The organism is Sulfitobacter noctilucicola, assembly GCF_000622385.1.
Classification (GTDB): domain Bacteria; phylum Pseudomonadota; class Alphaproteobacteria; order Rhodobacterales; family Rhodobacteraceae; genus Sulfitobacter; species Sulfitobacter noctilucicola.
On the sequence record NZ_JASD01000008.1, the window covers coordinates 1 to 112,186 of the forward strand.

At 57.6% G+C, this 112,186-nt stretch carries 115 protein-coding genes, 1 tRNA gene, 2 pseudogenes, 1 riboswitch and 1 other annotated feature (1 of these 120 cut by a window edge); of the genes and pseudogenes, 58 read left to right on the top strand and 60 right to left on the bottom strand.

Translation table 11 applies throughout. The features are described from left to right. The 3 genes and pseudogenes from Z946_RS21325 to Z946_RS0103405 all read right to left on the bottom strand — a co-directional run. Positions 1–655: pseudogene (locus Z946_RS21325) on the bottom strand (IS3 family transposase); the annotation flags it as partial. Continuing rightward, positions 258–374 (bottom strand) — a sequence feature (AL1L pseudoknot). Its footprint overlaps the pseudogene before it by 117 nt. Further along, on the bottom strand, positions 615–986 hold the full coding sequence (locus Z946_RS0103400) for a hypothetical protein (RefSeq protein WP_025054332.1): 372 nt from the start codon (positions 984–986) through the stop codon (positions 615–617). The pseudogene Z946_RS21325 and the gene Z946_RS0103400, both read right to left, overlap by 41 nt. A 3-nt stretch (positions 987–989) precedes the next feature. After that, positions 990–1,412 (bottom strand): helix-turn-helix domain-containing protein, encoded by a 423-nt coding sequence (locus Z946_RS0103405; RefSeq protein WP_025054333.1) that lies wholly within the window; start codon positions 1,410–1,412, stop codon positions 990–992. 366 nt (positions 1,413–1,778) lie between these two features. Between Z946_RS0103405 and Z946_RS0103415 the strand changes: the two genes are divergently transcribed. Continuing rightward, on the top strand, positions 1,779–2,015 hold the full coding sequence (locus Z946_RS0103415; RefSeq protein WP_025054335.1) for a hypothetical protein: 237 nt from the start codon (positions 1,779–1,781) through the stop codon (positions 2,013–2,015). After that, complete coding sequence (locus tag Z946_RS0103420; RefSeq protein ID WP_025054336.1) at positions 2,015–3,115, top strand: tyrosine-type recombinase/integrase; 1,101 nt, start codon at positions 2,015–2,017, stop codon at positions 3,113–3,115. Before Z946_RS0103415 ends, Z946_RS0103420 begins: the two co-directional genes overlap by 1 nt. 31 nt (positions 3,116–3,146) lie before the next feature. On the opposite strand, the gene Z946_RS0103425 is transcribed toward Z946_RS0103420, so the two are convergent. From Z946_RS0103425 to infA, 5 genes are all read right to left on the bottom strand, one after another. After that, positions 3,147–3,221, bottom strand: a tRNA-Phe gene (locus Z946_RS0103425). A 104-nt stretch (positions 3,222–3,325) separates the two neighbouring features. Then, positions 3,326–3,517, bottom strand: coding sequence for a DNA gyrase inhibitor YacG (locus tag Z946_RS0103430; RefSeq protein ID WP_025054337.1), 192 nt, complete (start codon positions 3,515–3,517; stop codon positions 3,326–3,328). After that, positions 3,514–4,536, bottom strand: a complete 1,023-nt coding sequence (locus tag Z946_RS0103435) for a ribonuclease E/G (RefSeq protein WP_025054338.1) — start codon at positions 4,534–4,536, stop codon at positions 3,514–3,516. The genes Z946_RS0103430 and Z946_RS0103435 overlap by 4 nt, the downstream gene beginning before the upstream one ends. Further along, entirely contained in the window at positions 4,536–5,111 is a 576-nt protein-coding gene (locus Z946_RS0103440; RefSeq protein ID WP_025054339.1) for a Maf family protein, read from the bottom strand. The genes Z946_RS0103435 and Z946_RS0103440 overlap by 1 nt, the downstream gene beginning before the upstream one ends. Positions 5,112–5,171: 60 nt before the next feature. Then, complete coding sequence (infA, locus tag Z946_RS0103445) at positions 5,172–5,390, bottom strand: translation initiation factor IF-1 (RefSeq protein WP_005978431.1); 219 nt, start codon at positions 5,388–5,390, stop codon at positions 5,172–5,174. Positions 5,391–5,605: 215 nt separating this feature from the next. Between infA and Z946_RS0103450 the strand changes: the two genes are divergently transcribed. Continuing rightward, a complete protein-coding gene (locus Z946_RS0103450; protein ID WP_025054340.1) occupies positions 5,606–6,298 on the top strand; it encodes an NAD-dependent deacylase in 693 nt (230 codons plus the stop codon). 37 nt (positions 6,299–6,335) lie between these two features. On the opposite strand, the gene Z946_RS0103455 is transcribed toward Z946_RS0103450, so the two are convergent. The 3 genes from Z946_RS0103455 to rpmB all read right to left on the bottom strand — a co-directional run bounded on the left by Z946_RS0103455 (position 6,336) and on the right by rpmB (position 7,620). Beyond that, the gene (locus tag Z946_RS0103455; RefSeq protein ID WP_025054341.1) at positions 6,336–6,830 is read right to left on the bottom strand and encodes a copper chaperone PCu(A)C; all 495 of its coding nucleotides are present in this window, start codon (positions 6,828–6,830) and stop codon (positions 6,336–6,338) included. Positions 6,831–6,869: 39 nt separating this feature from the next. Next, positions 6,870–7,217, bottom strand: a complete 348-nt coding sequence (locus Z946_RS0103460; RefSeq protein WP_052836071.1) for a hypothetical protein — start codon at positions 7,215–7,217, stop codon at positions 6,870–6,872. 103 nt (positions 7,218–7,320) lie between these two features. Continuing rightward, positions 7,321–7,620, bottom strand: a complete 300-nt coding sequence (gene rpmB, locus Z946_RS0103465) for a 50S ribosomal protein L28 (RefSeq protein WP_025054343.1) — start codon at positions 7,618–7,620, stop codon at positions 7,321–7,323. Between the two features lie 395 nt (positions 7,621–8,015). Between rpmB and Z946_RS0103470 the strand changes: the two genes are divergently transcribed. Next, complete coding sequence (locus Z946_RS0103470) at positions 8,016–8,708, top strand: CDP-alcohol phosphatidyltransferase family protein (protein ID WP_025054344.1); 693 nt, start codon at positions 8,016–8,018, stop codon at positions 8,706–8,708. On the opposite strand, the gene Z946_RS0103475 is transcribed toward Z946_RS0103470, so the two are convergent. From Z946_RS0103475 to Z946_RS0103500, 6 genes are all read right to left on the bottom strand, one after another. After that, the gene (locus Z946_RS0103475; protein WP_025054345.1) at positions 8,705–9,160 is read right to left on the bottom strand and encodes a methylated-DNA--[protein]-cysteine S-methyltransferase; all 456 of its coding nucleotides are present in this window, start codon (positions 9,158–9,160) and stop codon (positions 8,705–8,707) included. The genes Z946_RS0103470 and Z946_RS0103475 overlap by 4 nt on opposite strands. A gap of 100 nt (positions 9,161–9,260) precedes the next feature. Beyond that, complete coding sequence (gene ileS, locus Z946_RS0103480) at positions 9,261–12,236, bottom strand: isoleucine--tRNA ligase (RefSeq protein ID WP_025054346.1); 2,976 nt, start codon at positions 12,234–12,236, stop codon at positions 9,261–9,263. Positions 12,237–12,440: 204 nt separating this feature from the next. Further along, positions 12,441–14,051 carry an FAD-dependent oxidoreductase gene (locus tag Z946_RS0103485; RefSeq protein WP_025054347.1) on the bottom strand — a complete coding sequence of 537 codons (1,611 nt, stop codon included), beginning with the start codon at positions 14,049–14,051 and terminating at the stop codon, positions 12,441–12,443. Position 14,052: 1 nt separating this feature from the next. Next, the gene (locus Z946_RS0103490) at positions 14,053–15,060 is read right to left on the bottom strand and encodes a YcjF family protein (protein WP_025054348.1); all 1,008 of its coding nucleotides are present in this window, start codon (positions 15,058–15,060) and stop codon (positions 14,053–14,055) included. Between the two features lies 1 nt (position 15,061). Next, the gene (locus Z946_RS0103495) at positions 15,062–15,505 is read right to left on the bottom strand and encodes a GNAT family N-acetyltransferase (protein ID WP_052836072.1); all 444 of its coding nucleotides are present in this window, start codon (positions 15,503–15,505) and stop codon (positions 15,062–15,064) included. Further along, a complete protein-coding gene (locus tag Z946_RS0103500; protein WP_025054350.1) occupies positions 15,502–16,917 on the bottom strand; it encodes a YcjX family GTP-binding protein in 1,416 nt (471 codons plus the stop codon). Before Z946_RS0103500 ends, Z946_RS0103495 begins: the two co-directional genes overlap by 4 nt. Positions 16,918–17,009: 92 nt before the next feature. Between Z946_RS0103500 and truA the strand changes: the two genes are divergently transcribed. Continuing rightward, positions 17,010–17,780 carry a tRNA pseudouridine(38-40) synthase TruA gene (gene truA / locus Z946_RS0103505; protein ID WP_025054351.1) on the top strand — a complete coding sequence of 257 codons (771 nt, stop codon included), beginning with the start codon at positions 17,010–17,012 and terminating at the stop codon, positions 17,778–17,780. On the opposite strand, the gene gndA is transcribed toward truA, so the two are convergent. Then, positions 17,777–19,207 (bottom strand): NADP-dependent phosphogluconate dehydrogenase, encoded by a 1,431-nt coding sequence (gene gndA, locus Z946_RS0103510; protein WP_025054352.1) that lies wholly within the window; start codon positions 19,205–19,207, stop codon positions 17,777–17,779. The two genes, truA and gndA, sit on opposite strands and share 4 nt — an antisense overlap. A gap of 196 nt (positions 19,208–19,403) precedes the next feature. On the opposite strand from gndA, the gene Z946_RS0103515 reads away from it, so the two are divergent. Further along, positions 19,404–19,862, top strand: a complete 459-nt coding sequence (locus Z946_RS0103515; RefSeq protein WP_025054353.1) for an NUDIX hydrolase — start codon at positions 19,404–19,406, stop codon at positions 19,860–19,862. An 18-nt stretch (positions 19,863–19,880) separates the two neighbouring features. On the opposite strand, the gene Z946_RS0103520 is transcribed toward Z946_RS0103515, so the two are convergent. The 3 genes from Z946_RS0103520 to Z946_RS0103530 form a co-directional block, all read right to left on the bottom strand. Then, the gene (locus Z946_RS0103520; RefSeq protein ID WP_081780771.1) at positions 19,881–20,960 is read right to left on the bottom strand and encodes a 2-dehydropantoate 2-reductase; all 1,080 of its coding nucleotides are present in this window, start codon (positions 20,958–20,960) and stop codon (positions 19,881–19,883) included. After that, positions 20,899–21,804 carry an ornithine carbamoyltransferase gene (gene argF, locus Z946_RS0103525; RefSeq protein ID WP_025054355.1) on the bottom strand — a complete coding sequence of 302 codons (906 nt, stop codon included), beginning with the start codon at positions 21,802–21,804 and terminating at the stop codon, positions 20,899–20,901. Before argF ends, Z946_RS0103520 begins: the two co-directional genes overlap by 62 nt. A gap of 73 nt (positions 21,805–21,877) precedes the next feature. Beyond that, positions 21,878–23,053 carry an aspartate aminotransferase family protein gene (locus Z946_RS0103530; protein ID WP_025054356.1) on the bottom strand — a complete coding sequence of 392 codons (1,176 nt, stop codon included), beginning with the start codon at positions 23,051–23,053 and terminating at the stop codon, positions 21,878–21,880. Between the two features lie 259 nt (positions 23,054–23,312). Between Z946_RS0103530 and Z946_RS0103535 the strand changes: the two genes are divergently transcribed. The 8 genes from Z946_RS0103535 (at position 23,313) to mdoH (ending at position 34,144) form a co-directional block, all read left to right on the top strand. Continuing rightward, a complete protein-coding gene (locus tag Z946_RS0103535; protein WP_025054357.1) occupies positions 23,313–24,221 on the top strand; it encodes a DMT family transporter in 909 nt (302 codons plus the stop codon). Positions 24,222–24,322: 101 nt separating this feature from the next. Next, positions 24,323–24,904 carry a GcrA family cell cycle regulator gene (locus tag Z946_RS0103540; RefSeq protein WP_025054358.1) on the top strand — a complete coding sequence of 194 codons (582 nt, stop codon included), beginning with the start codon at positions 24,323–24,325 and terminating at the stop codon, positions 24,902–24,904. Between the two features lie 220 nt (positions 24,905–25,124). Further along, positions 25,125–26,741, top strand: coding sequence for a thiamine pyrophosphate-binding protein (locus Z946_RS0103545; RefSeq protein WP_025054359.1), 1,617 nt, complete (start codon positions 25,125–25,127; stop codon positions 26,739–26,741). Continuing rightward, on the top strand, positions 26,728–27,933 hold the full coding sequence (locus Z946_RS0103550) for a CaiB/BaiF CoA transferase family protein (RefSeq protein ID WP_025054360.1): 1,206 nt from the start codon (positions 26,728–26,730) through the stop codon (positions 27,931–27,933). The genes Z946_RS0103545 and Z946_RS0103550 overlap by 14 nt, the downstream gene beginning before the upstream one ends. Before the next feature lie 195 nt (positions 27,934–28,128). Then, positions 28,129–29,478 carry a tetratricopeptide repeat protein gene (locus Z946_RS0103555; RefSeq protein WP_025054361.1) on the top strand — a complete coding sequence of 450 codons (1,350 nt, stop codon included), beginning with the start codon at positions 28,129–28,131 and terminating at the stop codon, positions 29,476–29,478. Between the two features lie 18 nt (positions 29,479–29,496). Next, positions 29,497–30,747, top strand: a complete 1,251-nt coding sequence (locus tag Z946_RS0103560) for an OpgC family protein (protein ID WP_025054362.1) — start codon at positions 29,497–29,499, stop codon at positions 30,745–30,747. Next, positions 30,744–32,273, top strand: a complete 1,530-nt coding sequence (locus Z946_RS0103565) for an OpgD/OpgG family glucan biosynthesis protein (RefSeq protein ID WP_025054363.1) — start codon at positions 30,744–30,746, stop codon at positions 32,271–32,273. Before Z946_RS0103560 ends, Z946_RS0103565 begins: the two co-directional genes overlap by 4 nt. Then, positions 32,270–34,144 carry a glucans biosynthesis glucosyltransferase MdoH gene (gene mdoH / locus Z946_RS0103570; protein WP_025054364.1) on the top strand — a complete coding sequence of 625 codons (1,875 nt, stop codon included), beginning with the start codon at positions 32,270–32,272 and terminating at the stop codon, positions 34,142–34,144. Before Z946_RS0103565 ends, mdoH begins: the two co-directional genes overlap by 4 nt. A gap of 11 nt (positions 34,145–34,155) precedes the next feature. Here mdoH and Z946_RS0103575 read toward each other — a convergent pair whose 3' ends face one another. From Z946_RS0103575 to Z946_RS0103590, 4 genes are all read right to left on the bottom strand, one after another. Continuing rightward, positions 34,156–34,662: a rhodanese-like domain-containing protein gene (locus tag Z946_RS0103575; RefSeq protein ID WP_025054365.1), complete on the bottom strand. Its 507-nt coding sequence runs from the start codon at positions 34,660–34,662 to the stop codon at positions 34,156–34,158. Beyond that, positions 34,659–35,183 carry a YHS domain-containing (seleno)protein gene (locus Z946_RS0103580; protein WP_025054366.1) on the bottom strand — a complete coding sequence of 175 codons (525 nt, stop codon included), beginning with the start codon at positions 35,181–35,183 and terminating at the stop codon, positions 34,659–34,661. Before Z946_RS0103580 ends, Z946_RS0103575 begins: the two co-directional genes overlap by 4 nt. 136 nt (positions 35,184–35,319) lie before the next feature. Next, positions 35,320–36,102, bottom strand: a complete 783-nt coding sequence (locus tag Z946_RS0103585) for an SseB family protein (RefSeq protein ID WP_025054367.1) — start codon at positions 36,100–36,102, stop codon at positions 35,320–35,322. Continuing rightward, positions 36,095–36,682 (bottom strand): uracil-DNA glycosylase family protein, encoded by a 588-nt coding sequence (locus tag Z946_RS0103590; RefSeq protein ID WP_025054368.1) that lies wholly within the window; start codon positions 36,680–36,682, stop codon positions 36,095–36,097. Before Z946_RS0103590 ends, Z946_RS0103585 begins: the two co-directional genes overlap by 8 nt. 139 nt (positions 36,683–36,821) lie before the next feature. On the opposite strand from Z946_RS0103590, the gene Z946_RS0103595 reads away from it, so the two are divergent. From Z946_RS0103595 to Z946_RS0103620, 6 genes are all read left to right on the top strand, one after another. Next, the gene (locus Z946_RS0103595) at positions 36,822–37,166 is read left to right on the top strand and encodes an ArsR/SmtB family transcription factor (protein ID WP_025054369.1); all 345 of its coding nucleotides are present in this window, start codon (positions 36,822–36,824) and stop codon (positions 37,164–37,166) included. Further along, on the top strand, positions 37,153–38,184 hold the full coding sequence (locus Z946_RS0103600) for a permease (RefSeq protein WP_025054370.1): 1,032 nt from the start codon (positions 37,153–37,155) through the stop codon (positions 38,182–38,184). The genes Z946_RS0103595 and Z946_RS0103600 overlap by 14 nt, the downstream gene beginning before the upstream one ends. Before the next feature lie 141 nt (positions 38,185–38,325). Next, positions 38,326–38,985 carry an ABC transporter ATP-binding protein gene (locus Z946_RS0103605; protein WP_025054371.1) on the top strand — a complete coding sequence of 220 codons (660 nt, stop codon included), beginning with the start codon at positions 38,326–38,328 and terminating at the stop codon, positions 38,983–38,985. Continuing rightward, positions 38,963–40,633 carry a KpsE/RkpR family capsule polysaccharide export protein gene (locus Z946_RS0103610; RefSeq protein ID WP_025054372.1) on the top strand — a complete coding sequence of 557 codons (1,671 nt, stop codon included), beginning with the start codon at positions 38,963–38,965 and terminating at the stop codon, positions 40,631–40,633. The genes Z946_RS0103605 and Z946_RS0103610 overlap by 23 nt, the downstream gene beginning before the upstream one ends. Continuing rightward, positions 40,630–41,463, top strand: coding sequence for a 3-deoxy-8-phosphooctulonate synthase (kdsA, locus tag Z946_RS0103615; protein ID WP_025054373.1), 834 nt, complete (start codon positions 40,630–40,632; stop codon positions 41,461–41,463). The genes Z946_RS0103610 and kdsA overlap by 4 nt, the downstream gene beginning before the upstream one ends. 83 nt (positions 41,464–41,546) lie before the next feature. Further along, positions 41,547–42,986 carry a phosphomannomutase/phosphoglucomutase gene (locus tag Z946_RS0103620; protein ID WP_221228680.1) on the top strand — a complete coding sequence of 480 codons (1,440 nt, stop codon included), beginning with the start codon at positions 41,547–41,549 and terminating at the stop codon, positions 42,984–42,986. 24 nt (positions 42,987–43,010) lie between these two features. Here Z946_RS0103620 and Z946_RS0103625 read toward each other — a convergent pair whose 3' ends face one another. From Z946_RS0103625 to Z946_RS0103650, 5 genes and pseudogenes are all read right to left on the bottom strand, one after another. Then, positions 43,011–43,658: a phosphoribosylanthranilate isomerase gene (locus Z946_RS0103625; protein ID WP_025054375.1), complete on the bottom strand. Its 648-nt coding sequence runs from the start codon at positions 43,656–43,658 to the stop codon at positions 43,011–43,013. An 8-nt stretch (positions 43,659–43,666) separates the two neighbouring features. Then, entirely contained in the window at positions 43,667–44,017 is a 351-nt protein-coding gene (locus tag Z946_RS0103630) for a lipopolysaccharide assembly protein LapA domain-containing protein (RefSeq protein ID WP_025054376.1), read from the bottom strand. Continuing rightward, on the bottom strand, positions 44,017–44,301 hold the full coding sequence (ihfB, locus tag Z946_RS0103635) for an integration host factor subunit beta (RefSeq protein ID WP_025054377.1): 285 nt from the start codon (positions 44,299–44,301) through the stop codon (positions 44,017–44,019). The genes Z946_RS0103630 and ihfB overlap by 1 nt, the downstream gene beginning before the upstream one ends. 449 nt (positions 44,302–44,750) lie before the next feature. Next, positions 44,751–46,451: pseudogene (rpsA, locus tag Z946_RS0103645) on the bottom strand (30S ribosomal protein S1); the annotation flags it as partial. 337 nt (positions 46,452–46,788) lie between these two features. After that, a complete protein-coding gene (locus Z946_RS0103650) occupies positions 46,789–47,169 on the bottom strand; it encodes a rhodanese-like domain-containing protein (protein ID WP_025054379.1) in 381 nt (126 codons plus the stop codon). A 258-nt stretch (positions 47,170–47,427) separates the two neighbouring features. Between Z946_RS0103650 and Z946_RS0103655 the strand changes: the two genes are divergently transcribed. Then, positions 47,428–48,126 carry a ZIP family metal transporter gene (locus tag Z946_RS0103655; protein WP_025054380.1) on the top strand — a complete coding sequence of 233 codons (699 nt, stop codon included), beginning with the start codon at positions 47,428–47,430 and terminating at the stop codon, positions 48,124–48,126. Here the strand turns inward: Z946_RS0103655 and Z946_RS0103660 are convergent. From Z946_RS0103660 to trmB, 5 genes are all read right to left on the bottom strand, one after another. Further along, complete coding sequence (locus Z946_RS0103660) at positions 48,123–48,692, bottom strand: polysaccharide deacetylase family protein (protein WP_025054381.1); 570 nt, start codon at positions 48,690–48,692, stop codon at positions 48,123–48,125. The genes Z946_RS0103655 and Z946_RS0103660 overlap by 4 nt on opposite strands. A gap of 75 nt (positions 48,693–48,767) precedes the next feature. Continuing rightward, positions 48,768–49,397 (bottom strand): (d)CMP kinase, encoded by a 630-nt coding sequence (locus tag Z946_RS0103665; RefSeq protein WP_025054382.1) that lies wholly within the window; start codon positions 49,395–49,397, stop codon positions 48,768–48,770. Beyond that, a complete protein-coding gene (locus tag Z946_RS0103670; RefSeq protein ID WP_025054383.1) occupies positions 49,394–49,900 on the bottom strand; it encodes a hypothetical protein in 507 nt (168 codons plus the stop codon). The genes Z946_RS0103665 and Z946_RS0103670 overlap by 4 nt, the downstream gene beginning before the upstream one ends. Then, complete coding sequence (aroA, locus tag Z946_RS0103675; RefSeq protein WP_025054384.1) at positions 49,897–51,249, bottom strand: 3-phosphoshikimate 1-carboxyvinyltransferase; 1,353 nt, start codon at positions 51,247–51,249, stop codon at positions 49,897–49,899. The genes Z946_RS0103670 and aroA overlap by 4 nt, the downstream gene beginning before the upstream one ends. Positions 51,250–51,372: 123 nt before the next feature. Further along, positions 51,373–52,074: a tRNA (guanine(46)-N(7))-methyltransferase TrmB gene (gene trmB / locus Z946_RS0103680; protein WP_025054385.1), complete on the bottom strand. Its 702-nt coding sequence runs from the start codon at positions 52,072–52,074 to the stop codon at positions 51,373–51,375. Between the two features lie 109 nt (positions 52,075–52,183). Here trmB and Z946_RS0103685 point away from each other — a divergent pair, with 109 nt between their 5' ends. Next, on the top strand, positions 52,184–52,960 hold the full coding sequence (locus tag Z946_RS0103685; RefSeq protein ID WP_025054386.1) for a response regulator: 777 nt from the start codon (positions 52,184–52,186) through the stop codon (positions 52,958–52,960). A 58-nt stretch (positions 52,961–53,018) separates the two neighbouring features. Here Z946_RS0103685 and metK read toward each other — a convergent pair whose 3' ends face one another. The 8 genes from metK to miaB form a co-directional block, all read right to left on the bottom strand. After that, entirely contained in the window at positions 53,019–54,200 is a 1,182-nt protein-coding gene (gene metK / locus Z946_RS0103690; protein ID WP_025054387.1) for a methionine adenosyltransferase, read from the bottom strand. Between the two features lie 3 nt (positions 54,201–54,203). Beyond that, a riboswitch (SAM-SAH riboswitch) is annotated at positions 54,204–54,253 on the bottom strand. 32 nt (positions 54,254–54,285) lie between these two features. Further along, the gene (gene lnt / locus Z946_RS0103695) at positions 54,286–55,800 is read right to left on the bottom strand and encodes an apolipoprotein N-acyltransferase (protein ID WP_025054388.1); all 1,515 of its coding nucleotides are present in this window, start codon (positions 55,798–55,800) and stop codon (positions 54,286–54,288) included. After that, a complete protein-coding gene (locus Z946_RS0103700; protein WP_025054389.1) occupies positions 55,797–56,696 on the bottom strand; it encodes a hemolysin family protein in 900 nt (299 codons plus the stop codon). Before Z946_RS0103700 ends, lnt begins: the two co-directional genes overlap by 4 nt. Before the next feature lie 34 nt (positions 56,697–56,730). Beyond that, positions 56,731–57,234 carry an rRNA maturation RNase YbeY gene (gene ybeY, locus Z946_RS0103705; protein WP_025054390.1) on the bottom strand — a complete coding sequence of 168 codons (504 nt, stop codon included), beginning with the start codon at positions 57,232–57,234 and terminating at the stop codon, positions 56,731–56,733. Positions 57,235–57,292: 58 nt separating this feature from the next. Further along, on the bottom strand, positions 57,293–58,300 hold the full coding sequence (locus tag Z946_RS0103710; RefSeq protein WP_025054391.1) for a PhoH family protein: 1,008 nt from the start codon (positions 58,298–58,300) through the stop codon (positions 57,293–57,295). A gap of 129 nt (positions 58,301–58,429) precedes the next feature. Then, on the bottom strand, positions 58,430–58,750 hold the full coding sequence (locus Z946_RS0103715) for a hypothetical protein (RefSeq protein ID WP_025054392.1): 321 nt from the start codon (positions 58,748–58,750) through the stop codon (positions 58,430–58,432). 11 nt (positions 58,751–58,761) lie between these two features. Beyond that, a complete protein-coding gene (locus Z946_RS0103720) occupies positions 58,762–59,364 on the bottom strand; it encodes an OmpA family protein (protein ID WP_081780861.1) in 603 nt (200 codons plus the stop codon). Between the two features lie 189 nt (positions 59,365–59,553). Beyond that, positions 59,554–60,861, bottom strand: coding sequence for a tRNA (N6-isopentenyl adenosine(37)-C2)-methylthiotransferase MiaB (miaB, locus tag Z946_RS0103725; RefSeq protein ID WP_025054394.1), 1,308 nt, complete (start codon positions 60,859–60,861; stop codon positions 59,554–59,556). Between the two features lie 113 nt (positions 60,862–60,974). Here miaB and Z946_RS0103730 point away from each other — a divergent pair, with 113 nt between their 5' ends. Further along, positions 60,975–61,844 (top strand): hypothetical protein, encoded by an 870-nt coding sequence (locus tag Z946_RS0103730; protein ID WP_025054395.1) that lies wholly within the window; start codon positions 60,975–60,977, stop codon positions 61,842–61,844. A 56-nt stretch (positions 61,845–61,900) separates the two neighbouring features. Here the strand turns inward: Z946_RS0103730 and Z946_RS0103735 are convergent, their stop codons facing one another. From Z946_RS0103735 to irrA, 3 genes are all read right to left on the bottom strand, one after another. Further along, positions 61,901–62,815, bottom strand: a complete 915-nt coding sequence (locus Z946_RS0103735; protein WP_025054396.1) for a hypothetical protein — start codon at positions 62,813–62,815, stop codon at positions 61,901–61,903. Between the two features lie 120 nt (positions 62,816–62,935). Continuing rightward, positions 62,936–63,730 (bottom strand): phytanoyl-CoA dioxygenase family protein, encoded by a 795-nt coding sequence (locus tag Z946_RS0103740; RefSeq protein ID WP_025054397.1) that lies wholly within the window; start codon positions 63,728–63,730, stop codon positions 62,936–62,938. Between the two features lie 12 nt (positions 63,731–63,742). Continuing rightward, complete coding sequence (gene irrA / locus Z946_RS0103745; protein WP_025054398.1) at positions 63,743–64,171, bottom strand: iron response transcriptional regulator IrrA; 429 nt, start codon at positions 64,169–64,171, stop codon at positions 63,743–63,745. 193 nt (positions 64,172–64,364) lie between these two features. On the opposite strand from irrA, the gene fabA reads away from it, so the two are divergent. Further along, complete coding sequence (fabA, locus tag Z946_RS0103750) at positions 64,365–64,874, top strand: bifunctional 3-hydroxydecanoyl-ACP dehydratase/trans-2-decenoyl-ACP isomerase (protein ID WP_025054399.1); 510 nt, start codon at positions 64,365–64,367, stop codon at positions 64,872–64,874. Positions 64,875–64,948: 74 nt separating this feature from the next. On the opposite strand, the gene Z946_RS0103755 is transcribed toward fabA, so the two are convergent. Together Z946_RS0103755 and Z946_RS0103760 are read right to left on the bottom strand one after the other, a co-directional pair. Further along, positions 64,949–65,551, bottom strand: a complete 603-nt coding sequence (locus Z946_RS0103755) for an SDR family oxidoreductase (protein ID WP_311733140.1) — start codon at positions 65,549–65,551, stop codon at positions 64,949–64,951. A 73-nt stretch (positions 65,552–65,624) separates the two neighbouring features. Then, positions 65,625–67,001: an NAD-dependent succinate-semialdehyde dehydrogenase gene (locus tag Z946_RS0103760; RefSeq protein ID WP_025054401.1), complete on the bottom strand. Its 1,377-nt coding sequence runs from the start codon at positions 66,999–67,001 to the stop codon at positions 65,625–65,627. Positions 67,002–67,223: 222 nt separating this feature from the next. On the opposite strand from Z946_RS0103760, the gene Z946_RS0103765 reads away from it, so the two are divergent. The 3 genes from Z946_RS0103765 to Z946_RS0103775 all read left to right on the top strand — a co-directional run bounded on the left by Z946_RS0103765 (position 67,224) and on the right by Z946_RS0103775 (position 70,236). Further along, positions 67,224–68,099 (top strand): adenylate/guanylate cyclase domain-containing protein, encoded by an 876-nt coding sequence (locus Z946_RS0103765; RefSeq protein WP_025054402.1) that lies wholly within the window; start codon positions 67,224–67,226, stop codon positions 68,097–68,099. A gap of 106 nt (positions 68,100–68,205) precedes the next feature. Beyond that, positions 68,206–69,435: a beta-ketoacyl-ACP synthase I gene (gene fabB, locus Z946_RS0103770; RefSeq protein WP_025054403.1), complete on the top strand. Its 1,230-nt coding sequence runs from the start codon at positions 68,206–68,208 to the stop codon at positions 69,433–69,435. A gap of 9 nt (positions 69,436–69,444) precedes the next feature. Beyond that, positions 69,445–70,236 carry an enoyl-ACP reductase FabI gene (locus Z946_RS0103775; RefSeq protein ID WP_025054404.1) on the top strand — a complete coding sequence of 264 codons (792 nt, stop codon included), beginning with the start codon at positions 69,445–69,447 and terminating at the stop codon, positions 70,234–70,236. A 54-nt stretch (positions 70,237–70,290) separates the two neighbouring features. Here the strand turns inward: Z946_RS0103775 and Z946_RS0103780 are convergent, their stop codons facing one another. Next, positions 70,291–71,406, bottom strand: a complete 1,116-nt coding sequence (locus tag Z946_RS0103780; RefSeq protein WP_025054405.1) for a THUMP domain-containing class I SAM-dependent RNA methyltransferase — start codon at positions 71,404–71,406, stop codon at positions 70,291–70,293. Between the two features lie 142 nt (positions 71,407–71,548). On the opposite strand from Z946_RS0103780, the gene Z946_RS0103785 reads away from it, so the two are divergent. Beyond that, positions 71,549–72,067: a hypothetical protein gene (locus Z946_RS0103785; RefSeq protein WP_025054406.1), complete on the top strand. Its 519-nt coding sequence runs from the start codon at positions 71,549–71,551 to the stop codon at positions 72,065–72,067. A gap of 45 nt (positions 72,068–72,112) precedes the next feature. Here the strand turns inward: Z946_RS0103785 and Z946_RS0103790 are convergent, their stop codons facing one another. Then, positions 72,113–72,541 (bottom strand): FKBP-type peptidyl-prolyl cis-trans isomerase, encoded by a 429-nt coding sequence (locus Z946_RS0103790; protein WP_025054407.1) that lies wholly within the window; start codon positions 72,539–72,541, stop codon positions 72,113–72,115. Between the two features lie 183 nt (positions 72,542–72,724). On the opposite strand from Z946_RS0103790, the gene Z946_RS0103795 reads away from it, so the two are divergent. The 10 genes from Z946_RS0103795 (at position 72,725) to Z946_RS0103840 (ending at position 82,684) form a co-directional block, all read left to right on the top strand. Then, entirely contained in the window at positions 72,725–73,411 is a 687-nt protein-coding gene (locus Z946_RS0103795) for a haloacid dehalogenase type II (protein WP_025054408.1), read from the top strand. Further along, entirely contained in the window at positions 73,411–74,235 is an 825-nt protein-coding gene (locus tag Z946_RS0103800; protein ID WP_025054409.1) for an alpha/beta fold hydrolase, read from the top strand. Before Z946_RS0103795 ends, Z946_RS0103800 begins: the two co-directional genes overlap by 1 nt. Further along, positions 74,232–75,203: a threonine ammonia-lyase gene (locus tag Z946_RS0103805; protein WP_025054410.1), complete on the top strand. Its 972-nt coding sequence runs from the start codon at positions 74,232–74,234 to the stop codon at positions 75,201–75,203. Before Z946_RS0103800 ends, Z946_RS0103805 begins: the two co-directional genes overlap by 4 nt. After that, positions 75,200–76,393 (top strand): endonuclease/exonuclease/phosphatase family protein, encoded by a 1,194-nt coding sequence (locus Z946_RS0103810; protein WP_025054411.1) that lies wholly within the window; start codon positions 75,200–75,202, stop codon positions 76,391–76,393. The genes Z946_RS0103805 and Z946_RS0103810 overlap by 4 nt, the downstream gene beginning before the upstream one ends. Before the next feature lie 4 nt (positions 76,394–76,397). Then, a complete protein-coding gene (gene pcaD / locus Z946_RS0103815; protein ID WP_025054412.1) occupies positions 76,398–77,186 on the top strand; it encodes a 3-oxoadipate enol-lactonase in 789 nt (262 codons plus the stop codon). Continuing rightward, complete coding sequence (gene pcaC, locus Z946_RS0103820) at positions 77,179–77,562, top strand: 4-carboxymuconolactone decarboxylase (protein WP_025054413.1); 384 nt, start codon at positions 77,179–77,181, stop codon at positions 77,560–77,562. Before pcaD ends, pcaC begins: the two co-directional genes overlap by 8 nt. A 98-nt stretch (positions 77,563–77,660) precedes the next feature. Continuing rightward, positions 77,661–78,986: a lyase family protein gene (locus Z946_RS0103825; protein WP_025054414.1), complete on the top strand. Its 1,326-nt coding sequence runs from the start codon at positions 77,661–77,663 to the stop codon at positions 78,984–78,986. Positions 78,987–78,991: 5 nt separating this feature from the next. After that, on the top strand, positions 78,992–80,203 hold the full coding sequence (locus tag Z946_RS0103830; protein WP_025054415.1) for a TCR/Tet family MFS transporter: 1,212 nt from the start codon (positions 78,992–78,994) through the stop codon (positions 80,201–80,203). An 84-nt stretch (positions 80,204–80,287) separates the two neighbouring features. Next, positions 80,288–81,376, top strand: coding sequence for a zinc-binding dehydrogenase (locus tag Z946_RS0103835; protein ID WP_025054416.1), 1,089 nt, complete (start codon positions 80,288–80,290; stop codon positions 81,374–81,376). A gap of 75 nt (positions 81,377–81,451) precedes the next feature. Next, on the top strand, positions 81,452–82,684 hold the full coding sequence (locus Z946_RS0103840; protein WP_025054417.1) for a mandelate racemase/muconate lactonizing enzyme family protein: 1,233 nt from the start codon (positions 81,452–81,454) through the stop codon (positions 82,682–82,684). Positions 82,685–82,743: 59 nt separating this feature from the next. On the opposite strand, the gene Z946_RS0103845 is transcribed toward Z946_RS0103840, so the two are convergent. The 3 genes from Z946_RS0103845 to Z946_RS0103855 all read right to left on the bottom strand — a co-directional run bounded on the left by Z946_RS0103845 (position 82,744) and on the right by Z946_RS0103855 (position 87,373). Beyond that, positions 82,744–83,775 carry a dipeptidase gene (locus Z946_RS0103845; protein ID WP_025054418.1) on the bottom strand — a complete coding sequence of 344 codons (1,032 nt, stop codon included), beginning with the start codon at positions 83,773–83,775 and terminating at the stop codon, positions 82,744–82,746. Positions 83,776–83,791: 16 nt separating this feature from the next. Then, positions 83,792–85,969, bottom strand: a complete 2,178-nt coding sequence (locus tag Z946_RS0103850) for a thiamine pyrophosphate-dependent enzyme (RefSeq protein ID WP_025054419.1) — start codon at positions 85,967–85,969, stop codon at positions 83,792–83,794. Positions 85,970–86,149: 180 nt separating this feature from the next. Next, entirely contained in the window at positions 86,150–87,373 is a 1,224-nt protein-coding gene (locus tag Z946_RS0103855) for an acyl-CoA dehydrogenase (protein WP_025054420.1), read from the bottom strand. Positions 87,374–87,471: 98 nt separating this feature from the next. Here Z946_RS0103855 and Z946_RS0103860 point away from each other — a divergent pair, with 98 nt between their 5' ends. Both Z946_RS0103860 and Z946_RS20975 read left to right on the top strand, forming a co-directional pair. Further along, entirely contained in the window at positions 87,472–88,362 is an 891-nt protein-coding gene (locus Z946_RS0103860) for a LysR substrate-binding domain-containing protein (protein WP_025054421.1), read from the top strand. Between the two features lie 98 nt (positions 88,363–88,460). Then, the gene (locus Z946_RS20975; protein ID WP_025054422.1) at positions 88,461–88,805 is read left to right on the top strand and encodes a cupredoxin domain-containing protein; all 345 of its coding nucleotides are present in this window, start codon (positions 88,461–88,463) and stop codon (positions 88,803–88,805) included. A 22-nt stretch (positions 88,806–88,827) separates the two neighbouring features. Here the strand turns inward: Z946_RS20975 and Z946_RS0103870 are convergent, their stop codons facing one another. Next, on the bottom strand, positions 88,828–89,514 hold the full coding sequence (locus tag Z946_RS0103870; protein ID WP_025054423.1) for an SOS response-associated peptidase: 687 nt from the start codon (positions 89,512–89,514) through the stop codon (positions 88,828–88,830). A gap of 136 nt (positions 89,515–89,650) precedes the next feature. On the opposite strand from Z946_RS0103870, the gene Z946_RS0103875 reads away from it, so the two are divergent. Further along, complete coding sequence (locus Z946_RS0103875) at positions 89,651–90,910, top strand: MFS transporter (RefSeq protein WP_025054424.1); 1,260 nt, start codon at positions 89,651–89,653, stop codon at positions 90,908–90,910. 25 nt (positions 90,911–90,935) lie between these two features. Here the strand turns inward: Z946_RS0103875 and Z946_RS20405 are convergent, their stop codons facing one another. Continuing rightward, positions 90,936–91,976, bottom strand: a complete 1,041-nt coding sequence (locus Z946_RS20405; protein ID WP_037969064.1) for an alpha/beta hydrolase family protein — start codon at positions 91,974–91,976, stop codon at positions 90,936–90,938. A gap of 132 nt (positions 91,977–92,108) precedes the next feature. Between Z946_RS20405 and Z946_RS20980 the strand changes: the two genes are divergently transcribed. Continuing rightward, entirely contained in the window at positions 92,109–93,167 is a 1,059-nt protein-coding gene (locus Z946_RS20980; protein ID WP_025054425.1) for a helix-turn-helix domain-containing protein, read from the top strand. Positions 93,168–93,316: 149 nt separating this feature from the next. Continuing rightward, the gene (locus Z946_RS0103890) at positions 93,317–93,943 is read left to right on the top strand and encodes a peptidoglycan-binding domain-containing protein (protein ID WP_025054426.1); all 627 of its coding nucleotides are present in this window, start codon (positions 93,317–93,319) and stop codon (positions 93,941–93,943) included. Between the two features lie 110 nt (positions 93,944–94,053). Here Z946_RS0103890 and Z946_RS0103895 read toward each other — a convergent pair whose 3' ends face one another. Then, positions 94,054–95,610, bottom strand: coding sequence for a bifunctional metallophosphatase/5'-nucleotidase (locus tag Z946_RS0103895; RefSeq protein ID WP_025054427.1), 1,557 nt, complete (start codon positions 95,608–95,610; stop codon positions 94,054–94,056). 203 nt (positions 95,611–95,813) lie between these two features. On the opposite strand from Z946_RS0103895, the gene Z946_RS0103900 reads away from it, so the two are divergent. Genes Z946_RS0103900 through Z946_RS0103920 form a run of 5 tightly spaced genes read left to right on the top strand, consistent with a single transcriptional unit; the run spans position 95,814 to position 98,773 of the window. Next, on the top strand, positions 95,814–96,164 hold the full coding sequence (locus Z946_RS0103900; protein WP_025054428.1) for a DUF952 domain-containing protein: 351 nt from the start codon (positions 95,814–95,816) through the stop codon (positions 96,162–96,164). After that, positions 96,161–96,592 carry a DUF1330 domain-containing protein gene (locus tag Z946_RS0103905; RefSeq protein WP_025054429.1) on the top strand — a complete coding sequence of 144 codons (432 nt, stop codon included), beginning with the start codon at positions 96,161–96,163 and terminating at the stop codon, positions 96,590–96,592. The genes Z946_RS0103900 and Z946_RS0103905 overlap by 4 nt, the downstream gene beginning before the upstream one ends. Positions 96,593–96,597: 5 nt before the next feature. Beyond that, the gene (locus Z946_RS0103910) at positions 96,598–97,632 is read left to right on the top strand and encodes a quinone-dependent dihydroorotate dehydrogenase (RefSeq protein ID WP_221228677.1); all 1,035 of its coding nucleotides are present in this window, start codon (positions 96,598–96,600) and stop codon (positions 97,630–97,632) included. Next, positions 97,629–97,973 carry an arsenate reductase (glutaredoxin) gene (gene arsC / locus Z946_RS0103915; protein ID WP_025054431.1) on the top strand — a complete coding sequence of 115 codons (345 nt, stop codon included), beginning with the start codon at positions 97,629–97,631 and terminating at the stop codon, positions 97,971–97,973. The genes Z946_RS0103910 and arsC overlap by 4 nt, the downstream gene beginning before the upstream one ends. Beyond that, complete coding sequence (locus Z946_RS0103920) at positions 97,970–98,773, top strand: class I SAM-dependent methyltransferase (protein WP_025054432.1); 804 nt, start codon at positions 97,970–97,972, stop codon at positions 98,771–98,773. The genes arsC and Z946_RS0103920 overlap by 4 nt, the downstream gene beginning before the upstream one ends. On the opposite strand, the gene Z946_RS0103925 is transcribed toward Z946_RS0103920, so the two are convergent. From Z946_RS0103925 to Z946_RS0103935, 3 genes are read right to left on the bottom strand one after another with little or no spacing between them, the layout of a single operon-like run. Continuing rightward, positions 98,760–100,106 carry an MATE family efflux transporter gene (locus tag Z946_RS0103925; protein WP_025054433.1) on the bottom strand — a complete coding sequence of 449 codons (1,347 nt, stop codon included), beginning with the start codon at positions 100,104–100,106 and terminating at the stop codon, positions 98,760–98,762. The genes Z946_RS0103920 and Z946_RS0103925 overlap by 14 nt on opposite strands. Next, the gene (locus Z946_RS0103930) at positions 100,096–100,599 is read right to left on the bottom strand and encodes a PaaI family thioesterase (RefSeq protein ID WP_025054434.1); all 504 of its coding nucleotides are present in this window, start codon (positions 100,597–100,599) and stop codon (positions 100,096–100,098) included. The genes Z946_RS0103925 and Z946_RS0103930 overlap by 11 nt, the downstream gene beginning before the upstream one ends. Beyond that, positions 100,599–101,021: a PaaI family thioesterase gene (locus Z946_RS0103935; RefSeq protein WP_025054435.1), complete on the bottom strand. Its 423-nt coding sequence runs from the start codon at positions 101,019–101,021 to the stop codon at positions 100,599–100,601. Before Z946_RS0103935 ends, Z946_RS0103930 begins: the two co-directional genes overlap by 1 nt. A 120-nt stretch (positions 101,022–101,141) precedes the next feature. On the opposite strand from Z946_RS0103935, the gene Z946_RS0103940 reads away from it, so the two are divergent. Beyond that, positions 101,142–101,546, top strand: coding sequence for a MerR family transcriptional regulator (locus tag Z946_RS0103940; protein WP_025054436.1), 405 nt, complete (start codon positions 101,142–101,144; stop codon positions 101,544–101,546). Between the two features lie 30 nt (positions 101,547–101,576). Here the strand turns inward: Z946_RS0103940 and Z946_RS0103945 are convergent, their stop codons facing one another. Beyond that, positions 101,577–101,798 carry a hypothetical protein gene (locus Z946_RS0103945; RefSeq protein ID WP_025054437.1) on the bottom strand — a complete coding sequence of 74 codons (222 nt, stop codon included), beginning with the start codon at positions 101,796–101,798 and terminating at the stop codon, positions 101,577–101,579. 419 nt (positions 101,799–102,217) lie between these two features. Between Z946_RS0103945 and Z946_RS0103950 the strand changes: the two genes are divergently transcribed. The 9 genes from Z946_RS0103950 to Z946_RS0103990 all read left to right on the top strand — a co-directional run. Next, entirely contained in the window at positions 102,218–102,622 is a 405-nt protein-coding gene (locus Z946_RS0103950) for a MerR family transcriptional regulator (protein WP_025054438.1), read from the top strand. A gap of 45 nt (positions 102,623–102,667) precedes the next feature. Then, positions 102,668–104,449: an acyl-CoA dehydrogenase C-terminal domain-containing protein gene (locus tag Z946_RS0103955; protein WP_025054439.1), complete on the top strand. Its 1,782-nt coding sequence runs from the start codon at positions 102,668–102,670 to the stop codon at positions 104,447–104,449. Between the two features lie 46 nt (positions 104,450–104,495). Then, positions 104,496–104,708 (top strand): hypothetical protein, encoded by a 213-nt coding sequence (locus Z946_RS0103960; protein ID WP_025054440.1) that lies wholly within the window; start codon positions 104,496–104,498, stop codon positions 104,706–104,708. A gap of 19 nt (positions 104,709–104,727) precedes the next feature. Then, positions 104,728–105,885 carry an acyl-CoA dehydrogenase family protein gene (locus Z946_RS0103965; RefSeq protein ID WP_037969065.1) on the top strand — a complete coding sequence of 386 codons (1,158 nt, stop codon included), beginning with the start codon at positions 104,728–104,730 and terminating at the stop codon, positions 105,883–105,885. Between the two features lie 117 nt (positions 105,886–106,002). Further along, entirely contained in the window at positions 106,003–106,641 is a 639-nt protein-coding gene (locus Z946_RS0103970; RefSeq protein ID WP_025054442.1) for a glutathione S-transferase family protein, read from the top strand. 51 nt (positions 106,642–106,692) lie between these two features. After that, positions 106,693–107,907 carry an acetyl-CoA C-acetyltransferase gene (locus tag Z946_RS0103975; RefSeq protein WP_025054443.1) on the top strand — a complete coding sequence of 405 codons (1,215 nt, stop codon included), beginning with the start codon at positions 106,693–106,695 and terminating at the stop codon, positions 107,905–107,907. A gap of 3 nt (positions 107,908–107,910) precedes the next feature. Beyond that, positions 107,911–108,414 (top strand): hypothetical protein, encoded by a 504-nt coding sequence (locus Z946_RS20985; RefSeq protein WP_025054444.1) that lies wholly within the window; start codon positions 107,911–107,913, stop codon positions 108,412–108,414. A gap of 2 nt (positions 108,415–108,416) precedes the next feature. Further along, positions 108,417–110,618 (top strand): 3-hydroxyacyl-CoA dehydrogenase NAD-binding domain-containing protein, encoded by a 2,202-nt coding sequence (locus Z946_RS0103985; protein WP_025054445.1) that lies wholly within the window; start codon positions 108,417–108,419, stop codon positions 110,616–110,618. 228 nt (positions 110,619–110,846) lie between these two features. Next, positions 110,847–112,186, top strand: the 5' portion of a protein-coding gene (locus tag Z946_RS0103990) for a selenium-binding protein SBP56-related protein (RefSeq protein ID WP_025054446.1). Its footprint extends 61 nt past the window's final position; only the first 1,340 of its 1,401 coding nucleotides appear in the window; the start codon lies at positions 110,847–110,849; its stop codon lies off the right edge, out of view.

A 112,186-nucleotide genomic window follows, 5' to 3' on the forward strand; every position in this document is an offset into this window, starting at 1 on the left:
TCGGGGATCGTCGTTCTGTGTGGCTTGCCTCGAATGATGCCTTGTATATCCATGTCCTTCATCAACCTCGCGACCGTGCAGCGAGCGACATCGAAGCCTTCGCGGCGCAGCTGGTGCCAGACCTTGCGCACGCCGTAGACGCTCCAGTTCTCCTCGAAGACACGCCGGATCTCTGGCCGCAGCGCATCATCCCGGCGCGCGCGATCCGACCGCCGGGTTGGATCGGCCCGCTTGGCCAGATGATCATAATAGGTGGACGGGGCGATCGGCAGCACGTTGCAGATCGGCTCGACCCCGTGCGCATCACGATGCGCGTCGATGAAACCCACCATCACTTCGACCGGCGGTCGAGCTCCGCCAGCGCAAAATAAGCTGACGCCTTGCGAAGGATCTCATTCGCCTGGCGCAGCTCACGGTTCTCGCGTTCCAACGCCTTCATGCGCTCGGCCATCTCGCTGGAGACGCCCGGGCGCTTGCCGCTATTGACCTCGGCCTTCTTGACCCAATCATTCAGGGTCTGGGGCGCACAGCCGATCTTCGCCGCGATCGACATGATCGCTTGCCAACGCGATCCATGCTGCCCCTCATTGTCGAAGACCAGTCGCACTGCGCGTTCACGCACTTCGGGGGAAAATTTGTTCGTTGTCTTGCTCATGATGCTCCATCCTACTCAGGAGTTGGAGCCTCCGGCAAACCCGGCGCGGTTCAATCCGACGGCCAAGATAGACCTCGAGCGTCGCAGCGAGCGCGAAGGCTGGCGACATCAGAACAAGCGCGATCGCAGATAGCGCGAGCAGAAAATTTAAGAGGTCCAAGCCATCTGCGTTCGAGAAGAACACCCGATTGACATAGCAGGGCAGATAGATTGCCGCCGCGATGGTGAAGCTGTGGAACACGGGATTGATGACCCGGGACATATCGTGCTGCACCCGCTCCAAGATGGCCAGTTTTTGCCGCTGCATGTGCGGAATGTCAGAAAGCAACATAGTCTACTCCTTCAGCAATTCGATCCACGTATGAACGTCTTCCATTGGGACTTCTTTTCCATCGGTTAGCGACCGATACCACCTCGCGACAATGGCCCCGCGCTTTTCGCTTTTGATCCTGATGCCTTGTTCGACAAGGAACCGATCAAGCGAGGTTTCAAATTCTTCAAGCGCCTTAATGTCGTGTTCGACACGTGCGGATTTCGTGCCGAGAAGAATCCAATTTACATCGACGCTGAATTTTTCATCGAGTAACACCAACGCCTCAATCGGGAGGCCACGTTCACCCTTTTCATAGCTGTGATAAGCCCGCAGAGAGACACCAATTTCCTTGGCCATGTCCGTCTGAGACAAGCCAGTTTCATTGCGCGTAATCGCAAGCCTGGCCCCGATACCAATGAACATATCAGACGTTTTTTGCGCCACGTGTGGTTCCCAGTTGACGAATATGCATTTTTTAGCAAATATGCAAAAAATGACAAATTAAGGTTCGTTTCGTTATCTGACCACGCAGGATGACTTAAAACAAGCGATTCCGGCCAAGCATAAGCGAAGGAGACTATTTTGGAACAAGAACGTCTGCTTTCACCGAAGCAACTAAGCGAGATCGTTGGTCTCAGCCCTGCGCAAATTCGCGCACTTATGAACGATGGCCGACTGGAGTTCATAGAAATATCCTCGAAGACCAAGCGACTGACTATGAGCGGTTGGGAACGGTTCCAGAGGAACGCGACCAAAGTCAAAAGCTGCGAAAGCGAGAGAACGGCTGCAAACTGACGGGGGACAAAAGCAATGGCTACGACCAATCTCAATATCAGCGTGATCGACAAACGCATGATGAAGCAATCCGAGGCTGCAAGCTATACTGGTTTGCCGGTGAAGCACTTCAAAGTGGCTTGCCCGGTGCGTCCGGTTGAATTGAAGGAGGGTACGCTGCTTTGGGATCGCAAAGACATTGACTTATGGATCGACGGCGTGAAATCCGGCGCAATAACTGAAACGCGGGATGACATCCTGGGCCGCCTCTGATGATCCAAGTGCGTGTAAAAGGGTTCAAGATTTTCAAGGACCGGCATGGAAAAGTGCGCTGCTACCACCGCGCCACTGGCCACAAGATCGACATTGGGAAATCCCCAATCGGTTCTGCAGAGTTCTTTGCAGAGTGCGAAACAATCCGTGCCATTGCGGAGACCCAAAAGGCGAAGGCACCTAAAGCTGGCACCCTTGGCGCACTCGTTCAGACGTATTTCGAAACCGAACACTTTCAGAACCTCGCTGAAGCCACTCGTCGCGATTACCGCAAATGCGCTGATTTCCTTGAGCCGATCAAAGGTACGCCCATCCATGTGATCGACACCCCGCTCGTTTCAGGCATCCATGACAAGGCCGCAAAGAAAATTGGCTGGCGGCGTGCAAATATGGTGCGCACGCTGTTGAGCGAAGTTTTTCGCTACAACATCCCGAAGGGCTTGATAGCCGCCAACTACGCCAAAGACGTGATACCCAAGCGCCGCCCGCGTGATCGAGCTTATGCGAACAGGCCATGGAGCATAGAAGAACGAGATATCGTTCTGCCCCGAGCAAAGCCGCATGTGCGTGTGGCCCTTGCGCTGATGATGAACACTGGCCTTGATCCAACAGACGCGCTCAAACTGCGTAAGGATCAGATTGACGAAGATACGATCTGGGGGGTGCGCGGTAAGACCGGCGAAGAGGTCGCTATCCCGATAAGCCCCACTTTGCAGGCGGCGTTGGACTTGTTTCCCGATCATGAGGCCGAAACGGTTCTTGCCAACTCACGTGGTGAAGCATGGACTTACAACGGCTTTTCAACGGTTTGGCACCGTTTCAAGATCAAGCTTGAGGAGGAAGAAGTGATCGCGCCGGGCCTGACGCTCAAAGGGCTGCGGCACACCGTAGCCACGACACTTCGTGAAGCTGGCCTTGATGAACGCCGCATCGCTGACCTTCTAGGACAGAAGACACCATCTATGGCGCGGCACTATTCCCGCTCGGCAAACCTTGCCGAAAAGAACCGAGAAACAATGGCAACACTGGAAAAAGAAAACGAAAGGCGCGCGAAGATTGTCAAACCTTCGCCGAAAAGCGTCAAACCTGACCAAAGATGAGCGGTAAACTCAATCATATCAGAGAGTTAAATGGTGCCCGGGGGCGGAATCGAACCACCGACACGAGGATTTTCAATCCACTGCTCTACCCCTGAGCTACCCGGGCACGGGATGCCAATTCAATGGCTGGGTCTGGGCGTTCTAGGGGGTTGCGCAGATGGTGTCCAGCCTCTTTTTCAGCCTGTATCGACCTCTTTGAAAACTAAATGATCAATGGGGCTTTATGGGTGCCTGATTGGCCGCTTCTGCTGCGTCAATCGCGGCCTCAATGTCTTCGGGATCGTTTGAAGGTGCGGCGTAAGTGCCGTTGAACCAACGGGCCAGATCGAGGTCTGCACAGCGCTTTGAGCAGAACGGGCGATAGTCAGCGTTTGTCTCGGCCTCGCAGATCGGGCAACTCATCCCAGAACCTCGCTGAGCGATGCCCTCACGCGCTTGCGCTGCAACTCGTAGTGCCCCAGCGGTGTCCATCCAACAAGAGCTGTTTCCACTTCATCCTGCCGAAATGCGGCACGCAGGGTTGTTTCGAACGTCCGGCGGTCCTTCTTTGGCATCGGGGCCAGATCAAGCGTGATTTGCCCGCCAAGGCCGCGCACACGCAGGGCACGGGGCAACGCTTTGGCGCAGGCCATATTGGCTTTCACACCCGCCGCGAGGGACGCGTCGTTACCTGTGTTGACGTCCACGGCAACAAGGGCTCGCGTGGGCTCTACGAACATCGAAGCACCGCCACCCAATCCGACCTTCGCGCCACGCGCTTCCTCCAGCGCATCAAGCACGCCGTGATCATCAAAGCCGCCCGCTTGCGTGACCACATCAGCAGGAGCGGTCCAGTCACGCCAGGCCAGTAAATGAGGCCCGTCACCTTCACTGAGTGTCTCCATCTCGGTTGCTGTGTCCCCCAGGACCCGATCCGCAAGCGCCACCATCGCTTCGATGTCTTCGGCGATCGCCGACCCCTCTGCAGATTGACAGCATGACCGCAGGATCAGGCCGTGCGTCACGCCGTCAGCCGCATCATGGGCAATTTCGAGCAAGCGGTCACGCTCGTCTTCGTTCTTGATGCTGCGGGAAATATTCAGCCCCGGCGCGTCCGGTGTCACGATGACATAGCGGCTTTTGAACAGCAGCTTGGCGGTCACGGGGATCGCCTTGCCCGGTTCGGCATGGCCGCTGACCTGAACGAGGATAGATTTTCCCGGTGCCAATCCTTTGATCTGCCGAAGAAATGCGGAGCCGTCAGGGGTTTTCAGGAACATCCCCCCCTGCCCTTTTACCGGACGGTCGGCGATGGCACGGTAGATGGTACCAGGGCGCGGCGCATCGCTGTCGATCAGCAGATCGTCAAGCTTACCATCAACCATCAGCGCAGCGGCTTCTACCTGCCCCAGATGATCCAAAATGATCGTTCTGCCTTTCATCAGGCACCTCCATAAAGCGGATAACCGGATGCGACCAATAAATTTGCCGTTTCGGCCAAGGGCAATCCGACAATGCCGGTAAAAGATCCGCTGATCCACGGGATTAGGGCTCCGGCTGGACCCTGAATACCGTAACCGCCTGCTTTGCCTTGCCAGTCACCTGTCGCGAGATAGGACTTGATCTCAGGCTCGGACAGAGACTTCATCTTCACAGAGCTTTGCACATCGCGCTCCAGGATACGGTCACCGGATTTCACTGCCACCGACGTAATGACCTTGTGGCGGCGGCCGGACATCAAGCGCAGGAATGCTTCGGCCTCGGCCTCGTTTTCCGGCTTGCCCAGAATGCGACGTCCCAGAGCAACTGTTGTGTCCGCACAAAGTACGATATCAGACGGCTCTGCCGGTACCGCTGCCACTTTCTCACGTGCCATACGCGCGCAATAAGGACGCGGCAATTCAGCTTTGTGAGGTGTCTCGTCAATATCGGGTGCACGCACGGCATCGGGCACAACGCCAATCTGCGCCAAAAGCTCAAGCCGGCGCGGCGAGCCTGATCCGAGAATGAATGCCATTTCAGCTCCCCGCGGCCCGTGCCTTCGCACAGGCCTCAAGCCGTTTGCACCTAAAGCGTGCTATTTGAAACGGTAGTTGATCCGACCTTTTGTCAGATCGTAAGGCGTCATTTCGACTTGTACTTTGTCGCCTGCCAGAACGCGGATGCGGTTCTTGCGCATCTTGCCTGCCGTATGCGCGATGATCTCATGGCCGTTTTCCAGCTCGACCCGAAACGTCGCGTTAGGCAGGAGTTCCTTAACGACACCGGGAAATTCGAGCGTATCTTCCTTGGCCATGGTCTCTCCTAAATAGACTCACCCCGATTTCGGGGCCTCGCGCTTAAATGAGCGCATCCGCACCTTTTTTCAAGGGCTATTCAGCGTAAAGTCACATGTGTTGCGGGGGTTTGACCCTAATCTACGTCTTGCGGTGGCACCTCGTTGCTCGACAGCCACCATTGCAAGCGCCGCCGTGTTTTGCCATCACTGGACCTCAACCAGAGGAAAACGCCATGACAAAGATTGTGATCCTTACCGGCGCGGGCATATCAGCCGAAAGCGGGATCGAAACCTTTCGCGCCGAAGACGGGCTTTGGGCGCAGCACCGCGTCGAGGACGTTGCAACGCCCGAAGGGTTCGCACGCGATCCCGAAACTGTTGTAAATTTCTATAATGACCGCCGCGCCCAAGCGGCGGGTGTTGAACCGAACGCAGCGCACCGTGCATTAGCCCAGCTTGAGGCGCAGCACGGAGGTGAAGTAGTCGTTATCACTCAAAACGTGGACGATTTGCATGAACGCGGTGGCACCCAAAAGCTCTACCATATGCATGGCTATCTGAATGGCGCGCTCTGTGCGACCTGTGACTATCGCTGGGCGGCCCCGATGAAAATGGCGGCAGGCGACGCTTGCCCCGAATGCGCTACCCCTGCAGCGCGTCCCGATATCGTCTGGTTCGGAGAGATGCCTTATGACATGGACACGCTGTTCCAACATTTGGGCGAAGCAGACATTTTCGCTGCGATTGGCACATCCGGCAACGTTTATCCCGCCGCCGGTTTTGTAGCTGAGGCCCGCCGTGGCGGCGCCCACACGATCGAGTTCAATCTGGAACCCTCTGCTGTGGGTAATCAGTTTGAAGAACACCGCACCGGCCCTGCTTCCCAAACCGTAACAGAATGGGTCGCAGAGCTTTTAAAACGGTAAGGGCCAAAGGCGCTGGTTAACGGCCTTTGGCATCTGTTTAACTGTCGTCTGACTTGTGCATGGTGGAGTGGCCCATCGCACCATGCTCAGGCTTGCGCTCGTGATCGACAGGGATGGTCACTTCCATTTCGCCAGCCTTCTCAAAGGTCAGCGTGACGGCGAGTTCTTCGCCCTGCACCAGCGGAGACGTCAGCCCCATCAGCATCACATGATCCCCGCCCCGTTCTAGAACATGCATGCCGCCGGCAGGCACAGGGATACCGCCCTCGATTTCTGTCATTTTCATGACACCGTTGGCGTCTTCGATGTGTGTGTGCAGCTCAACCCGCTTGGCCACATCCGTTGATGCCCCAATCAAACGGTCGTCCGTGTCACCATGGTTCATCAACGTCATAAAGGCGGCACCCGTGACAGATGTCGCCATAGAACTGCGTACATAGGGGTCTTTGACCATGATGTCGCCAGCAAAGAGGGAAGTGGCAGTCAGTGACAGCGCTGTGGCTGCCACGGCAAAAAGGCTTGTTCGTTTCATTTTTGGTATCCTGGTTTGAATGTTGGTCTTTTGATGTTTTCAAACCGGATACGGTGGCGCACGTGGCTCCGGAATACGACGGTGCGGTCCGAGAACCTGTAACGCGGTCAAGAGCGTTACCGCATCCAGATTAACGATGCGCGAAGGGACCAAGACACGCGGTGCCGCAACATCCGCGATCATGTGGATTACGCAATCAGGGCAGAGATGGGGGGCCTGCGTAGGCGCACCATCAGCATCCGTATAGACGGTGACGGTTTCCGCGCCGATGCATATCACCATCTGGCCCGTCGCATCCGCGGAACCGCGGGCGACAGCCATTGCCTGACTTGTCAAGGCCACCATCAGGACGAGGGCCAAAGATATGATCGAACGGATTCCCATCATCGGGTAGATAGCCCGCGCAGTACCGCATTACGAGGGGCTGAAACGCCGCAACCCCGAACATTGCTGTCCGGGGTTGCAGAAAACTAACGGTGTGACGCCGAGCTTAGGTCAGCGCGTCCGCTGTTGAAGAGGACTTTGCAATCGCCTTCTTGATCTTCAATGCATTGGCGGACAGCTCTGTGTCTTTCGCTTTTGCCAAGAACTTGTCCAGACCACCACGGTGATCAACAGAACGCAAAGCATGCGCAGAGATGCGCAGCTTGAACGAACGGCCCAGAGTTTCGGACTGAAGCGTTGTGTCGTTCAGGTTCGGCAGAAAGCGACGACGCGTCTTGTTGTTCGCGTGGCTTACATTGTTGCCCGTCATCGGGCCTTTTCCGGTCAATTCGCAGACGCGTGACATGGGTTCATCCTTTTGCTTTAGTGGTGTGGCAACGCATTCCCGCAGCGACACATAAAAGAGGCCGCGCAATGCGACCTCGAAAACTTGTTCGCTGGCTTTAGTGGGAATCGGCTAAGGGGTCAAGCGGTAGTCACCCCGAAGCGGGCGATAGATGCCTACGGTGTGGCGCGGCGCACCTTAGCAGTACCGCGCAACAGCGAATTTGCGCTTGAGGCCTATGCTCGCTGCCCTACTCCGCTATCTGCAAATTTGACTTCCGGCAATCGCCAACCCGCAACCCAGCGCACATTATTTCCGATCACGCCACTCCACGTAAAGCTCACCTAGCAGCGCCAAAATCGTCCAACACCCCATTCCCCCTTTCATCCCATCACCAGATTTGCGACACCTTTGCCATGACCATTCAAATGCGCGCCCTCTTTGTCCATCTCTTCACCGCCACAGGTGCTGTCTTTGCCATGCTGGCGATGCTTGCCGCTGTGGATGGCAAATGGGACCTGATGTTCCTCTGGCTTGTTGTTGCGTTCTTTGTCGACGGCATCGATGGCCCGCTGGCGCGCAGATATGATGTCAAAACCAATGCGCCACAGTTTGACGGCGTGCTTTTGGACCTGATCATCGACTACCTGACGTATGTCTTCATTCCCGCCTTTGCCCTGTTCAAATCGGGCCTGATGGACGGGTGGAGCGGTTGGGTGATGATCATTGTCGTTACCTTCGCCTCTGCCATGTATTTCTGCGATACACGCATGAAAACAAAAGACAATTCGTTCTGGGGATTCCCGGGATGCTTTAACATGCTGGTGCTGGTGCTTTTCGCGCTGTCGCCGGCGTGGTGGATCTGCCTGATCGTCGTGACCGTGCTGTCCATTACGATGTTCCTGCCGGTCAAGTTTGTGCATCCCGTGCGCACAGAGCGTTGGCGCGTTGTTACGCTGCCGATGGCACTGGCGTGGGTGTGCTTTGCGGGCTGGGCAGCATGGGTTGGCTTTCACCCTGAAAGCTGGGCGCACTTCGGTCTTGTATTGACTTCGATCTATCTGGTGGGGGCTGGTGCTGTGCAACAGCTGACTGAACCCAAGGACTAGATCAAGAGGCCCGCCGCGCCTTCGTGCCGCAAAAGCGCTACCTTCGTCTCTACCCCGCCGCGCCCCGAAAACCCCGTCAAACCTTTTGCGCCCATGACACGGTGGCATGGAATGATCACCGGGATCGGATTGCCGCCACAGGCCTGCCCGACCGCTTGCGCAGGCACTCCAAGCTCTTTCGCGATATCGCCGTAGGTCTTGGTGTATCCGAAGGGGATCGCTGACATAACGCGGCACACGTCGCGCTGGAAAGCAGAGCCCGCGACCTCCAGCGGCAAATCGAAGGTTTCCAATGCTCCCGAGCCATAGGCAGAAAGCTGGCGCGTTGCTTCGTCCAGCAAGGCAGAGCTGGCCTGATCCTCGGCCCAGAACCAGTCAAGCGCGACAATTGCATCATCCCGTTCTGTTACGGTGAGATCGCCAAAGGGCGTATGGACAGACTGTTGTTTCATAAAAAAAGACTGCGCGTATTTCCGCGCAGTCTCAATCCGTTTCTTGCGTCAACGACGAACCAAAGCGTCACCTTAGTTAAGGTGGACGCCCCATCCACGTTTAGCTGACTGCTGCGTCACAGCGACCACAAACGCCGGGGTGCGCGTGCGTACCCACATCCGGCAGTACTTTCCAGCAACGGGCGCATTTCTCGCCCTCGGCCAAAGCAAAGGATACGGCCACACCTTCCACTTCAGGCATGCGGAAGGCATCTGCGGGGGCCGCGTCGCCACTAACGGTGATGTCCGACGTGATGCTCACATCCTCGAACGACACCGATTCCAACGCTGCGCGCTGTTCCGCATCCTCGATATAGACCACTGGTGCGGCTTCGAGAGAGGCACCAATCACCTTCTCGACACGCTGCACTTCCAGTGCTGACGTCACAACCCGCCGTGCAGCGCGGACCTTGGCCCATTTCGCCGCCAGTTCAGGGTTTAACCACTCTGACGGTGTCTCGGGCATGTCCGTGAGGTGAACGGAGCTGTCATCACCGGGATACCGCTCCAACCAGACCTCTTCCATGGTAAAGACCAATACAGGCGCGAGCCATGTCGTCAGGCGGTGGAACAAGATGTCCAGCACTGTACGCGCAGCGCGACGACGCTCGGTGTCGCCGTCACAATACAAGGCATCCTTGCGGATATCGAAATAGAATGCGCTCAGATCAACGGTAGCAAAGGTGAACACCGCCTGAAACACACCCTGGAAATCAAACCGTGCATAACCTTCGCGCACGACCTTATCCAACTCCGCAAGACGGTGAAGAACAAGACGCTCAAGCTCCGGCATATCCGCAGGGTCGACACGGTCAGCCTCTGAAAAATCGCTGAGCGAGCCCAGCATATAGCGCATCGTGTTGCGTAAGCGGCGATAGCTGTCCGCGACCCCTTTCAGGATCTCGTCCCCGATCCGCTGGTCCTGTGTATAATCGGTCTGTGCCACCCAAAGGCGCAGGATATCCGCACCGTATTGCTGCACGATCTTTTCCGGCACAATGGTATTGCCGATGGACTTGGACATCTTCATGCCCTTCGCATCCAGCGTAAATCCATGTGTCACCACGTTGCGGTAAGGGGCATGGCCGGTGGTACCAACAGACTGCAACAGCGACGAATGGAACCAGCCGCGGTGCTGGTCAGTGCCCTCCATATAGACATCCGCAATCCCGTCTTCGGTACCATCCTCACGGTCACGCAGAGTGAACGCATGGGTCGAACCGGAATCAAACCACACATCCAGAATGTCTGTGACCTGATCATAGTCGTCAGGGTTCACGATACCGCCAAGGAATCGCTCTTTCGCGCCGTCCTCGTACCAAGCATCGGCACCTTCGACTTCAAACGCCTCAACAATGCGCGCGTTCACGTCCGGATGACGCAGCAGGAAATCCGGATCGGTCGGCAGCACGCCTTTGCGCGTGAAGCACGTCAGCGGAACACCCCATGCGCGTTGACGCGACAATACCCAGTCGGGCCGCGCTTCCATCATCGCATGCAGGCGGTTGCGCCCGGACTTTGGCGTCCAGTTCACATTGTCAATCTCGGTCAGCGCCCGCTCTCGGATCGTCTTTCCGTGTTCATCCAGCCCATCACCCACGACCTTGTCGATCGCCGCAAACCACTGCGGCGTGTTGCGATAGATCACCGGTGCCTTGGAGCGCCATGAATGCGGATAGCTGTGCTTGATCTTGCCACGTGCCAGCAGCCCGCCGACCTCGACCAGCTTCTCGATCACAGCGGCGTTTGCATTGCCTTCCTTGCCATTCGGCTTGAGGATCGCCTTACCGCCAAAGAACGGCAGATCGTCGCGGTAACGGCCATCGGGGTTCACGTTATAGGTGATCACCTGCTCCAACATGCCCAGATCACGGTAGAGGTCGTACTCCTCAAGACCGTGGGAAGGCGCGCAATGCACAAAGCCCGTCCCTTCGGTGTCAGTGACAAACTCGGCAGCGCGGAAATCGCGCAGATCGTCCCATTCGCCGTTGCCACCTTCGGCACCGGCCAGCGGGTGCTTCAGCGCCAAACCGGCCAGTTCATCCGCCGTTAAATCACGCACACGGGTCCACATATCGTCTTCCAGACGGGCACGGCCAAATACGTCAGCCGCCAGATTGTCAGCCAAGAGAAAGCGGTCACCCGCAGCGGCCCAACATTCATCCGGCGTCGATGTCACTTCATAAAGGCCATAAGAAATGCCGGCACCATAAACGACAGCTTTGTTTGACGGCATGGTCCAAGGCGTCGTCGTCCAGATCACAACAGACGCACCCTTGAGATCAGACGCAAGCACCCGCTGGTTCCCGCCATCGAAATCACCGGCTTCATCCAGGGGCATTTCTGCGGCACCGGCCTCAACAACCTCGAACTTCACCCAGATCGTAAAGCTGTCCTTGTCGTGATACTCCACCTCGGCCTCGGCCAGTGCGGTCTGCTCCACCGGCGACCACATCACAGGTTTAGAGCCCTGATATAGCGTGCCGTTCATCAGAAATTTCATGAATTCTTCTGCGATCACCCGCTCAGCGTGAAAATCCATCGTAAGGTACGGATCGGCCCAGTTGCCCTGCACTCCAAGGCGTTTAAATTCCTCGCGCTGCACATCAACCCAGCCTGCGGCAAAGTTGCGACACTCTGCGCGGAATTCGTTGATCGGCACCTCATCCTTGTCGCGGCCCTTTTTGCGGTACTGTTCTTCGATCTTCCACTCGATCGGCAGACCGTGGCAATCCCACCCCGGGATATAGCGCGCATCGCGTCCCATCATCTGGTGGCTGCGTACGATCATGTCCTTGATGGTCTTGTTCAGTGCGTGACCGATATGCAGATGCCCGTTGGCGTAGGGCGGTCCGTCATGCAGCGTAAAAGGCTCACGCCCCTCTTTCTCGCGCAGGCGATCATAAACACCGATTTTTTCCCAACGGGCGAGCCAGTCGGGTTCGCGCTTGGGCAGGCCCGCGCGCATCGGGAAATCGGTCTTGGGCAGGTTCAGCGTGGATTTATAGTCGAGTGTTTCAGGTGTATCGGCGCACATGTCAGGCGTCCTTCGAATAAAGTCTGGAATTGGGATGGTTCATATGGTGCGAATGGCTCAAACACCTCTGCCCGGCGTCTCAGTTAATCAGAGCGCCGGGGATATAATTCGAATAATGATGAAGCGAGGCTGCGTCATAGGCTGCTTATAGGCTTGGGGTCGCGGGCCGACAAGCCCCTCCTACCTGCGCAAAGCCTTGACCCGTCAGTCATGCACATGCGCCCAGACAGCAGACATCACAACCGACCCTTCTCCGACACCCGAGGCCACCCGCTTGACCGATCCGGACCTCACATCGCCTACGGCAAAGACGCCCGCGCGCGAGGTCTCGTACTGTGAGCGACCACCAACGTCCCGCCCGGTCGGGACAAACCCTTTGTCGTCCAGATCTACCAGACCGGACAACCACTGCGTATTGGGTGCTGCACCAACCATCACGAACAGTGCGGCTATCTCCAGCAGCGTCGTTCCGTCCGGCCCTGAAAGTGTCACAGCCTCAAGCGCCTGCTCTCCCTGAAGCGCGTTTACTTGCGTGCCGGTGTGGATCGTTATTTTTGGATGCGCCTCAAGCCGGCTAAGCAAATAATCGGACATGGAGGAGGCGAGCGCGTCACCGCGCACAAGAACATGCACATGGTGACAGGTCCGCGTCAGATACATCGCCGCTTGTCCGGCGGAGTTACCGCCGCCGATGATCGCCACTTCCGACCCACGGCACCAGCGCGCCTCAACCTCGGTCGCCGCATAGTAAACACCGGCACCTTCCAGTTCTTCGAGCCGGTCGAACGGCATTCTACGGTATTGGACGCCGGTCGCTACGATTAAGCTGCGCGCGGACACAGATTGTCCGTTGTCCAGCGCCACATGGAACCGTTTCTTTTCGCATTGCGTCAGACTTGCAGCGCGGCGCGGCACAGCAAAACGGGTGCCGAATTTCATCGCCTGCACTTCGCCTCTGCCAACCAGATCGCCGCCCGAGATACCCGTGGGAAACCCCATGTAATTTTCGATCCGGCTTGAAGTGCCCGCTTGCCCACCGATTGCCAGATCTTCCACGACCAATGCGCGCAGCCCTTCAGCGCCAGCATAGACCGCCGCTGCCACTCCTGCCGGTCCACCGCCTACGATCACAACATCAAAAAGCTCATTCGAGGAAACTGCAAGGTCCAGACCGATTACCGCCGCAACGGCCTCCGGTGTTGGCGGGTCTATCAGATGACCCTGTCCGAAAATCACTGCTGGTCCGGCAGTCTCCATTCCGCAACCCGCAGCGATCTCGTGGCCTTCATCCGACCCGATCTCAACCTCGCGATACGGAATGCGATTGCGGGCGGCAAAGCTGGCGACACGGCGGATATCTGTGCTGCTCTCTGCCCCTAATAGGGTAAGCGCGGAACCTGATACTTCCAACATCCGTCTGCGCCGCGCAGCCAGAACCGTAACGATGATGTCACTCATCTCGGGCATGTCCGACATCAGGCGCAGCATATCATCGCGCGGCACACAGAGAATTTCACTGTCCACCACGGCCCTCGCCCCCGCAAGCGACTTGCCGCCTGACAAAAACTGTAAATCACCGAAGAACTGGCGGGGACCTAGTGTGTCGCTCCCCATACGTTCGTTCGTGCGCGGATCTACGGGTTCAAGCTCGCCTGACAAAACGAAATGAAACTGGTCCGTTGCAGCACCGGGTTCTTGTACAATGGCACCGGCCTTTTTCAACGAGACAAGGCCAACTTTCCGCATCGCCTCAATATGCACGTCTTCTAACGGGGTCCGCACCATCGTCTTGAGGTCGGCTGCAAAGCTCTCCATCTCAGCTCTCCTTGCCGCGACTGAACAGACCGCTCAGTGCGTTTTTTATGATGCTGCGCACTTTGGGCCTCCGCTCGGGACCAAAGGGCATCGGGCGGCACACTTCCATCGCCGCCACGCCTACCCGCGCGGTCAGGGCACCGTTCACCAAACCCTCGCCGAAACGGCGGCTCAGCTTGCCAATAATCGTACCGCCCAGAACAGGCTCCAACAGATCATCCCCCACTGCGACCGCGCCTGTGGCGACCATGTGGCTCAACACTGCACGGGTCAGTCGCCACGACCCGAAAAAGCCCGAACGTCCGCCGTACACTTCGGCCACGCGGCGGATCATCCGCAAATTCGCCGTAAGTGCAGCCGCCACATCTGCCAGCGCCAATGGTACTAATGCCGTTACGGTGGCAACCTGACGCGCCGCGGCTTCGACTTCGCGACTTGCGGCTTTATCAAGCGGGCCAAGCAATTCCTTCTCGGCCAATGATAACAGGCCCACGGGATCCAACTGATCCCCGCGCAGCTCTGCCAACCTGTCGCGCCCCCAACGGGTATCTTCGCGCCCCTGATAAAGGCTGACCAGTCTGTCCGTGACGCGCCGTGCCTCGCCCAAGTCATGTGCGGCCAAGGCAGCAGTTGCCGCATGACGTAAACCGTCGAGCCGTGACAACCGTCCGAAAGCAGCCGCTTCGCGCAGGGCAAGCAAGCCCAGAACGAGCAGGAACATGGCCAGCAGGCCCGTCATCGCCCAACCCAACACCGGATAGCGCGTTATCAAGTCAGTCACAAAGCGCCACGCCGCAATGGACACCATCGCCCCGACAAGCGTTCCTGCCAAAGCCCAGAATAGCCGTACCAGTCGCGACGGCTTGCGTGCCGCAAGGGTGGCTGCAACCTGCATGGCCTGCCCCCGCGGTCCGGGAATATCAATATCCGGCACAGGGGGCGCTTCGGCCACCTGAGGCGCCGGAGCATGCTCGTTCTCAAGATCGAAAAGTACCGGTCCTTTGGACATCTCAGGTCGCCCCCCGCTGCCATTCATATCGGATATCGGGGAGCTGTTCGTCGGTTGTTGCACCGTCGGTTCGGGCAACCTCGACAAAGCCGTGACGCAAATAGAACGCATGCGCCCGAGTGTTTGCCTGAAACGTCCATAATTTCAGATTGTCATGCGCCGCCTTCAGCTTCTCCAACAACAGGCCACCCACGCCCTGCCCCCGCATCCCTGACGCGACATAGAGCGCGTCCAGATCGCCAGCGTTGCACGCGCTGAAAGCGACAACGCGATCTTCGGTCTCCGCCACCGTGACCCAGCCACGATCAATCATTGCACCCGCATGCGCCACATCTTCGGCCCCCGTGTGAAGCTTTGGCAGCCACGCCGTACCTTCTGCAAATTCGGTCAGGATCGCGCCGACCGTGCCTGCATCTGTTGAATGAGCGGGGCGCAAACGGATCACAGCCTGTCTCCGATCAGGAATTCCGCTGCACGATCCAACCTGATGTGCGGCGGTCCGTCACCCGGCCTGAGCGCCAGCGGAGCAGGCGCAAACCGCATCACCTGATAATCCTGATCCAACCACTTTTCGGCACCCGCCCGTGCAGGGCTAAGCAGATGTGCAGGATCCTCAGGCAGATCGCCGGGATAGAACGCCGCCTCTTTGCCTGTCTCCAATAAAGTGCCGCGCACGACGTCGAGCGGCGTGCCGTCGTGCTCCATCACAGCTTCGGTTGTGGCACGAAGCGACGCGATGGCCATCGCGGCTGTGCCTGCACCGGCGTATTGTGCACGATCTCGTGCCTCACGGGTCAGGGCTTCCATGATCGCGCTGAGTTTACTGTGCTGGGTGTGATGGAGATGGTCGGCTTTGGTCGCAGCGAAAAGAATTTTTTCCACACGCTTGCCGCCCAGCAGCCCCCGAAGAAAGGAATTTTTGCCCGGCCGAAACGCTTTGAGCGTTTCACCCATCGCGTGCCGCAGATCATCCACGGCCTGCGGTCCCTGATTGATGGCACCCAGCGCATCGACCAGCACCACCTGCCGGTCTATGCGGGCAAAGTGATCCCGAAAGAACGGCTGCACCACGCGGGACTTATACGCCTCAAACCGGCGGGCCATCTCGCGGTGCAAACTACCTCGTGTTGATGCCCCTTCGGTTGGCACCGGCGCAAAGGTTAGCACAGGCGATCCGGCAAGATCACCGGGCAGAAGAAAACGCCCCGGCGTGCAGTCGGAAAACCCTTCGGCACGTGCCGCACCCAAATAGGCCGCAAAGCGCGTTGCAAGCTCCTGAGCGAGGGTTTCATCATGTTTATCTTCTGCCTCAACATCACGCGCCAACTCCATGAATTTTTGAGCTGAATCGCGATTGTTAATCCTTGTTAAGGTTTCATTCGACCACTGTTCGTAGGATTGCTCCAGCAGACCCAGATCAAGCAGCCATTCGCCCGGGTAGTCGACAATATCCAGATGGATCGTGCGCGGCCCCTGCAGGCCGGATAGCAGACCATTGGGGCGCACCTTTAACGATAACCGCAGCTCCGAGATCGCACGCGTGCTGTCAGGCCAATGCGGCGTCTGACCGGTGAGAGCCGCCAGATGTTTCTCATACTCGAACCGCGGCAACGTATCATTGGGCTGTGGCTGCAAGAACGCAGCTTCAATCCGCCCCTCGCTGGCAGCAACAAGGCCCGGCATCCGCCCCCGATCAAGCAGGTTTGCAACCAGTGACGTGATGAACACGGTCTTGCCCGATCTGGCAAGGCCGGTCACACCCAACCGGATCACCGGCTCGAACAGGGTCTCCGACACAGTATCCTGCACCGCCTCTACCTGTCGCCAGATGCCGTCCGCAATTCGTGAAATACCCAAAAACCCAAACCCGTCATTATCAAGCGTTACAGCAACATAGGGTCGCACCCATGGGATTGCCAGAAGCCATGGCGCAGGGTAGAGCGCTGGCCATGTACCGCTATGCCCTCAAAGTCGAATATCACGGTGCCCCCTTCGTGGGCTGGCAGCGTCAGGTTGATCTGCTCTCTGTCCAAGGCACGATTGAAGCTGCCCTTTCCAAGCTGGAGCGCCGCACCCACAATATTGCTGCTGCCGGTCGCACAGACGCAGGTGTGCATGCATTGGGTCAGATTGCCCATTGTGACATGGATCAGGAATGGGACGCCTTCCGCCTGTCCGAGGCGTTGAATTACCACCTGAAGCCCCATCCGATTGCGATCACCGCCTGCGCACCTGCCGTTGGTGATTTCCATGCCCGCTTTTCTGCGCATGAGCGTCGCTATCTGTTCCGCATCCTCAGCCGTCGTGCGCCCGCCACCCATCAGGACGGTCTGGTCTGGCAGGTCAAACATGCTCTGGACGTGGACGCCATGCAGCGCGGCGCAGATGTTCTGTTGGGCAAACATGACTTTACCACGTTCCGCTCGACCATCTGTCAGGCGGAAAGTCCGGTCAAAACACTGGACCACCTGCAAATCTCAGAGGTCGAGACCGCAGGGGGAACAGAGTATCATTTTGATGTGAGAGCGCGGTCTTTCCTGCATAATCAGGTCCGCAGTTTCGTCGGCACTTTGGAACGGGTCGGTGCCGGCACATGGTCGCCTGACGACGTGAAGTCTGCTCTTGAAGCACGTGACCGTGCCGCTTGCGGTCCGGTCTGTCCGCCTCAGGGCCTCTATCTTGCCGGTGTCGGCTATCCTCAGGATCCGTTTTCCGGTTAGGGCGCGGGGGCGATCATGTTCCAGTCGCCATGAAACGCACCTTCATCATCCACCCGCGCAAATCCGTGCGCGCCAAAGAAGTCCCGCTGGGCCTGAATGAGGTTCGCGGTCCCGCGTGCGCGCCGGATACTGTCATACCAGCCAAGCGATGCGGACAAGGCGGGAAGAGCCACACCAAGGGACGCACCCGCCGCCACCACTTTGCGTAAGCTCGGAATGCTGCCCTGAAGCATCTGTGTGATCTGCGGCGACAGGATAAGATGGCCGTCCGGCAGGTCGCCCCGGAATGCGGCTGCAAAGTCGTCCAACAGGACAGACCGGATGATGCACCCCGCCCGCCAGATCTCAGCGATACGCGCGAGGTCAAGGGACCAGTCAAACTCCGTTGACGCCGCCGTCAGGATACGGAAACCTTGGGCGTGGGCAAGAATACGGCCCGCAAGCAACGCATGTTTCAAAGTGTCATTACTTGGCACCGCGCCGCCAACCGCGCCAAGCGTCAGTACAGGCTCCGCCGCCACACGGAGCGATTTCTCGGACGACCACCCGCGCGCACCGACTGCCGCTTCGATCGCACTCGCGGACTGGCCCATCTTGAGCGCTTCGATCAGCGTCCAGCGGCCAGTGCCTTTCTGGCCTGCCTGATCCAGAATAATATCCACCACCGGCAAACCGGTGCGGCGATCCACAGACTGCAATGCCGCTGCGGACACCTCGATCAGGTAGGACCCCAACGGGCCGTTCTGCCATTGCGCAAAGAGTTGCCCAATGTCGTCGGCGCCTTTTCCGGCCCCGTCGCGCAGCATACCGTAGATTTCCGCGATCATCTGCATGTCGGCGTATTCGATGCCATTGTGTACCGTTTTGACGAAATGGCCCGCACCGTCCGGCCCGACGTGTGCCACGCAGGGGTCTCCCTTGTGTCGCGCGGCAATTGCTTCGACCATCGGGCGCAGATGCTGCCATGAATGGGTGCTACCGCCCACCATCATGGACGGGCCACGTCTGGCCCCCTCTTCACCCCCGGAAACCCCCATGCCGACAAAATGTATCCCCGTCCCTTCCAACGCCGCAGACCGCGCACGGGTGTCGTTGAAATCCGCATTGCCACCGTCGATCAGTGTATCTCCCTCGTCCAGCAGAGGTTTGATCGTATCGATCATCACATCCATGGGCGTACCCGAAGGGATCATAAATAGGATGTTGCGCGGACGTGAAAGCGACTGAACAAAATCCGCGAGCGCCTCATGGCCCTGCAAACGCTCGCCAAGCGGTCCGGCTTCGGTGAGGAACGGCGCGATCCAATCAGCCTCCCGATTAGCGACCGAAACCTGAAACCCGTTATCAGCAAGGTTCAACGCAAGCGCCGATCCCATCGTCCCCAATCCGTATACGCCGATATCGGCCTTGCCTGCTTCACGGTTCATGCTGCGCCTTTTTTCGAACTTGCTTTGCTTCTGACTTACACTGTGGGCAGTCCGTGCCGCCAACACAAGGACGACGCGGAAAATTGCCGGGAACACCCCTTATAGAAAACAAGATTTTCGGCCCACACTTGAAAATCGAATCACTTGGGTATATTTAAGTGATTGATAAAGATAATAAGTTGGTAAAAAACATCCAGTGATCCACACATTGAAGCGTGCCTGGGCGGACATTTTTCATCAGGCAGAGCCGGTTGAAAAGCGCGAACAGGTCGCAGCCCTTTGTTACAAGATGGTCGACGGTGCCAAGAAGGTGCTGTTGATCACGAGCCGGGACACCGGACGTTGGATCGTGCCCAAAGGTTGGCCAATCAAAGGCAAGAACGGTGCCGAAGCCGCGTTACAAGAGGCCTGGGAAGAAGCAGGCGTCAAGAAGGCAGATATCATCGAGGAGCCTATGGGGCATTTCGGGTATATCAAGGGTTTGAACAACGGCGAGGATGTACCGGTTGAGGCAGAAGTCTATCTGGTACACGTGCGCGGCCTGAAGGAAGACTATCCCGAAGTGGACCAGCGCGAGCGCGCATGGTTTTCGCCAACAGATGCGGCAAAGCTGGTACGAGAGCCGGATCTCAAAGAGATCCTGCGCTCTCTCTGATATCGTAGACGTGTCGCGTTAGCGGTTGATCTCGGCCCTCAGGGCGCGCGGGCTAAGATAGGGCAGCCCTTCCCGCGCAATTTCGGCTGTGCGGACTACATCCAGCACCATGGCATTGATGGGTGTCGGGCGGCCCAATTCTTCGCCGCGCCTTACAATCTCACCTTGCAGCGCTTCAATCTCGGTGGGGCGGTGCTCCATCAGATCATAGGACATCGACGTCCGCGCCTGTGGATCAATCCGCAGCATGGCCGCAGCCACCCGCGTGAACAACGGCGTCGGCAGGCGCAGAATCCATGGGATCACCGACACAGACACCGGCGTGGAAGAGAGCGGGCGGATGCCTTGCGATCGCAGAATGCTCAGCGCTTCAGCCCACTGATCGGCCATCAGCTTGCGCCAGCCGCGATCCTTCAGTTGTTGTTGCAGCGGCATACCGCTTAATGCGTTGAGCGCATTATTGAGGTTCAGCAAAAACTTGCCCCATTGGACGGCTTCGATATCGCGGGTCTGGCGGCATTCCAGCCCCTCTACGTTCAAAATATCTGCCAGATCGCCCTGACCCGCTTCAATTACCATGCCACCATCCACCGCGCGGTGGTAACACCCCTGCCCCATTGGCACGACGTTAAAGGGCACCATGCCGGCGCGGACGTCATGGCCCGGCAGTTCGTGGCGCAGTTCCTCTGCATTTGACACGCCGTTTTGCAAGCTGACCACCCGCGCCCGCAGCGGTGCATGCGCCTGTATGTCCTGTCCGATCTGGCTCGTATCGCGGGATTTGACCGTCACAAGCACAAGATCGGCATCGGCCAGACAGGCAGGGCTTTCGGACAAGGTTAAATCGTCTGCGGTAAGATTGACTGCCATTCCGTCTTGATCCGTCAGCGTCAACCCATGTGCACGGATTTCTGCCGCAATGCGCGGGCGCACCATCAGCGTTACGTGCGCGCCCGCATTTGCCAGCAAACCGCCGACAAAGCACCCGATGGCACCGGCCCCCGCCACCACGATACGTGGCGGAGCTGGAGCGACCTCAACGGCCAAGGCAGTGCCGCATGATGGCTTTCTGGGCGTGAAGACGGTTCTCTGCCTCATCAAAAATGACCGACCGCGGACCATCCATAACAGCGCTTGTCGCCTCATCTTCACGGTGCGCGGGCAGGCAATGCATAAACAATGCATCGTCTTTGGCCTTCGCCATCAGGGCTTCATTCACCTGATATCCGCGCAGCTGATTGTGACGCCGTTCGCGTGCCGACTGAGGATCGTGCATAGAGACCCAAGTATCGGTAACAACCAGATCCGCACCAGCGACCGCCGCATTGGGATCGCGTTCGATGGTGTAGAGCCCCTGCAAAGCAGGCTCAGGGTCTAGCGGCGGCGGCCCTGTGAACACCAACTCAAAATCAAACTGTTTGGCAGCATGGGCGAAGCTGGCAAAGACATTGTTGCCATCCCCTGACCAGACAACCTTTTTCCCTTTGATCGGGCCGTTATGTTCTTCGAACGTCATGATATCGGCCATGATCTGGCAGGGGTGGGTGCGGTTGGTCAAACCGTTGATGACCGGCACAGAGGCATATTCGGCCATATCCAGCAGGGTTTGCTCTTCGAATGTGCGGATCATGATCAGGTCCACATATCGGCTGAGCACCCGTGCGGTGTCTGCGATTGTCTCACCATGGCCAAGCTGCATGTCGGTGCCCGAAAGCACCATCGTCTGGCCGCCCATCTGTCGCACGCCAACGTCAAAGCTGATGCGCGTCCTTGTCGACGGTTTTTCAAAAATCAGGGCGACCATGTGATCCTTGAGAGGTAGATCATCATCAAGGGCACCTTTGGGGCGCCCGTTACGGGCATTCTTCATCGCAATGCCATCGTCGATGATGCCACGCAATTCGTCCTGCGGCGTTGTGTGAATATCGAGAAAATGCTTCATAAATCAGTTCTTTGCAGCAAATGGAGGAGATCGGGACAAGCCCCGATGATGGGTTTGAGGGAAACGGGCAGCCTCAGGCGGCGCTCATACTGGAAGCGGCGCGGTCAAGTCGGTCGACGGCTTCGGCGATTTCATCATCCGAGATGTTAAGAGGCGGCAATAGGCGCACAACGTTGTCGGCGGCAGGCACCACGATGACTTCCTGCGAATAACCTGCGTTCACGACCTCACCCGGGGCCACCTTGCACTTGATGCCAAGCATCAGGCCGGAGCCGCGCACGGCTTCGAACACATCAGGGTGTGCGGCGACCAGCCCTTCAAGCTTCTGCCGCATCAGACTGGATTTACGGTTCACCTCTGCCAGAAACTCGGCACCGGTAACGATGTCCATCACGGCGCATCCCACCGCACAGCCCAGCGGGTTGCCGCCATAGGTAGAGCCGTGTGTACCAGCAGTCATGCCGGAAGCGGCATCTTCTGTGGCCAGTACAGCACCCAGAGGAAAGCCGCCGCCAATGCCCTTGGCAACCATCATGATATCAGGTGCCACACCCGCCCATTCATGGGCGAAAAGCTTGCCAGTCCGGCCCACGCCGCATTGCACCTCGTCCAGTATCATCAGGATGCCGTGCTCGTCACACAGGTCACGCAGCCCTTTCAGGCAAGCATCCGGCAGTGGACGGATACCGCCCTCGCCCTGTACCGGCTCAACCATGATAGCACAGGTCTTGTCATTGATCGCGGCATTCAAAGCGTCATGATCGCCAAATCCCAGATGCACAAAGCCGGGCAACAAAGGCCCGAAGCCTTTGGTCATCTTTTCCGAACCTGCCGCCGCAATCCCCGCAGAAGAACGGCCATGGAACGACCCGTCAAAGGTGATAATCTCGACCCGCTCGGGCTGCCCTTTGTCATAGAAGTACTTGCGCGCCATTTTCACCGCCAGCTCGCATGCCTCGGTGCCGGAGTTGGTAAAGAACACGGTGTCGGCGAAAGTGTTGTCGACCAGCCGCTCCGCCAGCGCTTCCTGGTTCTTGATATGATACAGGTTGGACGTGTGCCAAAGCTTGTCCGCCTGCGCCTTCAGCGTAGACACCAAAGCCGGATGCCCATGCCCCAAAACGTTAACCGCGATACCGGCCCCCATATCCAGAAAGCGTCGTCCGTCCTCTTCAATCAACCAGGTGCCTTCGCCCGAGACGAAGCTCAGGGGCGCACGTGAATAGGTCGGCAGAATAGAAGAGATCATCTGGATCATCCTTATAGGGAACCGCAAAAAGCCAATGGGCCATGTGCATGTGGGTTGGTCAAGTGAATTAGGGGATGGTGCAGTGCACCGGGATCACACCTGCGGTCAGCAGGCCACGCTCAAAGATTTAGCTTCGGCGTCGTCGGGACAGGAATTGTGTGCGTGTGATCATGAGATTTACTTAACGGCAGGAAATCCCTTTGCATAGCCCCGTTTTTCACACCTTGCATCAGTTGCAAGGCGGGCGCATAGCGGAAACATGTATCAGGGCCAGCATCAAAACAACGCACTCGCCGCCGTGCTGATTGCATGTGCGACCGCTTTCATCGCGGCGACGACGCTGATGGCAAAGGCATTGGGCACAGATGCTTACGGCCCACCAATGCATGCGCTGCAAATCAGCCATGGCCGGTTTTTCTTCGCATTAATCGGACTGAGCACAGCCGCCTTGTTGCTGCGCCCGAAACTGGGTGCGCCGAAATGGCCGCTACATCTGGCCCGCACCTTTTGCGGTTGGGGCGGTGTGACGCTGATGTTCGCCTCTGTCGCCTATATTCCGCTGGCCGATGCAACGGCTATCTCATTTCTGAACCCCGTATTCGCGATGATGCTTGCCATTCCGCTGCTTGGTGAAAAGGTTGGGCGTATCCGCTGGTCTGCTGCCGCTATCGCGCTGGTCGGTGCGCTGATTCTTTTGCGCCCCACCCCCGAGAGCTTTCAGCCTGCCGCGCTTTTGGCCTTTGGCGCAGCCATGATCATGGGTTTGGAACTGATCTTCATCAAAAAACTGGCTGGGCGTGAACCCCCGTTCCAGATTCTGCTGGTTAACAACCTGCTCGGCCTCAGCATAGCCAGCGTCGCGGTGATTGCCGTCTGGCAACAACCCACGGCGGCGCAATGGCTTTTGCTGGCCGGGATCGGGTTATGCATGGCCGTGGCGCAGACCTTCTTTGTCAATGCGATGGCCCGCGCTGACGCCAGTTTTGTAGCGCCTTTCAGCTATGGCACACTGATATTTGCCGCCCTCTACGATGTGCTGTTTTACCGGGTTATTCCCGACTTTATCACGCTCATGGGCGCGGCAATTATCATCACCGGTGCGGTGATTCTGGCACTGCGCGAGGCACGGCTCAAACCCACGCCACCGCGCCCTCCTACGGCTCTTTGATGCTTCGTCCCTTGCACGCAGCGCCTGAAGGCTTAGTATAGAGCTTTGAATTTGCTAAAGCGGTCCAGAGGGGCCGCTTTTTGAACGAAGGAAGACCTGCGATGTCCTGGACCGATGACCGCGTTGAAACGCTCAAGAAAATGTGGGGCGAAGGCCAATCCGCAAGCCAGATCGCGAAAGAGCTGGGTGGCGTGACCCGCAATGCCGTGATCGGCAAGGTGCACCGTCTGGGTCTGTCTAACCGTGCGACCAGCGGTACCGCCGCCAAGGCGGAGGCGAAACCCAAGGCCAAAGCTGCAGCACCAAAGGCAGCCGCGAAGCCAAAGGCAGCGCCCGAGGAAAAACCAGCGGTCATCATGCAGACACAAGCGGCTGCCCCGCCAAAGTCTACACTGCCCGCGCGCAAGCAGATTATTCCTGCAGGCCAGCCGCTGCCGCCTCAACCCTCCGCGAACGAGATCAGCCCCGAAGCGCTGGCCAAGGTGAACGAGGTCGAGAAGAAGGCTAAGAAAATCGGCTTGATGGAATTGACCGAGCGGACATGCAAATGGCCCGTTGGTGACCCCGCGACAGAAGACTTTTGGTTTTGTGGCCTGCCTGTAAAGCAAGGCAAGCCTTATTGCGAAGCGCATGTGGGTGTGGCGTTCCAGCCGATGTCCTCACGCAGGGACCGCCGCCGCTAATCTGCGCCCCAGACATGTTGTTCAACGTACACGGCTCGTAATCATAGCGGGCCGTTTGCAAGTACGTCCGTCACAGAGCGGGCTCATTTAGACAGCCACAGTGAAGCTGAACCCGCAGCTTTAGCGGGACTGGTCTGCAACAATTCCGACGACACAGTGAATTGCCTATTCAGGCAGGGCGTGGTTCATCTCTGGGGTATCTTTCCGAAAGGTTCCGCCCATGCCCCAGACCATACGGGCCGCAGACGCCCTCGCCCGCCGCCTCTATGACGCCGGATGCCGTACCGCTTTCGGAATGCCCGGCGGAGAGGTTCTGACCATTATCGATGCGCTTGAGGCTGCCGGCATCCGCTTTATCCTTGCCAAACACGAGAACGCTGCTGGCTTTATCGCCGAAGGTCTGCACCACCGCGACCACGCCCCTGCCATTCTGGTCGGCACGATCGGTCCGGGTACGCTCAACGGGGTGAACACCGTCGCCAATGCCCTACAGGATCAGGTGCCCATGATCGTTCTGTCGGGCTGCATGGATGCTGACGAAGTCCAACGCTACACCCATCAGGTGGTCGACCAACAGGCGGTTTTTCGTCCCATCACCAAGGCGACTTTCTGCCTGAACGCAGGCGCAGCCCATAGCATCGCGGATAAAGCCGTGGGCATTGCGACCGAAGGGCGGATGGGTCCGGTGCATATCGATGTGCCGATTTCAGTGGCCGACACACAAGTGCCGGCAGAACCGCCCGCACCACGCCCCAAGGCCTCGTCCACAGCACCGGCCGGTCCGGATCTGGAAACCGCGCGCAACTGGCTGGAGAATGCGCAGCGGCCTGTGATGATCGTGGGCGTCGATGTGCTCAACCAACATGCGCAGAACGCTGTTGTCGAATTCGCCGAAGACCACAACATCCCTGTGATAACCAGCTACAAAGCCAAGGGCGTGCTGCCGGAAGATCATGCGCTCAGCCTTGGCGGGGCGGGACTTTCCCCGCTGGCAGACACCCATTTGCTGCCCTTTGTGAAAGCGGCTGATCTGATCCTCTGTGTGGGCTATGACCCCATTGAAATGCGGCCCGGTTGGCGCGACATCTGGGACCCGCGACAGCAGAACGTCATCGACATCGCCGCTGTGCCGAACCACCACTACATGCATCAGGCCACGCTGAACTTTGTGAGCGATTGCACCGCGACATTGCGCGCGCTTAGTGAAGGGCTTGATGTGCACGACACGTGGGAAGCTGGCGAGATCTATCAGCTCAAGCAGGCGCTCAGCACCGCGTTTCCGAAGGACGACGCATGGGGGCCTGCTGCGGTGATCGATACCTGCCGCAAGATCTTGCCAAGAGACACCATCGCCTCCGCCGACAGCGGCGCGCACCGAATTTTACTGTCACAGATGTGGGAATGTTATGCCCCCCGTGATCTGATGCAGTCCTCAGCCCTGTGCACCATGGGCTGCGCAGTGCCGATGGCTATCGGTGCCAAGCTCGGAACGCCCGACAGGCCGGTCGTTTCCTTCTCGGGGGACGCGGGCTTTCTTATGGTCGCGGGCGAGCTTGCGACAGCGGCAGAGCTGGACCTTGCTCCGATTTTTGTCGTCTTTGTTGATGCATCCCTTGCCTTAATCGAAAAAAAGCAGCGGGAGCGTCAAATGCCCAACATCGGTGTCGATTTCGCACAGCATAACTTTGCGGCTATGGGCGTCGCTTTTGGCGGAGCAGGCGTAACGGTGCGCAGCCGTGAAGCGCTGGAGACGGCATTGCAAGAAGCCCTGACCGCCGAGACCTTCACCGTCATTGCCGCCGTGATCGAACCCGGAGCCTATGATGGCCGTATCTAAAGGTGCGCTGGACGGCATTTTTGTCCTCGACATGAGCCGTATTCTGGCCGGTCCGACCTGCACACAGATGCTGGGCGACCTGGGAGCGACGGTGATCAAGGTCGAAAACCCCAAAACCAACGGCGACGATACGCGCGGATGGGGACCAAACTATGCGGCTGATGCCGAGGGAAACCCAACCGACCTGTCGGCCTATTTCATGGCCGCCAACCGTAACAAACGGTCACTTTCGGTCGATATCGCAACGGACGAAGGCCAGCGCATTCTGCGCTACCTTGCAGCGCGTGCAGATGTCATTGTTGAGAACTTCAAACCTGACGGTTTGCGCAAATACGGGCTGGATCACGAAACGCTTCTGGCGGCCCATCCTTCCCTTGTTTACTGTTCGATTTCCGGCTTTGGCCAAACGGGGCCGAACCGCAGCCAACCCGGTTACGATCTGATGGCACAGGGGTTTGGCGGGATCATGTCAATAACGGGCGCCCCTGACGGTGATCCCATGAAGGTCGGCGTCGGCATAGCGGACGTGATGTGCGGAATGTACGCCACCATCGGTATTCTGGCGGCCCTGCGCCACCGCGACCGGACAGGCGAAGGCCAGCACATCGATCTGTCTTTGGTAGATGCTTCGATGGCCTGGCTGGTCAATGAGGGTACGAATTACCTTACTTCCGGTGAACTGCCCAAGCGGCGCGGAAACGCACACCCGAATATCGTGCCCTATGACTCTTTTGAATGTGCGGACGGCTATATCCTGCTGGCTGTTGGCAATGACGCACAGTTTGCACGCTATTGCGACACGCTTGAGCTAGAGGATGTCGGTGCTGACGCGCGGTTTAAGACGAACCTCGGGCGGATCGAACACCGCGAGGCTCTCATGGCTGCAATCCGGCCGGCGATGAAGGCGAAAAGCAAGGACACGCTGTTGTCGGCCCTGCGATCGGCTGGTGTCCCTTGTGGACCTATCAATACCATTGCTGAAGCGCTAAATTCCGATCAGGCAAAGGCCAGAGGCGGCGTTGTGAATGTTGACTGCCCCGATACACCCGACGGGCATCTGCGGCTTTTAGGGAATCCGCTAAAGCTCTCAGCCACGCCGGTAAGTTATCGCCGCGCACCACCACGTTTCGGTCAGGATTCTGCAGAAGTCCTTGAAACATGGGGACCGCCTGCACCTGATCGTAAGCCGTAAACCCAACCCGAAGTCGCCGGATTGAGCCTTTAGCCAATCGTTTTCGCCTGCTTACAATCCTCTTTTGACACAAACGCTCACGAAACTGGCCCGGACCTTCACGTTGGCGTGTGGCCTGCCCTAAAGCCGTTCTTCGGACGTAGGATCCCGCGTATCCCTATGAGGACACTTCGCAATTACGAAAGGCAGGCACGCATGAATTACGATATTTGCAACGCGCCCGTTTCACTGAACAACGCCGCAACCGTCGAGCACTGGAACGCGATGATCTATGCCTTTCTGGCGCACAAACCCTCGACCCCGCAGCATCTGGGGGATGTGTTAGAGGCGGAGCCACAATTCGCGATGGGCCACGCCGCACGCGGGTTGTTCTCTTTGATGATGGGCCGCGCAGAGATGTGGCAGGTTGCCGAAGACGCCCGGACTGCGGCGCATGCCGCAAGAGGCGAGCATTCTTGTACCCCACGGGAGGAAGGCTGGATTGCCGCTCTGGACCAGTGGCTCGCCGACAGCCCCACCGGCGCGATCGCGGCACTCGAAAAGGTGCTAGACCAGCATCCGCAAGACACGCTCACCGCAAAGACCAGCCATGCGATACGGTTCATTCTGGGCGATGCGAGCGGGATGCGGACATCAATCGAGCGCGTGCTGCCGGCACATGGCCCCGATCATCCGCTACGCGGGTACGTAATGGGCTGTCATGCCTTTACCCTTGAGGAAACCGGTGCCTATGCCGCTGCTGAACTTGCAGGCCGCGCGGGCCTCACCTACGCGCCCGACGATGCATGGGGGCTGCACGCAGTGGCCCATGTCCATGACATGCGCGCCGAGCCGGATGCAGGTATCACGCTGATCGAAAACCACAAAAGCGCGTGGAACGGATCAAACAATTTCCGCTATCATGTCTGGTGGCACAAAGCGCTGCTGCATCTTGATCGCGGCGAGATGGATGTGGCGCTTTCGCTCTATGATTGCCAAATCCGTGCGGACAAAACCGATGACTATCGTGACATCGCCAACGCCACATCGCTTCTTATGCGGCTGGAGCTTGAGGGCATGAACATCGGTGATCGCTGGGACGAACTGGGAGCATTTGCGGAGACACGGATCGACGACGGTTGTGTCGTATTTGCAGACCTCCACTACCAACTGGCTCTTGCCGGTGCCGCCAAAGGTGATGCCGCCAAGGCGATGACAGCACGGTTCGCCCGCGATGCGCAATCTACAGGCGACATGGCGTCCCGCGTGGCGGATCCAGGTCTTGCTGCCCTTGCCGGTCTAAATGCCTTTTCCGAAGGCAGATACGCCGATGCATTCGCACAATTGGCGGATGCCCGCCCAAAAATGCAGACGATCGGCGGAAGTCATGCCCAGCGCGACATATTTGAACGCATGACCATTGACGCAGGCCTACGTGCGAGCCATTTCGACGCGGTAGAAGACATGCTGAACGACCGCACTGCACTGCGCGCCGGCAAGCAGGACCGATTTGCCGCAACCCGTTTTGATCAACTCGCCCATGCGCGCCGTATTCCGGCGCAGTAAAGAGAACGACCTCACCATATGAATTTCGCCGATGTATCATCTCCTCCTTCCTCAGCAGCCGCTACGGCGGTTCAGGCCACACCACGTGTGCGCGACTTGCGGCTGGACTTCTTTCGCGGCATCGCGATGTTCATCATCCTGATGGCGCATACGCCGGGCAATTTCCTGACGTTGTGGATACCGGCGCGTTGGGGATTTTCCGACGCTACCGAGATTTTCGTCTTCTGTTCGGGCATGGCCAGCGCCATCGCGTTCGGTGGCGGGTTTGACCGCGCAGGCTGGGTACTGGGCACGGCCCGCGTTCTTTTCCGCGTCTGGCAGGTCTACTGGGCTCACGTGGGACTTTTCTTTGCCACGCTCGCACTGACCGTTTACCTTACCGATCTCGATATCACCGGCCGCAATTACTGGGGACAGCTGAACCTGTGGATGATGTTCGTTGAATCGGACAAATGGGAAAACTCAAACATTCTACTGAGCTTTATGACGCTCAGCTATGTGCCGAATTATTTCGACATTCTGCCGATGTATATGATCGTTTTGCTGATGATGCCGGTCGTTATGGCCCTGTCGCGGATTGATCTGCGGTTGGTCGCAGCCTTCGTGATAGGGACCTGGATCATGGCGCAGACGGCGTTACTGGATTTCCTTGGCTTTGGAGCCTATCACCTTGAATTTCCTGCCGAACCATGGAGTGACCGCGCGTGGTTCTTCAATCCCTTCGGTTGGCAACTGATCTTTTTCACCGGCTTTGCGTTCATGCGCGGATGGCTTCCCAGACCGCCCGTCACTGCGTTCCTGTTCGGAGTGGCGGCGTTCGTCGTGATTGCTATCATCCCGCTTAGCAATATCGGCGTGCGTGAGTTCGGATTTGCATGGGCAAGCGACTGGCGCACCAATTACGCCGCGGTGATCGATAAAAGCGATTTTGGCATCCTGCGTTATGTGCACTTTCTTGGCCTTGCCTATATTTTCTGGGTGCTTGCGGGCGACAGAGGTGACAATCTGCTTGCTTCCGGCGCAGGGGTCGCGTCCCGTATTTGGGAGCAGACCCTCAAGATTATCCTGAAGGTCGGCCAGCAAAGCCTTGCCGTTTTTATTGCCAGCATGTTCACCGCGCGACTGATGGGTTTCATCATGGATGTCTTGGGCCGCAGCATTGCCATGACCTTACTGGTCAATCTCTTTGGCTTTGTCGTGCTGGTCGCTGTCGCCTATGGCGCGGGCTGGTTCAAATCCCAGCCTTGGCGCGTGAAGGTGCCCGCATGATACGCCGCGATGTTCTGAAATCCCTTGCCGCACTGGCGGTGGTGCCAGCAGCGTCTTGGGCAGATGAACCGGGCCTGCGCCTGAGCGATGAGGCAACGCCCTTTGATGCGCAAACCGTAGTGAGCCGCGCCCGTGCCTTGGCCGCTGAACCTTATGCGCCACGTCCGCAGATACCGGCAAGCTGGCGCGAGTTGAGCTATGACCAGTACCGCAAGATCTGGTTCGATGGCCGCAATGCACTTTGGGAGAACACCGATGCCCCCCAACGCGTCGATGTGTTTCCTCCGGGCCTCTATTTTCCACAGGCGGTGGCCCTTAATGTGGTTGAGAACGGAAACAGCCGCGCCGTCCGTTTTGACATGGGCGTATTTGACACCACCGACAAATTTCCGGACGTCGAGATTGACGAGACGCTGGGGTATTCTGGCTTGCGTCTGCGTGCGGAACTTGAACAGTCCGGCATTTTTCAGGAATACGCCGTCTTTCAGGGTGCCAGCTATTTCCGCGGCATCGGTACGGGCGAGATTTATGGTTTGTCTGCGCGTGGTCTGGCGCTGAAAACCGGCGATCCCATGGGTGAGGAATTTCCTGACTTCACCGCCTTCTGGATGGAACGACCTGCGCCTGACAGCGATATGATTGTCCTGCATGCGCTGCTCGACAGCCCCTCTTGTTCCGGTGCCTACCGGTTCGAGATCACGCACGGCAATGTGCTGGAGATGAAGATCAGCGCGACGCTTTTTGCCCGCGAGGACATGAACCATGTGGGCATCGCACCGCTGACTTCGATGTTTTTGTTCGATGATACGATGCGCCAGCGCTTTTCTGATTTCCGCCCTGCGGTGCATGACAGTGACGGCTTGCTGATCCACAACGGCGGTGGCGAAGTCATCTGGCGACCCCTATCCAACCCGACCACGCTACAAATCAGCGCGTTTTCCGACAATAATCCGCGCGGCTTCGGCCTCTGCCAGCGCAAGCGGCAGTTCAGCGATTTCAATGATCTGGAGGCATTGTATCATAACCGCCCCGCCGTCTGGATCACCCCCGGAGAAGACTGGGGCCAGGGCGCTATCACACTTGTCGAAATTCCAGCCGACCTTGAAATCTACGACAATATCGTAAGCTACTGGCGCCCTGCCGCGCCGATCCTTGCGGGTACCGAGCATAGCATGAGCTATACCTTGCATTGGGGTGCCGATCCGGTTGCCGCCACCGCAGACGTTCCGGTTAAAGTGATCAATACGGCCCTAGGCGGGCGGCCCGAGGGCGGCCAGATCATCGCAGTCGATTTCGCCGCATCCCCCCGCGTGCCGGACGACCTGAGCACCGTCGAAATCATCCTGCGCAGCTCAACCGGCAGCGTCACCCCGGGGATCGTGCAGCGCAACCCAGAGACCAAAGGTCCGCGCCTTGCCTTCACGTTCAACCCGGGCGATGCGTCATTGGTTGAATTTCGGGCCCAGCTGCGCGTGAACGGCGAACCATTAAGCGAAGTGTGGCTGTACCGGTGGACCAGAGCATGAGCCGCGAACGACAAATCCAGACGGCTATGCCGCCTCCGGCCCCCCTCGCAATGCAGGTACAGGACTTCGCAGCCGCACCCGCTATTCGCTGTGCCGAGAAAGCTGAACGACAGCCGACACAGTGGCGGCTTGCTGTTTTTGTCCCAGCGCTTATCGCGACCTTCTGTTTGATGTACGGCCTGTATAGCTGGCTGGCAGGTGCGGGTATGACAGGTCTGGAATGGGCGCTCTTGTTGATGATCGGGGCCACGTTTGTCTGGGTGACGCTTTCCGTAAGTACAGTGGGAATTGCCATTGCGGGTTTATTGGCGCGGGAAGAGGCCGATGCACGCCCGCTCAAGGATGTCGCACCGATTGATGTGGCGCTTCTGGTCCCTGTCTATAACGAAGTGCCGTGGGATGTTTTCGGCAATGCTGCCGCGATGCTTGCCGATCTGGCCGCCCGCAAAACACCGCACCGCTATGCGCTTTTTGTGCTGTCAGATACTTCTGATCCGCAGATCGCACTACAAGAATGGCAAGCTTATCAGGAGCTTGCCGCCACAGCGCCATTTCCGGTGCATTACCGTCGCCGTGCATCCAATACCGACAAAAAAGTCGGCAACCTTGTAGATTGGATTACTGGCTGGGGTGCCGCTTATGAAGGGATGCTGGTGCTGGATGCCGACAGCCTCATGACGGGTCGCGCAATCGACCGTCTAGCAGGAGAGTTGTCTAGCGATCCTGACGCGGGGCTGATCCAGACCTTCCCGATGTTAATCGGGGCGGAAACGGTATTCGCTCGCCTTCAGCAATTTTCCAACGTCGCCTACGGCTGGCTTCTGGCAGAAGGGTTGGCGCTTTGGGCCTCCTCAGAGGGCAACTACTGGGGCCATAACGCCATCATCCGAACCCGCGCTTTTGCCGAAAGCGCTGGTCTGCCTCATCTGACAGGCGGCGGCCGCGACGATCTGATACTAAGCCACGATTTTGTAGAGGCAGGATTGCTCCGCCGCGCCGGCTGGCGCGTGCGTTTCCTGCCCCGTGTCACCGGCAGCTTTGAGGAAACACCGGCAAGCCTGATCGACTATACGCTGCGGGACAGACGCTGGTGCCGCGGAAACTTGCAACATTTGCGCTTGCTTGGCACACGCGGCCTGCATCCCGTCTCGCGCTTCCATCTGTTTCACGGCGCGGTCAGCTATCTTTTATCCCCGGCATGGTTCGTACTTCTGGTGATCTGGGCGCTGTTGGGTAAAGACTCCGATACCAATGTGGTGCGCTACTTTAACGAAACAAACCCCCTCTTCCCTGACTGGCCCCCCGCGATGAGTCACATCGACTCAGCCGTCTTTCTGGTGATCATGTATGCCATGCTGCTGACTCCCAAAGTCGCCGCAGCGGCCATCATCGCGACCACTCCAGCAGCCAGACGCGTCTTTGGCGGGACACCGGCCTTTCTGATGGCTTTTGTGACCGAACTCGCGCTTTCTATCGCCTACGCGCCAGTGATGATGATCCAGCAGACCAAGGCCGTCTTGAGGGCGATGTTTACACGCACCGAAGGATGGGCCCCGCAGCAGCGCGGCGTACAGCATTACAGCTTGCGTGCGCTGGCCAAATATCACTGGGTCGAAACCGTCTTTGGGCTATTGCTGGTTGCAGGTCTGAGCGCCGGTCTTGTGTCGCTGTGGCTTCTGCCGATTGCGGCCAGTCTGGTGCTCGCGGTTCCGCTGTCTGCACTGTCATCGGTTAAACTGTCACTGAACGCGCCGTATGGTTTGGCACTCAACAGCCCCAATACGCTACGGCCCCCTGCGATCGTCGCCCAGGCCCAGGCTGCGCGGGCGCGGATCAAGGCACGGTTGGCAGCGGACGTACCGGCTGAATAAAGGTTCTGGTCTTAGCCTTCTGCGAACGGCACATCGCGGTTGACCGGCAAGCCACGCTTGATCCACCCTGGTCCGGCCCCTGAGCCAAGCATTCCTTCGGGTACATCGATCACTTTGCTGAACCCCGCAGCCTCCAGCTGCAAAGCAAGTTTGGCTGAGCGGACGCCGCGTGCGCAGATAAGCGCCACGGGAAAGTCGGTCCTGCCCTGCGTCACTTCCAGCAAACGGTCGGTAAAGTCGGCGACACGCATATCGATCGGTACAGCATCAATGCCAATGCCCGTTCGCGCCCATTCATCGGGCCTGCGGATATCAATTAAAATGACATCGCCGGCGGCAGCGGCCTGTGCAGCATCCGGCGCGCTCAGATCGCCTTCGGCTATTTCACCGGCGATATTGAACCACTGCGCCCCCGCCAGCAGACCTGAGGCCAACGTCGCGGCCCCGCCAACAAGGATGCCCCGCCGCATCCTATGCGACGGGGTCGTTTTCAGATCCGAATCGTTAGGTCCGGTCATTTCACAGGGGCAGCGGACGTGAACTTGGGAATGGGGCTGTCGGACGCATCCGCTGGCTCGATCGACGGCCAGTTGTTTTCAGCCAGATTAATATTGCCGGGAATGTCTTCTTCCCAGAACCCCACCACATTCTTGGTAATATTGAGATACAACTTGTCATCCACAATGCGCCACAGGTTCGGGTTGCCCGGCACCTTACCGCCCTTGGACACACCGTAAGCACAGTGACCATCATACTGCGGTGCGTACCGCGCTGGGTCCGCTTCGAACTTGGCTTTGTTCTCTTCGCTGGAGAAGGCAAACGTGGCTCCGTTATATTCAGCCGTGATCCCGGAATTGCCGGGGACCGCAGCGGCCTGTGGTGTGCCCACTGCGGTTTGCGGCAAATCGAAATATGCCACTACATCATATCCGGACGCCGCAAAGCCGGTCGCGTCCACATATTGATCACCGGCAAAGGCAGGCGTTGTCAGCATAACGGCGGCAATCGCTGCGGCCACAGAAGTCTTGAAGCGGTTCATGAGGTGCTCTCCTGAAAGGGTCATCGTTATCTTGTACAACGAGACTATGCAGGACAGATCATTGTTGCACCCCATCAAGCCAGCAACTCGCGCCTAAGTGAGAGCGCCGTGAATGAAATGGCGTTTTCAGACGATATTATTTCAGAATTGGCGGCTTTGAAGGGTCCGAACCGGGTGGCATCCGCGGCGTATGTTGCAAGCCTTCGCCCTGCGGTAGATCAAAGCGCAGCCCCACCTTTGCCAATTTCGCCACGGTCGGGTCGTTTGGCGCGAAGAACCCGACGTCCATTGCACCGGCCTCAATCCCTGAAAAGGTCAGCGCCTCTGACGCCGCACGCACCAGCGCATCCTGCGCGCGCGGGATGGCACCGACAAAGGCAAGCAGGTGACCGCGCCCACCGCCCGCATATTCGACGGCGACCAGAAACGCCCCTGCGGCCATGCCGGTTGCCGTGGCCAGTTTGGCGTCGATTGCGGTGATCAGGCTTTCGGGTAGTCCCCTGGGCGGCAAGACAACTTCAATGCGCGCGTCTACTTCGCCCGCGCCATGAGCCAACGTGTCACGCAGCCAAGCCACGGCACCCGCAGGCAAAAGGATTTCGGACGGCGCGACGCCGATGTTTACCGCCATGCCCAGATCCTGCCCTTCCAGCATACCTGCAATCGCGCGCCCTGACAGCGCCACGTAAGGTGCGGCTTCCCCGACATAGGCGGCCAGACGTTCGGCGCGGTCAAAGACAAGGACATACCCCTCATCCAGAAGCACCGGATTAATCTGGTCGCTTTCGGGCTCAGCCTCGATCAAGAGGTAAAGCTCGACATCCGCGATACGTTCATAAAACCGCAAGCGGGCCGCGTCGTCCTGCTCCGCCATTGTCATTGCGGCGTGAGCTTCATCCAGCGGGGTCAGATCAGTCATTCAATACCTCTTTCACCGATTTGCGCAGACGCGGCAGCACCTCTGCCTCGAACCACGGATTCTTCTTGAGCCATCCGGTATTGCGCCACGAAGGATGGGGCAAGGCAAAGATGCCCGGCGGGTGGTCGCGCCAGCCTGCCACGGCCTCCGTAACCTTGGTGAAGCCCGGCAGATGATACTTCATCGCATACCCCCCGATGAGCACCTTCAACCGGATGTCAGGCACCGTCTTGAGAGCGGCCTCGCGCCATGTGCGCGCACAGACCGGCGGCGGCGGCAAATCGCTGCCTTTTGCGTCATAACCGGGAAAGCAAAACCCCATTGGAATGATCGCTACTTTGTCGCGGTCATAAAATATGGCCTCATCAAGGCCGAGCCAGTCCCGCAAGCGCTTTCCCGAGTTGTCCCAGAACGGTGTATTCGCCTCGTGGACCCTGATACCGGGTGCCTGCGACGCGATCAGCAGCCGCGCTTTTGGTGCGAACCAGACCACCGGATTAGGCCTGTGCGCGGTCGCTGTCGCCGCAAAGCGTTCAGCGCAGATCGTGCACCGCCGCAAATCGTCTCGCATATCTGTCATGTTCTACCAGATACGCCGTACCAGCGCGGTGCCAACCCCTGACCTTCCCATTTCTCGTGCCTGCCTCAATCAATCCTCATTTCGACATTTATCGAAATAATAGTTGGCAAACGCCCTTCATTTCGATAATTCTAGAACTATGAAAATAGAAGCAAATGCCATCCCGCCCCTTACCCTTGCCGCTGATAGCTTTGCAGCATTGGGCTCAGAACAACGCCTTTCTGTGCTTCGCTGCCTTGTGCGCGCCGGCCCTGACGGGCTGAGCATCGGGGATCTGGGGGAGCGAACCGGCGTGACCGGCTCAACGCTTACGCACCATCTGAAGCTTCTCACGGCGACAGGTCTTGTCAAACAAGAGCGCCGCGGCCGCAGCACAATCTGTGCCGCCGTTGCCTATGCCGAAATCGAAGCTCTGGCACAGTTTCTGCTAACTGAATGCTGTGCGGACGCCTCCGCCCCCTGCAAGGATCATGACCATGACTGATATCACTCAAACCCAGTCCTCTGCGGCGCGCTGGAACCCCGGTGCATGGGGCGTGATCGCCGCTATCCTGCTGGCCATTGCACTGCTTGCCCCCGAGACCCTGCGCGAGACGATCCTCTTCACCCTCAAAGCGCTTGGAAACACGGCACCCTTTATCGCTTTTGCTGTAATTGCAGTGGCTTATCTGAAGGCATCCGGCGCAGAAAACCTGCTTGCCCGCGCCTTTGAGGGGAACCCTGCGCGGATGATCGTCATGGCTGCATTGCTCGGCGGGTTGTCTCCGTTCTGTTCATGCGAAGTCATTCCTTTCATCGCGGCCCTACTGGCTGTGGGTGCCCCGCTTGGCGCTGTGATGGCATTCTGGCTGGCCTCTCCCCTGATGGATCCGGCGATGTTCGCCATTACTTCCGGTACGCTGGGGTTTGAATTTGCATTGGCAAAAACAGTGGCCGCTGTGGGTTTGGGCATGCTTGGGGGCTTCGGTGTAATGATGGCCTCTAACACTGCGCTCTTCGCAAATCCGCTGCGTGAGAGACCGGCAGTGGGCGGGTGCTGTGGCGTCAAGCAACCTTTCTCGGCCCAACCGGTGTGGAAATTCTGGCAAGATGCCGACCGCCGCCAGACCTTTTCATCCACCGCTTGGGAAAACGCTCTGTTTCTGACCAAATGGCTGACGCTGGCCTATCTGATCGAAGCGCTGATGCTACGTTACATCCCTGCCGAAATGATTGCGGGCGTTTTGGGTGGCACCGGAGTGATGCCTGTTCTACTGGGCGCTCTGGTCGGCGCACCGGCTTATCTTAACGGTTATGCTGCCGTACCGCTCGTTGATGCCCTTTTGACCCAAGGCATGAGCCAGGGTGCGGCCATGTCCTTTGTCATCGCGGGCGGAGTAAGCTGTATCCCCGCAGCAATTGCTGTCTGGGCCTTGGTGAAACCACGTGTCTTTGCAGCCTATCTGGGGTTCGCTTTAATCGGCGCGATGATTGCCGGTCTGGTCTGGCAGGCGATTGCCTGACGTGGCACCGCTGGCCTAACGAGCGGTTCGACATTTGTTTCCGTATAGGACATAATATCGCCAAAGTCGCCTTGTAGTTCATGAATAAGCTTCTGGAAAAGGAGCACTACAGACGATCACCTGTCAGCAACCGGAGCAGGCATGCTGGAATTCGAAAATGTATCAAAGTCCTTTTGGACAGGATCACAACACAAGGTGATCCTCGACAAGGCCTCGTTCCGTGTGGAACTGGGCCGGTCTTTGGGCATTCTCGCACCGAACGGAACCGGCAAGACAACGCTTATCAATATGATGGCAGGACTGGAAAAGCCTGACGAGGGCGAGATCCGGCGCAGCTGCAACATCTCGTTTCCGCTGGGCTTTATGGGTGGCGTCGTGGCGAAAGTATCTGCCATGGAAAACGCCCGCTACATCGCGCGGCTCTATGGGCTTGACCCTGATTATGTCGAAAGCTTCTGTCGTTGGTTGTGTAACCTTGGCGAATACTTCGACCAGCCGCTTGGCACCTATTCCGCCGGCATGCGCTCGCGCTTTTCCTTTGCGTTGATGCTGGCACTCGATTTTGACATGTACCTCATTGATGAGGGCATGCCGTCGACCACAGATGTTGAATTCAACCGCAAAGCGGGCGAAATTCTGCAAGAACGCCTGCGGACGACCACAATCATCATCGTCTCGCATCAGGCCGAGACACTGGAAAAATTCGCCCGTTCTGCCGCCGTTCTCGTAGATGGTCAGTTCGTTATGTTCGATACGTTGGAAGAAGCGAAACAATTGTATGACTACCAAACCCAAGGCTAGGAAATTCCGCATCAAGCGGACCACGCCCTCGGCAACGGATGTTGCTTCGCATGCGCCTGAAACGTCGCCAGAGGTGCCCGCGCGCCCTAAACCGCAGCCGGTGAAGGCAGAACCACGTCCGGTTGCGCCAACGCCCGCGCCCGAACAGCCTGCCGCACGCGCTGGTGAGGTTTCCTCCGCCGCTGAAGTGGTGGGCGAAACCGATATGGACGCGATCCGCCGCGAAGGGCTGACAGGCCGGCAGCTTCGTATGGCGCGACGCGTCGCTCAAAAGCACAACCTTGCCCCAACATCCGATTTTGACGCCGTCCGCCTGTTGCGCAGCAAGGGCATTGATCCGTTCCAGCGTTCGAACATGCTTGAGTTGGTTGTACCCGGTGGCGAGGAAGGCACGCCCGATGGCAAGAACGCGCCAAACCATCAGCTAGGCAGAGTGCAACTGCCCCAGACAGTCCCTGCAGGCGGAATGAACCTGCCATCGACCGATACCAATCCGGCCGAACGCAGGCAGCGCGAAATATCCGAGATTCAACGCGACATCACCCGCCGCCGCCGCCGTAAACTTGGCTTGCTTATGGTGCGACTGGCGTTTTTCGTCATGTTGCCGACATTCGCCGCAGGGTATTATTTCTACAACGTGGCGACCCCGATGTACGCCACAGACAGTCAGTTTCTTATCATCCAGAACGAGGGGAGCGCCGGTGCCAGCCCCTTTGGCGGGCTACTGCCGACCCAGTTCGCGAACTCTGCTGACAGCATTGCAACACAGGCTTACCTGCAGTCCAAGGACGCCATGCTGCGCCTGAATGAAGATGAAGGTTTCATAGATCACTTTGCCACAGATGAGATTGATCCGATCCAGCGCCTTGAGGCGGATGCAACCAACGAAGAAGCGTACAAAGTCTACAAGAAAAATGTGAAAATCGGTTATGACCCGACCGAGGGTGTGATCCGCATGGAAATCATCGCAGCCGATCCGGAGATTTCTGCCTCGTTCTCGAATAGCCTGATCAAATACGCTGAAGAGCGGGTGAACAACCTGTCCAAACAAAAGCGCGAAGACGGCATGAGAGATGCGCTGGAAGGCTTTGAAATTGCGACGCAGAAACGCCGCGCCGCCCAAGAGGCGCTGATCAAAATGCAAGTCGAGAACGGCGTTGATCCCGAAGCCGAAATCGCAGCCATTCGCGGTCAGATCACCACGTATGAAGGACTGTTGATCGAGAAAGAACTCGAGTTGGCCGCTTTGCTTGACAATGCCCGCCCGAACCGCGCCAAGGTCGACGGCACGCGTGGCGATGTCCGTCGCTTGCAAGAGCAACTGGCGAAACTCAAGGACAAGATGAGCTCTGCCACGGAAGGCGATAATTCACTGGCTCAGCAGGCTGTCACCATGCAACTGGCAGCAGCCGACCTTGCCGCAGCGGATATGGTCCTGCAAGCAACCCAGACAGCGGTAGACCAAGCCCGCACCGAAGCCGGCCGTCAGGTCCGTTATCTGACAGTTGCGGTGGAACCGGTCGCCCCGCAGGAACCCACCTATCCGCGCAAGTTTGAGAACACCATCTTGGCTTTCCTGATATTTGCGGGCATTTACCTCATGTTGTCTTTGACAGCCTCGATCCTCAGAGAACAGGTAACTTCATGACCCAAGTCACAGTTGGTGACGTCATCATCGGCAACAACCGCCCCCTGACAATTATCGGCGGTCCTTGCCAGTTGGAAAGCGAAGACCACGCGCAGATGATCGCAGGCACCTTGAAAGAGGCTTGCGACGCTGCTGGTGCGCAATACGTCTTCAAGGCGAGCTACGACAAGGCGAACCGCACATCGCTATCAGGCAAGCGCGGCCTTGGCATCGACGAAGGCCTGCGTGTGCTGCAATCGGTGGCCCAGGCGAATGGCGTGCCGGTCCTCACGGATGTGCACACCGAAGCCCAATGCGCCATCGCTGCCGAAGCTGTCGATATCCTGCAAATCCCCGCCTTCCTGTGCCGACAGACAGATATGCTGCTGGCCGCAGGCAATACCGGCAAAGCCGTGAACGTCAAAAAGGGCCAATGGCTGGCACCTTGGGAAATGGGCAATATTGTCGAAAAAATCGAAAGCACCGGCAACAAGAATATCCTGCTGACCGAACGTGGCACTTCGTTCGGTTACAACACGCTCGTGGCGGACATGCGCTCCCTGCCCCAGATGGCGCAAACCGGTTATCCGGTCGTGATGGACGCGACACATTCCGTCGCGCAACCGGGCGGCCTTGGTGGCTCTTCTGGCGGGCAGCGCGAATTTGCCCCCGTGATGGCCCGCGCCGCAGCGGCAATCGGTGTCGGTGCGATCTTTCTGGAGACCCATGAGGACCCCGATAACGCACCCAGCGACGGCCCGAATTCGATCTATCTTGACCAGATGCCCAACCTTATCGCCACCTTGATGAAGTTTGACGCATTGGCCAAAAAACACCCGCTTACATTCTAAGTACTCTTTTCAGACGAGGCATATCCGTGACCAAACCCGCCCCAACCGTTTCCCAGAACACGTGGGAATTCCTGCGCGACGCAATGATCACGCCTACAGGTTTCCGTGAATATGACGCCCGCTGGAAATATCCCGATGATATCAACCTGCCCGGTATCACGGCGCTTGGCCTTGGCCTTGGAACCCAGATGCACCGCCGCGGCATCGAACCGGTTATCGCCGTCGGTAACGACTACCGCGACTATTCCCTGTCGATCAAGAACGCGCTGATGCTAGGTCTGATGCAGGCAGGCATCCACGTCAAAGACATTGGTCCCGCCCTGTCGCCCATGGCCTATTTCGCGCAGTTCCACCTTGATGCACCAGCGGTTGCCATGGTCACCGCCTCTCACAACCCCAACGGCTGGACCGGCGTCAAGATGGGCTTTGAACGCCCTCTGACACATGGTCCGGACGAGATGAACGAACTGCGTGACATCGTATTGAACGGTGAAGGCGAAGCGCGCGACGGCGGCAAATACGAGTTCATCCATGGCGTGCGTGAGGCCTACCTCGATGATCTGGTTGGTGACTTCAAGATGACCCGCAAGCTCAAGGTTGTCTGCGCCACAGGCAACGGCACGGCTTCGGCCTTCGCCCCCGAACTCTTCAAACGTCTCGGCGTCGAAGTGGTCGATAGCCACAACCAGCTTGATTACACTTTCCCTAACTACAACCCGAACCCCGAAGCTATGGAAATGCTGCACGACATGAGCGGCTCGGTCAAAGCGTCGGGCGCAGACTTCGCGCTTGGCTTTGACGGTGATGGCGACCGCTGCGGTGTGGTGGACGATGAAGGAGAGGAGATTTTTGCCGACAAGGTTGGTGTCATCATGGCTCGCGATCTGGCTAAAATCTATCCCGGCGCGACCTTTGTGGCTGATGTGAAATCAACCGGCCTGTATGCTTCTGATCCAGAATTGCAGAAGTACGACATCAAGGCAGATTACTGGAAGACCGGTCACAGCCATATGAAACGCCGCGTCAAAGAGATCGGCGCCTTGGCGGGCTTCGAAAAATCAGGCCACTACTTCCTCGCGGAACCGATTGGCCGTGGTTACGATTGCGGCATGCGCGTCGCGGTCGAGATCTGCAAGCTGATGGATCGCAACCCCGATATGTCTATGTCTGACCTGCGACGCGCCCTGCCCCGGACATGGGCAACGCCCACAATGTCACCCTATGCGGCTGATACTGAGAAATACGATATCCTTGAGCGCTTGGTGGAAAAACTTGTCGCCAAGCATGACGCTGGCGAGCAGATTGGCGGCCGTGCGATCAAAGAAGTGGTGACCGTAAACGGCGCACGCGTGATCCTAGATAACGGCGCTTGGGGCCTTGTGCGGGCATCGTCAAACACGCCTAATCTTGTGGTGGTATGCGAAAGCCCGACATCCGAAGAAGAGATGCGCGCAATCTTTAAAGATATCGACGATGTCATTCGCACAGAGCCCGGTGTCGGAGAGTACGATCAGACCATCTGATCGACGATCCGGCTCGATTGAGCCCTAGTCCGCCAAGGCGGCCTTGCAGAAAGCATGGATCAACCCTGCGTCTTTAACCCCCGGTGAGGATTCAACGGCGGAGGACAGGTCAACCTGCGTGGCACCCGTCACGCGGATCGCTTCACGCACGGTATCTGCGTTCAACCCACCGGCAAGCATCCAAGGCACCGGCCAACGACGGCCTGCGACCAATGACCAGTCAAAGGCCAGCCCGTTGCCCCCCGGGAGCACAGCATCTTTGGGCGGCTTCGTATCTACCAGCAACTGGTCCGCAACTTGTCCATAAATGTCGAGCGCGGCCAGATCATCTGCGCTTCCGACACCAATGGCTTTCATCACCGGCAATCCATAGCGCACCTTGATCTCTGACACGCGCTCCGGCGTCTCGCTGCCGTGAAGCTGTAGCATGTCCAGCGGAACGCTTTCAGTAATGGCATCCAGCTCTGCATCGGTGGGATTTACGACCAAAGCGACCTTACACAGGCCAACAGGCGCGACGGCGGAAAGCTCGGCTGCCTTTTCTAAGGTAACGAAACGCGGTGACTTGGGAAAAAACACCAGTCCCATGTACCGCGCACCGGCATCCGCAACGGCGGCCACGTCAACAGGACGCGTCACACCGCATATTTTTACATTGATGTGAGACGGCATGAGCGGCCTCAGCCTGCCTCGTCCAGCAGCGCCAGCACGTCATCTTTGCCCTGATGCTTCTCGCCCTTCAGGCGGGCGATCTCACGCTCCAGCCGGCGGGTTTCGCGCGCAAGACGCGCCTTTTCGGCACGCTCACCGTATTCGCGGATCCATTCCCAGATAAACCCGACAAGCAAACCTGCAACAATGCTGCCCAGAATGACCAGAAACAGGGGCAGCTGGATTTGTGGTGTGACGGCAAACCAGCCGGCAACCTCGCTTGGCAGAACCTGAAGGGTCACCAGACCACGGTTCGCCAGCGCGACAGAAATAAGCGCAATCGCAAAGACTGCAATACAAAGGTACCGAACATAACGCATCAGCTTTTCCCGTTCAGCCTGTCACGGAGCAATTTCCCCGTCTTGAAAAATGGTACGTGCTTTTCATCTACATGAACGGTCTCGCCCGTTCTCGGGTTACGGCCCACTCTTGCGTCACGCTTCTTGACTGAAAAAGCACCAAACCCGCGCAGCTCGACCCGGTTCCCGTCTGCCATCGCACCAGTGATCTCATCAAAAATAGTATTCACGATACGCTCAACATCCCGCTGATAGAGGTGCGGATTGTCATCTGCTATTTTCTGGATGAGTTCTGACCGGATCATTTTTGGTATCCCCCCACGAGATATTGATATTTTGGCAGCTCGTACCCGACTATAGGAAAGAAGTTACGCCCTTGGAAGACGGCTCAGACTTGATGAGCGAAGTTTTTCATAGGGAACATGCTGATTTAAGGGTGATTTCCGGTCCCGCGATGCGTTGCCGGACCGCGAAGTCGATGTATCGCGCGCTGATGGATGTACCGATTCGAAGAAAAACGCCAAGATTTCGCGCTCTGCAAATTTCTACCGAGGCACGAATATCTCCCCACCATTGCACTCCTAGAACCTTATGCAGGTCCCGATTGGTAGAGGCTTGAGATCACCACGAAAACGAAACGCTGCTTTTTGGAACGGTTCTGATGTCGATGCTCGGCAAGATCGCTGCTGCCAAAGAAAAACCCCGCGCCTCAAAGGCGCGGGGTTCACTGTCATCTTCCGGTGTGTGACCGGAATTAGTCTTCGTTCTTCAGAGCTGCACCAAGGATATCACCCAAGGATGCGCCGGAGTCAGAGGAGCCATACTGCTCAACCGCTTCCTTCTCTTCTGCGATTTCACGCGCTTTGATGGAAACACCAAGACGGTGTGCTTTTGCATCCACGTTCGTGATGCGCACGTCGACTTTGTCACCAACCGAGAAACGCTCTGGGCGCTGCTCTGCACGGTCACGGGACAGATCGGAGCGGCGGATAAAGGCTTTCATACCTTCGTATTCCACTTCGATCCCGCCATCTTCGATGGAGGTCACGTTTACAGTCACAACAGAACCGCGTTTCACGCCGCCCACTGCTTCTGCGAACTTGTCACCGCCGACACCTTTGATGGAGAGGCTGATGCGCTCTTTCTCAACGTCAACTTCGGAGACAACTGCCTGAACCGTGTCGCCCTTGCGGTAATCCTGAATGGCTTCTTCGCCACGCTGGTCCCATGACAGGTCGGACAGGTGCACCATGCCGTCGATGTCGCCGTCGAGGCCAACAAACAGACCGAATTCGGTGATGTTTTTGACTTCGCCTTCGACTTCCGTGCCCTCGGGGTGTGTTTCTGCAAACACTTCCCATGGGTTGCGCATTGTCTGCTTGAGGCCAAGGGAAACGCGGCGCTTGGCACCATCGATTTCCAGAACCATGACTTCGACTTCCTGAGAGGTAGACACGATCTTGCCGGGGTGTACGTTCTTCTTTGTCCAGGACATTTCGGAAACGTGAACCAGACCTTCGACGCCTGGCTCCAGCTCAACAAAGGCACCGTAATCGGTGATATTGGTGACGCGACCGGTGTGCGAGGATTCCAGCGGGTACTTCGCCGCAACCAGATCCCATGGATCTTCCTGCAACTGCTTCATGCCCAAGGAGATACGGTGCGTCTCTTTGTTGATCTTGATGACCTGCACCTTGATCGTCTCACCGATTGTGAGGATCTCGGATGGGTGGTTCACACGGCGCCATGCCATGTCTGTGACGTGCAACAGGCCGTCAACGCCGCCCAGATCAACAAACGCACCGTATTCGGTGATGTTCTTGACCACACCGTCGACTTCCTGACCTTCGGTCAGGTTACCGATAACTTCGGCACGCTGTTCGGCACGTGATTCTTCGAGGATCGCACGACGCGATACAACGATGTTGCCGCGGCGACGGTCCATTTTCAGAACCTGGAACGGTTGCTTGAGACCCATCAGAGGGCCCGCATCGCGCACGGGACGTACATCGACCTGAGAACCGGGAAGGAATGCAACAGCACCGCCCAGATCCACAGTGAAACCGCCTTTGACACGGCCAAAGATCGCACCTTCGACGCGCTCTTCTGCGGCGTATGCTTTTTCCAGACGATCCCATGCTTCCTCACGACGGGCCATCTCACGAGAGATAACCGCTTCACCGCGGGAGTTTTCGACCTGACGCAGGAAGACTTCTACCTCGTCGCCGACTTCTACTTTGGGGGCTTCGCCTGGCTCGGCAAATTCTTTCAGCTCAACGCGGCCTTCCATCTTGTAGCCAACGTCGATAATGGCTTGGCCCGCTTCAATTGCGATCACCTTGCCTTTGACAACAGAACCCTCTTCGGGCGTGTCCATTTCGAAGCTTTCGTTCAAGAGTGCTTCAAACTCGTCCATCATATTCGCCATGTAGCGTATCGTTTCCTTTATAGACTTGTTTTCTGGCCGTGCGGTTGTCTCCGCCGGTCTTGGGTGTGAATTGGTCTTTGAGTAGGGTCACATAACGCAAAAGAAATAGGGCCGGCATTGACCGACCCTGCTCAGATGTACGTCACGTGGCTTGTATCCGCCCCTTAGACAGGTGCGCGTATAGGACAGTCAGACCTTTCCTGCAAGGCTATAATGGCCCGAGGCCCCTCACCTGTTTGACCATTTGAGAGGAGGCTTGCATGGTCGATGGCGTCTTACGGCCCGCAAGCTGTCCTGATTGCCCTAGATGGATAGAACGCCGCGAGGTTTTAACTTCAAACACCCCGCGGCCTTCCCCTTTCACTCATCCCTCTTCTGTCGGACCGCCAGCGTCTTTCCAACCCGGAAAGCCGCCAATGTTGGTCACATTGGAATAGCCCATATCCTGCATTGTCTTGCCGGTTAGTGCGGCTTGTCCACCTGCACCGCAAATCAGATAAATTTCGCCGTCTTTCTTAAGCGCCGGATTGTAGAAATCTGTCATCGCTGGATCAGCGCGAAACTCCATCATGCCCCGCGGGATACGAAGCGCGCCTTTGATCGTGCCGCTTTTGGCGATGTCACCGCTGTCGCGTACATCGACAAACACGCCTTTGCCTTCTGCATGTTTTGAAATCGCTTCCTTGGCATCCATTGTAGGTACGGTTGCATTGGCAGCATCAAGATAGTCCTGCGCGGTTTTCATCAGATTGGTCCTTTATTCTATTGCCGGTCACAACGCCGACTGTTCCTTCAGAACTATGGCTCCCAGATAGCCTTTCAACCCACACCGGAAGAATGTCAGGACAGATCGGCGTCACTTGCCTCGGACAAGTCGGCAGCTATCCTCATGGTGGAATGCGCGACAATTGGCTGCGGTTCCGTCAACTCGCCAGCAAGTGGGATCCTATCAACGAGGCATGTCATACAAGTATCGCGACACTACGAAAGGCAGACGACCGACATGATGGTTTTCGCAATTATTCTTGTTAGCTCCTGCGCGCTGATCGCAGGCGCTCTTTGGGGAATTTACCGCCCGCCTTCGGCTCGTGTTGAGGGTTTTGTCGTGGCGATGGCCGGTGGCGCATTGATCGTATCCGCAATCGCGGAGCTTTTGGAACCAGCTGCCCAATCAACAGGGCTTTGGGGACTTCTTTTTGTGTTTGGGCTGGGCGCTACCGTGTTCACAGCTATTGATACATGGATCGAGAAAACTGTCGGGGAAGAGAGCGGCGGCGGTTTACTGGCCGCAATCGTGCTGGACGGCATTCCCGAAAATCTGGCGCTGGGTGTTGTGTTGATCACAGCCGAGCCAGCCACGGTACTGGCTCTCGCAGGCTCTATCTTTCTATCAAATCTACCGGAAGCCGCAGGCGGTGCCCGCGCAATGGCTGAAAACGGTTTCAGCAAGCTTAAAACGCTGGGGCTTTGGTCGGCAACAGCCGCTATACTCAGCCTCGCAGCGATTGCAGGAAACCTATTGCTGTCGCCCATACAGCAAAGCCCGCTGGCGCTTATTCAGTCGTTTGCAGCAGGTGCGGTTATCGCATCACTTGCCACAGAGGTGTTTCCCAAAGCCTATCGTGAGGACAACCAGCTGGCCGGTGTGGCTGTGGCCTTGGGCGTCGCAATTGCATTCACCCTTCATCAGATAGGGGGTTAAAGCGCCTCGCCCTTTTTGCGCAAATCCTGCAACAACTCGCGGTAGATGTTACCAGTATCGCCCCCACCGAAGATCGCAGCGCCGCCTGTATAGGCGTTGCCATAGGTTTTCGCGACAGTGATTGTCTGAACCAGCCCCGACAGGAACTGATCCTTCTTCAACGGCGAAAGCGGGTGGATGAACACACCCCAAAGCCTGCCATGTGCCACCGCGTAGCGGGCGTCGAGCGCGGCGTCGAAGTTGGCTTGCATCATTCTGAGCAGATCGCTTTCTGACAGCCCTTCGGTGCTCGCAATCGGCACCATGGCCCGCATCCTGTCAGCGCGGGGGTCAGCAATTACGACTATGGGAATGTCGTCCAGCGTGAATTCAAGCGCAGGTCCGCGTGCGATCACATCGGGATCCAGCGCACGCACGATTTCTGCCAGTCGCGACATCGTCATCGCAGCTTCGGGTTCTGGCGGTTGCGCGAGCGGTTGGATGTCGGTGTTCGGTTCAGGCGTTTCCTGCGCAACAGCTCCGCTCGCAAGCGCCAAAACCATCATTAACATGAGAACAATGCGCATCCCGGTCCCTCACTTATGTGTCCTACTACTGCAAGACTTGCACAAACGCCGGACCTCTGGCTACGCACAAGCGCGTTACATTGCGGCCTTGATAAGTGAAATTGCAGCGGCAACAGCGTCTTCTATCGCCATGTCAGAGGTATCCACCTCAATCGCATCATGTGCGGGTTTCAAAGGCGCATCGGCCCGCCCCATGTCGCGGGCATCTCGCGCCTGAACATCTGCAAGAACCTCTTCAAAGCTGGTCTCCAGGCCGTTGCCGGACAGCTCCTGAAACCGGCGCCTTGCACGGACATCCGCAGTTGCCGTCACAAACAGTTTCACCTGCGCAGAGGGGCAAATGACAGTTCCGATATCACGACCGTCCAGCACGGCCCCGCCTGCACGCGCGGCAAAACTGCGTTGGAAATCGACCAACGCGGCCCGCACTTCTGGTACTGCCGCCGCCATACTGGCCGCCTGTGCCACATCAGGTGTTCGCAGATCAGGGTTCGTAAGGTCTTCAGGCACCAGCGTCTTCGCTGCCGACTCCGCGTCCTGCCCCAAAATCACCTTTGCGCCGACAGCACGGTAAAGCACGCCCGTGTCCAGATGTGCAAACCCGAAATGCTCTGCCACGGCACGCGAAATTGTGCCCTTACCAGAGGCCGCAGGCCCGTCTATGGCAACCGTAAACCCTTGCGTTGTGACCGGAGCATTTGTCATGCGGCACCTCCCGAGCGGGGTGAAAGCCGCCATGCCCAAACCGCCAGCAACATCGCCAGCGCCAGTGAAATCCATTTCGCGACTGTATAGGCGCTGGCCTGCAGGATCGCGCCCGCCGACACCTGCGGACCGGTCGTCAGCATATGTGCCACTGCTGCATTTTCAGCAAGATCGAGCGCAAGATAAACACACGGCGACAAAGCGATAACGCCGCGCACGACTGCATTTACGTTTCTGGCATGCTGCCAGATCACGCCAATAAGTGTGATTGCCAACAAAATTGGGAAAACAGTATCAATCTGCCGGAAAGCGCCCTGATAAAGCGCTGTCTGGTCGTCGCTTAATGCCGCGATGTAGCTGCGGGACTCATCCACGCCATAGCCACCGAACCGCGCATCAAATACGCCCATGCCGTCAGCTTGCAGCCAAGCCAGTGACATCAAGGCCAGAACGGCGAAAAGCAATGCCGAAACGGCCCCGGTCAGCTTTAACAAGTTGTTCATGCGGTTGACCGCGTAACCTGCGCCCCCAAAGCCTGCATCAGCGGCTCAAAAATCGGGAAAGACGTGGCGATAGGACCGCCGTCATCAACGCGCACAGGGTCTTGTGATGCCATACCTAGGATGAGAAATGACATGGCAATGCGATGATCGAGATGGCTGGCACACACAGCACCGCCGGGAACATTACCGTGGCCGGCCCCCGTGACAATCCACCAGTCAGGGCCATCTTCAACGTCGATGCCGTTTGCCCGCAAACCGGTCGCCATTGCATCAATCCGGTCGCTTTCCTTAACGCGCAATTCCTTTACGCCGCGCATAACGGTCTGGCCCTTCGCATAGGATGCTACGACCGACAGAACCGGATATTCGTCTATCATTGACGCTGCCCGCTCCGGCGGGACCTCGATGCCATGCAAATCTGGCGAAAAGCGCGCGCGCAAGTCTGCAACCGGTTCCCCGCCCTCTGTGCGTTCATTCTCGTATGTCAGGTCCGCGCCCATCTCGCGCAGGGTGGTGAACAACCCGGCACGTGTGGGATTCAGACCAATCCCGGGCACTAGCACGTCCGATCCGGGCACGATCAGCGCCGCACAGACCGGAAAGGCCGCCGATGAAGGATCACGGGGCACTTCGATATGTTGGGGCTGCAATTCTGGCTGACCTTTAAGTGTGATAACGCGCCCCTCGTCGGTATCGACCACACTGATATTAGCGCCGAACCCTGCCAACATCCGCTCGGTATGATCGCGCGTCGCCTCTGCTTCAGTGACGACCGTCTCGCCCGGCGCATTCAGTCCCGCCAGCAGCACCGCAGACTTCACCTGAGCCGACGGTACAGGCACCGTGTAGCGCACAGGGACAGGCTCCTTCGCGCCGACCAACGTCATGGGAAGCCGCCCGCCTGTGCGCCCCACTGTCTGACAGCCGAACAGCGCAAGAGGGTCCGTGACACGTGCCATCGGACGGCTGTTGAGGCTCGCATCACCGGTGAATGTGGCAACAATTGGCGAAGTGGCCATCGCGCCCATGATCAGCCGCACTCCCGTGCCTGAGTTGCCGCAATCAATGACACCGTCTGGTTCTGCAAAACCGCCGACCCCGACGCCGACTACGGACCAGCGCCCGCCCCCGTGATCGGTAACGTCCGCCCCGAAAGCACGCATCGCCTTGGCCGTATCCAGAACGTCCTGCCCCTCTAGCAAACCTTCGATCGTCGTCTCACCGATACACATCGCACCAAGGATCAACGACCGGTGCGAGATCGACTTGTCCCCCGGCACCTCGGCTATGCCTGTGAGCGGCCCGCAGGCGGTGGATGTCATTGGGATCGGATCACCATGGGCTGACATAGAGAGAGGTCCTTTGTTATTCGAAACGCTTCTAGCCCAGCACCTGCACGCCGTCTATGCCAAGGCAACCACGCCCAGCAGATTCAGCCCCTGAAACGTCAGCTTATCGCGGCCGGACACAGCTCAGGTTTTGCGGAAAGTCAGATAATGCGGCACACGGCCTTCGCGCAGCGCCTTTTGCTCGTAACGGGTCGACAACCAGTCGTCCCAAGGTTTGCGCCAGTCGGTCGGTCCTTCGGCGAGCCACTCGAAGCCGAAGCGCGGCACCTCTTCCAACGTCTGGCGCACGTAGTCTTCGATATCTGTAGCCACGCGAAAGATTGATCCGGGCTTCAGCACACGTGCCAGCGGCACCAGATGCTCTTCGGTAACAAAGCGGCGGCGGTGATGACGCGACTTCGGCCACGGGTCCGGATAAAGCAGGAAGGCACGGTCAATCGACGCCTCGGGCAGCACGTCAAACATGTCACGCACATCGCCGGGATGGACCGCTACATTCTCGACGCCTGCTTTGCGGATTTTGCCCAGCAACATCGCCACGCCGTTGATGTAAGGTTCGCAACCAATGATCCCGACGTCAGGGTTGGTGGCAGCCTGATGCACCATGTGCTCTCCGCCACCAAAACCGATTTCAAGCCAGACCGGTTTGCCCCCGAAGAGCCCCTCCAGATCAAGCGGTGTTCGTTCCGGGTTCTCTTCCCAGCTGACCGCACCGGGCGACAGACCGTCAAGGTCTTCGGCGATATAGCCGCGCTGTGACTGCTTGAGGGACTTTCCCTTTAAGCGTCCATAAAAGTTTCGGCGGGGGCGATTGGATGTTTGCATGGGGCTGGCCTTTAGCGCCTGATCCTCCGTCCTGCAATGCCTGTGCGCGTTATAACCCGGTTAAGACTATGGCGCTAAGCAAGTTGCAAACCGCCGCAAAGGATCACCGATGACCGCTGCACAAAGCCAGAATTACAAAACGTTTTTGAACGCACCAATGGACAACCACCTGTCGGTTTTGATCCTGGATGATGAACGGTTTGACCGGCACCGCATTGCGCGACTGTGTTCCGGTCTAGGCTTCCCCTGCACAATAAACAATGCGCAGACCCTTGGCGAATTTTCCCGTGAACTCGAGCTGGAAAGCTATGGTCTGATCCTGCTTGATTACGCGCTTCCGGATGGCACCGGACTGGAAGCACTGCAAATGGTGCATCTCAGCCCGCGAAACCTGAACACCCCGATCCTGATGATTTCCGGTCAGGTCACGCCAGAACTAGCGGATGAGGCCCGCTCTCTTGGCTGTGTTCACTATCTCGCGAAAGACGATCTCAGCCGCGACAGCTTTGCAGATGCTGTGGCGTGCGCAATCGGTTCAGCACCAGCGACGGATGTATTCACCAAGACGCGTTTTGAAACAACGGATATGGAACAGTTGCTTGAGCTTTGTGCAGGCACTTGCGCCCGCGATATCAAACCCATGGTAAGCAGATTGATGCGACAAATGCGTGACCTGCGGGCAAAAGGTGAAGTGAATGACCTGCTGTCCGTCAGGGCGATTGAACAAAACTGTCTTAGTCTTTGGACGTTTCTGACCGAGAAAGAGCATGAAACCGGAGCGTCTTTAATGGCGTCCCTTGCAGACAGTGCGATACCAAACGTGCCTGCACCACCAAGGCAAGTACTCAGCAGACCGCCTTCAGTTTTCTCGAAAAGACCGCAGTAACGCAAACGGGCCGGACCATCCCGACAGAATGTCCCGACCCGAAATTATGAGAAAGAAGTTAAACCGCTGCCTTAAGTTTATCAGCCAAGTCTGTCTTTTCCCAAGAAAAACCACCATCACTATCTGGTGCCCGACCGAAGTGACCGTAGGCCGCAGTACGCTGGTAGATCGGCTTGTTCAGTTGCAGGTGCTCGCGAATGCCGCGCGGTGTCAGGCTCATCACCTTGCGGATTGCGCGTTCCACTTCGGCATCATCGACTTCGCCGGTCCCGAACGTATCGCAGTAGATCGACAGCGGCTCGCTTACGCCAATGGCATAGCTAAGCTGGATGGTACACTTTGTGGCCATACCGGAAGCAACCACATTCTTCGCCAGATAGCGAGCCGCGTAAGCCGCAGAGCGGTCCACTTTGGTCGGGTCCTTACCAGAGAACGCGCCGCCGCCATGCGGGGCCGCACCACCATAGGTATCCACGATGATTTTCCGACCGGTAAGGCCAGCATCTCCGTCAGGTCCGCCGATCACGAATACGCCGGTAGGGTTCACGTGCCATGTCGTGTCGCTGTCAATCCAGCCGTCTGGCAGCACTTCGCGGATATAAGGTTCGACGATATCGCGAATATCCGCGCTGGTCTGGTCATGTGATGCATGCTGTGTCGAAAGGACGATGGAGGACACGCCTACCGGCTTGCCGCCTTCGTAGCGCACGGAAAGCTGGCTTTTCGCATCCGGGCGCAGTGTCGGCTCTGTCCCGTCCTTGCGCACTTCGGCGAGGCGGCGCAGGATCGCATGGGCATAATGGATGGGTGCGGGCATCAAATGCTCTGTCTCATCCGTGGCATAACCGAACATGATGCCCTGATCGCCTGCACCTTCATCCTTGTTACCGCTTGCATCGACGCCCTGCGCAATATGCGCAGATTGCTCGTGCAAAAGGTTTGTGATTTCGCAGGTGGCGTGATGAAACTTGTCCTGCTCGTATCCGATATCCTTGATACAGGCACGCGCAATGTCTTCGATGCGGCCCATATATTCCGAAAGTTTGCTTTGGTCACTCAGCCCGACTTCGCCACCAATCACGACACGGTTGGTGGTCGCAAAGGTTTCGGCGGCAACGCGCGCTTCTGGCTCTTCGCTCAAGAAGGCATCAAGCACCGCATCCGAAATGCGATCACATACCTTGTCCGGATGTCCCTCTGAGACGGATTCGGACGTAAAAATATAGTTCTTTCGGGACATGTAAGCTCCAATACCAATTAAAATGCCACGTCAGGAAGCCGTTGTGACATCAGTTAAGGGTGCTTATCCATCGCACCTAGCGCGGTCAATGATTTAGCCGTTTGGCACGCTGCCAGCCGCCGATTGTCACGATTAAGAGTCCCCCAAGCAACACAAAGAGCGCCGGCCAGTCCTTTGTGCGACTATAAATTGTAGGGGGTAAAGGCTGTGCCAATGTGGCATCGACAAATCCTGGGGTGTTCAGCGGAATGCTCGCGGTGATACGGCCGTAGGGGTCAATCATGGCTGAAACTCCGGTATTCGCCGAACGGGCAAGCGGTAAACCCTGTTCAATCGCCCGCATTCGCGCCTGTGCCAGATGCTGACGTGGGCCAGCGGCCTTTCCGAACCATGCATCATTTGTAATTTGTATCAAAAAATCAGGCCTTTGCGGCGTGCTGTTCACGTCTTGCGCAAAGACAGCCTCGTAGCAGATTAGCGGCAGGGCACGGCCCAGCTTGCCGAAATCCAGCAAAGTCGGTCCGGGACCTGAGGCATATCCACCGCGTGCCCGCTGGGCCAAACCGAAAATCTCGAAACGAGCCATCAGACCCGCGAAAGGCATGTATTCGCCGAATGGCACCAGATGGTGCTTGTCGTAGGTCTGCGTCACCTCGCCTTGCGTCCCCAGCACGATCATCGAGTTGTAGTAGTTCACCATGTCACGGCGCTGCACTCCAAGTGCCACATTCGCAGCCCCCGCCGCATTGGCAATCTCGCTTAACGAGGATCCGGCAAGATCAAGCACCCATGGTATCGCCGTCTCCGACCACAAGACCAGATCGGGCGGTGCGTTGCCTTCGATTGGTGGCGCAGCACTTAATTGGAGCTGCCGGTCAAAAAAGACAGGAATTTTATCGGGGTCCCATTTGTCCCGTTGCGCGGCGTTAGGCTGGATCAGGCGAACGATATGGTCAGTCATTGGAGCTTCGGACCGGCTGACGGGCAGCACAGCCACGACCAGCACAATCCCGAGCATGGCATCCCGCAGATAGGTGACTTTCGTTCGCAATCGCGGGACCGCACAAGACGCAAGCGCCACTGAAGCTGCGACCAGCACCACATTCATTCCATGTGGACCGACCCACGCCAGACCCTGCCCCAGCAGACGGTCCACCAAAATTTGCGATGGCATGGCCCATGGGAAACCTGTGAAAATATACGCGCGCAGCATCTCTGCCGCCGGCCAAGTCAGGATCAGCCCCCAAAGCACCGGTTGCCTCGAAAGCCGTCTGGCCAGCCAGAATGCCCCACCCCAAAAAAAGGCCAAGCCACCGGCCAGAAAGACCAGCGCAAAAGGAGCCATCCAGCCATGGCGGGCAACATCGACCATGAAAGGCGAGACAATCCATTGCAAAGCATGCATGAAATAGCCAAGCCCGAAGGCCCAGCCGGTCAGTGCCGCCTGCCACGGCGTCAGACGCCCTGCTGTCAGCCAGACAACAACCGCCATGCCCGCCACCATGGCGAGGCTGACGTTGTAAGGCTGCTGTCCGAACGCGGCCAGCGCACCGCTGAGCGCAGCCGCACCCAGCGCAGGCCAGCCTCGTTCAAATGTCATCCATTAGATCCAGTAGTGCGAACACGCAGTCGTTTGATACGGCGCGGGTCTGCGTCGATAACCTCGAACTCCGGCCCATCGGGGTGCAAAACAACTTCCCCGCGTGTCGGCACGCGTCCCGACAGCATAAAGACAAGACCACCAAGCGTATCGATCTCTTCCTCATCCACATCATCGTGGTCAGTAAGCGAATGCCCGATCTCTGCCTCGAAATCCACCAGCGGAGTCTTGGCAAGCGCCAGATAAGTGCCCGGCTTCTCAACGCTCCAGAATGTCGTCTCGTCTACGTCATGTTCGTCTTCGATCTCGCCGATCACCTGTTCTATCAGGTCTTCAATGGTCACCAATCCGTCAACGCCACCGTATTCGTCGATAACCAGCGCCATATGACGGCGCTCCGCCTGCATCTTGGTCAACAAGACGCCGATACCCATGCTGGGCGGCACAAATAACAACGGGCGCAACATCGCCTTGAGGTCAAAATTCGCGGGCTTTCCGTTAAAGCCGTACTGCAAAGCCAGATCTTTGAGGTGCGCCAGTCCAACGGGAGTATCAAGTGTGCCCTCGAAAACAGGCAAACGTGTCAGCCCACTTTCCTTAAAAATAGCGACAAGCTCATCCATCGTGGCCGTCACCGGCACTGCGGTAATATCAGCCTTGGGGATTGCCACATCGTCGACACGCATCCGGCGCAGGTTCATCATCCCCCGCGCAGACACCCGGTCTACCGGCGGCGGCGTCATCTCTTCGCCCGCGTCTGAATCAGACGGACTGAGCGCCTCGATCACCCGAGAAAAGAATCCGCCAGACTTGGCGTTTGCATCATCTGTTGAAGTCGTATTGTCATCCGGTTGCGCGCTTTGCGCCGCGTCAGATGATCCGTCGTTGTCGCCCATTGGGTCCTGTCATTATTGCCAGCGGTCCTGCCGCCTACGATTCCCTATATGGGTTATCCAAACCCAGTTTGCCAAGTATCTCAATTTCCAGGCCTTCCATCAAGGCGGCATCCTGCGCGTTTTCGTGGTCAAAACCCAACAGATGCAGCGTTGCATGGGATATCAAGTGGGTCACATGCTCCGAAGGGGGCTTTCCTGCTGCCGCAGCTTCTGCCGCGCAAGTATCATAACTGATCGCGATGTCACCGAGTTCGATCATCCCATCGGGTCCCGGCTGAACAGGCTCCGGTCGCTCACCTGCTTGAGAGGCAGCACGCTCCTCCGCGGGCCAGCTCAAGACATTTGTGGCAGAAGGTTTGCCCCTGAAGTCGGCATTTAACACAGCAATCCGCGCATCATCACAGGCCAGAAGGGACACCTCGCACAAGGCGTGTTCCACGCTGAGGTGCGACAGCGTTTCAGTCAGGGCAACATCAGCCAACGCGGTCAGGTCCAAGTCATCCCAACGCGAATCTTCGATCACAATCTCAAGCGGCATCAGTCAGGCACGTGCGTAATCACTGGGGGAAAGGGAAGGAGCATGGATAAATGCATGCTCATGCCGCTGCTTCGTTTTCATACGCCTCGATAATTGCAGCCACCAGCGGATGACGCACCACATCTTTTGATGTGAAGTAATTGAAGCTGATCTTGGGGATCGACTTCAGCAAACGCTCTGCATCCGCAAGTCCGGACTGCGTGCCGCGCGGCAGGTCGATCTGCGTGCGGTCGCCGGTGATCACCATACGGGAATTGTTACCCAGACGGGTCAGAAACATCTTCATCTGCATTGACGTGGCGTTCTGCGCCTCGTCCAGCACCACAAACGCGTTGGACAACGTCCGGCCCCTCATAAAGGCAAGCGGCGCAATCTCGATCCGCTTTTCTTCGATCAACTTGGCCAGTTGCTTGCCGGGCAGAAAGTCATTCAGCGCATCATAAAGCGGCTGCATATAAGGATCGACCTTATCCTTCATGTCACCCGGCAAATATCCAAGCTTCTCACCTGCCTCGACAGCTGGACGGCTTAGGATGATCTTGTCCACGTGGCCCCCAATAAACATGCTGACACCGACTGCGACGGCCAGATATGTTTTACCGGTGCCCGCAGGGCCAATGCCAAAGGCCAGTTCATTATCGAACAGCGACTTCACATATGCTTTTTGTGCCTCGGTGCGCGGCTCAACGCGTTTTTTGCGGGTCTGGATTTCAATGGTCTCGCCTACCGGCATCTCAAGCTGGTCGCCTTGCCGTACGCCCGTCCCTGCGTCAGAGCCGCCCATCCGCAAAAGGCTTTCAACCTCGGCCTGCTCAACAGCGCGCCCACCCTCAAGGCGCGCATAAAGCGTATTCAAAACGCTTGCCGCCTGCGCGGTTGCGTCGCTTTCTCCGAGTACACTGAGGTGATTACCACGCCGGATGATCTGCACTTCCAGCGCCTTTTCAATGGCAGCCAGATGCGCATCATATGCGCCGCAAAGATCAATCAACAAACGGTTATCAGGGTATTCAAGCACGACCGGCTCATCGGTTGGTGTCGGTGTGATCACGTCGCTTGGTGGCAAGGCAGGCTCCTAAGGTTCGGGTCTATGCAATGCAGATAAGGCGCGTGCGCCATAAATGCACCCCGTAGACAAAAAAAGGGCCGACGTGCAAAACACGCCGGCCCTTGAATACTGTGTGCTTCGCCAAGATCAGTTCGGATCCGGGATAAATGTGCCGCCTTTGAAGTCACCCACGGTGTGGGTTGGCGGTGCCACGCCAGAACAGACCGGCTTGCCGAATTTGTCCAGACGTGCGGAAAGATACCCTTCTACACCGTCGTCGATGATCCAGTGGTCACAGCCGTTCGGGTCTACCCAGATGCCCGCCTGAAGCGTGCTCAGGTGGTGGCCGTTGATCCCGCGATCGCGGGTTTTATCGGATGAATAACCGCGCAACGCGCCTTCGTAGTCGCCACAGGCGGTCAGACCAAAGGCACAGGCCGTCACGAGAAGAATTTTGGATTTGATCACGTCACGTCCCCTTAGCGAATGCAGATGATTTCAACGCGACGGTTTTTGGCCATCCCATGCGCTGAATTGTTGGCCGCTGCCGGCATACGTTCGCCATATCCGCGAACATCCGCGATACGCGCACCGTTTGCCGCCGCAACAGCAGCGACTGCATTGGCGCGGTTAAAGCTGAGGCGCATGTTATAAGCGTCAGACGCACGGCTGTCGGTGTGGCCGGTGATGATATAGGACACAGCACCCGTTGTGCGGAAGAAATTCGCCAGACGGGCCTTGCCCGCTTTGTGGATGCGGTAGCTGTCTGTAGCAAAGAACTGGTCCGAATTCATCACACCGCAAACATTACCCCGGCGGCAGACCGGAATACCCTGACGGTTGGTGTGTGGCGTCATGTAGCCTTCGGCACCATCATCCATAACCCAGTGCTCGCACCCGTCGGGATCAACCCAGATAGTTGGCGTATAGACACCCTTGTCGCGACCGCCTTGCGACCGTGTCTGTGCATCAGCACCGGTAGCCGCAAATGTCGCTGGTAGCGCGACCGCCGCCGCGAGTGACAGGCTCACCACGGCGCGGATCGCTTTGGAGATTGTGTTCACCACAGCATTTTCCTTCATTTTTTCCCCCACGAAAGGCATGCCGACAACCAAAGGCGTAGCATCCCCGCAATAGTCATACGTTAGGTAAAAATTTGGACCGTGTGAAGCGCTGATATCTACATTTGGTGTTTAATTCTGCCGCTAACACATGGAAATACGGCGAAATTGTGGCAAACACGCACCAAATGCCCTTCGACGGCGCATGGCTTAAAGAAGTTGCGCTGTCAGCGAGTTCGTTTTTGCCTCAACGATTCTAACGCGCGCAATTTCGCCAATTGCAGCGTCACAATTTTCCACATGAACAGAATGCAAATATTCGGACTTCCCCAGCATCTGGCCCGCTTCACGACCTGCACGTTCAATCAGGACGGATACATCGCGGCCAACCATTGATCGCTGGATCTCGTGCTGGTGGTCCGTGATCAGCGCCTGCAACCGTTGCAGACGATCGTCGGCAACATCCGGATCAACCAGCGGACGCTCTGCGGCAGGGGTTCCGGGGCGCGTGGAATACTTGAAGGAATAGGCATATCCGTACTTTACCTGCCGGACCAATTCCATCGTTGCTTCAAAATCGGCGTCCGTCTCTTCCGGAAAGCCTACGATAAAATCACCTGACATGATGATGTCGGGACGTGCTTCGCGGATACGTTCGATCAGGCGCAGATAGCTCTCGGCCGTGTGGCTGCGGTTCATCCGTTTCAGAATGCGGTCCGATCCCGACTGCACCGGAAGATGCAGATAGGGCATCAGTTCCGGCACGTCTGCGTGTGCCGCAATCAGATCATCTTCCATATCGTTGGGATGGCTGGTGGTGTAGCGGATACGCTCCAGCCCATCGACCTTAGCCAATGCGCGGATCAGGCCAGACAGACCGCCTTCATGTCCGTGGTATGCATTTACGTTCTGGCCCAGCAACGTCACCTCGCGCACGCCGCGCTCCACCAGATCACGTGCTTCCTCCAGCACGCGGTCCGCCGGGCGACTGACTTCGGCACCACGGGTATAAGGCACGACACAGAACGCACAGAATTTGTCACAACCTTCCTGAACGGTCAGAAAGGCAGCAGGAGCACGTTTGGCCTTGGGGCGCGATTTGAGATGCTCGAACTTGTCCTCTTCGGGGAAATCCGTATCCAGCGCGGTTTTGCCCATGCGCAAACGTTCTTCCATCGCTGGCAACCGGTGATAGCTTTGCGGGCCGACAACAAGATCGACAGCAGGCTGGCGGCGCATGATTTCCTCGCCCTCCGCCTGTGCCACACATCCCGCAACGCCTATCTTCAGGTCAGGATTCTTTGCCTTGAGCGGCTTCAGTCGGCCCAGTTCGGAATAAACCTTCTCCGCCGCTTTTTCGCGGATGTGGCAGGTGTTGAGCAGGATCATATCAGCATCGTCCGCCGACTTCGTCTCGACATAGCCCTGCCCACCCATGGCCTCGGCCATGCGCTCACTGTCATAGACATTCATCTGACAGCCATAGGTCTTGATAAACAGCTTTTTGGGCGTAGTCATGGCAGGGTCCGGTGCTTGCAGGAATTGTGCGCGGTCTAACAGGGCAACCCTGCGCTTGCAATGCACTGCGAATTAACCGATTCTAGGTCAAAAGACATCCGATTTGGGGTCCCATGCAGTACGCCAGCCTGACTGAAATGATAACGGCCGAAACCGCAACCCTCGCGAAAGGGCCGCATGCGATTGTAATGGTCGAAGACGATGTCGAAGTGGCCACAACTTTGCGTCACCACCAGCAGATGGGTTTCAAAACCGTGATCGCGCTGATGCCGGCGGCCTTTGACCTGCCCCGCGATGTTCAGGAAACGGTTATTCGTGTGGACTATAATATGTCCGCAGAAGGCGCGATGGAAAACGCTTTGAACGCCCTGATGGACCCGATGGCGGGGCAATGGGTGTTCTTTTGTTATAACGCCGAATATTTCTTCTATCCGTTTTGCGAGACTCGTGGCGTCACCGAAATGCTGGCCTTCCATACGGAAGAACGCCGCGATGCAATGCTTACCTATGTGATCGATCTCTACGCGGAGGACCTCAACAAGTTTCCAGATGCGGTGTCATTGGACCAAGCCCATATGGACCGCTCGGGCTATTATGCATTGGCGCGGCACGATGTTGAAAACCACAACCACCCGAAAGAACGGCAGCTTGATTTCTTTGGCGGCTTGCGCTGGCGCTATGAGGAACACGTACCTGCCGTACGGCGCAAGATTGACCGGATATCCCTTTTCCGTGCCAGAAAAGACCTGCGCATCCGGTGGGACCACACGTTTTCAGATGAGGAATACAACACCTACGCCTGCCCGTGGCACCACAACATCACCGCTGCCGTCTGTTCATTTCGCACAGCGAAAGCACTGAAAAGCAATCCGGGCAGCAAATACGAGATCCAAACATTCAAGTGGCACAACTCTGCACCCTTTGAATGGCACTCTCGGCAGCTGTTGGATTTGGGCCTGATGGAACCGGGGCAGTGGTTCTAGCGTCCGTCTTCAGACGCCAGAATTCGCATACCAGTATCTGTTAGAAACGGCTGGCGTCACTCCGCTGCTTCTTCCCGCTTCGTTTCCAACTCCGCTTCAAGCTCGTCCAACTGTGCTGTGTATTTGTCAGTCGCCTTGGTGATATCTGTAATCAGCTTGGTGATGATCTTGGAATCCTGACTTTCTTTCAGTTCCTTTTTCATCTTGGTTTTGGTCGTCTTCGCATCCTTGGCCAAAGACGTCAGCGCATCCAGTTCCTTTTCCGCTTTGACCAGACTTGCCTCGGCCACGTCGAACTTGCCGTCCTCCATCGCTTTGCGCACTCCTTTGCACAATTTATCAATGGCTTTCGGCGTGCTCTTGATTGTCTTTTCAGTCTTGCGGCGTCCGTCCTCTGCCAGTGAGGCGGGAAATTCTTTCGGCGTCACCGCGGCAATCGCGTCTTTGACCACAGCATCGATCGTGCGTTGATAGTTCGTGCCATAAAGCACGACAAAGCTTTTCAGCGATCCCAACAGGTCCTGCGATTTCTTGAGGTCGGGCAAGACCTTTCCCTTGATCTCTTTGATCAGGGCCATCACCTCCATGTCGCCCATGCCACTGTTCTTCTTGAGGTCCTTTTCCACAAGGTCGGTACGCTTGATCAGCATGGTATTATAGGTTTTCACCTCATTGCTGAACTTCGTGAACGCTTCTAGGTTCTTGTGGTGATCCTTCAGCATGGCTTCCCATGCTTTCAAAGGTTTGACGACATCCGCGTGGCTTACGAAATCTTTCGATTTCTTGGATGTCACGCCAGAAGCACGGACCTTTTGGACAGCCTCCTGCAACACGTCTTCCGCGCTCCAGGTTTTTTCCAGATGTGCCAGCATTGCCTTGTGAAGTTTGTCGCCCGCCGCAAACATGAGGTCGGTTCGCTTTTTCTTGTCGGCTTTATACTCTTTAACAAATTTGTCGGATTCCTTGGACATCATAAATCTCCATAAAAAATGCATTTTGTAGGGCAGCGCCCGGAGCCGAAAATTGACTCTGGTTTGATGGTGGCTCAACGCGGCCTTCAAAGCAAGGATGAAGATGTGCCGACGTACCTGTCAGCTTGACCAGAGAACCGGGAACCAGTCTTCGCGCAGCTTTTGGCCCGGCACCATATCATGTCCGGGAAAAGGGGGTGATGTCGGCCCCGGACGCGCCACGTAACGCGCATCATCACCCACAAGTCTGAGCGAAAACGCACGCCGTCTGTCGGAGGCCGTGTTTCCACGCGCACCATGTAGAATGCCATAGTGGAACGCCACAGCATCGCCAGGCTCCATCTGCCATTCACGGATATCCATGCCCTCCGCGTCAGGGTCGGGCACGGGCTGGTACGGGGCGGGATCAAAGAATGCATCCCCTTTCGCCCAGCGCGTCGGCAGCACAGGTTTTTCCCAAAGATGGGATCCTGCGACACAGCGCAGGGTGGCGTCAGTGACGGGGTCCAAAGGCGACCAGAAGCTGACGGTCTGTCGCCCTTCAACAAAATAATAGGGCCCGTCCTGATGCCACGGCGTCGCCATCGATGTACCCGGCTCTTTCACCAGCACATGATCGTGGAATAGCTGAGCGGTCTCGCTTTGCATCAAAGCCGCCCCGACTTCTGCCGCGGCTGAATTGCGAATTGCCGTTTCAAATTCCGGTATGCGCTGCCAATTGCAATAATCGTCAAAGAACAATCCGGTCTCGCCCGGTTTGTCGTTGTTGGATGCATATGGCCCAGGTTGATCCATGTTCCGCTGGACGCCTTTGCGCAGCGCTTCAACCTGATCGGCAAACAGCCCCTTGATCAGCACCACTCCGTCGCGCTGATAGCATTCAATTTGTGAGCTGGTAACCAAAGGGTAAGCCATGGAAAGCAGGCGTTACCCTGCGCTCTCTTTGCGACGCAGACGGATTACAACATCTACACTGGCGATCTCGGCCCCTTGGGGTGCATCCGGAAGTCCGGAAATCACAAGCTGGTCTGCTGGCGCATCGGTCAGCTTTCCGTCGTCTTCCCAAAAGAAATGCGGGTGGTCGTGCGTGTTGGTATCAAAATAGCTTTTTGATCCATCAACGGTAACTTCTTGAAGAAGACCAGCCTCACAAAATGCACGCAGCGTATTGTAAACGGTGGCAAGCGATACCGCGTCCCCCTGCCCCTTGGCCGCATCAAACAGGCTTTCGGCAGTCACGTGGCGGTGCTGGCCATCGCCCACCAAAAGGCGCGCAAGTGTTACCCGTTGACGTGTAGGCCGCACGCCAGCCTGTTCCAGCCAGCGGGTACCGTTATCAATCTGGGTCTGCGTCATGGATCGCTCCGTTTCCGTATAGGTTTAATATAAGGGTCTTTGCGAACGGTTTTCAATTCTAAATCGGGAAATGCGCATTACAGTGCATCTTTGCCGCAGCAGAAGGGCTTTGAAAAAGGCTGGCGGCTTGCGATGTGAACCAGCGCAGGCTAGACCCCGTTGAATTGGAATGACCAAGCAGGAGTGCCGCATCATGGCAGATTATCCAACCAGCTTTGACAAAGAAGCACTGTTGAAATGCGCCGCCGGCGATTTGTTCGGCCCCGGTAATGCGCAGCTGCCCGCGCCACCGATGTTGATGATGGACCGGATCACGGACGTGTCCGGCGATGGCGGTGCACATGGCAAGGGTCATATCACTGCCGAATTCGATATCACGCCGGATTTGTGGTTCTTTGACTGCCATTTTCCCGGCAACCCGATCATGCCGGGCTGTCTCGGCCTTGACGGCTTGTGGCAATTGACCGGATTTAACCTTGGCTGGCGCGGCTGGCAGGGGCGCGGCTACGCGCTGGGTGTCGGCGAGGTCAAACTGACCGGCATGGTCCGCCCTGACCGCAAGATGCTGACGTACAAGATTGACTTCACCAAGGCGATCCAGACCCGCCGCCTGACCATGGGTGTGGCCGACGGCATCGTCGAAGCCGACGGCGAAGTGATTTATCAGGTCAAAGACATGAAGGTCGCTCTTTCAGAGAGCTGACATAAAGATGCCCTGCCCCGCTGCAGCGCAAAGCGCGGTCGGGACAGGGCATTAAGACTGTAATCCAAAGCGATCTAGGCCGACTGCATATCCAGCGCCTCGCCGTCATATGTGCCGTTTACGGCAGCTTCGGCCAGAACATGCGCAACATCTGCGCGGCTCGCCTCGGCGGATTTATCAACCTCTGCACCCAGCGTAATGTTGTCGCTACGCCCGTCATCGGTCAGCGCCACGGGGCGCAAGATGGAGAAGTTCAGGCTTGACGCTTTGAGGTGCTCATCTGCGGCGTGTTTCGCTTCTAGATAATGCGCCATTTCGCCCCCTTGGCTGGGGTTGTCTGCACCGATCGAGCTGAGCATCACAAAACGAGACACGCCCGACTTTTCGGCCAGATCAATCAGGTTCTTGGCACCGTCGCGATCAACCTTGTCCGTCATTTCCTGTCCGGTGCCGCTGCCCGAACCTGCCGCGAATACGACCACATCGGTATCGGCACAAACGTCATCATTCAGGTCCGTCAGATCGCCAAGGCGCTGTTCGACACCGTCGGGAAGACCACTGGTGTCAGAACTCTCGCGCACCAATGCGACAGGGTTGTGACCCATCTGTTTGATTTCTTTTACAAGCTGGGTTCCGGTTTTGCCGGTTGAACCGGCGACAAGTACGTTCATCGTCATTGTATTCTCTCCTTCTAGGATAGGGGCGGCGCAAAAGCGCTGCACCCCATGGATTTTTCAAGTAAAGGGTGGCTTAGGACGGCAGGTAGACCGCCTTGGCGTTCACGAACTCTTTCATGCCAAAGCCGCCATGTTCGCGGCCGTAACCGGAATCTTTTACGCCGCCGAAGGGCATATTGGGGTCTGCGGCACCAAACGAATTGATACGCACCATGCCGGTGTCGAAATGCTCGCGCGCCAGCTTCAACGCGTGCTCTTCATCCTTACAGAAGATGCCGCCGCCCAGGCCATATCGGCTGTCGTTCGCAATTCGCATCGCGTCTTCGTCGTCCTTTGCGCGGATCACAGAAGCGACCGGCCCGAAAATTTCATCGTCATATGCTGGCATACCGGGTTTCACGTCGCCCAGCACGGTCGCGGGGTAATAGGCACCCGTCCGGTCCGGCACTTCGCCGCCGCATAGCACCTTCGCACCGTTTGCGACACTTTCCTTGACTTGATCGCGAACAGTCTCGAACTGCTCTATGCTCGACAGTGGCCCCAACTTCGTGCCTTCCTCCATCGGATCGCCCATCTTGATTTCGCTCATCTTCGCGACGAACGCCTCTACGAAGGCATCATAGACCTTGTCAGCCACAACGAAGCGTTTTGCGGACACACAGGTTTCGCCGTTGTTATACAGCCGTCCAATGACCGAAAACTTCACAGCGGTTTCGATGTCGGCGTCTTCGAGAACAAGGTAAGCGTCGTTTGAACCCAACTCCAGCACGGTTTTCTTCAATGCCTTTGCAGCTGTCGCGCCGATGTGACGGCCAGCGCCATCACTGCCTGTCATGGTGACGCCACGCACAAGCTTGTGTTCGATCAGTTTGTCACTCACGTCGTGGCCAATCAGAACAACCCGAAACAGGTCTTCCGGCAGGCCCGCCTCAATGCACAGTTCGCGCAAACGAAGACCGGAACCGGTACAGATAGAGGCGTGTTTGAGGATACAACCGTTACCAGCGATCAGGTTTGCGGCCAGCACCCGTACCGGCTGGTACAGGGGGAAGTTCCACGGCTGAATGGAATAAATCACGCCGATGGGCTGGTATGTGACCACACCACGTTTGCCATCACCGTGCACGCGTTCTTCATCGCCCAACATATCGGCGCCGTGATCCGCGCTGTATTCGAAAATCTGGGCGCACAGCTCAACCTCGGTTTTACCGTCTTTCAGCAGCTTGCCCATCTCACGGGTCATCAGTTCGGCCAGCTCGTCCTTGTTCTCGCGCAGCTTGTCGGCAATCGCTCTGAGGTACGGCGCCCGTTCTTCGTGTGATTTCTTGCGCCATTCCAGAAACGCTGCATGGCAAGCTTCGACCGCATCAGACGCCTGTTCCTGCGACATCTTGGGGTAGCTGTTGATGGCCTCTTCTGTGGCCGGGTTCATTGTTTCGATCTTTGACATTGGATACTTCCTTTGCTCTGTTGGCGTACCAACACCCCGCATCCGCCAAAGTTCCGCCCCATGGGTAAGGTGCGGCACCCGGCCGCGCATCGGGAGGCGGGACCAGAGGCTGTATCTTCGTTTTGTTCACCCACAATTGTTGCAACAGAGCGCATGCAAAACTAAGGTCGCACCATAATTGCACGACCGCCATTTTCCTTCCTATTGCGGAGAACACATTTCATGGCCACGGCCCATGTCCTGATTGCCGACATTACCGGCAGCACCACACTTTACGATCAAATGTCCGACAGTGATGCTTTGGCTCTGATCTCTGTTGTTCTGAACGGCATGCGCACAATTATCGAAGACAACGGCGGCCACTGTGTAAAATCGCAGGGCGACGATACGCTGAGTTTTTTTGACGATGCCGATCAGGTGTTTCAAGCCGCACGGCAAATGATCGAGGCTGATTGGGGCAACGGATTGGGCGTACACGCGGGCGTCTGCCATGGCGAAGTAGTCAGCCATGACGCGGACATTTACGGCGATGCCGTGAACACTGCGGCAAGGCTATCGACCCTGTCGAAAGCAAAAGAGGTGCTTTTGAGCGATACCGTTTTCGAACGTCTGTCCGAGCGCAACAGTGCCCTTTGCGTGGCGATGGGGGGCATTACGCTGAAAGGCAAGCGCGAGGCCACGCGGGTACATTCCTTTGCGGTCAGCGATATGACCACCCAAACCGTTTTTCTGGCAGCGCAGGACAGCATTCCCGGCCCGTGCACCGAATCTGCGGCCCTCACGTACGGCGAGGCGGAATGGACGCTTTATGATGGCGAAAGCCTGATGGTGGGGCGGTCCGATGAATGCGAAGCCGTTCTTGAACTTCCTTGGGTGTCACGCAAACACGGCAGTTTCGAGCTGCGGGCCGCACAACTTGAATACACCGATCACAGCTCCTCTGGCAGCACTGTGATTACCGCCGACGGTCAGGAGTTCAAACTGCAACGCAGGTCGATGCCACTGAGCGGGAGTGGCGTAGTGCTGGTGGGAACCCGCGACCGCGCGCTCGACACTTCGTTGATCCGCTATGACACCAATGACCTGCGTCCCGACTGACCCCATCTGCCTAACCGCTTGCACCGCTGCGGCCTGCTGGCCTAGATAGGGGATCATATATCAAAGGAGTGCAGCCCATGCGCCGCGTCACATCAGAGGCCTGCAAATGAAGCGAGTAGTCGTCACGGGATTGGGCATTGTCTCATCCATCGGGAACAATGCCGAAGAAGTCACCGCATCGCTCAAGACCGGAAAATCTGGCATCGAAGCAAGCAGCGAGATGACCGAGCATGGCTTTCGGTCACAGATCGCAGGCACGCTCAAGATTGATCCGTCCGAGCATATCGACAAACGCACCCTGCGCTTTATGGGACCGGGCGCGGCCTATGCCTACATCGCCATGCAGCAGGCAATTGCCGATGCAGGTCTGGACGAGGAGACGGTCAGCAATCCGCGCACCGGCTTGATTGCAGGTTCCGGCGGGCCCTCAACTTCTGCGATGAAGACAGCGCATGATATCGTTGACAAGACCGGTGCGACCAAACGCATCGGGCCTTTTGCAGTACCGAAATGCATGTCCTCGACCATCAGCGCCAACCTTTCGACCGCGTTCAAGATCAAAGGGATCAACTACTCGATCACCTCGGCCTGCTCGACCTCGCTGCATTGCATCGGGTCCGCTGCGGAACAAATCATGCTGGGCAAACAGGATGTGATGTTTGCAGGTGGCGGTGAAGAACTGGACTGGACGCTGTCTTGTCTGTTCGACGCTATGGGCGCGATGAGCAGCAAGTATAACGATACGCCCGAGAAAGCCTCCCGCGCTTTCGACGCCAACCGCGACGGCTTTGTGATCACCGGTGGTGGCGGCATGGTTGTGCTGGAAGATCTCGATCATGCGCTGGCACGTGGTGCGACGATCTATGCCGAAGTGACCGGATTTGCGGCCACATCCGACGGGCACGACATGGTCGCGCCGTCAGGCGAAGGTGGCACACGTGCCATGCAACTGGCACTGGAAACCCTGCCCGAAGGCCGCAAGGTCAGCTATATCAACGCGCACGGCACCTCGACCCCTGTAGGTGATGTGGGCGAGATCGAAGCAGTCCGCCGTGTGTTTGGTCAAGGCAGCACACCACCTGTCAGCTCCACCAAGTCTATGACTGGCCATGGCCAAGGCGCTGCTGGTGCGATGGAAGCGATCTTCTGTTTGTTGATGCTCAAGGATGATTTCATCACACCGTCAATCAACGTCGAAACGCTCGATCCCGCGCTGGAATCCTCCGAAATCGCCACGACGCTGGTCGAGAATGCGGGCCTCGATTCCGTGATGACCAATTCATTCGGCTTTGGCGGCACCAACGGATCAATGATCCTGTCGAAATATAACGGATAGGATCACAACATGTCTGACCTGCTCAAAGGAAAACGCGGCCTGATTATGGGGGTCGCCAACGAACGCTCCATCGCTTGGGGCATCGCAAAAGCGATGGCCGAAGCCGGTGCGGAGCTTGCGTTCACCTATCAGGGCGAGGCTTTCGGCTCGCGGCTGAGACCGCTGGCTGAAAGTGTCGGGTCGGATTTCATGGTCGATGTCGACGTGACGGATGACGCGTCACTCGATGCCGCGTTCGAACAGTTAGGTGCCCGCTGGCCGACAATTGATTTTGTCGTCCACGCCATCGCGTTTTCGGACAAATCCGAGCTGACGGGGCGCTTCCTGAATACCAGCCGCGCGAACTTCAAACATTCGATGGATATCTCTGCCTACAGCTTTATCGAAGTTGCACGCCGCGCCCATCCGATGATGGTTGAAAACGGCGGCACCTTGATGACGCTGACCTATCAGGGCAGCAACCGCGTTGTACCGAACTACAATGTGATGGGTGTGGCCAAGGCAGCGCTGGAAAGTGCCACGCGCTATCTGGCAAATGATCTGGGCCCCGAAGGCATCCGCGTGAACGCCATTTCCCCTGGTCCGATGAAAACACTGGCCGGTGCGGCCATTGGTGGTGCGCGAAAAACCTACAAACACACCGACCAGAATGCACCGATGCGCAGCAATGCGACATTGGAAGCTGTGGGTGGTACGGCAGTCTATTTGGCATCAAACGCCGGTGCTTGCACCACCGGTGAGATTATTCGCGTAGATGGCGGATTTCACGTGCTCGGCATGCCGCAGCAGGAATACCTTTAAGCTTTGTAAAAGATACCTTTCCGCCCTCAGGGGTGGAACGGTACATAGTTGAATTCACCGCAGCGGCGGTGTCTGCCAAAGCCACACTTTCATCCCGCCATGGGCGATCGGTGCCCCTTGTGGCTGCCATGGCAGACCCGTTGCCTTGGCCAGCGCAGGTTCTGACGTAATCAGGCCAACGCGCCAGCCTTTGAAATGCTCCAGCATGGTTTTGCCGAAGGTGCCGTAAAGCGCATAAAGCAGCTTCTTATTGCCGATCCGCCCCCCGTAAGGCGGATTGACGATGACCAGACCTGTGGAGCCTTCAGGCGGGCGGACTTCGGCAGCGCCATGGCAGCTAAATTGGGCCCAATCCGCCACCCCTGCCCTCTGTGCATTCAACCCTGCGTTTCGCACTGCACCCGCGTCTCTATCCGACCCGAAGAACCGTACGTCTGGCGTTTGGTCCGGCGCGTCCCGTCGCAACTGTGCAAAGGCATCTTCATCAAAAGATGCGAGATCCTGAAAGGCGAACCCTCTGCTTCGTCCGGCCTGTAGACCCAGAGCAATTTCTGCGGCCTCGATCAAAAAAGTGCCCGAACCACACATCGGATCGACGACAGGTTCGTGCCCATCGTATCCGCACTGCCGCAGAAACGCCGCTGCCATGTTCTCGCGCATGGGCGCTTTGCCAACGGCTTCTTTATGACCACGTATGTGAAGTGCCTCGCCTGTCGTATCGAGACTGATCGTTACCTGATTGTCATGGATACGCACCTTCACCACCAGCGCAGCATCATCTGACAGAGTTATGCCGTGGCTCTCGGTCAACGCCTTTTCGATGCGCTGGCTCGCCGCTTTGGCGTGGTATATCTTCGACGCTTTACAGGTCACCTGAACTTTCACAGGCACATCCGCTTTCAAGATGTCGCCCCACGCAAACTTGCGTGAACGTTTATCCAGTTGCGCCAGATGGAAGGCCATAAATGACCCCACACGCGCCAGCACCCGCACCGCGCAGCGCAGCTCCAGATTGGCCCGCCAGACGTCCGGCCAGTACCCCATGACGGTCAAGCCACCGGGCACCGCCTCCGCCCCTTCGAAACCGGTCTCGACGACTTCCGCCAGCAGCGCAGGTTCAAGCCCTGGCGCACAAACGATGAATATTTCAAAGGGATCAGGATTGCTCATACGCCCTGCATAGAGCGATTGTGCGGCGGCTGCGACCATGAACACCGACTGTCATGGCATTTACCGTCTAATTTCCGCAAGCACGACATGGTTTCGCCCCAGTTCGCAACCACGATCATCTTATGACATTTAGGGTGACCCCATGACATTCTCAGATATTTATTCAGACGAAGTTTACGAAGCCCGCCGCGATCGCGCCAAGCGGGCACGCTTCTGGGCCAAGGTTGTCAGCCTCATGCTGGTTTTAACCATCGGTGCCACCCTGCGCAGCGAGCCGAACTTGCGTCTGGCACTCATGACTGCGGGCATGGACGGAGTACTGGCAGTGGCCGGTGGTGCAGCATCGGACACAGGGAGCGGCCAACCCTTTGACACGCCAGCTTTCATGGCAAAGATGATGCAACGCGCACAGGATCAGGCGCAGCGGCAGGCCCGTATTGACGAGGCACAGCCGCAAATTGCCCAGGCGACCGGATCGAAAAACAAGGTGAAGGTGAACCGCCACAGTTTCGGACAGGACAACGGGCTGGGCTTTACCAACCCGCTGGCCAATCCCGCAGGATCAGGCAGCGGCTTTTCACGTGGGGCCAAAATGGCCGATACCAAGGATCTGGCAGAGCAGCTTGGCAAGTCCATGGAAGGCATGAACGTTGGCAATTGATGCCTGCCTGCGGGGTTTATCACCCCGCAGGCAGATGGGTTTCGATCAGGCGATCTTGACCAGCTCGATATCGAACTGAAGGTCCTTGCCTGCCAACGGGTGGTTTGCATCCAGCGTTACTGTCGCGTCATCCAGCTCTACTACCATGACCGGCAGCGCCTGCCCGTCCGGTGTCTGCATCTGCAACGTCGTTCCGACTTCCAGTGGAATATCAGCGGGGATACCTTCGCGTGGCACTGCCTGACGCATCTCTGGATTCAGCGGGCCGTAAGCATCAGCACAGGCAATCTTGACCGTCTTTTTGTCACCCAGCGCCATACCGGGCAGGGCCGTATCCAGACCGGGAATGATATGACCGGACCCTACTTCGAACTCCAGCGGGTCGCGCCCTTCGGAACTGTCAAAGGTGGTGCCGTCCAGCAAAGTGCCGGTGTAGTGAATTGCAACAGTATCGCCTGACTTAACTTCAGCCATCGTCGTCTCCAGTAAAATTGGGAATTGTAAGGGGGAGGCCGCGTATCTGCGCAGGTGCTCCGGTTTGGGCGCACCTTTTCAAAGCAGCACCGCGATGTAAACCCCAAGGACCTTGGTACAATTTCAGCCCTTTTCCACTGCCCCGCCACATGACAGTCTGGGAAAAGATAACTGGAGAACGTCATGCCCATCACCACTTGCGTTTTTGACGCTTATGGCACCCTGTTCGATGTAGGATCCGCTGCCCGTCAGGCGGCATCCGAGCCGGACTTCAGCGCGATCAAAGATGACTGGACTGTGCTCGCCGAGCACTGGCGGCAAAAGCAGCTGTCCTATTCGTGGCTGCGTGCTGTCACAGGGGCGCATACCGATTTCTGGGACGTGACCCAGAACGGTCTGGATTGGGCGCTTGAGAAAACCGGCCATGATGGCGACAACGCCCTGCGCGCGCGTTTGCTTGCCTTGTACTGGGAGCTGCAAGCCTACGCCGAGGTGCCGCAAATGCTGGCGACCCTCAAAGACGCAGGGCTGGACACCGCAATCCTGTCAAACGGATCGCCCGAAATGCTGGACGGTGCGGTGAGTTCCGCAGGTATCCGCGATGTGCTCGACATCTCGCTTTCGGTTCAAAGCGTGGGGGTCTTCAAGCCGGACGCACGGGTTTACGATCTGGTCGGTGCGCACTTTGGTTGCGCCAAAGATGAAGTACTTTTTGTTTCTTCCAACGGATGGGATGTGGCCGCGGCAACCGGCTATGGTTTTACGACAGCATGGGTCAACCGCGTGGGCGAACCGATGGACCGCCTTCCCTGGACACCTCTTAATGTGCTCTCTGACCTGACGGGCATTCCGAAACTGGCGGGCATCTAATGGCGAACTTCACAACATCGGACGGGCTGAACCTTTATTACACCGACGAAGGTGACGGCCTGCCAATTCTGTGTCTTGCAGGGCTTACGCGTACCACCGCAGATTTTGATTATGTGACGCCGCACTTGGTGGGCAACCGGTTAATCAAACTCGACTATCGCGGGCGCGGGCAGTCGGATTTCGACAGCGACTGGCAAAACTACGCATTGCCGGTTGAATGTCGCGATGTGCTGGAGCTGCTCGCCCATCTGTCGCTAGACAAGGTTGCCATCCTTGGCACGTCGCGTGGCGGGCTGAATGCAATGGGATTGGCCGCCGGTGCTAAGGACCGCCTGCTGGGCATCGCGATGAATGATGTCGGACCCGTGATTGAACCCGAAGGGATCGACGCCATCCGCGTCTATATCGGGCGCAATCCGGCGGCCAAGACACATGAAGAGGCGGCCGCCGCCTTCCCGCATATATTTACCCATTTCGAAGGGGTTCCAGAAAGCCGCTGGCTGGAAGAAGCCCGCAAGCACTATGTCCAAACCGATAGCGGGCTCAAGATCACCTATGACCCGCACCTGCGCGATGCAGTGCTTGCCGCGATGGATCAACCATCACCCGACCTATGGCCATTCTTTGACGCGATGGCAGGGCTGCCGCTTGCGCTTGTCTGGGGCGCAAATTCGAACCTGTTAAGCGCACAAACCGTAGAAGAGATGCAAAAGCGGCGTCCAGATATGATCCTTGGAGAGGTTCCGGGCCGTGGGCATGTGCCGTTTCTTGATGAACCCCAAGCGGTGGATGCACTACACAAATGGATAGGACAGATGCAATGAACATCGACATGATCCGCGCCGCTGCCCGGCGTCTTGAGGGCCACGTGCTGCGTACTCCGCTGTTGAACTCTCCCTTTCTGGACGAGGTCGCGGGCCGCCGAGTCTGGGTCAAGCCGGAGTGTTTGCAGCATACCGGCAGCTTTAAGTTCCGTGGTGCCTGGTCTGCCCTTTCGGCTATGCCGGATGACATCCGCAAACGCGGTGTGATTGCGTTCTCCAGCGGGAACCATGCGCAAGGCGTGGCGTTGGCTGCCAAAATGCACGCGGTGCCCGCCATTATCGTGATGCCCTCGGACAGTCCCACGCTCAAGATCGCCAACACCCGCGCCTATGGTGCCGAGGTGGTGCTTTACGACCGCGACAGCGAAAGCCGCGAAGAGATCGGCGCGCGCCTTAGTACAGAACGCGGGCTGACGATGATCAAGCCATTCGATGAGCCTGAAGTGATCGCTGGCCAAGGCACATGCGGTCTTGAAATTGCGCAGCAGGCGGCAGAGCTGGAGATCACACAGGCCGAGGTCATCGTCTGTTGCGGCGGCGGCGGTTTGACTTCCGGCATCGCGCTGGCGCTTGAGGCGGATGCGCCGGACCTGCGCGTACGTCCGGCAGAGCCTGAGGGCTTTGATGATGTCGCGCGGTCCCTCGCCTCAGGCAAGATCGAACGGAATGTTCGTACCTCGGGCAATATCTGTGACGCCATTATCAGCCCACAACCGGGCGAGATAACTTTTCCCATCATGCACCGTCTTGTCGGTCCCGGACTTGTCATCACCGAAGATCAGGCGCTTACAGCCATGGCCCATGCATTCAACCGGCTCAAGATCGTGGCGGAACCGGGTGGGGCCGCAGCGCTGGCCGCTGCCCTTTTCTGCGGCGACCAGATTGAAGGCGATGATGTGATCGTCACGGTGTCGGGCGGCAATGTCGACGCTCCCCTCTTTTCCCGCGCTTTGGATATGCTCGCATGACCCAGTTCACTATCGCCAGTTTCAACGTCAAAAACCTGATCGGGCCGGACAAGGAATACTACAAATTCCAAAGCTACACCCCGGAGGAATATGCGTGGAAAGAAGATTGGCTGGCTGAACAGCTGGTCGCCATGAACGCCGACATCGTCGGGTTTCAGGAGATTTTTGAAGAAAGCGCGTTGCGCGACACCTTGGAGCGCGCCGATGAGTTGGGGCATGAAAACAATGAAGCCGCCCTTCCGGGTAAGAACAAGAAATACCGCAAGCGGGCGATTTTCAAACATCTCGCGTATCACGACTATTCAGATGCTGCGCTGGCCTTTGCGCCCAATGTGCATGACGGCGATCCCGGACAGCGCAGACCGGGCGTGGCCATCCTGTCGCGGCTCGGATTTGCCGAAGCGCCGCAGGTCATTCAGGTTCTAGACACGCCACTTGATATTCCCTTCGCTACTTTCGGCGGCGATGAGGGCGGTTTTTTTCGCATTCACAAGCTCAGCCGCCCGATCCTCAAGGCACGCGTGCCGGTGGGCGATCAGGTTGTGACGGTCTTTAACTGCCACCTCAAATCGAAGCTGGGCGAATACATCCGACCCGAGGGTGCAGCCTTCGCGACTGAAGCGGACCTGACGAACTATGATCCTGTCGGTCGCGCCTTGGGCGCGGCACGCGCCACCATGCGCCGCATGGCAGAGGCTTGGGTTTTGCGCGGTGCCGTGATCGCGGAATTGCGCCAAGGCCGTCCGGTCATTGTACTGGGCGATTTGAACGATCACGAAAACGCGGTCAGCTCGGAGATCATTACGGGCGAGGTGCCCTTCAAGAACTACGCTTGGATGTTGCGTCACGACGCAGAGCATCGCGGAGACAGATACTCGGACGAGGAAGCCGCCAAGATTGCGGAAGAGATCGAAGCGGTCCGTCTGCATTCCGCAGAAAAGATGTTTGTGCGCAAATCTTTGCGCGACATGGTCTATACTTCGGCGTTTGGCGGGCATTACGAGAGCATCGACCAAATCCTTATGTCCCGCCATTTCACGACAGGCTGGTCCGGTGGTATCGGTGAAATGACCTATTTCTCGGTGCTGAACGATCACCTGACCGACGGCAGCCATCCTGAGGCACCCTATAACAAGCTTGCCTCCGATCATGGTCAGATCATGGCGACCATCCAAATGCGGGAGACCTGAAAAAATGAAGATGTTGGATACCGGAGATGTGCGCCTGCACTACCGTGTGGACGGGCCTGACGATGGTCCGCCCGTTGTCTTTTCCAATTCGCTTGGGACCGACCTGCGCCTGTGGGATCCGATCCTGCCGATGCTGCCTAAAGGGCTACGGTTGATCCGCTATGACAAACGCGGTCACGGTCTGTCCTCCTGCCCGCCTGCGCCCTATAGCATGGGTGCGCTCATTACGGATGCCGAACGGCTGATGGATCACTTGGGCGTACGCGATTGCGTTTTTGTCGGGCTGTCTATCGGCGGCATGACCGCGCAGGGACTTGCTGCGAAACGGCTTGATCTGATCCGCGCGATGGTCCTGTCCAACACCGCTGCGAAAATCGGCACGCCTGCAATGTGGAACGTACGTATCGCGGCGGTGCAAGAGGGCGGCATCGAAAAACTGGCTGATGCCGTAATGGAACGCTGGTTCTCTGCCGGTTTCCGCGCCACGCCCGAGCTTGAGTTGTGGCGCAATATGCTGGTGCGGGGCGAAGATGCCGGATACGCCGGATGCTCCGCTGCGATTTCCGGCACTGATCTGATGGCACCGACCAGCGGCCTGCGCCTTCCCGTGTTAGGCATTGCAGGTGCCGAAGACGGCTCGACCCCGCCTGATATGGTGCGCGAAACCGTTGATCTGATCCCCGGTTCAAAGTTCCACCTGATCCGCAAGGCGGGGCACCTGCCCTGCGTCGAGCAGCCCGAGGAATATGCCCGCGTGTTGACAGAATTTCTGAAAGGGGTTGGCCATGTCTGAACGTTATGAACGCGGCATGCAGGTGCGCCGCGAGGTGCTTGGCAATGCCCATGTCGACCGCGCCAACCGCGCGATGGGTCACGAGGACAGGCCATTTCAGGACCTGATCACCGAAAGCGCTTGGGGAACCGTCTGGGCATCTGACGCTATCAGTCGGCGCGAACGCTCGATGTTGACGTTGGCGTTGCTGGCGGCCACCGGAAACTTTGCAGAGATTGCGATGCATGTACGTGCGGCCCAGCGCACCGGTGCCAGCAAAAGCGATATCATGGAAGCCTTTCAACACGTCGCTATTTATGCGGGCGTGCCCAAGGCGAACCATGCGATCAAGATTGCCAAAGAAGTCTGGACCGACCAAGAGACAACAGACCGCTAACCCCACGCCTTGCCTCCAACGCGCTAGAACACTGCCTATTCACGTGATCGAAGGCGTTTCGGCAACCGACATTTACCTTCAGACTGGAACAGACATTTATGGCCGCTTCTGTTTTCGACAGCCCTCTCTATGCGCAGCTTTTCCCGACAGGCGAAGCAGGGCGCCTGTTCTCCGACACCGCCGCCATCCGCGCAATGCTGTTGGTCGAAGGCGCGCTGGCGAAGGTGCAAGGCAACCTTGGGGTCATCCCCGAAGTCTCTGCTGCGGCAATCCACCGTGCAACGATGGAGATACAGGTTGACCCCGGTGCAATTGCTGCCGCGACCGGTGAAAACGGTGTCAGCGTGCCGGGGTTGGTCGCCGCTTTTCGGGACGAGATGAAAGCGCCGGAGCATGCGCAATTCGTGCATTGGGGTGCGACATCGCAGGATATCATCGACACCGGTTTGATGCTGCGTCTGCGGCAGGCGCTGTTGCTTGCAGAGAAAGACCTGCGCGACATCATCGCGGCGCTGGGCAATGAGGCACGGGCACATGCACATCTGCCGATGGTCGCGCGCACCTACGGGCAGCAGGCCACACCCACGTCTTGGGGTGCGGTTCTTGCGCAGTTCGGGATGCCACTGATCGACGCCCTTGCCGCACTTGAGCCGCTCAGAGCGTCGACACTCTGGGTATCGCTTTCGGGCGCTGCAGGCACATCTTCGGCACTGGGACCCAGTTCATCCGAAACGCGTGCTGCACTGGCCGATGCACTGGGGCTGATTGATCCCAAACGGTCATGGCATACAGATCGCACGCCCGTTCTGCGCATTGCAGATTGGCAGGGACAGGTTATGGCGGCGCTGGGCCATATGGCGCAGACCCTGATCGGTTTGACCGCCACAGAGACTGCCGAGATAACGCTTGGTGCCTCGGGCGCGTCCTCAACGATGCCGCAAAAACAAAATCCGGTGCGTCCCTCTGCGATGCTTGCGCTTGTACACCAGTTCACCGGACTGCGTAGCACGCTACAAACTGCTGCGGTGCATCAACATCAACGCGACGGTGCCGCGTGGTTTGCAGAATGGATGGCAGTGCCGCAGATGACGCTGGCGCTGGCGGCAAGTCTTCAGCATGCACGTGCACTGGCGGGCGGGATCACACCGCAACCTGTGCAGATGCATGCCGCGCTCGAAAGCAACCTTGGCTTGATCCATGCTGAACGGCTCAGCTTTGCCCTTGCTGATCTGATGCCACGGCCAGATGCGCAAGCGACGTCCAAAGCGCTATGCCTTGAGGCGCGGGCGAAGCAGACGCCGCTGAAATCCTTGGCCATGTCGGATTATCCCGCATTACCGGAAGATACCTTTGATCCCGCATCCGGTATGGGGCAGGCCCCTGCTCTTGCACTGGCCTTTGCCGATGCTGCCGAGGCGCTCTGACCACGATGCGCCCTGCCGTCTTGTTCATCATGCTGACCGTGATGATCGACGCCATGGGCATCGGTCTGATGGTCCCGGTCATGCCCGACCTTATCCGCGAAGTGAATGGCGGCGGGTTGAGCGATGCAGCACTTTGGGGCGGCGTGCTGGCCACAAGCTTTGCGGTGATGCAGTTCCTCTTCGGCCCTGTGCTGGGCGGTCTGTCGGACCGCTTTGGCCGCCGACCCGTACTGCTGACCTCACTTGTAGTGATGGGTGCCGATTACATCGTGATGGCGCTGGCTGGTAGCATCTGGTTGCTGCTCGCAGGGCGCATTGTTGGCGGCATTACGGCGGCAACGCAGGCCACAGCATCAGCCTACATGGCCGATATCTCCACCCCCGCGGAGCGGACAAAGAATTTCGGACTGGTCGGAGCCTCCTTCGGGATGGGGTTCGTATTGGGTCCCATCATGGGGGGCTTTCTTGCAGAATACGGCACCCGCGCACCTTTCTGGGCAGCTGCCTGTCTGGCGTTTGCCAATGTCGCGTTAGGATGGATGGTGTTGAAAGAAACGCTAGATCCCGCCTCTGCCCGTCCGTTCGACTGGCGGCGCGCGAACCCTTTTGGGGCGGTCAGACATCTTGGCGCATTGCCCGGAGTGCGCCGCCTCCTGACCATCTACTTCCTTTATTTTGTGGCCTTCTCCGTCTACCCATCCGTCTGGGCCTACTTCGGACAAGAACGGTTTGACTGGAGCCCGTCGGTCATTGGCATGTCGCTGGCATTGTTTGGTGCCACGATGGCGCTGGTGCAGGCGGGGATTATCCGGCTGGCGATCAACCGTTTCGGAGAACGCGGCACAGTATTTGCAGGCCTTCTCTTTGCGATCAGCACCTACGTAAGCATCGCGTTTATCACGTCCGGTACCATCACCCTGATCCTGACACCGCTTGCAGCTCTCGCAGGGGTGATACCGCCAGCCCTGCAGGGAATCATGTCGCAAAGGGTCGCCGACAATGCACAAGGAGAGCTGCAAGGTGCACTCACTTCAGCGTCGTCACTGGCGATGATCCTCTCTCCGCTAGTGATGACCGCCAGCTTTGCGCAATTCACAAGCCCTACAGCACCCGTCTATTTCCCCGGTGCACCCTTCGCGATCGCCGCTGCGCTTATGGTCGTGGCACTGGTGGTCTTTGTCAGCAAAAGACCCCTTGCCAGACGCCGCGTCACCTGACGGCGTCTATGATGCATCTTGACTTGCAAGGCAGCGTTATTGCGTCCAGCCTGCCGCAAACACGCGATTCCTGAAGGACACCACATGCAGAAGATAAAAGCCGCCGTCGCCCACGCTTTCGGAGAGCCCTTGGTCGTCGAAGACGTCCAGCTGCGCGCGCCGGAAGGCAGCGAAGTTGAAGTGACACTTGATGCTGTTGCGATCTGTCATTCCGACATTTCTTTTGCCGGTGGCGCATGGGGCGGATCGCTCCCGGCTGTGTACGGGCATGAAGCTGCAGGTCGTATCTCTGCTACCGGCGATAACGTGCGTGGCCTTGATGTCGGTGACAGCGTAGTTGTTACATTGATCCGTGCCTGTGGCACCTGCCCATCATGCGCAGGCGGCAAACCGACCGTTTGCGAAACACCTTACGATGGCGACAAGGGACCGCTGAAAACAGCCGACGGCGGCAAGCTGCATCAAGCTATGGCCTCGGGTGCGTTCGCCGAAAAGGTGGTCGTAGAGCAGGCCCAGGTGGTTAAAATCAGCGCCGATATTCCCAAGGACGCGGCCTCGCTGATCGCCTGTGGCGTCATCACCGGCGTTGGCGCAGTGGTGAATGCTGCCGGTCTGCGGGCGGGACAGGACGTGGTTGTTATTGGTGCTGGCGGTGTTGGCCTCAACGCCATTCAAGGGGCACGGATCGCCGGTGCGCGGCGAATCGTTGCCGTTGATATGAGTCCCGAAAAACTGGAAATTGCGCGCGAATTTGGCGCGACTGACGGTGTTCTGGCAACAGAAAGCAAGCCTTGGCGGGCCGCCATGAAAGCAATGGGGCGCGGCGCAGACGCTGTCATCGTCACTGTAGGTGCCATTCCGGCCTATGACGTTGCCCCGCGATACCTAGCGGCTGGCGGCAAGGTCATCATGGTAGGCATGCCTCATTCGGGCGACATGTCGAGCTATGAGCCTGTCATGCTGGCAGCCACCGGTCAGGGCATGGTCGGGTCCAAGATGGGTGACGTTGTCATCCAGCGCGACATCCCTTGGATGGTAGACCTTTACCTGCAGGGGCGCCTGAAGCTGGACGAGCTGATTTCAGGCCGATGGACTTTGGACCAGATCAACGATGCGATTGCCGACACCAAGACAGGTGCCGCGCGGCGCAACGTCATCATGTTCAACCAATAGGGCGACAGGGATGTCTTCCAGTACCACCTCACGTAAGGTGGAACGTTGTTCCATCCCCGCGCGAAAGGGCATCTTATGAAGCTGCAAGATCTCGATATTATCGTCACCGCCCCTCCCGCACCGGGCTGGGGAGGGCGATATTGGATACTGGTCAAAGTCACGACCGATACGGGCATCACCGGCTGGGGCGAATGCTATGCTGCGTCTGTCGGACCAGAAGCAATGCGCGCAGTTATAGAAGACGTATTCGCGCGTCACATGCAGGGCGAGAACCCCGAGAACATCGAAATGATGTTTCGCCGTGCCTACTCAAGCGGCTTTACCCAACGCCCAGATCTGACCACCATGGGCGCTTTTTCGGGATTAGAGATCGCCTGCTGGGACATCCTTGGAAAAGACCGCGACCGTCCGGTCTATGCCCTATTGGGTGGCGTGATGAATGAACGGGTACGTGCCTATACCTACCTGTATCCGCTCGCCCATCATGACGTGAGCGCGTTCTGGACCTCGCCTGAACTCGCCGCAGAATCCGCCGCCGATTGCGTCGCACGCGGATACACGGCCGTGAAATTCGATCCCGCCGGCCCCTATACCCTGCGCGGTGGCCACATGCCTGCAATGTCGGACATCAGCCAGTCCGTGGCATTCTGCAAAGCCATCAGAGGCGCTGTTGGTGACAAGGCGGATTTGTTGTTCGGCACACACGGGCAATTCACAACCGCCGGTGCCATCCGCCTCGGACAGGCGATTGAACCCTATAGCCCGCTGTGGTTCGAAGAGCCGATCCCGCCGGATAATCCAGCTGAAATGGCGAAAGTGGCCGGCGCCGTGCGCATTCCGGTATCAACGGGTGAGCGCCTGACAACCAAAGCAGAATTTGCACCTATTCTGCGCTCCGGCGCGGCAACAATCCTGCAACCCGCCTTGGGCCGCGCAGGCGGCATCTGGGAGATGAAGAAAGTCGCCGCGATGGCGGAAGTCTACAATGCGCAGATGGCACCACATCTGTATGCTGGTCCGGTTGAATGGGCTGCCAACATCCACCTTGGCGTGAGCATTCCCAACCTGCTGATGGCCGAGACGATCGAGACACCGTTTCACGACCAGCTGATAAAAGGCAGCATCCGCGTCGAAGATGGATTTGTGCACGCCCCGCAAGCGCCGGGTCTAGGGATCGAGGTAGACGAGACATTGGCCCGCGCACATCCCTACACAGGCAATGGCCTGCACCTTGAGATGCAGGAAGCGCCTTGCGACTACGTGAATGGCAACGCTTTCGAAGGCGGTGCACCTGCGCCCAAGGACTGAAATTCGAATTCTTGAGTGAGGGGTTTCGCAGAGCGCCGCGTGGAAACGCAGGCTGTGCTCTACCCCAACTGTCGGCTCATGAAATCCAGCCAGTTCTCGTGCGCCAGCTTGGCGATCAGGGTTTCGCCATACCCGTGACGGCGCATTGCCGCGATCAGTCGTGGAAGATCGCCTGCATGCGCGATGCCTTGCGGCAATGGTGCACCGTCGAAATCGGACCCCAAGCCCACATGATCCTCCCCGGCAACAGCGATCATATGATCGAGCTGGCGCAAGCAATCTTCAATTCCTGCCTTACCTGTCCGCCAGCCTGCATCGCTCAGAAAAACCGTGGCAAAGTTCAGCCCGACCATGCCTCCGGTTTCCTTGACCGCCTGCAATTGCCTGTCAGTCAGGTTACGTGCATTCGGGCAAACTGCGTGCGCATTCGAATGGGTGGCAACCATTGGTGCACCAGTTTCCGCGACATCCCAAAAGCCCTTCATCGTCAAATGACTGGTGTCGATGGTGATGCCCAGCGCCAGACACCGCGTCACAAGACGCTTTCCAAGATCGGTCAATCCCGCGCCGGTATCGCCGTCACTGTCGTGGCGGAATGGCACACCATGGCCAAAGATCGTAGGCCGTGACCAGACCAATCCCAATGACCGCATTCCCAAGGCATGGAGCGTCTCTAGCGCCAGCAGGTCAGGTCCGATACAGTCGGCCCCTTCCAGATGCAGCAGACACGCAATCGGTGCGTCCATAAAGCTATGGCCAAGCGTCTGCGCATCCGTGCAGATCCGCAGATGCCCTGCCTCCTGTAACGCATGTGCGATGCCCGCCTGCCCGATCACCGCTTGAAGTGCCTGTGCTTCATCAAGCATGGCCGGAAGCGGAATTTCCAGATCCGCAACACTAAAGGCGCTAAAATCGAATGGCACCCGTGACTGGGGTGCGAACATCGCAAAGAAGCCGCCAGCCAGACCACCCGCACGCGCCTGCACCGCGTTCACATGCCCGATGTCCCTGCCAAAATCGCCCACAGGATCGCGACTGCCACACCAAAGGCGACCCAGCGCATCATTATGTCCGTCAAAAACCTGTGTCATGCGTCCATTCCGTTGTTCAGCCCAGCAACCCCTCGACCGCCGCGACGATCCCCTCGCGTGATGGGAGGGTAGCACCATAAGCCGGACCGGTTGCAATAAAGCTGTCCTCTGCTGTCAGTCTGGCAAACCGGTTGATACCGCCCTCATGCATCATCGCCATCAAGGCTTCAGCCTGCCCTCCGGTATGGCGACATTCATCGACGATCAGGACAGGACGCTCCCCGATAGCCGCCAAAAGCGCCTCTTGCGGCAACGGCGCGATCCAGCGCAGATCTATCACGCGCGCCGCTGTGCCCTTCTGTGCCAGATCATGCTGTGCCTGACGGCTCAGGTAATGACCGTTGCCGTATGTGACGATAGCGACATCCTCTCCGTCACCGTGCACGCCAACCTGTCCCAGCTCCAACCGTTGATCGGGCGACGGATAGTGCCGCATCCAGCGGCCATCGCCCGGCTCGATCAGGTCGCGCATGGGATAGAGCGCAATCGGTTCGAGGAAGACAACAACCCGCTGCTCTTCCCGCGCCAACCGGTGGCATTCACGCAGCATCATCGCTGCGTCTTCTCCGCTGGAAGGACAGGCAATGACCAATCCCGGAATGTCGCGCAACACCGCGATTGAATTGTCATTGTGAAAATGACCGCCAAAGCCTTTCTGATAGCCCAGCGCAGAGATGCGCACGACCATCGGATTGGTCCATTGCCCGCGACTGAAAAACGGCAGTGTCGCCGCCTCGCCGCGCAGCTGGTCCTCGGCATTGTGCAGATAGGCTAGAAACTGGATTTCCGGCATTGGCAGGAAACCGTTATGCGCAAGCCCGATGGCCAGACCCAGAATACTTTGCTCGTCCAGCAGGGTGTCGATGACACGGGCAGGACCGAACCGTCCGTGCAGCTTTTGCGTAACGCCGTAGTTGCCGCCCTTTCGACCGACATCTTCCCCCATCAGCAACGTAGCGCGATGCCCCAGCATGATATCGTGCAGCGCCCAGTTGATCAGCCGGCTCATCGGCTGCGGCTGGTCCATCTGCGTCAGATCGCTGCCGAACACCTCGGCCCGCATTGCATCGCTTGGCCCATTGGTCGCCGTCACGTCGCGGTGCGGCGGGATCAGGCTTTCCATCACCTCACCAGCCGTTTTCAGACGCGGGGTCGCCACCATTTCTTCTGCTGCCTGCCTGACGTGTTCAAGCGTCTCGCCATAGACATCAAGCACTTGCTGACCGGTCATCGCACCGGCGGCCACCAACCCTCGCGCAGAATAGAGCAATGGATCATGCGCCTCATCCGCTTCGACTTCTGCTTTGGGCAGATAGGAGGTCACCACATCCGGACCCGCATGACCATAAAGCCGCACCGTGCGCAGGTGCAAAAAGGCCGGCTTGCGATGCTGGCGGACCCAAGCCGCCGCCTGCTCTGCTGCCGCAACAGCCGCATACATGTCCAACCCGTCCGCTTCGAAATACTTGAGACCAGGACGCATCGACATAGAAGCTTTGACCCAGCCTGTTGGCGTTTTGGTTGAAATGCCGATCCCGTTGTCTTCGCATACAAACAACAGGGGCAATGGGACGCCCTGTACGGCCGTCCAGCATGCCGCATTGATTGCGCCCTGCGCCGTTGAGTGATTGAGCGAAGCATCCCCGAACGAACACATCGCAATTCCGTCGCGTGCCAGTACCGCATGTTCAGGCCGGTTGCGCCGTGCCAGAGTGATCGAATGCGCAGCCCCCACCGCTTTAGGCAAATGGCTTGCGATGGTCGAAGTCTGCGGCGGGATCATCAGCGGCCTACTGCCCAGGACCTTGTGACGCCCGCCGCTGGTCGGGTCATCTGCGGAACAGGCAAAAGACAACAGCATATCGCGCATCATCCCTGTCTGCTGCGCCTTTTCGGCACGGGCAATCTGGAACGCCGCATCGCGGTAATGCAGAAACGCAATGTCATCGACACGCAGCACATGCCCTAAAGCCGCCATCCCCTCGTGGCCGGAAGAGCCAATGGTGTAAAACCCCTGCCCCGCCTTCTGCATCAGCCGGCTTTGCAGATCGAGTGCACGGGACAAGACCTGCGCCTCAAAAAGCGCACTTGCCTGCGCATTGTCCAATACCGACACATCTGTCTCACCATCAGGAAAATCACCCGCAGCAACGCGCCGCAGAAAATTTTCGTGTACGATCTGAACCCTATCCATGTACCGACTCCTCAAACGCGAGGGGGTCGCACTTGCGTGCAACCCCCAACTTTACTTGGCTCTTAAACTCATATCGCGCTTGCGCGACAACAACATCAAACAAATTCCGGCACGTTCCGGTCAAAGCCCATATTCGCAAATATACGCTTTGGCATGAACGGTTACGCACCTGACCCTGTCTTAGAAAAACGCCTGCAGGCCGGTTTGTGCACGCCCTAGGATCAATGCGTGCACGTCATGCGTCCCCTCGTATGTGTTCACCGTCTCAAGGTTCATCATGTGACGGATCACTTGGAATTCACCGGAAATCCCGTTGCCGCCGTGCATATCACGTGCGTTGCGGGCCACATCCAGCGCCTTACCGCAGTTGTTGCGCTTGACGATCGACACCATTTCCGGCGCGGCATTCGCCTGATCCATCAGACGCCCCACCTGCAAGGATCCTTGCAGGCCCAGCGAAATCTCGGTCATCATGTCGGCCAGCTTCTTCTGGAAAAGCTGTGTCTGCGCCAACGGCTTGCCGAATTGTTTGCGATCCAGACCGTATTGACGTGCCGCGTGCCAGCAGAACTCGGCAGCACCCATCGCACCCCAGGAAATACCATAGCGCGCGCGGTTCAGGCAGCCGAACGGACCTTTCAAACCGGACACATGCGGCAGCAAAGCTTCTTCGCTTACTTCCACACCGTCCATGACGATCTCACCGGTAATCGACGCACGCAGGGACAGCTTGTTGCCCACTTTCGGCGCGCTCAGCCCCTTCATGCCTTTTTCCAGAACGAAGCCGCGGATTTTGCCGCCATGCTCTTCGGATTTAGCCCAAACCACGAACACATCCGCAATCGGCGCGTTCGAGATCCACATTTTGGAGCCAGTCAGCTTGTAGCCGTTGGCCGTTTTCACGGCCCGCGTCTTCATGCCAGCCGGGTCAGAGCCCGCGTCGGGCTCGGTCAGGCCAAAACATCCGATCCATTCGCCAGAGCAAAGCTTGGGCAGGTATTTCTTGCGCTGCGCTTCTGATCCGTAAGCATAGATCGGATACATTACGAGGCTTGCCTGCACGGACATCATGGAGCGGTATCCGCTGTCCACACGCTCGACCTCGCGGGCGACCAGCCCGTACGAAACATAATTGCCGCCCAGCCCGCCGTATTCTTCGGGAATGGTAACCCCCAACAGGCCCATGTCGCCCATTTCCTTAAAGATGCCTTCGTCCGTGGTCTCATTGGCAAAGGCGTCGATGACGCGAGGTTGCAGCTTTTCCTGCGCATAGGCGTGTGCACTATCGCGGATCATACGCTCGTCTTCGGTCAACTGGCTGTCCAGGCGGAAGGGGTCGGACCAGTCAAAAGTACCCAGATCAGGGGCGTCCTTGGCACGCAGGATGGGGGCTTCGGCATTCATGGCAGTTCCTTTCAAAGCGTCTCGTTTTGCCATCTTATTGCAAATTCCGGCACAAAAGACTATCGCTGCTTTCTTCTGAACCTATGAGAAAAAGTCATATGATAGCCCCGCGCCGCTTTCTGCCTTCGATCTCTGCCCTGCTCGCCTTTGAAGCCGTGGCACGTCTGGGCAGCGCTACAGCAGCGGCTGCAGAGTTGTCGCTGACCCAAAGCGCGATCAGCCGCCAGCTCAAGACCCTCGAAGAACAACTGGGCGTGACGCTGATTGCCCGTCAGGGGCGGCAGTTAACATTGACCGAAGCGGGGCGTGCGTATGTGGGTAAGGTGCGCGATATCCTTAATTCCCTGGCGCAAGCCTCAGTCTCGGCCCGCACCAGCCCGTCAGTTGGCACACTCAACCTCGCCATACTACCTGCCTTCGGCATGCACTGGCTGGCCCCGCGACTTCGGGATTTTGCGCAGACCCACCCTGAAGTTACCGTAAACCTCAGCACACGGTTAAAGCCTTTCGCCATCGCGGACAGTCCTTTTGATGCGGCCATTCATTTTGGTCACGAGGACTGGCCCGGCGTGCGCTACCTGCCCCTGATGCCTGAAACGGTGGTGCCGGTATGCGCGCCCGACCTTCTGCCCCATCCGCTGAAGAACCCCGCAGGCATGCTGGACCATCCACTCTTGCATCTTGAGACACGGCCCAAAGGTTGGTCACGCTGGCTGGCCGCATTGGAGGTCGAGGCAGAGCCACCCGTTGGTATGGTTTTCGATCAGTTTTCTACGATGGCGCAGGCAGCGATCCACGGTCTGGGTGTCGCACTGCTTCCGACGTTCTTTGCCGATCCCTACCTCAAGGATCGGCAATTGGTGCTCGCCTCTGCCCAGACAACACAAAGTATAGGCAGCTATTTTCTGGTCTGGCCCGACGCCCGCGAGGAAGGCCCTGCACTGACCGCTTTCCGCACGTGGTTGGCCACACAAACAAATGACGCATAGCGGGACGCAAAAATGGCGGAGGCGCCAAATTTTCGCCTCATTTACCCTTTAGTGCAAATTGTATGTGACCGGGTGGGGCCGTTACTAGGAGCATTACTATGCTTAATTCTTATCGTTCGGGCATCTGCGCCCTCGCTGTTGCGACCTCGTTTATTGCGGGTGCTGCACAAGCGGAAAGCCACGTTGTTCTGATTATGGAAGGCGGATACTTTCCGGCTGTAACTTACGTCAGCGCAGGCGACGAAGTGATCTTTCGCAACGAATCCGGCGCAACCCATGAAATGGGTGGACCGGAAGATGTCTGGTCCTCCGGCCCAATCGGGATGGACGGAACATACCACCTCAGCCTGTCAGAAGAGACCCCGCTGGTCTTTACGGGTGTGAGCGGTGGTATCGAAATGCAAGGCGAAGTCAGCTACGATACGCCGCCACTTTCTGAGTAACACTCCCCGTTTGTAACGGCTGTCAAATCTCCTTGGCGTCCTGCGCCAGGGGGATTATAAGTTCCGGCCCGCTTGCGCGGTTGGAATTGACCGCACGCGAGACGCGGTGCCATGACAGCAGATCATCGGGTGCGGCAATCATTAACCTAGCAGCCCCCTTGTCGGCTTCGCCCAGCCAAAGCGGCCAATCCTGTTGATTCAGGATAACAGGCATCCTGTGATGGATGGCCTGCATACTCTCGTTCGCGCCCGTCGTGACAACAGCACAGGTCTGCATGCGCCCGCCCTCGGGATCGGTCCAGTCCTGCCAAACCGCAGCAAAGGCCAACGGTGCTGCATCAGAGCGGTAAATGTACCACGGATCACGCCCGCCTTCTGCGTCCTTCGTCCATTCATAAAAGCCTGTCGCGATGATGATGGCGCGGCGGGTGCGGGCCGCATCGCGGAAGGCTGGCTTTTCCGCAATCGTTTCGGCCCGCGCATTGATCAATAAGGGGCCGCCGGACGGTCTCTTGTACCATTTCGGAATGAACCCCCACCGCATCGCGGATAGCTTGCGTGTGGCAGTTGCGTCGCTTGTGACCACAGGAACTTGTGTTGTCGGACACACATTATAGTTGGGCACTGAAGGCAGATCATTCGCGGGGGCAGCCGCGAACAATTGCGCCATCGCATCCGGTGGCAAGGTCAGTGCCATGCGTCCACACATTTGCGGCGCTCCCATAGGTCAATTCTTGCCCATCAATGTAGGATGATTTCTTTGACAGCGCAAAATGAACCTTGCGGGTTTTCATGGCAAGTGTGATCTGCAAAGGTCAGTGAAACCCGCAAGCAAGGCCCGCCTCATGCGTCAATATCTCCCTATTTTCTCGCTCTTGCTTGGTTCAGCCTTTCTGCTTTTCGCCGGAGGCATCAATGGGCTTATTTTGCCAGTGCGCGGCAATGCGGAGGGGTTTTCGAGCGTTTCTTTAGGGCTCTTGGGCACAGGCTGGGCTGTGGGATACGTTGCTGGATGTATCATGGTGCCCGCACTTGTGGCGCGGGTGGGCCATATCCGTGCCTTCGGCGCATTGGCCGCAATTGCGGCAGTGTCGATGCTGGGAAGTGCTATTGCTGTCATGCCGTGGGCATGGATAGTCCTGCGCGGCGTCTGCGGCTTCTGCTTTGCCGGTGCGGCGATGATTGTGGAAAGCTGGCTGAGCGAACAGACCGACCCCGGATCACGCGGGCGGGTCTTCGGCGTTTATACGATGGTCAATCTCGGCGCAAATACAGCCGGCTACCTGATGCTGACACTCGGCGACACGTCCGGATTTTTCTTCTTCGCGCTTGCCGCGATTTTCTATTGCCTTGCCCTCGTTCCCACAGCGCTGAGCAACACATCTACCCCCGCCCCGCTGGTAAGCGTGAAGCTCAATATGAAATCACTCTGGCGCAACTCTCCCGTCGCGGTATTCGCGGTCTTTTGGGTTGGCGTTTCCAATGCGGCCTTTGGTACGCTGGCCCCTGTTTATGCTCAACAGGTGGGGCTGGTCCTGACTGCGGTCGCCGTCTTTACCGCTGTGCCGATCCTCGCAGGTGCGGTGATGCAGATGCCAATCGGCCTGATGTCAGACCGGATGGACCGTCGTAAGGTTCTGACCGGTGTTGCTGTTCTGGCGCTGGCGGCCGATTTATCCTTTATCGTGATCGCGCCCGAGGGGCGCATGCTGAACCTCGCGCTCGCCGCACTATTGGGTGGATCAATCTATGCCATGTATCCGATTATCGTGGCGCATGCGAACGACCACGCCGATCCCGGTACTGCGATCCAGATCTCAGGTGGCCTGCTATTGACCTATGGTATCGGGTCGATCGTGGGTCCGACAGTGGCAGGCTGGGCGATGACAGAAGTCGGCATACGCGCCTTGTTTCTCGTGACGGCCTGCGCACATGGCATGGTCATCCTTTACACCCTATGGCGTATGGCGAAACGCGAGGCTGTTGCAGAGGATGAAAAGTCGAACTTCCAGCCGATCAATGCGGGGCGTACATCCAACCTGCAAACAGCTGAGACATCCCAGAATGATGCCCCGTCTTTGGAAACTGATAGCAGCGGCACCTGAGATACCGCTGCTGTCTTCGGCAGTTTTACTGGAACGCGGCAACAACTGCTTTTACGATCAGCGCATGGTCCGCTTCACGCTCGGCATCGCCATTCTTGCAGATGATTTCGTCGCCCGGTTCTTCCTCTGCCAAAATCTCCATCGCAGCAGGCTTGCACACGCTCAGAAAATCGAAGTGTGACAGGGTTTCGGGCTCCAAGTACGTCACTTGGGTCTCTGGCAAGGCCGCCCGCAGAGCGCGCGATTCAATGTCCAGATCGAGACCGGCGATATCTACCGGTGCGCCGATCACCAGCAGTGGGCGCTCAATCGCGGCAAGACTTTGGGCTGAGAACGTCTGCGTCCCACCCAGATCGAAAACGCCAAAACCCTTGATCCGGCTGTCTGACAAATCCGCACTCATCGCAGCTCGATCTTCCGGTGTCTTGCCAACCTGCCAATTGGCAAAGATGCCACAAACCAGTTCATCTGGCTGATCCGCGCAAAAGGCCTCGAACCCTTCTGCATCGTACTGCGCCCCTGCCAGTGCCATCGCCGTAAAACCACCCAGCGAATGACCCGCCATATAGATACGTTCAGCATCGATGAGACCGCTTAGTGACGGATCGCTCAAAGCATGGCCGATAACCCGCGAAATATCTGCCGGCCGGTCCCACATTTGCCGCGCATGATCGGGGTCTCGCGACCAAGTCGACGTGCCGGGATGGCTGATGGCTGCAACGATATAACCTTCATCCACCAAGGCATCCGCAAGCCACGTCTGGTTCATCGCATTCCCGTACATGCCATGGGACAGGACCACGAAGGGGTGCTTGCCCTCTGCTGGTGCCGCATCTTCAATCGCTTCAATGCCCTGCCAAACCGCATTGGTGTGGTGCGTTTCGATCCGCCCGTTTTCGGTTGTGGGATACCACAGGAAGCCTTCAAGCGGGCGGTCCGTGCGACTGTCGGTTACAGTAAGTGCGGTGATGCCGGTATTCATCGTATCGGCCTGCGCCGGTTCTGCAAATGTTGCGCCAGCAGAGATTGCGAGGGTGAGTGCGGTGATGTGAAGTGTATGTCTCATGTCCCGTTTCCTTTGTGTGGGGTGTTGATGACATTGAGATTGCGGACCACGCTCAATAAAACAACGGGTTGAGCGGTCAAACCCTGTCCTCTATCACGATCAAGGACAGGTCATGCGGATAAGAGGACAGATATGGGTACGAATATGATCTCGATCCCCTTGCCCATGCTGGCATCGCTGCTTTGTGCAGTGATCGCGCCCTTGATGTTGCGTCTTGATCCGGGTCGGCGCGCGGCGTCGATTTTCTTTGCTTTGCTCTTTGCCGACTTTGCGGTTCAGTCGCTGCTGGTCGGGTTGCGGTTTGGCTACGGCGTGGAGCGTTTCATTCCACTGCAGCGGGTTCTGCCGCTTTCGGTGGGGCCAATCCTTTACCTCGGGTTTGCTGCACTTGCGCAACCGCCCAAGGAATTTCGCAAGAGCATGATTTTGCATCTGGGCATCGCTGCTGTGACGGCGCTGGTCCTGTTGGTCATGATCCGCTATTTCCGCGAAGTCGACGTGTTTATCGCGCTTAGCTACATTATCTATGCCGTGCTCCTGATCCGGCTGGCGCGGCGCGGTCCGGATCATCTGATATTTGCCCGCCTTGATATTGCGGCCAATGCTGTGCGCTGGGCATGGGGTGCCGCTGGTTTGCTGGTTGCCCTCCTGACGCTTGATACCACCATCGCGCTGAATTTTGCACTTGGCGGAGGACAGCAGGCACCGGCACTTGTAACCATGGGGTCGGCGTTGCTGATCGCGGTGTTGCTGGTGATCCTTGCCAGCGTTCCCGTCCTTGTCGCGGGCCAGAAATCAAGTGCCGGCCGCCCTGCCCCGCAGGCCGAAGATGAAGACCAAAAACTTGAAGCTTCTGCACGCGAAATGTTGAACCGCAGCCAGATCTACCTCGATCCGGACCTGACCGTGCAACGCATTGCCCGCCGGCTCAGCGTGCCGGAGAGCAATCTGTCCAGCGCAATCAATAACAGCCAAGGCATGAACGTTTCCCAATATGTGAACGGTTTCCGGCTGAACCACGCCGCACGGCTCCTGCGTGAAACGGACGCCTCGGTGTCAAAGGTGATGACACAGGCAGGGTTTCTGACCCGCTCGAACTTCTACCGCGAATTTCAGCGCGTCTACGGTCAATCCCCCGCAGGCTACAGAACGCAGAACGCCGGCCCGGATGCATTTTCCCAAAAACGTTGACGCCGCATCAGGCCGCTTGTTACCCTCCCGCCATTCATAGGAACTGCGCTATTTCGCGTACCGGCATTAATTTTGTGCCTTTTTCCAAACCATTCATCGCGGGCATTGGCCCTGTTTTGAGAAAGTGATTTGAGCAAGGAGTATTTCACTTGGGTAGTATTGTTAAACGTGGCAGCAAGGGCGGCCATATCATTCCGTTGAACGCGGCGCTCTACAACAAGGGGTTCAAAAAGGTTCCCGATCCCTCAGACCCGAACGCAGCATCGGAATTCACCGCCGAAACCGAAAAGGCGGTGAAGGCCATCCAGAAACGGTACGGCGTCCGCCCTACCGGTGTATGTGATGTAAACGGCATGCTGTTCGCGCTGGGAAAAAGCCCAAAGGATTTCCTGGCAAATCCGCATGACTTCACCTCGGTTTCCGACAAGTATTCAAAGAAACAGGATGAACACGGAAAGCGCGCGGATCGCCTTGTAAAGGACATCAGCGATGAAATGAGGGCGCTGAAAGACCGCGTATCCCGCTTCAAGGACAACTTCGGAGAGGCGATCACAAACGATTTCGTCCATGCGGTTCAGGTTCTTGAGGCCGACTGGGACATGTATCAGACAAGCAACGATCTGCTTGAGCGCTTTCGATTGGTCCAGTCGATGAAGAAATGGGAAAAAAAGGCGGCAGCGGCACAATCACGGGCCGATCAGGAAGTCGCCATCGCCGTGAAATACATCAAGTCCCTCGAAGGCGTGCTCAAGCAGCTCAAGGGCGCGGGACACTGAAGAGGCAAATGCGGCGCGCGCGCTCTTGGGCTTCTGCAGCTGCTTTGAAAAACGAAAGAAAGGCGCATTTTAGCAATGCGCCTTTCTCTTGTTGCTGAAATCGACGGTCGCTACTTTACCGTAATACGGCCATCTGTGTATGGCTTGTATGGCGCATTGGCCGCGATGAACTCAGCTGTTACATCTGCCAGATCGGGCCCGAAGTCGTAGGCGTTTTCAGCCGTCTTGAACATGGCATAGCCATCACCGCCATTGCGGACATAGTTGTTGGACACAACGCCGTATGTCTTTTCCATCTCGATGGGTGCGCCACCGACCATGACATCGCTGATGCGTGAACCTGCCTCAGCCTTGGCATCAAAGGCGTAGGACATGCCAGCAACCTGTGGGAAGCGGCCTGCGCCTTCCTCGACTTGCGACACACCGTTCTCAAGCGCTTCGACCAGAACAGCACCTGTCACCTGAAACGTGGACAGCGTGTTCTGGAACGGCAGGACCGTCAGCACTTCGCCCATAGTCACTTCGCCCGCGTCGATGGATGCACGGATACCACCGCCGTTCTGGATCGCGACCTGAATGCCTTGATCCGCTACACGCGCCAGCATCGCATCGGCAATCAGGTTGCCCATGGTGCATTCCTGCGCTCGGCAGACTTCGCGGTCACCGCCAATGGCTTCGTCCGTCTGTGCGACAACCTTGCTGCGGATTTCTTCAAGCGGGGCTGCTGCCTCGGTAATCCGTGAAACGGTGCCCTCGTCTTGCGTTACAGCAGCATCCAGAATGATCGGCTCGCCCGCGGCTTCGGTAATGTTCCCATCGTCGTCAAAGGTGACATTCAGCTCGCCCAGAAACTTGCCGTAGGCATAGGCCTGCACGATAGCAGTGTTGCCCACCATGGTCGGATAAGGACCTGCTGCGCGATCATTGGTATTGCTGAGCAATGTATTCGAGTGGCCGCCCACGATCACATCAACACCTGTGGTGCCTGCCGCAACTTCCTGATCCACCGCATAAGAAGAGTGGCTGAGTACGATGATCTTGTTCACACCATCCGCTGTCAGCTTGTCGACTTCGCCCTGCACGGCCGCAACCGGATCAGAGAAGGTAATGTTGTCACCGGGGCTTGCCAGCTCGTCAGTGTCTTGTGGTGTCAGGCCAATCAGGCCCAGTTTTTCACCGCCGCGCTCGATCACGGTGGATTTGGTCAGAGTGTCCGCCAGAAGTGGTTCTGCCGAAACATCGGCGTTCGACATCAGAACCGGAAAATCAACGGCGTCCATGAAACCCTTAAGGACCTCGGGACCATCGTCGAATTCGTGGTTGCCCACGGTCATCGCGTCATAGCCCATCTTGTTCATCATCTCGGCCGCAAGCGCGCCCTTATAATAGGTGTAGAACAATGTGCCCTGAAACTGGTCGCCACCATCCACAAGGATCGAATTGTTGGTGCGTGTGCGTGCCTCGTTGATCGCCGTGACCAGACGGGCAGAGCCGCCAAAGCATTTGCCTTCGCCATTGTCCTCGGCGGAGCAAGGACCGTCATACTTGCTGATCGGCTCGAACCGCGCGTGGAAGTCATTCGTGTGCAGGATTGTGAGTTGATAATCGGCTGCCGCAGCGCCGGCCATCAGGCCCAGTGCTGCAACGCTCGTCAGGAATCGTGTCATTGGTTTTCCCCCAAATGGAATCTGATAGCCTATCGTGACCTGCGGCCCGCAGGCTGTCAAAGATGTTGTCGGTGCCTGCCCCCACGTCCACTTCATTGCCGCTTAATACCAAGGCAGCTTCGGCGCGGAGCCGACACAGATTAGCACGACAGAGCTCGGTCTCGCGGCTTGACCCCGCACGCATGGACAGGCATCACCAATCCATGTTGATTTTCAAGATTTTCCGAACCGATGAATGGCAGACCTTGCGCCGCGATGGCGAAACTGCGGGTGCGCCGATTGATCTGGCTGACGGCTACATTCACTTCTCGACCGCCGCTCAGGCCGCAGAAACCGCTTCCAAACATTTCGCCGGTGCTGAGGATCTTTTCCTCGTGGCTGTCGATGCTGATGCCGCGGGCGAAATGTTGAAATGGGAAGTGTCGCGTGGGGATGCGCTTTTCCCGCACCTCTACCGCAAAATGCTGATGTCTGATGTCGTCTGGGCGCAGCCGCTGGAGCTGAAAGATGGTGTGCATCAATTTCCGCCCGGACTGGAGAAAGCAAGCCAATGACCGATTACGTCGACCCCGACCGCATGCAGTTCGACGCATTCAAGGCGCTCGACCGTGATGCCCCCCTGAACATGCTGAACCTCGTCCGGTTTCGCGATCTGGCGAACTATCCGGGCGATCACGAGTTGGCTCGCGATGGGCTGACGGGTGCGCAAGCCTATGCGCTCTACGGCGAGAAGACCGCCGCGATCCTTGAAAAAGTCGGTGGCAGCATAGTCTGGCGCGGGACCTTCGAGGCGACGCTGATCGGTCCATCGGATGAAGTCTGGGATGCCATGTTTATCGTGGCCTATCCAACTGCGCATGCTTTTCTTGCGATGATATCGGACCCTGACTACCAAAAGCAGGTTGTACACCGCCAGGCCGCCGTAAAAACATCGCGCCTGATCCGCACACAAGGTGCCGAAGCCAAGGATCATTTTGCGTGAATACCCTGATTGAGCGTCTGGGGCTCAGCGCCCTGCGCCGGCTGGACCCGGAGGCCGCGCACGGTATCGCACTTCGCGCCCTGCAAAGCGGACTTGCGGCCAAGTCGGGACCCGTCACAACCCCACGGCTCAAGACCACGCTCGCGGGGATTGCATTGCCCAATCCGGTGGGCCTTGCGGCGGGGTTTGACAAGAACGCAACGGCTATTGCCCCGCTATCGCGCGCAGGCTTTGGTTTTATCGAGGTCGGTGCCGCAACCCCTTTGCCGCAACCCGGCAACCCCAAGCCACGGCTCTTCCGCCTGACGCAGGACCGCGCCGCGATCAACCGGTTCGGGTTCAACAATGAAGGCGCCGAACGCATCTGCGCCAGACTTGCCCTGCGTGGAACCGGCATTCCTGTCGGCCTTAACCTAGGGGCTAACAAGACCAGCACAGACCGCGCAGCAGATTTTGCCCGCGTGATGGAAGCCGCCCGCAGCCACGTTGATTTCGCAACGGTAAATGTCTCTTCGCCCAACACCGAAAAGCTGCGCGATCTGCAAGGCAAGGCGGCCCTTGCTGGTCTGCTGGAGGGTGTCATCGAAGTGCGCGGCACCACGCCGGTTTTCCTCAAGATTGCGCCCGACCTGACGGAGCCGGAAATTGCCGATGTGGCTGAAGTTGCAGCAGACGCAGGTGTCAGCGCCATTATCGCAACAAACACCACGCTGGATCGCACCGGCCTGCACGGTCCTCATGCAAACGAAGCGGGCGGGCTTTCGGGCGCGCCGCTGTTTGAACGCTCAACGCGGGTACTGGCACGCCTTTCGACCCTTACGGATATTCCGCTAGTGGGTGTTGGCGGCATAAGCTCTGCTCAAGATGCCTATGCCAAGATTTGCGCGGGCGCGAGTGCTGTCCAACTGTATACGGCGCTGGTTTTTGGCGGTCTTTCGCTAGTGACCGAAATTGCTCAAGGCCTCGACAAACTGCTGGCGCGGGACGGGTTCGAGACTGTTGCAGACGCCGTTGGCAGCAAGCGGGAGGACTGGTTGTGATCACGCTATGGCATAATCCGCGCTGTTCCAAATCACGCGCGGCACTTGCATTGCTGAAAGACGCGGGCGCAGATGTAGTCGTAAGGCGATACCTTGAGGATGCGCCAAGTGCGGAAGAAATCTCCGAACTGCAAGAGATGCTCGGGATGCCATCCGTGCGCGCAATGATGCGCACCGGCGAGAAGGTGTTCAAGGAAATGGCGCTGGGTCCAGATACACCGGATGCGGCGTTAATCGCGGCGATGGTCGCGCATCCGATTCTGATCGAACGTCCCGTAGCCATCAAGGCGGACCGCGCCGTCATCGGCAGACCTCCCGAAACCGTATTGGACCTTGTGTGACAGATTTCTCGGAAGTCACCGCTAAAAATCGCGCGGCCTGGGACGCCTCCGCTCCGCATCATGGTCAGGGTGACTATTGGCAGGAACTGCGCGCAGGCTTTGCCGATGCCACCTATTCACGCTTTGACAGTACCCTGTCTGACGCGTTGATCGCAGCAGGCATAAAGGGGGGCCGCGCCGTGCAGATTGGCTGTAACAACGGGCGCGAAGTCCTGTCAGCCTGTGCCTTGGGTGCGAAGGAATGCTGGGGGATCGACCAGTCGGCGGCTTTTCTGGCGCAAGCGGCGATCCTGCGCGACATCTCCGGCCACCCTGCCCGTTTTCTTGAGGCGGATATCTACGATCTTCCCAAGGACTGCCCAACCGGTTTCGATGTTGCCTTTATCACTATCGGTGTTCTGAACTGGATGCCGGACCTGCCAGCATTCTTTGATGCCGTGACGCGCCTGCTGCGCGATGGCGGGCGGTTGGTAATTTACGAAACGCATCCGGTACTTGAGATGTTCGATCCCGAGGCCGCTGACCCGATGCGCCCCACCATCAGTTATTTCCGCCCCGATCCGTTCATCGAGACCGGCGCAATCACTTATGACGGCTCAACCCCTGATGATGTGTCAGAGAGCCATTGGTTCATCCATCCACTCGGCGTGATCGTGCAAAGCTGTCTTGATGCCGGATTGGCTCTGACCGGTTTGAGGGAATTCCCGCATTCTATCCGTGAAGTTGATTACGACATTTATGCAGGTCAAGATGTGCAGATCCCGATGAGCTTTATGCTGCAAGCCGTCAAGGTGCCGTGACCGCGCGTTCCAGCGCCGGATAGCGCAGACCCAGCGTGATCCCTCGGACGACAAAAGAGATCAGCATCGCCGCCCATAGACCGTGATTGCCATAAGCCGGCACAAGCAAGGCCACCGCTCCAACAAATATCAGGAACGAAATGCCCATCATATTGCGCATATCCCGCGAACGGGTTGCGCCGATGAAGATACCATCCAGCATAAAGGCACCAACGCCCGCCAGCGGGACAAGCACAACATACCCAAGATAGATCCGCGCCTCTGTCTGCACTTCTGGGGCTTTGGCCATCAGATCAATGATTTGAGGCCCCATAGTCCAGAAGCCGACGGCCATTAACAGGGAGATCAACGTCGCCCAGAATGACGCCAAGACGGCACCACGGCGCAGAGCGGTCACATGACGTGCGCCCACGGCGCGGCCCACCAATGCCTCGGCTGCAAAGGCAAAACCGTCCAGACCGTAAGCCGTAATCATCAGGAATTGCAGCAGAACCTGATTTGCCGCCAGCGTGACGTCACCCATGTCAGAACCGAGAAATACGAAGGACAGAAAGATCGCTTCGAGCAACATCGACCGGATCAGAATGTCGGTATTCAGTTTAACCATACGCACCCAGCGCAAGCGGTCAAAGACCTGCAGCCAGTTGCGCCAGTCAGGGCTACGGAATGCCGCGCGGCAGAACCATAAGCCCATTGCAGCCCCGCTCCATTCAGCCAGAAAGGTGGCCAAAGCAACACCTTGCACACCCCAATCGAGCCCAAGCACGAACCACAGATCAAGACCGATATTCAGACCGTTCATCCAGAGCTGGATCACAAGGACAGCTCGCGTGCGTTCCTGTGCGATAAGCCACCCAGTGATGGCATAAATCGCAATCGCTGCCGGGGCAGACCAGACGCGGATGCTCATGTATTGCCGCGCGAGCAATTCCACCTCGGAGGATGCTGGTGATACGCTGAACGCCGCCCAGAACAGGGGCAGCTGCAAGGCAATCACCGCCAAACCTGCGCCGAGCCCGATCAGCAATCCGCGTGTCAAAAGTGCGGCGACTTCTGCGGTGTCGTCGTCGCCTGCGGCCTGCGCGGTCAACCCCACAGTGCCCATGCGCAAAAACCCGAAGAACCAATAGAAGGCAGACAGAACGATGGCCCCCAGCCCGACGGCACCAATCGGGGCCGCAAGCCCCATCTGACCAACAACACCGGTGTCCACCGCCCCCAGGATCGGTACCGTCGCATTTGAGACCACAATCGGCAGTGCAATGTGCAGAACCCTGCGGTGCGTGATCGCGGCAGTGGCTTCTGCCGCGGTGGGTTTGGCTTTATCCTTCACGCTTTGGCATCACAAAATGCCCTGTCGCCTGAGCGTAGAGCCGCGCACGATTGTCCTGCCACCCCTCCACATGAACACTTGCATAGCGCCGCCCCGCCCGATTGATCCGCGCCCGCGCGTAAGCGTCGCGCGGCAAGCCCGAGCGCAAATAGTCCACCGTGAAATCAATAGTCTTGGGCAGACGTGGCAAGTGGTCACGGTCGAGGTTTTCGACATCCAGCCCACCGCTCTCCATTTCTTCCCAGATTGATCCCCAGCTGAGCGAAATAATCGCTGTGACTTCGAGGAAAGCAGCAGTCGCGCCGCCGTGAAGCGCGGGCAGGATCGGATTGCCGATCAACTCCTCTTTAAAGGGCATGATGGCTGTTAATTCGTCCCCGCGCCGCTCGAACTGGATACCCAAAAAGCGGATGTACGGGACGGCATCAACCAGCGTCCGCAACACACCGTCACGACGTTGTTTGACCACCTGCATCGGTTCGGGACGTTTCATTATTTGCCGCTCCCTGCCGTAAATGTTCCCGTGGCCATGGCGACGGGAACGTCGTCTTCCTCATCCATTGCGGTTGCGCGGACAAAGGCCACTGAGCGCGTAACGTGATAGCACGTCGCCTTCGCCGTTATCCGCTGACCCGGTGTGGCAGCGCGCAGGTATTCGATGCGCAAATCAATTGTTGCCGTGCCCGCTGGATTGCTGGGGTGGCTCATGACAGCGGCCCCGCAGCATGTGTCCATCAACGCAGAAACAGCTCCGCCATGCACAACGCCGGTTTTCGGATCACCGACAATCGTTTCCGAATAGGGCATGGAGATCGTCGCATCCCCTGATTCCAGCGCATCAAGGGTCATGCCCAGTGCCTGCGCATGCGGCAGTGCCTGTATGAATTGTCCTGCAAGCTTGATCATGTTCGACATTGCCGTGCGATCCTTCTAGCGAATTTCGTTCTTTATCTGTGGCAAGTTGCCAAAGGGCAAGACCACCTGTTGCGCTTGCCTGCCCATCGTCCTAGCCTATGCCTCCGGGAGCGAAGCACTATGGAAGAAGACCGTCTTAATTTTAAGGAAATGTGCGCCACATTCGATGTGACGCCACGTACGCTGCGGTATTACGAGTATATCGAACTGCTGCAGCCAGACCGTGAGGGACGTGCGCGTTTCTACGGAGCGCGCGAGCGGGCCCGCATGGCGTTGATCCTGAATGGCCGGAAATACGGCTTCCCGCTTGAGGTTATCCGGCAATGGCTGCTGATTTACGAAAAAGAAGGCACCGAAAGCCAGATGAGGGCATGGGTCAATCTTGCTGATGAGCAACTGGCCGAGCTTACAGAACAACGCGCCCAACTGGACGTGGCGATAAAAGACCTGGAGCGATCGCGCGACGAGACTGCGTCTTACCTCGCTGAACTGGATGCGCCTGAGACAGCGGAAAAAGCCAGCTGAAGGCCCAGGCATGCGGTAAAAATCGCGTGTCTATTCGTCCGTGATTTCTGCCGTTTCTTTGATAAGGTCCAAAAGCCTTTCAAGCTCAACCGTCACCGCGATCAGATCCCCGACCACAGTGCTGGGCACCTTGTCGGCAAGCTCGAATGTTCCTTCTTCGATCAGTCGGGCAGCAACCGACAATGATGATACCGTTTCGCTCAATTCATCCTGTAGCTTTGAATGCACCTGTCCTGTCGTGGCACTGGCCATGATACCCCTTTCAAAGTGTGGAAACGACGTTTAGCCGGACCTCAAACTATTATTAACTTTGGTTAATATTTGGTTAACACAGCAACGATAAGTCGGCCTTTGCGCGTTATTTGCAACGCTGTAACGCCACCATACCGCCGCGTAGCTTTGGAGGGTGTGTGCGCACACACCGTGCGTGGTTAAATGACGCTAAACCGGCTTTTCCGGCAATATATCGCTGCCACCGGTGCCAAGATCCAAAAAAGTTCGAATTTCGCGCTTCACTAAAAGCACAGCATTACCAAAGGTCTAGCTACGTCAACCTCAAAGTTGACGTAACGTCCCCCTTACGTCAATGTAAATCTCTATTGTATGCATCCCTCAAACACCACACATGCCCTAGAGTAATTCAACGACGCAGTGTGATGAGAGAAGATGAAATGACCAGTGACATGATGACAATTCGCCAGATGTGCGACGCCTTTGAGGTAACACCGCGGACCTTGCGCTTTTACGAAGCCAAGGAGTTGCTTTTCCCTGAGCGTCAGGGACAAAAACGCCTGTTTACCCGTCGCGACCGTGCGCGTCTCAAGTTGATCCTGCGCGGCAAGCGTTTCGGTTTCAGCCTCGAAGAAATCCGCCAGTTGCTCGACCTGTACCACATGGGCGACCAGCAACAGACACAGATCACCCGTGCACTCGACATTGCGCGCGATCGGTTGGCCGACATGGAAAACCAGCGCAAGGAACTTGATGCGGCGATTGATGATCTCAAAGAACAGCTCAAGTGGGGGGAAAAGATGATCACATCGATCCGGCAACCCCGCAGGACCGCTGCCGAATAGGCAGTACAAGACAAACACTCATATTCCATTCCAACGGAGAGCCACATGCCATCATACACAGCGCCCACGAAAGACATGCAGTTCGTGCTGCATGATGTTCTGAAGATCAATGAAGCCTCGATCCCCGGTTATGAGGACCTTGATCCGGATTTCACTTCTGCGATCCTTGAAGAAGCGGGCAAGCTGACGTCCGAAGTGATCGCCCCCCTGAACACAGTGGGTGATACCGAAGGCTGTCGTTTGGAAAACGGTGTCGTCTACACGCCTACCGGTTTCAAAGATGCTTTCGAGAAGGTCAAAGAAGGTGGCTGGACCGGTTTGGACATGCCAGAACAGTATGGCGGTCAAAACATGCCGCAGGTCATCGGCTCTGCCGTGGGCGAGATGTTCTCGGCAGCCAATCAGGCGTTCACCATGTATCAGGGCCTGACCCACGGTGCTGCCTCAGCGATTCTGGCGCACGGCACGGACGCGCAAAAGGACACCTTCCTGCCCAAGATGGTGTCCTGCGAATGGACCGGCACAATGAACTTGACCGAGCCGCATTGCGGCACCGATCTGGGCATGATGCGCACCAAGGCCGCCCCACAGGCGGACGGTTCATACAAGATCAGCGGCCAGAAGATCTTCATCTCTTCCGGCGAGCATGACATGGCTGGCAACATCATCCATCTGGTCCTTGCCAAAATCGAAGGCGGTCCAGAAGGCATCAAAGGGGTGTCCCTGTTCATCGTTCCCAAGTTCGTCGTGAACGAAGACGGCTCACTGGGTGAGCGCAACGGCGTATCTGTCGGTTCTATCGAAGAAAAAATGGGAATCCACGGCAACTCCACCTGCGTGATGAATTACGACGAAGCGACCGGCTATCTTTTGGGCGAAGAGCACAAGGGCATGCGCGCCATGTTCACAATGATGAACGAAGCCCGTCTGGGTGTGGGCATGCAGGGTCTGGCACAGGCCGACGTGGCATATCAGAACGCGTTGGAATATGCGAAGGACCGCTTGCAAGGCCGCGCCGTGACCGGTGCCGAAGCCCCCGACAAGGCGGCTGACCCGATCATCGTGCACCCTGATGTGCGCCGTTCGTTGATGGACCAGAAGAGCTTTGCCGAGGGCGCACGGGCGTTCATCCTCTGGGGCGCAACCATGATTGATGCCGCGCACCGCTCCGAAGATAAGGACGCGGATGGTCTGGTGTCCCTGCTGACACCAGTGATCAAGGGCTTCCTGACGGACGTCGGCTACGACATGACCGTCAAAGCCCAGCAGGTCTATGGTGGCCACGGCTACATCGAAGAGTGGGGCATGTCCCAGTTCACCCGCGACGCACGTATCGCCATGATCTACGAAGGTGCGAACGGTGTTCAGGCACTTGATCTGGTGGGTCGGAAGCTCGCTCAGGATGGCGGCAAGCACGTTATGGCCTTCTTCGATCTGGTCAAATCCTTCATTAAGGACAACGCCGGTCAGGACGCTGATTTTGACAAGGACTTCATGGAACCGCTCAAGAATGCGTCCAAGGATCTGCAAGCGGCTGGCATGTACTTTATGCAGAACGGCATGAAAAACCCCAACAACGCGTTGGCGGGGTCAAACGACTTCATGCATATGTTCGGCCATGTTTGCCTTGGTCTGATGTGGGCCAAAATGGGTCTGGCAGCGAAAAATGCGCTGGCTGGTGGTGCCTCTGACGCGGCGTTCTATGAGACAAAGCTGGCAACCGGCCGCTATTACATGGCGCGTCAGCTTCCTGCCACCGCGCTTCACCTGACCCGCATCCAGACAGGTGCGGACACGGTTATGGCGCTGGACGTGGCTAACTTCTAAGGTGGCGGCGGGGCTTGCCCCCGCCCTACCCATATCGGAGAGACCTGTGCCCAAACGCTTTCGCCTGACCCGTCGCTTTCCCGTCGCCATGACAGAGGATGGCTACCGCGCGCTGAAAAAATTTAGCGCCGAGGCGGGACTGGACGAAGGGGAGGCCCTGTCTTTTCTGTTCGAGAATTTTAGCTCGGTGATGAACGAGGAGAACCTGACCGCAAGGCTCAGGTTGTTCAACGCCGAACTTGAAGACCGAAAACGCTAAGAAACGCCGGGAGGAAACGATGAAAGATATCGCGACGCAAACATCCAGCTGGATGACTGAAGAGCATCAAATGCTTGCGGATATGACCGCGAACTTCATCAACACCGAATGGGCCCCCAAATTCGAAAAGTGGCGCAAACAGTCCGAAATGGACCGTGATACCTGGAACGAGGCTGGCGCACTTGGCCTTTTGTGCGCCTCTATTCCGGAAGAATATGGCGGAGCCGGTGGTGATTTCGGCCATGAAGCGGCAATTCTGATCGAAGCGGCCCGCGCCAATCTGGCCAGCTGGGGCAACGGCATCCATTCCGGTATCGTGGCGCACTACATCCTGTCCTACGGGACAGAAGAGCAGAAGAAACGCTGGTTGCCCAAGATGGTCTCGGGCGAGATGGTTGGTGCCTTGGCGATGACCGAACCTTCCACCGGATCAGATGTGCAAAACATCAAGACCAAAGCCATTCGCGAGGGCAACGCCTATCGCCTGTCGGGGCAAAAGACATTTATCACGAACGGCCAACACGCCGATCTGATCATCGTGGCGGCAAAAACGGACCCGACACAAGGCTCCAAAGGTGTCAGCCTTGTGGTGGTTGAGACCGACGGCGCAGAGGGTTTCCAGCGCGGTCGCAATCTTGAGAAAATCGGCAAGCACGCGTCCGACACGTCTGAGCTGTTCTTTGACAACGTCGAAATTCCGCCAGAGAACATTCTGGGACAAGAAGAAGGCAAGGGCTTCTATCAGATGATGCAGCAATTGCCGCAGGAACGCCTGATCATCGCCTGCGAAGCAGTGGGCGCAATGGAAGGTGCAGTTGAGCGCACCATCGCGTATTGTAAGGAACGCGAAGCCTTTGGCGGCAACCTGCTGCAATTCCAGAACACCCGCTTCAAACTGGCCGAGTGCAAAACAAAGACCGCAGTTGCGCGGGCTTTTCTGGACCAGTGTATGGCAGAGCACCTGCGCGGTGAATTGACCGTCGATCGCGCGGCGATGGCGAAATACTGGCTTACTGACACACAGGGCGAAGTGCTTGATGAATGCCTTCAACTGCACGGCGGCTATGGATTTATGCAGGAATACGCCATCGGCGAGATGTGGACCGATGCGCGCGTCCAGCGCATCTATGGCGGCACCAACGAGATCATGAAGGAATTGATCGCGCGCAATCTGTAATCGCGCGCCTCAGGCGACAGACGGGGTGAGATATCAGGCCAAGAGATTAAGAACGGATCCACGTTTCGTTTCATTCTTTCAAGGCCCCTCACACAACAGCAGCAAAAGGACCATCATATGACCATTAAACTGCACTGCTTCGGCGAATCCGGCCACTCCTACAAGGCGGCTCTGGCGCTTCAGCTATCGGGTCTGGACTGGGAGCCGGTCAAGATCGACTTTTTCGCCGGTCAGGGGCGCACGCCGGAGTTTCGCGGCGAGATGAATGTGATGGGCGAAGCGCCTGTGATGATAGACGGGGACATCAAACTGACACAGTCAGGCGTCATTCAGGAATACGTTTCCGAAAAATCGGGCAAGCACGGTGGCCGCAACGTTGAAGAACGCCGCGAAATTCTGCGCTGGATCCTTTGGGATAACCACAAGCTCAGTTCCATGGCCGGGGTCACGCGGTTTTTGATGAACTTCCTGCCCGAAGACAAGCAACCCAAAGAGGTGATCGGCTTTAACCTGGGCCGCCTCAAAGCTGCCTATGACGTGCTTAACAGCCATCTTGAAGGGCGCGAGTGGATTGTTGGTGACAGCATCACCAACGCCGACATGACCTGTTGCGGATACCTATTCTATCCCGAACCGTTCGGCTTTGACCGCGCCGAGTGGCCGAATATTGATGCGTGGCTTACGCGCATCTCGGACACACCGGGCTGGAAAGCCCCCTATGACCTGATGCCCGGATCTCCAGCGGACCGGGCCTGACACACCACGCGCCTTTCGCGCATGAATAATGATAAGAACCGGAGTAAACATATGACCACCGACGCCTATATCTACGACGCCCTGCGCACCCCGCGCGGCAAAGGCCGCAAAGACGGCGCACTGCACGAAGTGACTGCGCTGCGCCTGTCAGCGCAAACCATGAACGCTCTGAAAGAGCGCAACAACCTTGAGGGCCATGCCGTCGAAGACGTGATCTGGGGCAATGTAACCCAAGTCATGGAGCAAGGCGGCTGCCTTGCACGTTCTGCCGTACTCGCCTCCGATCTGGACGAGAGTATCCCCGGCCTCGCGATCAACCGCTTTTGCGCGTCCGGTATGGAAGCGGTGAACCTTGCCGCCAACCAGGTACGCGGTGGCGCAGGCCACGCTTATATCGCAGGTGGTGTCGAAATGATGGGCCGCGTTGCGATGGGTTCCGATGGTGCAGCCATTGCCGTCGATCCAAGCCTCGCGCTGGAGCAGTATTTTGTCCCGCAGGGTATCTCTGCTGACATCATCGCCACTGAATACGGCTATTCCCGCGATGACGCAGATGCGCTGGCAATGGAAAGCCAGAAGCGTGCGAAAGCTGCATGGGATGACAAGCGGTTTGCCAAATCCGTGATCGAGATCAAAGACCAGAACGGTCTGACGATCCTCGATCATGACGAATACATGCGCCCCGAAACAGACATGCAGAGCTTGGGCTCGCTCAACCCTGCGTTCCAGCAGATGGGTGAGGTCATGCCCGGCTTTGATAAAGTCGCCATGCTGAAATACCCACACCTTGAGCGGATCAACCACATTCACCACGCGGGCAACTCGTCCGGTATTGTGGATGGTGCGGCGGCAGTGCTGATCGGCAACAAGGAATTTGGTGAACAGTACGGCCTCAAGCCACGCGCGCGTATCCGCGCCACAGCCAAGATCGGGACAGACCCGACCATCATGCTGACGGGCCCCGTTCCGGTGACCGAAAAAATCCTTGCAGACAACGGCATGAACATTGGCGACATCGACCTTTTCGAGGTCAACGAAGCCTTTGCTGCTGTGGTCATGCGCTTCATGGAAGCGTTCAATGTCGAGCACGAGAAGGTCAACGTTAACGGAGGTTCCATCGCCATGGGGCACCCGCTGGGCGCGACCGGTGCGATGATCATCGGCACGTTGCTGGACGAGCTGGAGCGTCAGGACAAAGAAGTAGGTCTCGCCACGCTTTGCATTGCGTCCGGCATGGGTGCCGCCACGATCATCGAGCGGGTCTAAGACATGGTAGAAGGCGGGCAAACAGCGCTGGGCGTACAAGAGATGATCTTGGAGGAGACTGGCAAAGCCATGCTCGCCAACGACTTCGACGCTTTCGCGCATTGTTTCGCCCTGCCTCATACGATCGAGACGCCAGACAGAAAGACGGTGCTCAAGACACGTGCAGCCCTTCAAGATGTGTTCGACCTTGTGTTGGAGGATTATCGCAAAAGAGGCGTAACCAACCTGATCCGTATTTGCGAGATCGCGGAATACCGCGGTCCGCTTCGGATTGAGGCGACGTATATGACACATGTTATGTCTGGCAACCTGCGCGTTCTCGATCCCTACCCGAGCTTCTGTGTGCTCGAACTCATTGAAGACCGCTGGCAGATCAGCGCAAGCCAATATGCCTTGGACAAAGCAACAACCGTGGGCCGTGCACTGGAAACCAGAATGGGGGCTGCAAGCCCGACATCCGGCATCCGCCATACAAAAGCCGCCACGACAGACGAAAGAAAGAACTGAACATGACAGACTTTACTATGAAAACCGACGCCGACGGCGTTGCGATCATCACTTGGGACGTCGCAGACAAATCGATGAACGTGATGTCCATCGACGGGCTGAGCGAACTCGATGCCCTGATCGATCAAGCACTGGCCGACGATGCCATCAAGGGTGTTGTCATCACCTCCGGCAAAGACGGATCATTTGCAGGCGGTATGGACCTTAACCTGCTTGCCACGCTCAGAGCGGAAGCAGGCGATGATCCGGCCAAGGGCCTTTTCGAAGGTACGATGCGCATGCACCATCTGCTGCGCAAGATCGAGCGTGCGGGCATGGACCCCAAGACAAACAAAGGCGGCAAACCGATTGCTGCCGCCCTGCCCGGCACTGCCGCTGGCATCGGGCTTGAGCTGCCGCTGGCCACGCACCGCATTTTCTGTGCCGATAACCCCAAGGCCCGCATCGGCTTGCCCGAAATCATGGTTGGCATCTTCCCCGGTGCCGGCGGCACAACCCGTCTGAACTTCAAGCTTGGCGCGATGGCGGCCTCCGGCTTTCTGCTTGAGGGCAAAATGGTCGCCCCTGCCGCTGCTGCAAAAGCGGGCCTGATCGACGAAGTGGCCGCTGATCCGGTCGCCGCCGCGAAGGAATGGGTACTGAACGCAAAAGACGCAGATCTGGTCAAGCCATGGGATGCCAAGGGCTACAAAATGCCCGGTGGCGCACCGTATCACCCCGCAGGTTTCATGACGTTCGTTGGTGCCAACGCGATGGTGAACGGCAAGACCAAGGGTGCCTTCCCTGCGGCCAAGGCGCTTCTCTCTGCCGTATACGAAGGCGCATTGGTGCCTTTCGACACGGCCCTTAAGATCGAAGCACGTTGGTTCACGTCCGTTCTGATGAACCCTTCCTCTTCCGCGATGATCCGTTCCTTGTTTCTGAACAAGGAAGCGCTTGAAAAAGGCGCTGTGCGTCCTGCGGGCATCCCCGACCAGCGCGTCAAGAAACTGGGCGTTCTGGGTGCCGGCATGATGGGCGCGGGCATTGCGCTTGTGTCCGTACAGGCCGGTATCGAAGTTGTGCTGATCGACCGTGACCAAGCTGCTGCCGACAAGGGCAAGGCATACGCCGAAGCCTATTTCGACAAAGGCATCGCGCGCAAGAAAGGCACCGTTGAAAAGAAAGAAGCAGCCCTTGCCCTGATCAACGCAACACCTGATCTGGACGCACTCAAAGGATGTGATCTGATCATTGAAGCTGTCTTCGAAGACCCCGCAGTCAAGGCCGAGATGACCCAGAAAGTCGAAGCCGTGATCCCTGAGGATTGCATCTTTGCCTCCAACACCTCGACGCTGCCGATCACCGATCTGGCCAAAGCGTCAAGCCGCGCCGAACAGTTCATCGGCATCCACTTCTTCAGCCCAGTTGAACGCATGGCGCTGGTGGAAATCATCAAGGGTAAAGAAACCGGCGACCGTGCCGTTGCCAAGTCCCTCGATTATGTCCGCCAGATCCGCAAAACGCCCATCGTGGTCAACGACGCGCGCTTCTTCTATGCCAACCGTTGCATCATTCCTTACGGTGGTGAAGCAAACCGCATGATCACCGAAGGTGTCGCACCTGTCCTGATCGACAATGCCGCGCAGATGCTCGGCTTCCCTGTCGGTCCGGTACAATTGGGTGACGAGACATCCATCGATCTGGCAACCAAGATCATGCGCGCCACCAAGGCGGCGATGGGCAACGCCTATCCAGCGTCCGAGGCGGATGACCTTATTGTCTGGATGGAAGACGAGGGCCGTCTGGGTCGCAAGGCCAAAGCCGGTTACTTTGATTATGATGAAAAGGGCAAGCGTCTGGGCTACTGGAAAGGCGTACATGACCGCTATCCACTGGCCGAAGTGCAGCCTGATCTGCAAGAAGTGCAGGACCGTCTGATGTTTGTTCAGGTCCTCGAAGCCGTGCGCGCACTGGAAGAAGGTGTGCTGATGGACATCCGCGAAGGTGACGTGGGTGCGATCCTTGGCTGGGGTTTTGCGCCTTGGTCCGGTGGCCCCTTCTCATGGCTCGACATGATCGGCACGCCTTACGCGGCCGAGCGCTGTGACGAGCTTGAAGCCAAGTTCGGCGAGCGGTTCAAATGCCCTGACCTACTGCGCGAAATGGCCGACAAGAACCAGACGTTCTATGGCCGCTTTGGCAAGGAAGCTGCGGCAGCGTAACACTACGCCTCGGAACCAAGTGACTAAGGGAGGCTTCGGCCTCCCTTTTTCATTCCGCGCAAAATTACCTTGCAACGAATCTCAATCTCCCCTTCAATTGTCTGACATTTAAAACCCCGCGCATCTTCGATAGAGTTGCGCCGGCCCCGGGACCGCTTTGAACCCGTGCAATTGAGACATGGGCGAGCCGATTTCGGACATTAATGTTGAAATCTGGGAGGATATTTTATGAACTTGAGACCTGACCCGACATTTCACCCTACTGCACAGCTTGCCATGCAGGCACCGGTAGAAAACTACGGCTTTACCGTTATGCTCAGTCCCGATGGCAGTCAACCGGACGGCATAGCGGTGGTGGACCTCAACCCTGGCTCAAAGACCTACGGGCAAATCGTGCATCAAGTGATCGCCACAGCCACCGGTGACGAATTTCATCATTTCGGCTGGAACGCCTGCTCCTCGTCCCTCTCGCCCTTGACCGGACATGCCTTTCTGGAGCGCCGCTACCTGATCGTGCCGGGAATTCGTTCCAGCCGGATCTACATCATCGACGTCAAGGAGCCGCTCAATGCAAAGATCCACAAGGTTATTGAACCCGAAGAGATATTTGCCAAGACAGGCTATTCGCGACCGCATACAATCCATTGCGGACCTGAAGGGATTTATGTCTCGACCCTCGGTGGTGGTGGCGAAGATGGGACTGACGGCCCTCCGGGTATCTTTATCATGGACTGCGAAACCTTTGACATTGTCGGCCGGTACGAGATGGACCGTGGCAAGCAGGACAAGCATTATGATTTCTGGTGGAACCTGCCACAGGATTACATGGTCAGCTCCGAATGGGGCCTGCCGCCGCAATTCGAAAAAGGAGTGGTCGCCGAAGATCTGCTGAGCAACAAGTACGGCCATTCGATCCACTTCTGGGACTTGCGCGCGCGCAAGAACATCCAGACCATCGATTTTGGCGAGAATTATCAGATGGCGCTGGAGATACGGCCCGCTCACGACCCATCAAAGTCCTATGGCTTCTGCGGCGTAGTGGTAGATACAACCAATTTGCAGGGCGCGATTTTCACGTGGTGGCGCGATGATGATGGTGTTTGGCAATCCAAGAAGACCATAACAATTGACCCTGTGCCCGCCGATGCAGATGATCTGCCGGAACTGCTCAAAGGGTTTGGCGCGGTGCCTCCACTGGTCACGGATATCGACCTCAGCCTTGATGACAAATACCTTTATGTCGCCTGTTGGGGTCTGGGTGAGATGCATCAATACGATGTCAGTGATCCGATGAATCCGGTATTGGCGGGCAAGGTCGAACTGGGCGGGATCGTTGCACATCACAAGCATCCCAACGGTCAGGACTTTGCCTATGGGCCCCAGATGGTCGAGATCAGCCGCGATGGCAAAAGGGTCTATTGGACGAACTCGCTCTACTCAACGTGGGATGATCAATTCTATCCCAACGATGAGGGTGGGCAGATGGTCATGGCTCATGTGGGTGAGAACGGCGGCCTGACGCTGGACAAAGATTTCTACGTCCAGTTCCCGAAAGGATACCGTTCGCA

Excerpts from the sequence above, each read along its gene's own strand:
- Z946_RS0103400 (WP_025054332.1), bottom strand. The coding sequence starts at position 986 with ATGTTGCTTTCTGACATTCCGCACATGCAGCGGCAAAAACTGGCCATC.
- Z946_RS0103415 (WP_025054335.1), top strand. The coding sequence starts at position 1,779 with ATGGCTACGACCAATCTCAATATCAGCGTGATCGACAAACGCATGATG.
- Z946_RS0103420 (WP_025054336.1), top strand. The coding sequence starts at position 2,015 with ATGATCCAAGTGCGTGTAAAAGGGTTCAAGATTTTCAAGGACCGGCAT.
- Z946_RS0103430 (WP_025054337.1), bottom strand. The coding sequence starts at position 3,517 with ATGAGTTGCCCGATCTGCGAGGCCGAGACAAACGCTGACTATCGCCCG.
- Z946_RS0103435 (WP_025054338.1), bottom strand. The coding sequence starts at position 4,536 with ATGAAAGGCAGAACGATCATTTTGGATCATCTGGGGCAGGTAGAAGCC.
- Z946_RS0103440 (WP_025054339.1), bottom strand. The coding sequence starts at position 5,111 with ATGGCATTCATTCTCGGATCAGGCTCGCCGCGCCGGCTTGAGCTTTTG.
- infA (WP_005978431.1), bottom strand. The coding sequence starts at position 5,390 with ATGGCCAAGGAAGATACGCTCGAATTTCCCGGTGTCGTTAAGGAACTC.
- Z946_RS0103450 (WP_025054340.1), top strand. The coding sequence starts at position 5,606 with ATGACAAAGATTGTGATCCTTACCGGCGCGGGCATATCAGCCGAAAGC.
- Z946_RS0103455 (WP_025054341.1), bottom strand. The coding sequence starts at position 6,830 with ATGAAACGAACAAGCCTTTTTGCCGTGGCAGCCACAGCGCTGTCACTG.
- Z946_RS0103460 (WP_052836071.1), bottom strand. The coding sequence starts at position 7,217 with ATGATGGGAATCCGTTCGATCATATCTTTGGCCCTCGTCCTGATGGTG.
- rpmB (WP_025054343.1), bottom strand. The coding sequence starts at position 7,620 with ATGTCACGCGTCTGCGAATTGACCGGAAAAGGCCCGATGACGGGCAAC.
- Z946_RS0103470 (WP_025054344.1), top strand. The coding sequence starts at position 8,016 with ATGACCATTCAAATGCGCGCCCTCTTTGTCCATCTCTTCACCGCCACA.
- Z946_RS0103475 (WP_025054345.1), bottom strand. The coding sequence starts at position 9,160 with ATGAAACAACAGTCTGTCCATACGCCCTTTGGCGATCTCACCGTAACA.
- ileS (WP_025054346.1), bottom strand. The coding sequence starts at position 12,236 with ATGTGCGCCGATACACCTGAAACACTCGACTATAAATCCACGCTGAAC.
- Z946_RS0103485 (WP_025054347.1), bottom strand. The coding sequence starts at position 14,051 with ATGGAGAGCTTTGCAGCCGACCTCAAGACGATGGTGCGGACCCCGTTA.
- Z946_RS0103490 (WP_025054348.1), bottom strand. The coding sequence starts at position 15,060 with ATGTCCAAAGGACCGGTACTTTTCGATCTTGAGAACGAGCATGCTCCG.
- truA (WP_025054351.1), top strand. The coding sequence starts at position 17,010 with ATGTACCGCTATGCCCTCAAAGTCGAATATCACGGTGCCCCCTTCGTG.
- gndA (WP_025054352.1), bottom strand. The coding sequence starts at position 19,207 with ATGAACCGTGAAGCAGGCAAGGCCGATATCGGCGTATACGGATTGGGG.
- Z946_RS0103520 (WP_081780771.1), bottom strand. The coding sequence starts at position 20,960 with ATGAGGCAGAGAACCGTCTTCACGCCCAGAAAGCCATCATGCGGCACT.
- argF (WP_025054355.1), bottom strand. The coding sequence starts at position 21,804 with ATGAAGCATTTTCTCGATATTCACACAACGCCGCAGGACGAATTGCGT.
- Z946_RS0103530 (WP_025054356.1), bottom strand. The coding sequence starts at position 23,053 with ATGATCTCTTCTATTCTGCCGACCTATTCACGTGCGCCCCTGAGCTTC.
- Z946_RS0103535 (WP_025054357.1), top strand. The coding sequence starts at position 23,313 with ATGTATCAGGGCCAGCATCAAAACAACGCACTCGCCGCCGTGCTGATT.
- Z946_RS0103540 (WP_025054358.1), top strand. The coding sequence starts at position 24,323 with ATGTCCTGGACCGATGACCGCGTTGAAACGCTCAAGAAAATGTGGGGC.
- Z946_RS0103545 (WP_025054359.1), top strand. The coding sequence starts at position 25,125 with ATGCCCCAGACCATACGGGCCGCAGACGCCCTCGCCCGCCGCCTCTAT.
- Z946_RS0103550 (WP_025054360.1), top strand. The coding sequence starts at position 26,728 with ATGGCCGTATCTAAAGGTGCGCTGGACGGCATTTTTGTCCTCGACATG.
- Z946_RS0103555 (WP_025054361.1), top strand. The coding sequence starts at position 28,129 with ATGAATTACGATATTTGCAACGCGCCCGTTTCACTGAACAACGCCGCA.
- Z946_RS0103560 (WP_025054362.1), top strand. The coding sequence starts at position 29,497 with ATGAATTTCGCCGATGTATCATCTCCTCCTTCCTCAGCAGCCGCTACG.
- Z946_RS0103565 (WP_025054363.1), top strand. The coding sequence starts at position 30,744 with ATGATACGCCGCGATGTTCTGAAATCCCTTGCCGCACTGGCGGTGGTG.
- mdoH (WP_025054364.1), top strand. The coding sequence starts at position 32,270 with ATGAGCCGCGAACGACAAATCCAGACGGCTATGCCGCCTCCGGCCCCC.
- Z946_RS0103575 (WP_025054365.1), bottom strand. The coding sequence starts at position 34,662 with ATGACCGGACCTAACGATTCGGATCTGAAAACGACCCCGTCGCATAGG.
- Z946_RS0103580 (WP_025054366.1), bottom strand. The coding sequence starts at position 35,183 with ATGAACCGCTTCAAGACTTCTGTGGCCGCAGCGATTGCCGCCGTTATG.
- Z946_RS0103585 (WP_025054367.1), bottom strand. The coding sequence starts at position 36,102 with ATGACTGATCTGACCCCGCTGGATGAAGCTCACGCCGCAATGACAATG.
- Z946_RS0103590 (WP_025054368.1), bottom strand. The coding sequence starts at position 36,682 with ATGACAGATATGCGAGACGATTTGCGGCGGTGCACGATCTGCGCTGAA.
- Z946_RS0103595 (WP_025054369.1), top strand. The coding sequence starts at position 36,822 with ATGAAAATAGAAGCAAATGCCATCCCGCCCCTTACCCTTGCCGCTGAT.
- Z946_RS0103600 (WP_025054370.1), top strand. The coding sequence starts at position 37,153 with ATGACCATGACTGATATCACTCAAACCCAGTCCTCTGCGGCGCGCTGG.
- Z946_RS0103605 (WP_025054371.1), top strand. The coding sequence starts at position 38,326 with ATGCTGGAATTCGAAAATGTATCAAAGTCCTTTTGGACAGGATCACAA.
- Z946_RS0103610 (WP_025054372.1), top strand. The coding sequence starts at position 38,963 with ATGACTACCAAACCCAAGGCTAGGAAATTCCGCATCAAGCGGACCACG.
- kdsA (WP_025054373.1), top strand. The coding sequence starts at position 40,630 with ATGACCCAAGTCACAGTTGGTGACGTCATCATCGGCAACAACCGCCCC.
- Z946_RS0103620 (WP_221228680.1), top strand. The coding sequence starts at position 41,547 with ATGATCACGCCTACAGGTTTCCGTGAATATGACGCCCGCTGGAAATAT.
- Z946_RS0103625 (WP_025054375.1), bottom strand. The coding sequence starts at position 43,658 with ATGCCGTCTCACATCAATGTAAAAATATGCGGTGTGACGCGTCCTGTT.
- Z946_RS0103630 (WP_025054376.1), bottom strand. The coding sequence starts at position 44,017 with ATGCGTTATGTTCGGTACCTTTGTATTGCAGTCTTTGCGATTGCGCTT.
- ihfB (WP_025054377.1), bottom strand. The coding sequence starts at position 44,301 with ATGATCCGGTCAGAACTCATCCAGAAAATAGCAGATGACAATCCGCAC.
- Z946_RS0103650 (WP_025054379.1), bottom strand. The coding sequence starts at position 47,169 with ATGAAAACCGCGCAGGACTATCTTGATGCTGCCAATGCAACCGTACCT.
- Z946_RS0103655 (WP_025054380.1), top strand. The coding sequence starts at position 47,428 with ATGATGGTTTTCGCAATTATTCTTGTTAGCTCCTGCGCGCTGATCGCA.
- Z946_RS0103660 (WP_025054381.1), bottom strand. The coding sequence starts at position 48,692 with ATGCGCATTGTTCTCATGTTAATGATGGTTTTGGCGCTTGCGAGCGGA.
- Z946_RS0103665 (WP_025054382.1), bottom strand. The coding sequence starts at position 49,397 with ATGACAAATGCTCCGGTCACAACGCAAGGGTTTACGGTTGCCATAGAC.
- Z946_RS0103670 (WP_025054383.1), bottom strand. The coding sequence starts at position 49,900 with ATGAACAACTTGTTAAAGCTGACCGGGGCCGTTTCGGCATTGCTTTTC.
- aroA (WP_025054384.1), bottom strand. The coding sequence starts at position 51,249 with ATGTCAGCCCATGGTGATCCGATCCCAATGACATCCACCGCCTGCGGG.
- trmB (WP_025054385.1), bottom strand. The coding sequence starts at position 52,074 with ATGCAAACATCCAATCGCCCCCGCCGAAACTTTTATGGACGCTTAAAG.
- Z946_RS0103685 (WP_025054386.1), top strand. The coding sequence starts at position 52,184 with ATGACCGCTGCACAAAGCCAGAATTACAAAACGTTTTTGAACGCACCA.
- metK (WP_025054387.1), bottom strand. The coding sequence starts at position 54,200 with ATGTCCCGAAAGAACTATATTTTTACGTCCGAATCCGTCTCAGAGGGA.
- lnt (WP_025054388.1), bottom strand. The coding sequence starts at position 55,800 with ATGACATTTGAACGAGGCTGGCCTGCGCTGGGTGCGGCTGCGCTCAGC.
- Z946_RS0103700 (WP_025054389.1), bottom strand. The coding sequence starts at position 56,696 with ATGGGCGACAACGACGGATCATCTGACGCGGCGCAAAGCGCGCAACCG.
- ybeY (WP_025054390.1), bottom strand. The coding sequence starts at position 57,234 with ATGCCGCTTGAGATTGTGATCGAAGATTCGCGTTGGGATGACTTGGAC.
- Z946_RS0103720 (WP_081780861.1), bottom strand. The coding sequence starts at position 59,364 with ATGAAGGAAAATGCTGTGGTGAACACAATCTCCAAAGCGATCCGCGCC.
- miaB (WP_025054394.1), bottom strand. The coding sequence starts at position 60,861 with ATGACTACGCCCAAAAAGCTGTTTATCAAGACCTATGGCTGTCAGATG.
- Z946_RS0103730 (WP_025054395.1), top strand. The coding sequence starts at position 60,975 with ATGCAGTACGCCAGCCTGACTGAAATGATAACGGCCGAAACCGCAACC.
- Z946_RS0103735 (WP_025054396.1), bottom strand. The coding sequence starts at position 62,815 with ATGTCCAAGGAATCCGACAAATTTGTTAAAGAGTATAAAGCCGACAAG.
- Z946_RS0103740 (WP_025054397.1), bottom strand. The coding sequence starts at position 63,730 with ATGGCTTACCCTTTGGTTACCAGCTCACAAATTGAATGCTATCAGCGC.
- irrA (WP_025054398.1), bottom strand. The coding sequence starts at position 64,171 with ATGACGCAGACCCAGATTGATAACGGTACCCGCTGGCTGGAACAGGCT.
- fabA (WP_025054399.1), top strand. The coding sequence starts at position 64,365 with ATGGCAGATTATCCAACCAGCTTTGACAAAGAAGCACTGTTGAAATGC.
- Z946_RS0103755 (WP_311733140.1), bottom strand. The coding sequence starts at position 65,551 with ATGACGATGAACGTACTTGTCGCCGGTTCAACCGGCAAAACCGGAACC.
- Z946_RS0103760 (WP_025054401.1), bottom strand. The coding sequence starts at position 67,001 with ATGTCAAAGATCGAAACAATGAACCCGGCCACAGAAGAGGCCATCAAC.
- Z946_RS0103765 (WP_025054402.1), top strand. The coding sequence starts at position 67,224 with ATGGCCACGGCCCATGTCCTGATTGCCGACATTACCGGCAGCACCACA.
- fabB (WP_025054403.1), top strand. The coding sequence starts at position 68,206 with ATGAAGCGAGTAGTCGTCACGGGATTGGGCATTGTCTCATCCATCGGG.
- Z946_RS0103775 (WP_025054404.1), top strand. The coding sequence starts at position 69,445 with ATGTCTGACCTGCTCAAAGGAAAACGCGGCCTGATTATGGGGGTCGCC.
- Z946_RS0103780 (WP_025054405.1), bottom strand. The coding sequence starts at position 71,406 with ATGAGCAATCCTGATCCCTTTGAAATATTCATCGTTTGTGCGCCAGGG.
- Z946_RS0103785 (WP_025054406.1), top strand. The coding sequence starts at position 71,549 with ATGACATTCTCAGATATTTATTCAGACGAAGTTTACGAAGCCCGCCGC.
- Z946_RS0103790 (WP_025054407.1), bottom strand. The coding sequence starts at position 72,541 with ATGGCTGAAGTTAAGTCAGGCGATACTGTTGCAATTCACTACACCGGC.
- Z946_RS0103795 (WP_025054408.1), top strand. The coding sequence starts at position 72,725 with ATGCCCATCACCACTTGCGTTTTTGACGCTTATGGCACCCTGTTCGAT.
- Z946_RS0103800 (WP_025054409.1), top strand. The coding sequence starts at position 73,411 with ATGGCGAACTTCACAACATCGGACGGGCTGAACCTTTATTACACCGAC.
- Z946_RS0103805 (WP_025054410.1), top strand. The coding sequence starts at position 74,232 with ATGAACATCGACATGATCCGCGCCGCTGCCCGGCGTCTTGAGGGCCAC.
- Z946_RS0103810 (WP_025054411.1), top strand. The coding sequence starts at position 75,200 with ATGACCCAGTTCACTATCGCCAGTTTCAACGTCAAAAACCTGATCGGG.
- pcaD (WP_025054412.1), top strand. The coding sequence starts at position 76,398 with ATGAAGATGTTGGATACCGGAGATGTGCGCCTGCACTACCGTGTGGAC.
- pcaC (WP_025054413.1), top strand. The coding sequence starts at position 77,179 with ATGTCTGAACGTTATGAACGCGGCATGCAGGTGCGCCGCGAGGTGCTT.
- Z946_RS0103825 (WP_025054414.1), top strand. The coding sequence starts at position 77,661 with ATGGCCGCTTCTGTTTTCGACAGCCCTCTCTATGCGCAGCTTTTCCCG.
- Z946_RS0103830 (WP_025054415.1), top strand. The coding sequence starts at position 78,992 with ATGCGCCCTGCCGTCTTGTTCATCATGCTGACCGTGATGATCGACGCC.
- Z946_RS0103835 (WP_025054416.1), top strand. The coding sequence starts at position 80,288 with ATGCAGAAGATAAAAGCCGCCGTCGCCCACGCTTTCGGAGAGCCCTTG.
- Z946_RS0103840 (WP_025054417.1), top strand. The coding sequence starts at position 81,452 with ATGAAGCTGCAAGATCTCGATATTATCGTCACCGCCCCTCCCGCACCG.
- Z946_RS0103845 (WP_025054418.1), bottom strand. The coding sequence starts at position 83,775 with ATGACACAGGTTTTTGACGGACATAATGATGCGCTGGGTCGCCTTTGG.
- Z946_RS0103850 (WP_025054419.1), bottom strand. The coding sequence starts at position 85,969 with ATGGATAGGGTTCAGATCGTACACGAAAATTTTCTGCGGCGCGTTGCT.
- Z946_RS0103855 (WP_025054420.1), bottom strand. The coding sequence starts at position 87,373 with ATGAATGCCGAAGCCCCCATCCTGCGTGCCAAGGACGCCCCTGATCTG.
- Z946_RS0103860 (WP_025054421.1), top strand. The coding sequence starts at position 87,472 with ATGATAGCCCCGCGCCGCTTTCTGCCTTCGATCTCTGCCCTGCTCGCC.
- Z946_RS20975 (WP_025054422.1), top strand. The coding sequence starts at position 88,461 with ATGCTTAATTCTTATCGTTCGGGCATCTGCGCCCTCGCTGTTGCGACC.
- Z946_RS0103870 (WP_025054423.1), bottom strand. The coding sequence starts at position 89,514 with ATGTGTGGACGCATGGCACTGACCTTGCCACCGGATGCGATGGCGCAA.
- Z946_RS0103875 (WP_025054424.1), top strand. The coding sequence starts at position 89,651 with ATGCGTCAATATCTCCCTATTTTCTCGCTCTTGCTTGGTTCAGCCTTT.
- Z946_RS20405 (WP_037969064.1), bottom strand. The coding sequence starts at position 91,976 with ATGAGACATACACTTCACATCACCGCACTCACCCTCGCAATCTCTGCT.
- Z946_RS20980 (WP_025054425.1), top strand. The coding sequence starts at position 92,109 with ATGGGTACGAATATGATCTCGATCCCCTTGCCCATGCTGGCATCGCTG.
- Z946_RS0103895 (WP_025054427.1), bottom strand. The coding sequence starts at position 95,610 with ATGACACGATTCCTGACGAGCGTTGCAGCACTGGGCCTGATGGCCGGC.
- Z946_RS0103900 (WP_025054428.1), top strand. The coding sequence starts at position 95,814 with ATGTTGATTTTCAAGATTTTCCGAACCGATGAATGGCAGACCTTGCGC.
- Z946_RS0103905 (WP_025054429.1), top strand. The coding sequence starts at position 96,161 with ATGACCGATTACGTCGACCCCGACCGCATGCAGTTCGACGCATTCAAG.
- Z946_RS0103930 (WP_025054434.1), bottom strand. The coding sequence starts at position 100,599 with ATGAAACGTCCCGAACCGATGCAGGTGGTCAAACAACGTCGTGACGGT.
- Z946_RS0103935 (WP_025054435.1), bottom strand. The coding sequence starts at position 101,021 with ATGTCGAACATGATCAAGCTTGCAGGACAATTCATACAGGCACTGCCG.
- Z946_RS0103940 (WP_025054436.1), top strand. The coding sequence starts at position 101,142 with ATGGAAGAAGACCGTCTTAATTTTAAGGAAATGTGCGCCACATTCGAT.
- Z946_RS0103945 (WP_025054437.1), bottom strand. The coding sequence starts at position 101,798 with ATGGCCAGTGCCACGACAGGACAGGTGCATTCAAAGCTACAGGATGAA.
- Z946_RS0103950 (WP_025054438.1), top strand. The coding sequence starts at position 102,218 with ATGACCAGTGACATGATGACAATTCGCCAGATGTGCGACGCCTTTGAG.
- Z946_RS0103955 (WP_025054439.1), top strand. The coding sequence starts at position 102,668 with ATGCCATCATACACAGCGCCCACGAAAGACATGCAGTTCGTGCTGCAT.
- Z946_RS0103965 (WP_037969065.1), top strand. The coding sequence starts at position 104,728 with ATGAAAGATATCGCGACGCAAACATCCAGCTGGATGACTGAAGAGCAT.
- Z946_RS0103970 (WP_025054442.1), top strand. The coding sequence starts at position 106,003 with ATGACCATTAAACTGCACTGCTTCGGCGAATCCGGCCACTCCTACAAG.
- Z946_RS0103975 (WP_025054443.1), top strand. The coding sequence starts at position 106,693 with ATGACCACCGACGCCTATATCTACGACGCCCTGCGCACCCCGCGCGGC.
- Z946_RS20985 (WP_025054444.1), top strand. The coding sequence starts at position 107,911 with ATGGTAGAAGGCGGGCAAACAGCGCTGGGCGTACAAGAGATGATCTTG.
- Z946_RS0103985 (WP_025054445.1), top strand. The coding sequence starts at position 108,417 with ATGACAGACTTTACTATGAAAACCGACGCCGACGGCGTTGCGATCATC.